The organism is Kribbella sp. NPDC051770 (assembly GCF_040681455.1).
Taxonomy (GTDB): domain Bacteria; phylum Actinomycetota; class Actinomycetes; order Propionibacteriales; family Kribbellaceae; genus Kribbella.
The window spans coordinates 451,940-563,398 of the sequence record NZ_JBFAYT010000002.1 but is presented as its reverse complement, the minus strand read 5'-3'; the positions used below and the strand labels follow the sequence as shown (position 1 = coordinate 563,398).

The 111,459-nt window shown below is 70.1% G+C and carries 110 protein-coding genes (2 of these 110 only partly in view); 57 read left to right on the top strand and 53 right to left on the bottom strand.

Annotation, left to right across the window (positions count from 1 at the left end; genetic code table 11):
• From AB0M01_RS09290 to AB0M01_RS09275, 4 genes are all read left to right on the top strand, one after another.
• Positions 1-110, top strand: the 3' portion of a protein-coding gene (locus tag AB0M01_RS09290) for a DUF4395 domain-containing protein (RefSeq protein ID WP_363667266.1). 337 nt of this gene lie to the left of the window's left edge; the window shows 110 of its 447 coding nt (coding positions 338-447); the start codon falls outside the window, past its left edge; the stop codon is at positions 108-110.
• A gap of 12 nt (positions 111-122) precedes the next feature.
• Positions 123-971, top strand: coding sequence for a sulfurtransferase (locus tag AB0M01_RS09285; protein WP_363667264.1), 849 nt, complete (start codon positions 123-125; stop codon positions 969-971).
• A gap of 1 nt (position 972) precedes the next feature.
• On the top strand, positions 973-1,269 hold the full coding sequence (locus AB0M01_RS09280; RefSeq protein ID WP_363667262.1) for a DUF1416 domain-containing protein: 297 nt from the start codon (positions 973-975) through the stop codon (positions 1,267-1,269).
• Positions 1,270-1,547: 278 nt separating this feature from the next.
• On the top strand, positions 1,548-2,771 hold the full coding sequence (locus AB0M01_RS09275; RefSeq protein ID WP_363667260.1) for a choice-of-anchor P family protein: 1,224 nt from the start codon (positions 1,548-1,550) through the stop codon (positions 2,769-2,771).
• A gap of 112 nt (positions 2,772-2,883) precedes the next feature.
• Here AB0M01_RS09275 and dtd read toward each other — a convergent pair whose 3' ends face one another.
• Positions 2,884-3,309 carry a D-aminoacyl-tRNA deacylase gene (gene dtd / locus AB0M01_RS09270; protein WP_363667258.1) on the bottom strand — a complete coding sequence of 142 codons (426 nt, stop codon included), beginning with the start codon at positions 3,307-3,309 and terminating at the stop codon, positions 2,884-2,886.
• A 94-nt stretch (positions 3,310-3,403) separates the two neighbouring features.
• Between dtd and AB0M01_RS09265 the strand changes: the two genes are divergently transcribed.
• Positions 3,404-4,234 (top strand): 3-keto-5-aminohexanoate cleavage protein, encoded by an 831-nt coding sequence (locus tag AB0M01_RS09265; RefSeq protein WP_363667256.1) that lies wholly within the window; start codon positions 3,404-3,406, stop codon positions 4,232-4,234.
• Positions 4,235-4,247: 13 nt separating this feature from the next.
• Here AB0M01_RS09265 and AB0M01_RS09260 read toward each other — a convergent pair whose 3' ends face one another.
• Together AB0M01_RS09260 and AB0M01_RS09255 are read right to left on the bottom strand one after the other, a co-directional pair.
• Positions 4,248-4,682 (bottom strand): hypothetical protein, encoded by a 435-nt coding sequence (locus AB0M01_RS09260; RefSeq protein ID WP_363667254.1) that lies wholly within the window; start codon positions 4,680-4,682, stop codon positions 4,248-4,250.
• The gene (locus AB0M01_RS09255; protein ID WP_363667253.1) at positions 4,679-5,914 is read right to left on the bottom strand and encodes a molybdopterin-dependent oxidoreductase; all 1,236 of its coding nucleotides are present in this window, start codon (positions 5,912-5,914) and stop codon (positions 4,679-4,681) included. The genes AB0M01_RS09260 and AB0M01_RS09255 overlap by 4 nt, the downstream gene beginning before the upstream one ends.
• A 319-nt stretch (positions 5,915-6,233) precedes the next feature.
• Between AB0M01_RS09255 and AB0M01_RS09250 the strand changes: the two genes are divergently transcribed.
• Positions 6,234-6,797, top strand: a complete 564-nt coding sequence (locus tag AB0M01_RS09250) for a hypothetical protein (protein ID WP_363667251.1) — start codon at positions 6,234-6,236, stop codon at positions 6,795-6,797.
• Entirely contained in the window at positions 6,797-8,716 is a 1,920-nt protein-coding gene (locus AB0M01_RS09245; protein WP_363667249.1) for a hypothetical protein, read from the top strand. The genes AB0M01_RS09250 and AB0M01_RS09245 overlap by 1 nt, the downstream gene beginning before the upstream one ends.
• Before the next feature lie 187 nt (positions 8,717-8,903).
• On the opposite strand, the gene AB0M01_RS09240 is transcribed toward AB0M01_RS09245, so the two are convergent.
• On the bottom strand, positions 8,904-9,266 hold the full coding sequence (locus tag AB0M01_RS09240) for a DsrE family protein (RefSeq protein ID WP_363667247.1): 363 nt from the start codon (positions 9,264-9,266) through the stop codon (positions 8,904-8,906).
• 170 nt (positions 9,267-9,436) lie between these two features.
• Here AB0M01_RS09240 and AB0M01_RS09235 point away from each other — a divergent pair, with 170 nt between their 5' ends.
• Positions 9,437-9,931 carry an FABP family protein gene (locus tag AB0M01_RS09235; RefSeq protein WP_363667245.1) on the top strand — a complete coding sequence of 165 codons (495 nt, stop codon included), beginning with the start codon at positions 9,437-9,439 and terminating at the stop codon, positions 9,929-9,931.
• Here AB0M01_RS09235 and AB0M01_RS09230 read toward each other — a convergent pair.
• Together AB0M01_RS09230 and AB0M01_RS09225 are read right to left on the bottom strand one after the other, a co-directional pair.
• Positions 9,928-10,608, bottom strand: coding sequence for a response regulator (locus AB0M01_RS09230; protein ID WP_363667243.1), 681 nt, complete (start codon positions 10,606-10,608; stop codon positions 9,928-9,930). The two genes, AB0M01_RS09235 and AB0M01_RS09230, sit on opposite strands and share 4 nt — an antisense overlap.
• Positions 10,601-11,857, bottom strand: coding sequence for an ATP-binding protein (locus tag AB0M01_RS09225; RefSeq protein ID WP_363667240.1), 1,257 nt, complete (start codon positions 11,855-11,857; stop codon positions 10,601-10,603). The genes AB0M01_RS09230 and AB0M01_RS09225 overlap by 8 nt, the downstream gene beginning before the upstream one ends.
• 185 nt (positions 11,858-12,042) lie before the next feature.
• Between AB0M01_RS09225 and AB0M01_RS09220 the strand changes: the two genes are divergently transcribed.
• Positions 12,043-13,425: a cation:dicarboxylase symporter family transporter gene (locus AB0M01_RS09220; RefSeq protein WP_363667238.1), complete on the top strand. Its 1,383-nt coding sequence runs from the start codon at positions 12,043-12,045 to the stop codon at positions 13,423-13,425.
• Positions 13,426-13,482: 57 nt separating this feature from the next.
• Here the strand turns inward: AB0M01_RS09220 and AB0M01_RS09215 are convergent, their stop codons facing one another.
• Positions 13,483-14,298: an LLM class flavin-dependent oxidoreductase gene (locus tag AB0M01_RS09215; RefSeq protein ID WP_363667236.1), complete on the bottom strand. Its 816-nt coding sequence runs from the start codon at positions 14,296-14,298 to the stop codon at positions 13,483-13,485.
• Between the two features lie 106 nt (positions 14,299-14,404).
• On the opposite strand from AB0M01_RS09215, the gene AB0M01_RS09210 reads away from it, so the two are divergent.
• The 5 genes from AB0M01_RS09210 (at position 14,405) to AB0M01_RS09190 (ending at position 18,296) form a co-directional block, all read left to right on the top strand.
• A complete protein-coding gene (locus AB0M01_RS09210) occupies positions 14,405-15,409 on the top strand; it encodes a glycine cleavage T C-terminal barrel domain-containing protein (protein WP_363667234.1) in 1,005 nt (334 codons plus the stop codon).
• A 58-nt stretch (positions 15,410-15,467) separates the two neighbouring features.
• Entirely contained in the window at positions 15,468-16,469 is a 1,002-nt protein-coding gene (locus AB0M01_RS09205; RefSeq protein WP_363667232.1) for an asparaginase, read from the top strand.
• A gap of 173 nt (positions 16,470-16,642) precedes the next feature.
• Complete coding sequence (locus tag AB0M01_RS09200; RefSeq protein ID WP_363667229.1) at positions 16,643-17,119, top strand: helix-turn-helix transcriptional regulator; 477 nt, start codon at positions 16,643-16,645, stop codon at positions 17,117-17,119.
• 30 nt (positions 17,120-17,149) lie between these two features.
• Positions 17,150-17,683: a hypothetical protein gene (locus AB0M01_RS09195; protein ID WP_363667227.1), complete on the top strand. Its 534-nt coding sequence runs from the start codon at positions 17,150-17,152 to the stop codon at positions 17,681-17,683.
• Positions 17,684-17,939: 256 nt separating this feature from the next.
• Positions 17,940-18,296, top strand: a complete 357-nt coding sequence (locus AB0M01_RS09190; protein WP_363667225.1) for a DUF2516 family protein — start codon at positions 17,940-17,942, stop codon at positions 18,294-18,296.
• A gap of 113 nt (positions 18,297-18,409) precedes the next feature.
• On the opposite strand, the gene AB0M01_RS09185 is transcribed toward AB0M01_RS09190, so the two are convergent.
• A complete protein-coding gene (locus AB0M01_RS09185; RefSeq protein WP_363667223.1) occupies positions 18,410-19,246 on the bottom strand; it encodes a L,D-transpeptidase family protein in 837 nt (278 codons plus the stop codon).
• 159 nt (positions 19,247-19,405) lie between these two features.
• Between AB0M01_RS09185 and AB0M01_RS09180 the strand changes: the two genes are divergently transcribed.
• Positions 19,406-19,909 carry a macro domain-containing protein gene (locus AB0M01_RS09180; protein WP_363667221.1) on the top strand — a complete coding sequence of 168 codons (504 nt, stop codon included), beginning with the start codon at positions 19,406-19,408 and terminating at the stop codon, positions 19,907-19,909.
• A gap of 30 nt (positions 19,910-19,939) precedes the next feature.
• On the opposite strand, the gene AB0M01_RS09175 is transcribed toward AB0M01_RS09180, so the two are convergent.
• Together AB0M01_RS09175 and typA are read right to left on the bottom strand one after the other, a co-directional pair.
• On the bottom strand, positions 19,940-20,527 hold the full coding sequence (locus AB0M01_RS09175) for a L,D-transpeptidase (protein WP_363667219.1): 588 nt from the start codon (positions 20,525-20,527) through the stop codon (positions 19,940-19,942).
• A gap of 135 nt (positions 20,528-20,662) precedes the next feature.
• The gene (typA, locus tag AB0M01_RS09170) at positions 20,663-22,525 is read right to left on the bottom strand and encodes a translational GTPase TypA (protein WP_363667217.1); all 1,863 of its coding nucleotides are present in this window, start codon (positions 22,523-22,525) and stop codon (positions 20,663-20,665) included.
• A 362-nt stretch (positions 22,526-22,887) separates the two neighbouring features.
• Between typA and AB0M01_RS09165 the strand changes: the two genes are divergently transcribed.
• A complete protein-coding gene (locus AB0M01_RS09165; RefSeq protein WP_363667214.1) occupies positions 22,888-23,526 on the top strand; it encodes a helix-turn-helix domain-containing protein in 639 nt (212 codons plus the stop codon).
• Between the two features lie 53 nt (positions 23,527-23,579).
• Here AB0M01_RS09165 and AB0M01_RS09160 read toward each other — a convergent pair whose 3' ends face one another.
• Positions 23,580-24,323: an SDR family oxidoreductase gene (locus AB0M01_RS09160; RefSeq protein ID WP_363667212.1), complete on the bottom strand. Its 744-nt coding sequence runs from the start codon at positions 24,321-24,323 to the stop codon at positions 23,580-23,582.
• Positions 24,324-24,407: 84 nt separating this feature from the next.
• Here AB0M01_RS09160 and mshA point away from each other — a divergent pair, with 84 nt between their 5' ends.
• From mshA to AB0M01_RS09140, 4 genes are all read left to right on the top strand, one after another.
• A complete protein-coding gene (gene mshA / locus AB0M01_RS09155; RefSeq protein ID WP_363667210.1) occupies positions 24,408-25,700 on the top strand; it encodes a D-inositol-3-phosphate glycosyltransferase in 1,293 nt (430 codons plus the stop codon).
• On the top strand, positions 25,697-26,185 hold the full coding sequence (locus tag AB0M01_RS09150; RefSeq protein ID WP_363667208.1) for a YbjN domain-containing protein: 489 nt from the start codon (positions 25,697-25,699) through the stop codon (positions 26,183-26,185). The genes mshA and AB0M01_RS09150 overlap by 4 nt, the downstream gene beginning before the upstream one ends.
• Before the next feature lie 9 nt (positions 26,186-26,194).
• A complete protein-coding gene (locus tag AB0M01_RS09145) occupies positions 26,195-26,941 on the top strand; it encodes a phosphoglyceromutase (protein ID WP_363667206.1) in 747 nt (248 codons plus the stop codon).
• Positions 26,942-27,025: 84 nt separating this feature from the next.
• On the top strand, positions 27,026-28,309 hold the full coding sequence (locus AB0M01_RS09140; RefSeq protein WP_363667204.1) for a hypothetical protein: 1,284 nt from the start codon (positions 27,026-27,028) through the stop codon (positions 28,307-28,309).
• A gap of 27 nt (positions 28,310-28,336) precedes the next feature.
• Here the strand turns inward: AB0M01_RS09140 and AB0M01_RS09135 are convergent, their stop codons facing one another.
• The 3 genes from AB0M01_RS09135 to AB0M01_RS09125 form a co-directional block, all read right to left on the bottom strand.
• Entirely contained in the window at positions 28,337-28,870 is a 534-nt protein-coding gene (locus AB0M01_RS09135) for an AAA family ATPase (protein ID WP_363667202.1), read from the bottom strand.
• Positions 28,871-28,887: 17 nt separating this feature from the next.
• Complete coding sequence (locus AB0M01_RS09130; RefSeq protein ID WP_363667200.1) at positions 28,888-29,973, bottom strand: serine hydrolase domain-containing protein; 1,086 nt, start codon at positions 29,971-29,973, stop codon at positions 28,888-28,890.
• Positions 29,974-30,036: 63 nt separating this feature from the next.
• The gene (locus tag AB0M01_RS09125) at positions 30,037-30,207 is read right to left on the bottom strand and encodes a hypothetical protein (RefSeq protein ID WP_363667198.1); all 171 of its coding nucleotides are present in this window, start codon (positions 30,205-30,207) and stop codon (positions 30,037-30,039) included.
• Between the two features lie 148 nt (positions 30,208-30,355).
• On the opposite strand from AB0M01_RS09125, the gene AB0M01_RS09120 reads away from it, so the two are divergent.
• Positions 30,356-30,871 (top strand): hypothetical protein, encoded by a 516-nt coding sequence (locus AB0M01_RS09120; protein ID WP_363667196.1) that lies wholly within the window; start codon positions 30,356-30,358, stop codon positions 30,869-30,871.
• 54 nt (positions 30,872-30,925) lie between these two features.
• On the opposite strand, the gene phoU is transcribed toward AB0M01_RS09120, so the two are convergent.
• Positions 30,926-31,636: a phosphate signaling complex protein PhoU gene (gene phoU, locus AB0M01_RS09115; RefSeq protein ID WP_363667194.1), complete on the bottom strand. Its 711-nt coding sequence runs from the start codon at positions 31,634-31,636 to the stop codon at positions 30,926-30,928.
• Between the two features lie 206 nt (positions 31,637-31,842).
• Between phoU and AB0M01_RS09110 the strand changes: the two genes are divergently transcribed.
• From AB0M01_RS09110 to AB0M01_RS09100, 3 genes are all read left to right on the top strand, one after another.
• On the top strand, positions 31,843-33,066 hold the full coding sequence (locus tag AB0M01_RS09110; RefSeq protein ID WP_363667192.1) for an ATP-binding protein: 1,224 nt from the start codon (positions 31,843-31,845) through the stop codon (positions 33,064-33,066).
• Positions 33,063-33,740 carry a response regulator transcription factor gene (locus AB0M01_RS09105; protein WP_077017430.1) on the top strand — a complete coding sequence of 226 codons (678 nt, stop codon included), beginning with the start codon at positions 33,063-33,065 and terminating at the stop codon, positions 33,738-33,740. Before AB0M01_RS09110 ends, AB0M01_RS09105 begins: the two co-directional genes overlap by 4 nt.
• A gap of 73 nt (positions 33,741-33,813) precedes the next feature.
• Positions 33,814-34,839, top strand: coding sequence for an iron-siderophore ABC transporter substrate-binding protein (locus tag AB0M01_RS09100; RefSeq protein ID WP_363667189.1), 1,026 nt, complete (start codon positions 33,814-33,816; stop codon positions 34,837-34,839).
• Positions 34,840-35,214: 375 nt separating this feature from the next.
• On the opposite strand, the gene AB0M01_RS09095 is transcribed toward AB0M01_RS09100, so the two are convergent.
• Complete coding sequence (locus tag AB0M01_RS09095; RefSeq protein ID WP_363667187.1) at positions 35,215-35,778, bottom strand: hypothetical protein; 564 nt, start codon at positions 35,776-35,778, stop codon at positions 35,215-35,217.
• A gap of 251 nt (positions 35,779-36,029) precedes the next feature.
• Here AB0M01_RS09095 and AB0M01_RS09090 point away from each other — a divergent pair, with 251 nt between their 5' ends.
• From AB0M01_RS09090 to ispF, 3 genes are read left to right on the top strand one after another with little or no spacing between them, the layout of a single operon-like run.
• Positions 36,030-36,515 (top strand): CarD family transcriptional regulator, encoded by a 486-nt coding sequence (locus AB0M01_RS09090; protein WP_012918679.1) that lies wholly within the window; start codon positions 36,030-36,032, stop codon positions 36,513-36,515.
• A 60-nt stretch (positions 36,516-36,575) separates the two neighbouring features.
• Positions 36,576-37,271, top strand: coding sequence for a 2-C-methyl-D-erythritol 4-phosphate cytidylyltransferase (gene ispD, locus AB0M01_RS09085; RefSeq protein ID WP_363667184.1), 696 nt, complete (start codon positions 36,576-36,578; stop codon positions 37,269-37,271).
• Positions 37,268-37,738: a 2-C-methyl-D-erythritol 2,4-cyclodiphosphate synthase gene (gene ispF / locus AB0M01_RS09080; RefSeq protein ID WP_363667182.1), complete on the top strand. Its 471-nt coding sequence runs from the start codon at positions 37,268-37,270 to the stop codon at positions 37,736-37,738. Before ispD ends, ispF begins: the two co-directional genes overlap by 4 nt.
• A gap of 9 nt (positions 37,739-37,747) precedes the next feature.
• Here ispF and AB0M01_RS09075 read toward each other — a convergent pair whose 3' ends face one another.
• Complete coding sequence (locus AB0M01_RS09075; protein ID WP_363667181.1) at positions 37,748-38,698, bottom strand: nitrilase family protein; 951 nt, start codon at positions 38,696-38,698, stop codon at positions 37,748-37,750.
• A 90-nt stretch (positions 38,699-38,788) separates the two neighbouring features.
• On the opposite strand from AB0M01_RS09075, the gene AB0M01_RS09070 reads away from it, so the two are divergent.
• Complete coding sequence (locus AB0M01_RS09070; protein WP_363667179.1) at positions 38,789-39,667, top strand: LysR substrate-binding domain-containing protein; 879 nt, start codon at positions 38,789-38,791, stop codon at positions 39,665-39,667.
• A gap of 1 nt (position 39,668) precedes the next feature.
• Here the strand turns inward: AB0M01_RS09070 and AB0M01_RS09065 are convergent, their stop codons facing one another.
• The 3 genes from AB0M01_RS09065 to AB0M01_RS09055 are packed head-to-tail and all read right to left on the bottom strand — an operon-like array spanning position 39,669 to position 46,157.
• Positions 39,669-41,030, bottom strand: a complete 1,362-nt coding sequence (locus AB0M01_RS09065) for a M1 family metallopeptidase (protein ID WP_363667177.1) — start codon at positions 41,028-41,030, stop codon at positions 39,669-39,671.
• Positions 41,030-44,938: a Pls/PosA family non-ribosomal peptide synthetase gene (locus tag AB0M01_RS09060; protein WP_363667175.1), complete on the bottom strand. Its 3,909-nt coding sequence runs from the start codon at positions 44,936-44,938 to the stop codon at positions 41,030-41,032. The genes AB0M01_RS09065 and AB0M01_RS09060 overlap by 1 nt, the downstream gene beginning before the upstream one ends.
• Before the next feature lie 58 nt (positions 44,939-44,996).
• Positions 44,997-46,157, bottom strand: a complete 1,161-nt coding sequence (locus AB0M01_RS09055) for a neutral zinc metallopeptidase (RefSeq protein WP_363667174.1) — start codon at positions 46,155-46,157, stop codon at positions 44,997-44,999.
• Between the two features lie 80 nt (positions 46,158-46,237).
• Between AB0M01_RS09055 and AB0M01_RS09050 the strand changes: the two genes are divergently transcribed.
• Complete coding sequence (locus AB0M01_RS09050; RefSeq protein WP_363667172.1) at positions 46,238-47,923, top strand: DUF2207 domain-containing protein; 1,686 nt, start codon at positions 46,238-46,240, stop codon at positions 47,921-47,923.
• Here AB0M01_RS09050 and AB0M01_RS09045 read toward each other — a convergent pair.
• The 3 genes from AB0M01_RS09045 to AB0M01_RS09035 form a co-directional block, all read right to left on the bottom strand.
• The gene (locus AB0M01_RS09045) at positions 47,920-49,659 is read right to left on the bottom strand and encodes a neutral zinc metallopeptidase (RefSeq protein ID WP_363667170.1); all 1,740 of its coding nucleotides are present in this window, start codon (positions 49,657-49,659) and stop codon (positions 47,920-47,922) included. The two genes, AB0M01_RS09050 and AB0M01_RS09045, sit on opposite strands and share 4 nt — an antisense overlap.
• Positions 49,660-49,668: 9 nt before the next feature.
• Positions 49,669-50,796 carry a neutral zinc metallopeptidase gene (locus AB0M01_RS09040; protein WP_363667168.1) on the bottom strand — a complete coding sequence of 376 codons (1,128 nt, stop codon included), beginning with the start codon at positions 50,794-50,796 and terminating at the stop codon, positions 49,669-49,671.
• A gap of 120 nt (positions 50,797-50,916) precedes the next feature.
• Positions 50,917-52,233, bottom strand: coding sequence for a neutral zinc metallopeptidase (locus AB0M01_RS09035; protein WP_363667166.1), 1,317 nt, complete (start codon positions 52,231-52,233; stop codon positions 50,917-50,919).
• Positions 52,234-52,465: 232 nt separating this feature from the next.
• Between AB0M01_RS09035 and AB0M01_RS09030 the strand changes: the two genes are divergently transcribed.
• Positions 52,466-54,145, top strand: coding sequence for a DUF2207 domain-containing protein (locus tag AB0M01_RS09030; RefSeq protein WP_363667164.1), 1,680 nt, complete (start codon positions 52,466-52,468; stop codon positions 54,143-54,145).
• A 3-nt stretch (positions 54,146-54,148) separates the two neighbouring features.
• Here AB0M01_RS09030 and AB0M01_RS09025 read toward each other — a convergent pair whose 3' ends face one another.
• Genes AB0M01_RS09025 through AB0M01_RS09015 form a run of 3 tightly spaced genes read right to left on the bottom strand, consistent with a single transcriptional unit; the run spans position 54,149 to position 57,163 of the window.
• A complete protein-coding gene (locus AB0M01_RS09025; RefSeq protein WP_363667162.1) occupies positions 54,149-55,429 on the bottom strand; it encodes a peptidase C39 family protein in 1,281 nt (426 codons plus the stop codon).
• Positions 55,430-55,486: 57 nt separating this feature from the next.
• A complete protein-coding gene (locus AB0M01_RS09020; protein ID WP_363667160.1) occupies positions 55,487-56,035 on the bottom strand; it encodes a GNAT family protein in 549 nt (182 codons plus the stop codon).
• Between the two features lie 33 nt (positions 56,036-56,068).
• On the bottom strand, positions 56,069-57,163 hold the full coding sequence (locus AB0M01_RS09015; RefSeq protein WP_363667158.1) for a neutral zinc metallopeptidase: 1,095 nt from the start codon (positions 57,161-57,163) through the stop codon (positions 56,069-56,071).
• 94 nt (positions 57,164-57,257) lie between these two features.
• Here AB0M01_RS09015 and cysS point away from each other — a divergent pair, with 94 nt between their 5' ends.
• From cysS to AB0M01_RS09000, 3 genes are all read left to right on the top strand, one after another.
• On the top strand, positions 57,258-58,691 hold the full coding sequence (cysS, locus tag AB0M01_RS09010; RefSeq protein WP_363667156.1) for a cysteine--tRNA ligase: 1,434 nt from the start codon (positions 57,258-57,260) through the stop codon (positions 58,689-58,691).
• Positions 58,692-58,693: 2 nt separating this feature from the next.
• The gene (gene rlmB, locus AB0M01_RS09005; protein ID WP_363667154.1) at positions 58,694-59,659 is read left to right on the top strand and encodes a 23S rRNA (guanosine(2251)-2'-O)-methyltransferase RlmB; all 966 of its coding nucleotides are present in this window, start codon (positions 58,694-58,696) and stop codon (positions 59,657-59,659) included.
• A 104-nt stretch (positions 59,660-59,763) separates the two neighbouring features.
• A complete protein-coding gene (locus AB0M01_RS09000) occupies positions 59,764-60,135 on the top strand; it encodes a hypothetical protein (protein ID WP_363667152.1) in 372 nt (123 codons plus the stop codon).
• 134 nt (positions 60,136-60,269) lie between these two features.
• On the opposite strand, the gene AB0M01_RS08995 is transcribed toward AB0M01_RS09000, so the two are convergent.
• The 4 genes from AB0M01_RS08995 to AB0M01_RS08980 all read right to left on the bottom strand — a co-directional run bounded on the left by AB0M01_RS08995 (position 60,270) and on the right by AB0M01_RS08980 (position 64,595).
• A complete protein-coding gene (locus tag AB0M01_RS08995; protein ID WP_363667150.1) occupies positions 60,270-61,148 on the bottom strand; it encodes a S1 family peptidase in 879 nt (292 codons plus the stop codon).
• 172 nt (positions 61,149-61,320) lie between these two features.
• Positions 61,321-62,193, bottom strand: coding sequence for a S1 family peptidase (locus AB0M01_RS08990; protein ID WP_363667148.1), 873 nt, complete (start codon positions 62,191-62,193; stop codon positions 61,321-61,323).
• Between the two features lie 156 nt (positions 62,194-62,349).
• Positions 62,350-63,981, bottom strand: a complete 1,632-nt coding sequence (locus tag AB0M01_RS08985; RefSeq protein WP_363667146.1) for an alkaline phosphatase D family protein — start codon at positions 63,979-63,981, stop codon at positions 62,350-62,352.
• A gap of 29 nt (positions 63,982-64,010) precedes the next feature.
• A complete protein-coding gene (locus tag AB0M01_RS08980; RefSeq protein WP_363667144.1) occupies positions 64,011-64,595 on the bottom strand; it encodes a TetR/AcrR family transcriptional regulator in 585 nt (194 codons plus the stop codon).
• An 85-nt stretch (positions 64,596-64,680) separates the two neighbouring features.
• Here AB0M01_RS08980 and AB0M01_RS08975 point away from each other — a divergent pair, with 85 nt between their 5' ends.
• From AB0M01_RS08975 to AB0M01_RS08955, 5 genes are all read left to right on the top strand, one after another.
• Entirely contained in the window at positions 64,681-65,832 is a 1,152-nt protein-coding gene (locus AB0M01_RS08975; protein WP_363667142.1) for an acyl-CoA dehydrogenase family protein, read from the top strand.
• Entirely contained in the window at positions 65,829-66,596 is a 768-nt protein-coding gene (locus AB0M01_RS08970; protein ID WP_363667140.1) for an SDR family NAD(P)-dependent oxidoreductase, read from the top strand. Before AB0M01_RS08975 ends, AB0M01_RS08970 begins: the two co-directional genes overlap by 4 nt.
• A 106-nt stretch (positions 66,597-66,702) precedes the next feature.
• Complete coding sequence (locus AB0M01_RS08965) at positions 66,703-66,975, top strand: type II toxin-antitoxin system prevent-host-death family antitoxin (protein WP_363667138.1); 273 nt, start codon at positions 66,703-66,705, stop codon at positions 66,973-66,975.
• A complete protein-coding gene (locus tag AB0M01_RS08960) occupies positions 66,975-67,373 on the top strand; it encodes a type II toxin-antitoxin system VapC family toxin (RefSeq protein ID WP_363667136.1) in 399 nt (132 codons plus the stop codon). Before AB0M01_RS08965 ends, AB0M01_RS08960 begins: the two co-directional genes overlap by 1 nt.
• Before the next feature lie 113 nt (positions 67,374-67,486).
• Positions 67,487-67,747, top strand: a complete 261-nt coding sequence (locus tag AB0M01_RS08955; protein WP_363667134.1) for a hypothetical protein — start codon at positions 67,487-67,489, stop codon at positions 67,745-67,747.
• Here the strand turns inward: AB0M01_RS08955 and AB0M01_RS08950 are convergent.
• From AB0M01_RS08950 to AB0M01_RS08915, 8 genes are all read right to left on the bottom strand, one after another.
• A complete protein-coding gene (locus AB0M01_RS08950; RefSeq protein ID WP_363667132.1) occupies positions 67,738-68,664 on the bottom strand; it encodes a hypothetical protein in 927 nt (308 codons plus the stop codon). The genes AB0M01_RS08955 and AB0M01_RS08950 overlap by 10 nt on opposite strands.
• A gap of 7 nt (positions 68,665-68,671) precedes the next feature.
• Complete coding sequence (locus AB0M01_RS08945; RefSeq protein WP_363667130.1) at positions 68,672-69,667, bottom strand: hypothetical protein; 996 nt, start codon at positions 69,665-69,667, stop codon at positions 68,672-68,674.
• Positions 69,664-70,452 carry a hypothetical protein gene (locus AB0M01_RS08940; protein WP_363667128.1) on the bottom strand — a complete coding sequence of 263 codons (789 nt, stop codon included), beginning with the start codon at positions 70,450-70,452 and terminating at the stop codon, positions 69,664-69,666. Before AB0M01_RS08940 ends, AB0M01_RS08945 begins: the two co-directional genes overlap by 4 nt.
• Positions 70,453-70,745: 293 nt before the next feature.
• Entirely contained in the window at positions 70,746-71,747 is a 1,002-nt protein-coding gene (locus tag AB0M01_RS08935) for a hypothetical protein (protein WP_363667126.1), read from the bottom strand.
• Between the two features lie 8 nt (positions 71,748-71,755).
• Positions 71,756-72,850 carry a hypothetical protein gene (locus AB0M01_RS08930; RefSeq protein ID WP_363667124.1) on the bottom strand — a complete coding sequence of 365 codons (1,095 nt, stop codon included), beginning with the start codon at positions 72,848-72,850 and terminating at the stop codon, positions 71,756-71,758.
• Complete coding sequence (locus AB0M01_RS08925; protein ID WP_363667122.1) at positions 72,847-73,956, bottom strand: hypothetical protein; 1,110 nt, start codon at positions 73,954-73,956, stop codon at positions 72,847-72,849. The genes AB0M01_RS08930 and AB0M01_RS08925 overlap by 4 nt, the downstream gene beginning before the upstream one ends.
• Positions 73,953-74,456 (bottom strand): SigE family RNA polymerase sigma factor, encoded by a 504-nt coding sequence (locus tag AB0M01_RS08920; protein ID WP_363667120.1) that lies wholly within the window; start codon positions 74,454-74,456, stop codon positions 73,953-73,955. Before AB0M01_RS08920 ends, AB0M01_RS08925 begins: the two co-directional genes overlap by 4 nt.
• Positions 74,457-74,494: 38 nt before the next feature.
• Positions 74,495-75,718 (bottom strand): DUF4032 domain-containing protein, encoded by a 1,224-nt coding sequence (locus tag AB0M01_RS08915; RefSeq protein WP_363667118.1) that lies wholly within the window; start codon positions 75,716-75,718, stop codon positions 74,495-74,497.
• 86 nt (positions 75,719-75,804) lie between these two features.
• Between AB0M01_RS08915 and AB0M01_RS08910 the strand changes: the two genes are divergently transcribed.
• The 5 genes from AB0M01_RS08910 (at position 75,805) to AB0M01_RS08890 (ending at position 81,707) form a co-directional block, all read left to right on the top strand.
• Positions 75,805-76,812 (top strand): LacI family DNA-binding transcriptional regulator, encoded by a 1,008-nt coding sequence (locus AB0M01_RS08910; RefSeq protein ID WP_363667116.1) that lies wholly within the window; start codon positions 75,805-75,807, stop codon positions 76,810-76,812.
• 163 nt (positions 76,813-76,975) lie between these two features.
• Positions 76,976-78,346 carry an extracellular solute-binding protein gene (locus AB0M01_RS08905; RefSeq protein ID WP_363667114.1) on the top strand — a complete coding sequence of 457 codons (1,371 nt, stop codon included), beginning with the start codon at positions 76,976-76,978 and terminating at the stop codon, positions 78,344-78,346.
• The gene (locus tag AB0M01_RS08900; RefSeq protein WP_363667113.1) at positions 78,346-79,269 is read left to right on the top strand and encodes a sugar ABC transporter permease; all 924 of its coding nucleotides are present in this window, start codon (positions 78,346-78,348) and stop codon (positions 79,267-79,269) included. The genes AB0M01_RS08905 and AB0M01_RS08900 overlap by 1 nt, the downstream gene beginning before the upstream one ends.
• Positions 79,266-80,135 carry a carbohydrate ABC transporter permease gene (locus tag AB0M01_RS08895; protein ID WP_363667111.1) on the top strand — a complete coding sequence of 290 codons (870 nt, stop codon included), beginning with the start codon at positions 79,266-79,268 and terminating at the stop codon, positions 80,133-80,135. The genes AB0M01_RS08900 and AB0M01_RS08895 overlap by 4 nt, the downstream gene beginning before the upstream one ends.
• Positions 80,136-80,162: 27 nt before the next feature.
• Positions 80,163-81,707 (top strand): glycoside hydrolase family 13 protein, encoded by a 1,545-nt coding sequence (locus tag AB0M01_RS08890; protein WP_363667109.1) that lies wholly within the window; start codon positions 80,163-80,165, stop codon positions 81,705-81,707.
• Positions 81,708-81,773: 66 nt separating this feature from the next.
• On the opposite strand, the gene AB0M01_RS08885 is transcribed toward AB0M01_RS08890, so the two are convergent.
• The 7 genes from AB0M01_RS08885 to AB0M01_RS08855 all read right to left on the bottom strand — a co-directional run bounded on the left by AB0M01_RS08885 (position 81,774) and on the right by AB0M01_RS08855 (position 87,801).
• On the bottom strand, positions 81,774-83,084 hold the full coding sequence (locus AB0M01_RS08885) for a type II toxin-antitoxin system HipA family toxin (protein ID WP_363667107.1): 1,311 nt from the start codon (positions 83,082-83,084) through the stop codon (positions 81,774-81,776).
• Positions 83,077-83,397, bottom strand: a complete 321-nt coding sequence (locus tag AB0M01_RS08880) for a helix-turn-helix domain-containing protein (protein WP_363667105.1) — start codon at positions 83,395-83,397, stop codon at positions 83,077-83,079. The genes AB0M01_RS08885 and AB0M01_RS08880 overlap by 8 nt, the downstream gene beginning before the upstream one ends.
• Before the next feature lie 119 nt (positions 83,398-83,516).
• The gene (locus tag AB0M01_RS08875) at positions 83,517-83,978 is read right to left on the bottom strand and encodes a DUF4396 domain-containing protein (protein ID WP_363667103.1); all 462 of its coding nucleotides are present in this window, start codon (positions 83,976-83,978) and stop codon (positions 83,517-83,519) included.
• 1 nt (position 83,979) lies between these two features.
• A complete protein-coding gene (locus tag AB0M01_RS08870; protein ID WP_363667101.1) occupies positions 83,980-86,208 on the bottom strand; it encodes a heavy metal translocating P-type ATPase in 2,229 nt (742 codons plus the stop codon).
• 14 nt (positions 86,209-86,222) lie between these two features.
• Complete coding sequence (locus tag AB0M01_RS08865; RefSeq protein ID WP_363667099.1) at positions 86,223-87,215, bottom strand: hypothetical protein; 993 nt, start codon at positions 87,213-87,215, stop codon at positions 86,223-86,225.
• Positions 87,212-87,439, bottom strand: coding sequence for a heavy-metal-associated domain-containing protein (locus AB0M01_RS08860; protein ID WP_363667097.1), 228 nt, complete (start codon positions 87,437-87,439; stop codon positions 87,212-87,214). Before AB0M01_RS08860 ends, AB0M01_RS08865 begins: the two co-directional genes overlap by 4 nt.
• 26 nt (positions 87,440-87,465) lie before the next feature.
• Positions 87,466-87,801: a metal-sensitive transcriptional regulator gene (locus AB0M01_RS08855; RefSeq protein WP_363667095.1), complete on the bottom strand. Its 336-nt coding sequence runs from the start codon at positions 87,799-87,801 to the stop codon at positions 87,466-87,468.
• A gap of 168 nt (positions 87,802-87,969) precedes the next feature.
• Between AB0M01_RS08855 and AB0M01_RS08850 the strand changes: the two genes are divergently transcribed.
• From AB0M01_RS08850 to AB0M01_RS08835, 4 genes are all read left to right on the top strand, one after another.
• Positions 87,970-88,563 (top strand): sigma-70 family RNA polymerase sigma factor, encoded by a 594-nt coding sequence (locus tag AB0M01_RS08850; RefSeq protein ID WP_363667093.1) that lies wholly within the window; start codon positions 87,970-87,972, stop codon positions 88,561-88,563.
• Positions 88,556-89,668 (top strand): CU044_5270 family protein, encoded by a 1,113-nt coding sequence (locus tag AB0M01_RS08845; RefSeq protein ID WP_363667092.1) that lies wholly within the window; start codon positions 88,556-88,558, stop codon positions 89,666-89,668. Before AB0M01_RS08850 ends, AB0M01_RS08845 begins: the two co-directional genes overlap by 8 nt.
• Positions 89,669-89,775: 107 nt before the next feature.
• Complete coding sequence (locus AB0M01_RS08840; protein WP_363667090.1) at positions 89,776-90,729, top strand: ATP-binding cassette domain-containing protein; 954 nt, start codon at positions 89,776-89,778, stop codon at positions 90,727-90,729.
• Entirely contained in the window at positions 90,726-91,715 is a 990-nt protein-coding gene (locus AB0M01_RS08835; protein ID WP_363667088.1) for an ABC transporter permease subunit, read from the top strand. Before AB0M01_RS08840 ends, AB0M01_RS08835 begins: the two co-directional genes overlap by 4 nt.
• 67 nt (positions 91,716-91,782) lie before the next feature.
• Here the strand turns inward: AB0M01_RS08835 and ugpC are convergent, their stop codons facing one another.
• Positions 91,783-92,862, bottom strand: a complete 1,080-nt coding sequence (gene ugpC / locus AB0M01_RS08830) for a sn-glycerol-3-phosphate ABC transporter ATP-binding protein UgpC (protein WP_363667086.1) — start codon at positions 92,860-92,862, stop codon at positions 91,783-91,785.
• A 225-nt stretch (positions 92,863-93,087) separates the two neighbouring features.
• On the opposite strand from ugpC, the gene AB0M01_RS08825 reads away from it, so the two are divergent.
• Positions 93,088-94,110 carry a LacI family DNA-binding transcriptional regulator gene (locus AB0M01_RS08825; RefSeq protein ID WP_363667083.1) on the top strand — a complete coding sequence of 341 codons (1,023 nt, stop codon included), beginning with the start codon at positions 93,088-93,090 and terminating at the stop codon, positions 94,108-94,110.
• 93 nt (positions 94,111-94,203) lie between these two features.
• A complete protein-coding gene (locus tag AB0M01_RS08820) occupies positions 94,204-94,374 on the top strand; it encodes a hypothetical protein (RefSeq protein WP_363667081.1) in 171 nt (56 codons plus the stop codon).
• A 175-nt stretch (positions 94,375-94,549) separates the two neighbouring features.
• Here AB0M01_RS08820 and snpA read toward each other — a convergent pair whose 3' ends face one another.
• Together snpA and soxR are read right to left on the bottom strand one after the other, a co-directional pair.
• Positions 94,550-95,191 (bottom strand): snapalysin, encoded by a 642-nt coding sequence (gene snpA, locus AB0M01_RS08815; RefSeq protein ID WP_363667079.1) that lies wholly within the window; start codon positions 95,189-95,191, stop codon positions 94,550-94,552.
• Positions 95,192-95,391: 200 nt separating this feature from the next.
• Entirely contained in the window at positions 95,392-95,865 is a 474-nt protein-coding gene (gene soxR / locus AB0M01_RS08810) for a redox-sensitive transcriptional activator SoxR (protein WP_363667077.1), read from the bottom strand.
• 355 nt (positions 95,866-96,220) lie between these two features.
• Between soxR and AB0M01_RS08805 the strand changes: the two genes are divergently transcribed.
• Positions 96,221-98,287 (top strand): DEAD/DEAH box helicase, encoded by a 2,067-nt coding sequence (locus AB0M01_RS08805; RefSeq protein ID WP_363667075.1) that lies wholly within the window; start codon positions 96,221-96,223, stop codon positions 98,285-98,287.
• 52 nt (positions 98,288-98,339) lie between these two features.
• Here the strand turns inward: AB0M01_RS08805 and AB0M01_RS08800 are convergent, their stop codons facing one another.
• Both AB0M01_RS08800 and AB0M01_RS08795 read right to left on the bottom strand, forming a co-directional pair.
• Positions 98,340-99,431 carry an aminotransferase class V-fold PLP-dependent enzyme gene (locus AB0M01_RS08800; RefSeq protein WP_363667073.1) on the bottom strand — a complete coding sequence of 364 codons (1,092 nt, stop codon included), beginning with the start codon at positions 99,429-99,431 and terminating at the stop codon, positions 98,340-98,342.
• Positions 99,432-99,539: 108 nt separating this feature from the next.
• Positions 99,540-100,130 carry a TetR/AcrR family transcriptional regulator gene (locus AB0M01_RS08795; RefSeq protein ID WP_363667071.1) on the bottom strand — a complete coding sequence of 197 codons (591 nt, stop codon included), beginning with the start codon at positions 100,128-100,130 and terminating at the stop codon, positions 99,540-99,542.
• Positions 100,131-100,274: 144 nt separating this feature from the next.
• Here AB0M01_RS08795 and AB0M01_RS08790 point away from each other — a divergent pair, with 144 nt between their 5' ends.
• The 6 genes from AB0M01_RS08790 to AB0M01_RS08765 are packed head-to-tail and all read left to right on the top strand — an operon-like array spanning position 100,275 to position 107,741.
• Positions 100,275-103,445 (top strand): penicillin acylase family protein, encoded by a 3,171-nt coding sequence (locus AB0M01_RS08790; protein ID WP_363667069.1) that lies wholly within the window; start codon positions 100,275-100,277, stop codon positions 103,443-103,445.
• A 27-nt stretch (positions 103,446-103,472) separates the two neighbouring features.
• Entirely contained in the window at positions 103,473-104,090 is a 618-nt protein-coding gene (locus tag AB0M01_RS08785; protein WP_363667067.1) for a heavy metal-binding domain-containing protein, read from the top strand.
• On the top strand, positions 104,071-105,420 hold the full coding sequence (locus AB0M01_RS08780; RefSeq protein WP_363667065.1) for a GH1 family beta-glucosidase: 1,350 nt from the start codon (positions 104,071-104,073) through the stop codon (positions 105,418-105,420). The genes AB0M01_RS08785 and AB0M01_RS08780 overlap by 20 nt, the downstream gene beginning before the upstream one ends.
• 53 nt (positions 105,421-105,473) lie before the next feature.
• Positions 105,474-106,640 (top strand): MFS transporter, encoded by a 1,167-nt coding sequence (locus tag AB0M01_RS08775; RefSeq protein ID WP_363667063.1) that lies wholly within the window; start codon positions 105,474-105,476, stop codon positions 106,638-106,640.
• A 10-nt stretch (positions 106,641-106,650) separates the two neighbouring features.
• On the top strand, positions 106,651-107,178 hold the full coding sequence (locus AB0M01_RS08770) for a gamma carbonic anhydrase family protein (protein WP_363667061.1): 528 nt from the start codon (positions 106,651-106,653) through the stop codon (positions 107,176-107,178).
• A gap of 41 nt (positions 107,179-107,219) precedes the next feature.
• Positions 107,220-107,741, top strand: coding sequence for a type 1 glutamine amidotransferase domain-containing protein (locus AB0M01_RS08765; RefSeq protein ID WP_363667058.1), 522 nt, complete (start codon positions 107,220-107,222; stop codon positions 107,739-107,741).
• Here the strand turns inward: AB0M01_RS08765 and AB0M01_RS08760 are convergent.
• Positions 107,734-108,591 carry a LysR family transcriptional regulator gene (locus AB0M01_RS08760; RefSeq protein WP_363667056.1) on the bottom strand — a complete coding sequence of 286 codons (858 nt, stop codon included), beginning with the start codon at positions 108,589-108,591 and terminating at the stop codon, positions 107,734-107,736. The genes AB0M01_RS08765 and AB0M01_RS08760 overlap by 8 nt on opposite strands.
• Positions 108,592-108,659: 68 nt before the next feature.
• On the opposite strand from AB0M01_RS08760, the gene AB0M01_RS08755 reads away from it, so the two are divergent.
• On the top strand, positions 108,660-109,601 hold the full coding sequence (locus tag AB0M01_RS08755) for an EamA family transporter (protein WP_363667054.1): 942 nt from the start codon (positions 108,660-108,662) through the stop codon (positions 109,599-109,601).
• Here AB0M01_RS08755 and AB0M01_RS08750 read toward each other — a convergent pair.
• Positions 109,573-110,136 carry a dihydrofolate reductase family protein gene (locus tag AB0M01_RS08750; protein ID WP_363667052.1) on the bottom strand — a complete coding sequence of 188 codons (564 nt, stop codon included), beginning with the start codon at positions 110,134-110,136 and terminating at the stop codon, positions 109,573-109,575. The genes AB0M01_RS08755 and AB0M01_RS08750 overlap by 29 nt on opposite strands.
• Positions 110,136-111,459 carry the 3' end of a carboxyl transferase domain-containing protein gene (locus AB0M01_RS08745; protein ID WP_363667050.1) on the bottom strand. It continues 4,163 nt past the right edge of the window, so the window shows 1,324 of its 5,487 coding nt (coding positions 4,164-5,487); its start codon lies off the right edge, out of view; it ends in the stop codon at positions 110,136-110,138. The genes AB0M01_RS08750 and AB0M01_RS08745 overlap by 1 nt, the downstream gene beginning before the upstream one ends.

Sequence of the window (111,459 nt, the reverse complement as noted above, 5' to 3'; positions counted from 1 at the left end):
TCGCCCTGGTCGCCGCGTTCGTGAACGCGGCGGTCGGGCTGTGCCTCGGTTGCGAGGCCTTCTTGCTGATCCAACGCATTCGTACGCCCAACCCCGCAACTACCAACTGAGAGGCAGCACACATGAGCAGGGAATCCGCTCTCGTCTCGGCCGACTGGGTCGAGGAGCACAAGTCCGACGACAACGTCGTGCTGATCGAGGTCGACGAGGACGTTTCGGCGTACGACGCCGGCCACATCGCCGGTGCGATCAAGCTGGACTGGAAGGACGACCTCCAGGACCAGGTCCGCCGCGACTTCGTCAACCAGGAGCAGTTCTCCGCGCTGCTGTCCGAGCGGGGCGTGAAGAACACCGATACCGTCGTCCTGTACGGCGGCAACAACAACTGGTTCGCGGCCTACGCCTACTGGTACTTCAAGCTCTACGGTCACGAGGACGCGCGTCTGCTCGACGGCGGCCGCAAGCGCTGGGAGCTGGACAGCCGCGAGCTGACCGACGAGGTCGTCAAGCGCGACGCCACCGAGTACGCCGCCAAGGCGCCGAACCTGGACATCCGCGCGTTCCGCGGCGAGGTCGAGGAGGCGATCGGCGTCAAGAACCTGGTCGACGTGCGCAGCCCCGACGAGTACGCCGGCCGCCTGCTGGCCCCGGCCCACCTCCCGCAGGAGCAGGCCCAGCGCGCCGGGCACATCCCGACCGCGGCCAGCATCCCGTGGAGCAAGGCGGCCAACGACGACGGCACCTTCCGCTCCGACGACGAGCTGAAGAAGCTCTACTCCGACGCCGGTGTGGACTTCGGCAAGGACACCATCGCGTACTGCCGGATCGGCGAGCGCTCGGCGCACACCTGGTTCGTGCTGCACGAGATCCTCGGCCAGGAGAACGTCAAGAACTACGACGGTTCGTGGACCGAGTGGGGTTCGCTGGTCGGCGTACCGGTGGCGCTCGGCGACGAGCCCGGGGAGGCCTGACATGTGCGGAGCCAAGCAGGGCGGCCTTGACCTCAAGGGCGTCGACATCGACAAGGAAGCTGTGATCCAGGGCCAGGTGCTGCGCGGCGAGGAGCCGGTCGGCGGCGCCTACGTGCGGCTGCTGGACTCCAGTGGCGAGTTCACCGCCGAGGTCCCGACCTCGGCGACCGGGCACTTCCGCTTCTTCGCGGCCCCCGGCAGCTGGACGCTGCGCACGCTCGCGCCGAAGGCCGAGCCGGTCGACCGGCAGGTCGTCGCGCAGTACGGCGAGGTGGCCGAGGTGGCCGTCGCGGTCTGACGCTCTGTAGATTGAACGACCCTGAGGGGCCCGGGCCTTGCGCGCCCGGGCCCCTCGTCGTTGCCGTCGTACTGGTTGCCGGGCGCCAGTACTGATGCACGGTAGGTGCCGAAACACCAATATTTGCTGGGTTTTCGGCGTGTCACCGGCGCGTCAGGGAGTTAGGTAACGGTTTGGTTACGGACTCCCTGCAGCTCGTTACCTACTGCGACCGACTGAGTTGTGTCTGTGTCCTGGCCTGCAGTTCGGGTCACGTCATCACTCAGGGAGGAGGGGTCATGAGACCCCGCATCAACAAGAAGTTCGCCGCCGTCGGCGTTGCCGCGGTCGTCGGCGTGGCTTCGACGATCGCGCTGACCTCGGGTTCGGCGAGCGCTTCGCCGGTCTACGGTTACAACGGTTACTCGATCGGCACGGACGTGCAGGGTGGCATCGCTGCCAGCGGCCCGCAGGTCAAGAGCGAGATCAGCTGCACCACCGACGCGAGCCGCAAGTCCCGCAACGACCTGGCGACCGCGAACGTGAACAACCAGGCCATCGCCAAGACGGTCACCACGGACACCTTCGCCTTCGCGGAGAAGCGCGGCAACGGCGTGACCAGCACCGCCACCGCCGCCGACATCCGGGTCGGCTCGCTGCTGCACCTGACCGGCGCCAAGACCACGACCACCGCGTGGATCAAGAACGGCGTCACCTACTACACCGGCAGCACCACCTTCGCCGGCGTGAAGATCGGCGCCGTGAACGTTCCGTCGCTGCTGAAGGCCAAGCCGAACACCAAGGTCGCCATCCCGGGCCTGGGCTACATCGTGCTGAACCGGGTCGGTGGCGTGAAGACCAGCACCGGCATCTACTCGTACGCGCAGGCGGTCGTGCTGCACGCGACGGTGAAGAACAAGTACATCCCCGAGGGTGTCGACGTCGCGGTCCTGAAGACCCGCGCCGAGGTCACCAAGCCGGCCACCGCGCTGGTCATCGGTGACGCGTACGCCACCAAGGCGAACGTCGACAAGCTGGTCAAGTCGGGTCCGACCTCCTACCAGGCCACCTGCCAGGGCACGGAAGGTCGTACGGACCGGGTCGCGGTCGGCGAGCTGAACATCCCGAAGGTCGCCTACGTCGGCGCCGCGTTCACCACCAAGCGGGGTGCGATCGGTACCGAGAAGTCCTACGTGGACTTCAGCTCGCACGTCGCGGGCATCAAGGTCGCGAACCTGTCGATCGGCGCCATCGAGTCCTCCGCGTCCGCGTGGAAGACCAAGGACGGCAAGGTCGGCCTGAACTCGCACTCGACCATCGCCTCGATCAAGGTCGGCAACAAGGTCTACCCGGTCAAGACCGGTGAGAACGCCGAGCTGGAGATCCCCGGCGTCGCCAAGCTGACCTTCAACCAGGTCCTGCGGCAGAGCCGCTACATCTCCGTCAACGCCCTGGTGATCGACGTCTACAGCCTGAACACCAAGGTTGTCGTGGGCCACTCGGCCGCCGGTGTGATCGGCTGATCCAGCCCCACACCATCCCTGACTGAGTCGAACCTCACCGATCCAGTACAGGCACCACACGGCCCCGGCCGGATCCTCGGATCCGCGCCGGGGCCGTTGTTTTGTGGGGTTGTCAGGCGTCGAGGATCAGGGTGACCGGGCCGTCGTTGGTGAGGTGGACCTGCATGTTCGCGCCGAAGCGGCCGCGTTCGACCTTGGCGCCGAGGGACTCCAGGGCCGCGCAGAAGGCGTCGTACAGGGGTTCGCTGACCGGGCCGGGGGCGGCGGCGCTCCAGGATGGGCGGCGGCCCTTGCGGGTGTCGGCGTACAGGGTGAACTGGCTGATCGCGAGGATCGGGGCCTGCTCGTCGGCGGCGGAGCGTTCGTCGCGAAGGATGCGCAGGGTCCAGATCTTCGCGGCGAGGGTCCTGGCGGTTTCCCCGGTGTCGTCGTGGGTGACGCCGAGCAGGACCAGCAGCCCGGGGCGGTCGATCGCGCCGACCACCTCACCGTCGACCTCGACCGACGCGTCCGTCACTCGTTGCACCACAGCTCTCATGGGTCACAGTCTGCCGTTCGGGAAAATGTCCGGTTCTTCGGGTCTTTGACGGGTGAATCTCCCGCCCTCGGGGGATATCTGGCACGATTCGTCCATGACGTCGACGTTGATCACCGTTGCCCCGACCGGTGCCGAGACCGCCAAGGCGGACTGTCCGGCGCTGCCCACCACCCTCGACGAGCTGGTCGAGACGGCCAAGCGCTGCGAGGCGGCCGGGGCCGCGATGATCCACATCCACATCCGCGACGCCGAGCACCGCCCGACGCTCGACCTCGGCCGGCTCACCGAGACCGTCGCCGCGGTCCGCGAGAACACCGCGCTGATCGTGCAGCTGTCCACCGGCGGCGCCGTCACCGACCCGTTCGAGCACCGGCTGCGCGTCCTCGAGGCCGCGCCGGACTCCTGCTCGCTGACGATGGGCACGGTGAACTTCGGCGACGACGTGTTCATGAACCCGTGGCCGTTCGTCACCGAGCTCTACCAGCTCACGCAGGAACGGCACGTCGTACCGGAGTTCGAGCTGTTCGACCTCGGTCACGTCGCCGCCCTGCACCGGCTGCTGGACAAGTTCGGTCTTCCGTACGGCGGCCGCGTGCACTGCGATCTGGTGATGGGCGTCCCCGGCGGCATGCCCGGTACGCCGGACGCGCTCGTCGCCGCGGTCAACGCACTGCCGCCGGCGGTGACCTCGTGGTCGGCGACCGGTGTCGGCCGGACGACGCTTCCGGTTGCGCTGGCCGCGCTGTCGAAGGGCGGGCATCTGCGGGTCGGGATGGAGGACACGCTGACGCTCGCCAAGGGGCAGCCGGTGACGCACAACGCGGAGCTGGTCGAGCGGGCGGCCGCGCTGGCGACGCTGGCTCAGCGGCCGCCGATGTCGCCGGATGCCGCGCGCGAGCTGCTGAACGTCGCGCGCCGGGACTGAGTCGCGCGCCGGATCAAGCCGCGCGCCGGGGCCGAGTCGTGCGCCGGGACTGAACGATGGCGACGATCACGCCGATGACGATGATCGTTGCCTCTAGCAATAACCAGTCGCGGAGGTAGTCGCGCGGGAGCACGGTCGGGTTGACGCCTTTGCCCTGGCGGAGCAGCAGGGGGAGGGCGATCAGGGTCGTCAGGCCGGCGTACAGGGCGGTGGTGCGGACGGTGCCGACCGTGCGGTGCCGGCCGGGGCCGATCGACCATCTCGTCAGGAGCCAGCCGGCTGTGACGGTGAGCGGGACCAGGAAGAAGTCGTCGGCGAGGACCGCGCCGCCCAGCCAGAGCGGGAGGCGGATCAGGGCGTCGAGGCTGAGCGTCTGCAGGAGCAGGCGCAGTCCCCAGAGGCCCAGGCCGACGCCGACAGCTGCCATGGCTGCGCGAAGGATCTTCATGCGATGACCTCCAGGCGGTGGACCCACTTGGTCTGCAGGACGCCGGGGCGGTTCGGGGCGATGATCCGGGCCGGGAAGCCGTGGTCGAGGTCGAGGTCGGTGCCGTTGAGCTTCAGCGCCAGCAGTGTGAGCGGGTCGGCCGCGAACTGGGGCGGCAGCTCGCTGGTCGCGTAGAAGCCGCCCTTCTCCATCGAGACGACGCGGACGGTCGAGTGGTCGGGGGCACTGGCGAGGCGGAGCAGGTCGCGGATGCGGACGCCCTCCCAGGTGGCGCCCTGGCTCCAGCCTTCGACGCAGGCGATCGGGAGGTCGGAGCGGTGCTGCTGCAGGGACCGGAGGTCGGTGAGGGACCAGGAAAGTTGCCGGGGGCCACTGATGGTGAAGCGCCAGTCGTCGCCGACCGCCGTGACGCCGGCGTCGTGGGCGGTGCGGTTGACGGGGAGATCCTGCGGGCCGACGTTCGGTTTCCGCGGCGCGAGGACGGCGATCGGGCCGAGCGCGGGGACCGACTGGCCGACCGAGACGATGCCGACGAGGGCGCCTGCGCCGGCGACGGTACGGAAGAGGCCGCGACGGCTGAGGCCGGTGATCTCGGCGGGGAGAGAAGTGCGCGGGGGTTCCGCGGCGAGCGTCTGCTCTCCGGCGGCGACGGGCGTTTCGCTGGCGACCGGCTCCGGCGTTTCGTCGGCGAGTGGTGCGTACGGCGTACGGTCGGCTGCGTTTCTGGACCAGTGCGTGCGGATCAGCGGGAGTTTGACCGCGAGGTGGACCAGCAGGGCGCCGACGATGATCCAGGCCAGGGCGTAGTGGGTTTCCTTGAACGGGAACGGCCACGGGTACCACTGCAGGGTGTTGAGGAAGCCGATGAACAGCTCCAGGGCCATCGCCGAGACCAGGACCAGGATCGAGAGGCGTTCGAGGATCGTGGCCAGCGCCTGGCGGCTCGGCGGCCACGGGGGCTTCTCGAAGAGCTTCGGGTAGACCGTCCAGAGCTTTGCCAGCAGCAACGGAATCGCGATCGTGCCGCTGAGGACGTGCAGGCCCTGCGTGACCCGGTACAGCGACGCCGGGCGGCTGGGGATGTGCAGCCACCCCGGAGTCGCCTGCTGGAAATGGCTGAACAGGCCGGTCAGGAAGCAGACCACGACCGCGACCGCCAGCCAGCGGCCGACGACGGTGGCGACCCTGGGATGGTGCAGCGCCGAGCGGAAGGCGGGCTGTGGAAGCTTCATCTCTTCATCAGAACGCCTCCGGCGCCGGTCGGCGACGTCCTTGCGGTTACCTCCTGCGAACGTCCGCCGGTGCGGCTTACGGGTCTGCGACGGATCGGCGTCCGGGCTGGCGCGGCGAGGCCGGATTGTTGTCGGATTGCAGGTTTTGGCGGGTCGCCCGCGCCTTGACAGCGTGCAAGGGTGGTTGGTCGCGCGGACCGGATCAGGACGGATCCGGTGGGCCTGTGGATACGTCGGAACGGGTGGCACCGGATCGGCATAACCTGGTGGCCTGCTCGAGGTCGGTGCTTTCTGGTCGGGGTCGGAGAGGAGAAGGTCAGTGAGGACGCAGCTGCGGTCGCCGGACGAGGACGCGCGCGCGATGTCCGACCTCGCGGAAGTGGGCGACTGGAGCCGGCTCTGGGGACCGCCGCAGACCGGTCCGGCCGGGATCCGCGCGCTGGTCGCGCGGGTCGTCGCCGCGACCGGCTGGCAGCCGTGGGCGCCCGGTGACATCGACCCGGCCGAGTACGCGTGGGGCCTGGTGACCGCGCGCGAGACGGTGATGCTGGCGCTGCCTGACGCCGTCCTGCCGGAGAGTCCGCGCGGCACCTGGTCGGCGTACAACATCACGGCCGACGAGGTCGGTGACGCCGAGGACCTGATCGACGACCACTGGCCCGACCAGCTCGCGCTCGCGCGGCAGCACTGGGGCGACCCGGTGTTCGTCGGGCCCGGCAACGACCCACGGATCCCCGGCGAGTGGCGGGAACGGCGGCGGCACCTCGCGGTGTGGCTGCGACCCGGCGCCGAGTTCCACCTGTACGCCACCCGGCTGCTGCCGGGTGAGGCGAATCCGGCCGCCGGCTTCGCGTACTCCGTCTATGCGAGCGAGGTGGCGTGATGGCGCAGTCGGTCGAGGAAGAACTGCTCGAGAGCCTGTACCGCGGGTTCAAGCAGGTCGCGCGCGGTGTGCGGGCGACGTTCCGCGGGCTGCGGCGACTGCTGCGCGGGCGGCGCCGGCAGCGGGTCGGTGCGCCGGCGGTGGGCGGGCCTGACAACACGGTCGCGCCGAACGACGGGCCGGAGCTCGACGACAATCAGCTGCAGGAGCGCGAGCGCGAGCTCGACGAGAAGGAACGCCGCGCGATGACCGAGGCGGTTGTGCAGTACATGCGCAACAACCCGGAGGCGCGGGCGCAGCTCGACAACCTGACCGAGCACCAGCGGCGGATGCTGACGCTCGGGCTGGTCGAGCGGGCGATCCGGGACGAGACGCTGGACGTCGACGGGCCGGGGGACGAGCGGGATCCGCTGGATCTCGACGGGAATCGGGTGCTGGACACGCGGGACCGGGAGCTGCGGGACGCGGATGTGGACCGGCTGACCGATCGCGACGGCGATCGGGTGCCGGACACGCTCGAGCGCGATCGCGAGGACGCCGAGCGCGAAGGGGACGAGCGGGAGACTGCTGAGCGGGATCGCGAGGAGGGTGAGCGGGAGACCGCGGAGCAGGATCGCGAGGCCGAGACCGCCGAGCAGGACGCCGAGGCGCAGACGGCGGAGCGGCAGGGGCGCGATGGTGAGCCGGATCGCGAGGGTGAGGCCGCGGAGGATCGCGATCGCGAGGGTGGGCCTGATGGGCTGCCTGCCGCGGCGGCCGGTGCTGCGGTGGCGGCTGAGGGGCTGGATCGGGATGGGCAGGATGAGATCGAGCAGGGTGAGGTCGCGCGGGATGACGTGGAGGTCGACCGGGAGTCGCCGGAGGTAGACCGGGACCCGCAGGAGGCCGAGCAGGCTGCTGACCGCGACCCGCAGGAGGTCCAGGAGGCCGCGGAGCGGGACGAGCAGGCGGAGCCTGAGAACGGTCCGGAGCAGGCTGAGCCCGACCAGGGTCCGCAGGCGGAGGCTGACCAGAACCAGCAGGTGGACGCCGAGCGCGACGAGCAGGAGACGGATCAGCAGCGCGACCCGCAGGAGATCGAGCAGGCTGAGCCTGACCGGGATCCGCAGGCGGTTGAGCAGGGTGAGCCTGACCGGGACCTGCAGGCGGTTGAGCAGGGTGAGCCGGGGCTTGATCCGCGGGCGGTGGAGCAGGCCGACCGGGCTGAGGGTGAGCCGGAGGTTGCTCAGGGAGAGGTTGCTCGGGACGACGTACAGGTTGATCGGGAGCCTGCTGAGGTTGAGCAGCCTGAGGTCGACGAGTCTGTGGTTGAGCAGCCTGAGCGGGACGAGCCTGAGCGGGATCAGGACGACGTACGGGCTGAGCAGGAAGGGCCGGCGCCGGACGAGCTTGATCAGGAGCAGGCTGGGCAGGAGCAGCCGTTGCGCGATCAGCAGGTCGAGCAGGAGCTGCCGGGGCGGGATCAGCAGGAGCAGGCCGGGCAGGATCAGCAGGTCGAGCAGACCGAGCGGGATGAGCCGGAGGCTGCTGGGCGGGACGACGTGGATCGGCAGCAGCAGGAGGGTGCCGAGGTGGAGACCTCGAACCTGCCTACTGGTGGGGATCTGCGGGCTGAGGCTCAGGCCCGGGAAGCTCAGGGGCCGTCAGGGCCGTTGGAGACTCGGCTGGAAGAGGATCGGCGGGCAGCCCAGCAGGACGGGCAGCGCGCGAACGGGCAGCAGAGCAACGCGCCGGCGATGACCGAAGCGGAGAAGGCGCAGCTCGGCGCGCTCACTCGCGAGGGTGTTGCGGGCCCGGCTGAGCGTGGGCCTCAGCGTCAGCTGGAGACCGCCGGCCAGGCAGGCCGTACGGCGGGAGCCCAGCACCAGCGCGACACCGACCGCGGCCAGGACTCCCAGGACCGCGACCGAAGCCGCTGAGCAGCGGCCGAGGCCGAGGCCGCACCGCCGAGCGGCGACGAGGTCGCGCCCGCAGGAACGCACCTGAGCCGCCCAGTGCCAACACGCCGAGGGGTGCGACCGAGGTCGCGGACGCACCGCCTAGCGGCGGGAGGTCGCGGCCGGCCCGGAGGTCTGCGTCGGATCCCGAGTGACACCCGGGTGGCTTTCAATAAACGATTGCTTGGGTGTTGTCCTGGAGGATTTCTTCGGTGAACGTCGGGGCTCCGGAGACCCTCGTGCCGGGGTGGAAGTCCGCCTCGGTGAGGTCTCGGCGTTTGGCGCACTGGGTGCAGACGGTGAGGATGCCGCCGGCCAGGACGCTTGCGAGGAGGTCTGACAGAGGCGCGGCGTGGGGGAGGTCGAAGGACTCGGCCCGGCCGGGGACAGCGAACCAGACCGACTCGCCGGTGAGCCACAGGGACACCGTGGCGCCGGCGGCTACGGCCGAGGCGGCGACGGTGAAGGCCTGGTTGGCGCGTTCGGGTTCTTCGGCGCCTGCGGTCAGCTTGATCACCAGCGTGCGGGACATCACGCCACCGTAGCGGAGGGCCGGGACGGGCATCGCCTAGACTGGCGAACGTGCTGCATGTCATCTTCACGACCCTCCTGGTCCTGGTCAGTGTGTTCATGGCCTGGTTCTCGGCGTTCGTCGTCTACCGCCTGTACCGCGGCCGTAGCGCGAACTGACAGACTGAGCCAATGGCGTTCGAGATCCCGCAGGACCTGCACCCCGACCTGATGCCGCTGGCCTGGCTGCTCGGCCGGTGGGAGGGGCGCGGGCACGGTGACTACCCGACGATCGAGAAGTTCGAGTTCGGGCAGCAGGTCGACTTCAGCCACAACGGAAAGCCGTACCTGCACTACGTCAGCCAGACCTACGTGGTCGGCGAGGACGGCACCAAGGAGCGTCCGCTCGCGGTCGAGACCGGGTTCTGGCGGCCGAAGCCGGACAACAAGCTCGAGGTCGTGCTGGCGCACCCGACCGGGTTCGCGGAGATCTGGTACGGCGAGATCGACGGCGCGAAGGTCGAGATGCAGACCGACGTGATCGCCCGCACGGCCACCGCCAAGGAGGTCACCGCGGGCCACCGCCTGTACGGGCTGGTCAAGGGCGAGCTGCTCTGGGCCTACGACATGGCCGGCGAAGGCCAGCCGCTCCAGCCCCACCTGTGGGCGACGCTCGTCCGCGTCTAACTCTCCGAGACCCAGCTGTACTCGACCTTCGGGCGGCCGCTGCGGCCGTCGTAGCGCTGGGTGCGGAGGGCTTGCTGCTGGTCGGCCAGGTGTTCGAGGTAGCGGCGGGCGGTGATGCGGGAGGTGCCGAGCTCGGTGGCCACCTCTTCGGCAGTCCAGCCCTCGCGGTTGCCGAGCAGTTGGACGACGCGGTCCAGCACCGATCCCGCCAGGCCTTTCGGCACTGAAGAAACTGTTGCCGGGTGCAACAAGCGGTCGACCTCGTCCTGGTCGGCGACGATCTGGCCGGACTCGGCGGCGCGGCGCTGGCGGGCGTACGCCGACAACCGGTCCCGCAGGGTTTCGAACGCGAAGGGCTTCAACACGTACTGGACGACCCCGATCCGGGCGGCGGCTTGTACGGCCGAGACCTCGCGGGCCGACGTGACGGCGACGACGTCGGTGGCGTTGCCGGCGGCACGCATCCGGCGGACGACGTCGAGGCCGTGGCCGTCGGGGAGGTTCATGTCGAGCAGGACCAGGTCGATCTGTCCTTGGGAGAGCACCGAGAGCGCGCGCGCCGCCGTACCGGCGATGCCTACGCAGGTGAAGCCCGGGAGACGGTCGACGTAAGTTCGGTGGGCTTCAGCAGCTACCGGGTCGTCTTCGACGACCAGAACACGAAGGAGATCAGGCACTCGCGCTCACCGCCCGCGGGAGCCTGACGCGGACGGTCAGCGCGGGGATCTCGTCCAGTTCGGAGTCGGGGTCGACCATCAACGTCCCTTGCCAACGCTCGACCGTGCTGCGGACCAGCACCAGTCCGAGTCCGTGCCCTGGCTCGTTCTTCGTCGTCCAGCCGCGTTCGAACATCCGGGCCAGCTCGACCGAGCCGAGCTCGGCGCCGGTGTTCGTGACGGCCAGGTCGATCGCGTCCGGCGTCGTACCGGCCTTGAGCTCGACGCGGCGTGGCGCGGGCCCACTTCGCGCGGCCTCGATCGCGTTGTCGAGCAGGTTCCCGACGACGGTGACGACGTCCTGCGCGGGCAGCCGCGTGTTCAGCGCCTCGGAGCCGAGCTCCAGCGTCAGCAGTACGCCGCGCTCCTGCGCCTGCGACAGCTTCGCCAGGAGCAGCGACGCCAGCACCGGGTCGCCGACCGTGCCGACGACGCGATCCGTCATCGCCTGCGCGAACTGCAGCTCCGACACCGCGAACTCGCGGGCTCGCTCCGGTCGGCCGATCTCGATCAGGCTGACCACCGTGTGCAGCCGGTTCGACGCCTCGTGGTTCTGCGCCTCCAGCGACTCCGCCAGGCTCCGGACCGCGTCCAGCTCACCGAGCAGCGCCTGCAGCTGGGTGTGGTCGCGCAGCGTCACGATCCGCCCGGAGCGGGCCGGTTGCTGGTTCACCACGACCACGCCGTACGCCCCGAGGTGCAGTTCGTCGTACGCCGTACGCCCGGCGCACAGCAACTCGGACAGAGCTGTCGGCAGGTGCAGCTCCTCGACCGTCGTCCCCGCCTCGACCTGGCGCAGCCCGAGCAGCTTCCGGGCCTCGTCGTTGACCAGCTGGACGCGCCCCTCGGCATCGATCAGCAGCAGGCCTTCGCGGGCGGCACGCAGTACCCCCTGATAGAAGTCGAGCATCCAGGCGAGGGCCTGGGTGCCCATCCCGCGGGTGGCGCGGCGGACCCGCCAGGCGACCAGCGCGTTGCCCGCGATCGCGACGCCGAGCATCAGGCTGGCGATGCCGAGCATCGTCCGGGTCTCGCCGCGCAGCAGCTCCGCCCAGCCCGGTGGCGTCAGCCCGGCCGCGGCGGCGTCCCGGTCGGCGCGGGCCCGGGTCCGGCTGGCCAGGATGATCCAGACCATCACGATCAGGACCGCGACCGTGCCGGTCTGCAGCCAGAGCACCTGGCGCCGCAGCTCCCACGGCCGACGTTTCATGCCGACATTCTCCACACCAGCGCCCCGACTGGTAGTGCGCGGCATCTGTTCGCCGCCGTACGACGGTTCGCCGCGCGCCGAACTGTGCGTACCGACCACGAACGATATGAACGAAATGCGCAGTTGTCCTGTGCGTCACGTCACAGTTACTCAGAACCCCGCACCGCCCGGCCAAGGAGCCACGTATGTCGACCACCGCACCGCGCCCGACCCCGGTCCGCAACGACCGGACCCATTTCCTGTACATCGCCGTGATCGTCGCCGTCCTGCTCGGGATCGGCGTCGGCTTCCTGTTCTCCGACTTCGCCGTCGAGCTGAAACCGCTCGGCACCGGCTTCGTGAACCTGATCAAGATGATGATCAGCCCGGTCATCTTCTGCACCCTGGTGCTGGGCATCGGCTCGGTCCGCCAGGCGGCCAGTGTCGGCAAGGTCGGCGGCCTGGCGCTGCTGTACTTCGTCGTGATGTCGACCGTGGCCCTGGGCATCGGTCTGGTCGTCGGCAACCTGGTCCAGCCGGGGTCCGGCCTGAACCTGACCGACAAGTTGCGCGAGACCGGCCAGAAGCAGGTCGGGACGGCGCACGAGACCACCGCCGACTTCATCCTCGGCATCATCCCGAAGACGATCGTCTCGGCGCTGACCGAGGGTGAGGTGCTGCAGACCGTCCTGGTGGCGCTGCTGGTCGGCTTCGCCCTGCAGGCGATGGGCGCCAAGGGCCAGCCGGTCCTGGACGGTATCGCGCACCTGCAGCGGCTGGTCTTCAAGGTGCTGGCGATGATCATGTGGGTGGCCCCGATCGGCGCCTTCGGTGCGATCGCCGCGGTCGTCGGCGCCACCGGCGTGGACGCCCTGGTCAGCCTGGGCAAGATCATGATCGCCTTCTACATCACCTGTCTGCTCTTCGTGGTCGTTGTCCTGGGCACCATTCTGCGGGTGGTCACCGGGCTGTCGATCTTCCAGCTGCTGCGCTACCTCGGCCGCGAGTTCCTGCTGATCGTGTCCACGTCGTCGTCGGAGACCGCCCTGCCCCGGCTGATCGGCAAGATGGAGCACCTCGGCGTCGGCAAGAGCGTGGTCGGCATCACCGTCCCGACCGGCTACTCGTTCAACCTGGACGGCACCGCGATCTACCTGACGATGGCGTCGCTGTTCATCGCCGAGGCGATGGACCAGCCGTTCTCGATCGGGCAGCAGGTCTCGCTGCTGGCCTTCATGATCATCGCCTCGAAGGGTGCCGCCGGGGTCACCGGCGCCGGCCTGGCCACGCTGGCCGGCGGTCTGCAGTCGCACCGCCCGGAGCTGGTCGACGGCGTCGGCCTGATCGTCGGCATCGACCGGTTCATGTCCGAGGCCCGCGCGCTGACGAACTTCGCCGGCAACGCGGTCGCCACGGTCCTGGTCGGCCACTGGGTCGGTCAGCTCGACCGCGAGCAGGTCAAGCAGGTGTTCGCCGGCGAGGACCCGTTCGACGAGGCCGCTTTCGCCGCCGGTGACACGCATGCGGGCGACGTACCGGCCGCGGTCGGCGCCGGTCCGGAGACTCCGCAGGACCGCGACCACCACTAGTCCACCTGTCCCACCCCTCAGCCAGCGCCCGTCAGCCACAGATGACGGGCGCTGGTGCTATTTCCCGGCCAGCAGCTCGACCACCGGCGCCAGCTCTTCCAGGTACGCCGAGTTGATGCTGATGTACGACGCCCCGAACGTGTCCCGCCGCCGGAGCAGCTCGTCGGCCATCTGCCGCGGGCCACCGGGCAGCAGCATCAGCGAATCCGTCGCCCGCAGGACGTCGGCGTCGACTCCGATCGCCTGCTTCGTCCACGGCGGCAGCTCCCCGTCGCCGGCCGCGAACACGTTCAGCGCCAGCTCGATGTCGTCGGCCCGTTCGCCGGCCATCGCCCGCAGGTCCCGAGTGAGTTGCCGCACCTCGGCCCGCGGGGTCATCGCCCCCTTCGCGATCGAGACCACGTCGGCCCGCTCGGCGGCGAGCGCGAGCGACTTGGGCCCGCCCGCGGCCATCAGCACCGGCGTGTGCCGGTCGCCGTCCAGCTCCGCGAGGTGGTCGAGCGTCTCCCGGATCTGCTGCAGCCGCTCCGCGCCGGTCCCGTACGGCAGCCCGAGGCGCTCCGCGAACTCGTCCGTCCCCGGCCGCCCGGTCCCGATCCCGAACTCGAACCGCCCGTCGGTCAGCACGGTCAGCGTGTGCGCGTCCCAGGCGGCGGCGTACGGCGTGCGCATCGGCGCCGCGGCGACGAACGTGCCGACGCGGATGTCGGCGACCGCGGCGGCCATCGCCAGGGACGGGAAGGGCGACAGCAGCTGGAGCCCGTCGGGCATCAGGATCGTGGAGTACCCGAGCTCGGCGGCCCGGCGTACGGTCTTGGTCCACTGGTCGTCCGGCGTGGCCACGATGCCGAACCGGAAGCGCTTGTCTGTCATCGTCCTGTCCTCTCCGAGTGGTACGTCCAGCCTCGCCGTCGCGGGTGTTGTCCACATCCCACGGAGGGAGGCATCGAGGGTACGCCGCGCGACGTACGCTGGTGACATGTCATCGATGCGCAGCCCCCTGCTGGACCTGCCCGCGGCGGTCGAGGCCGACGGCCTGGACGCCGGAGTCGCGGCGCACTACGGCTCGGACCTGCGCGAGCAACGGGCTCTGGCCGCGGGTGAGGGGTATGTCGACCTGTCGCACCGCGACGTGGTGACGATCAGCGGGCCCGACCGGCTCACCTGGCTGCACGCGCTGACCACGCAGTTCTTCGAGGGCCTGAAGCCCGGGACGTCGACGACCGCGCTGCTGCTGTCGCCGACCGGGCACGTCGAGCACGTGATGTACGGCGTGGACGACGGCGAGACGTTCTGGCTGCACACCGAGCCCGGCGCGGCCGCGGCGCTGGTTGAGTGGCTGCAGAAGATGGTGTTCATGTCGCGGGTGGAGATCACCGACGTCACCGATCGGTTCGCGATCGTGTGGCGGCCGGGCGGTGCGCCCGCTGGGGGCCCGCTGACGAGGTCGGGCGATGACTCGCTCGGCGGGTACGAGGCGTTCGTGCCCCGCGAGGAGCTGTCGGCGTACGCCGAGCTGGCGGGGCCGCCGGCGGGAGTGTGGGCGTACGAAGCGCTGCGGATCGAGGCCGGGCACCCGCGGTTCGGCCTCGACACCGACGAGCGCGCGATCCCGAACGAGCTGGGCTGGCTCGGCGTCGGCGTCCACCTGAACAAGGGCTGCTACCGCGGTCAGGAGACGATCGCCCGCGTGCACAACCTGGGTCGTCCGCCGCGGCGCCTGGTCCGGCTGCACCTGGACGGCTCGGTCGATCACCTGCCGCAGCACGGGTACGCCGTACGGGTGGGTGAGAAGCAGGTCGGGTTCCTCGGGTCCGCCGCGCGGCACCACGAGCTCGGGCCGATCGCGCTGGCGCTGGTCAAGCGCTCGGTGGACAGCGAGATCGAGCTGCAGGTGGTGGCCGAGGAGCAGCCGACGGTGACCGCGACCCAGGAGCTGATCGTCGACCCGGAGGTCGGGCTGCACGTGCGCTCGCGGCTGTGATTCGGATCATCCCCAACATGGGTTTTTGCTCCTGACTCCGGAGCCGTACAGTTCAGGCGTGACCGAACCTGTGATCGTGGCCGACGTCGTCCGCAGCGACTTCGTCGAAGGGCACCACCGCGGCTCCGTCGTGGTGACCAACCCCGACGGCGGCGTCGAGTGGTCCGCCGGCGTCGTCGACCAGCCGATGTTCCCGCGCTCGTCGAACAAGCCGATGCAGGCGCTCGGCATGCTGCGCCACGGGCTCGACCTCGACGGCCGGCTGCTCGCGCTCGCCGGGGCGTCGCACTCGGGCGAGCAGATCCACCTGGACGGCGTACGGGAGATCCTGGCGTCGGTCGGGCTGGACGAGTCCGCGCTGCGGACGCCCGCGCAGTACCCGGTCGAGGATTGGCGGCGCGACGAATGGGTCGCGGCCGGGCACGGGCCGGAGCGGATCACGATGAACTGCTCGGGCAAGCACGCCGCGATGCTCGCGACCTGCGTCGCGAACGGCTGGCCGCTGCACGACGCGGCCCGGGAGACCTCGCCGGACGGGGTGTGGGGCGCGGACGACTACCGGTCGCCGAAACACCCGCTGCAGCAGGTGATCCGGACCGCTGTCGAGGACTCGGCCGGGGAGAAGGTCTCGCATGTTGCGGTCGACGGTTGCGGGGCTCCGATCCTGGCGATCAGCCTGGCCGGGCTGGCGCGATCCTTCGGGCTGTTCGCGGCCGCCGAGCCGACGACGCTGGAGGGTCGCGTGGCGGATGCGTTCCGGGCCTTCCCGGAGTACGCCAGTGGAACCCGTCGCGACGAGTCCGAGTTGATCCACGCGATCCCCGGGCTGTTCGGCAAGGTCGGCGCGGAGAGCGTGTACGCCGTCGGGCTGCCGGACGGGCGAGGCATCGCCCTGAAGATCGACGACGGCGGCGCCCGGGCCCGCGCGGTCGTGATGGCCGCGACGCTGAAGATGCTCGGCTTCGAGCACGAGGTGCTGGACAAGCAGCTCCACTCCCCGCTGCTCGGCGGGGGAGTCCCCGTCGGCTCGGTCCGGCCGCACACGCCCGCCTTCACCTGAGCCCCCTCGGACCCCAGCCCTCCGCTCTCCACAGCGGACCTTCCCGCCTTCCTTCCCTTCCCGCCCCGCCCGCGCCGTAGGCGCGGGCGGGGCGGTCTCAGTTGTACGCACCGTGAGCGGGCTCACCTCTCGCCTGCTTGCAATTGCAAGCACCCTGCTAGCACACTGGACGCATGGCCAGGTTGAGTGATCGTGCGGCGGACGCGATGGGATCGGTGGGGGAGTACCTCGCCGAGCAGAGGCGGCATGCGCAGCTCTCGTTGCGGCAGTTGTCCGACCTGGCTGGCGTTTCCAACCCGTACCTGAGCCAGATCGAGCGTGGGCTGCGCAAGCCGTCGGCTGACGTGCTGCAGCAGCTTGCGAAAGCGCTGCGGATCTCCGCCGAGACGCTGTACGTGCGGGCCGGGATCCTCGACCCCGAGGACCGGGCCGAGGGTGGTAGCGCGACCGGTGTGGTCGACGCGATCCTGCTCGACCCGCTGCTGAACGAGCGGCAGAAGCGGGTGCTGCTCGACGTTTACGGATCCTTCGTCCGGGAGAACGCACCCGAGGACGACGTACCGGCCGCGCCCAAGCCGGCCAAGAAGACCGCAGCGGCGAAGAAGCCCGCGGCCCCCAAGACCCCTGCACCAAAGCGCACTGCCAAGTAAAAACGTTCTGCACCCGAGGAGAAGAGCCTGATGGCCACCCGTACCCCCGTCACGCCCCTGTACGTCATCGCCGGTGCCGGCGACCTGGCCGTGGAGAAGTTCCGCGCGGTCAGCGGCGACGTCACCGCCCGGTTCGCCAAGCTCGACCAGGACGCCCTGCAGACGTCGCTGCGGACCGAGCTGACCAAGCGCCAGGCGGAGCTGTCCAAGCGCCTCGAGGCGCTGGCCGCCGACGCCCGGACCGTCCCGGCCAAGCTGCGTGAGCTGCCGGCCGTCGCCCAGGCCGGTCTGACCACCGTGCTCGGCCAGGCCGAGGAGACCTACGAGGACCTGGCCGTCCGCGGCGAGGAGATCGTCGGCCGGATCCGCAGCCAGAAGGCGACCGAGGACCTGACCGCGCAGGCCAAGACCACGGTCAGCAAGGCCAAGGCGACCCGGACCACCGCGCGCAAGACCGCCGACAGCGCCACCAGCAACGTCAAGGCGACCGCGACCAGCGCCCGCAAGACCGCGAAGACCGCCGCCAAGGCCGCCGGTGACGCCGCCGCCAAGGTCGGCGACTGAAAGTAGTTCCGCACCGCAACACGCCGACGGGTGGTCCAGTTCTGCCGCTGAGCAGAGGTGGGCCACCCGTTGGCTTGCTAGGGCATCCCGGGCAATTCCTCGCCTACTGCGCGGCACCCGGCACGGCACCTCGCCGCACGGGAGCCAAGGCCACGATGCTGCGCATCGAGACCTCGTCTCCCGCACGCCGAGCTACCGCACCGGGCACCTGCTCGCTACGGCGACGAATTACCCGGCATGCCCTAGGCTCTAACGCATGCTCCCACTCGCCACGTTCCCGACCCTGTTCCCGGGGTTCGGCAATCCGTTCGACGTCATCTGGTGGGTGATCCTCGGCCTCAAGCTGGTCGCGCTGCTCGACGCGGCCTTCCGGCCCCGGCAGGTGTTCGTCGCCGCGGACAAGCTGACCAAGCCCGGCTGGGTGCTGATCCTGGCGACCTTCTCGCTGTCGCAGATCTTCCAGGGCGGCTGGCTGAGCTTCTTCGGGCTGATCGGGATCGTCGCCGCCGGCGTCTACCTGGTCGACGCCCGGCCCGCGCTGCGCGCCGCCAGCGGCCGTGGCCGCGGCGGAGGCTGGGGCATCCGGCGCCGCCGGGGCCCGCGCCCGCTCTGACCGACCCTGTACGACGAACCACCCCGTACGACGAACCGGGCCGCGCCGACTGATCGGCGCGGCCCGGCGTGCGTCGTACCGCCGAGCGCGACCCGGCGTACGTCGTCCTGACGCTACGACCGGTAGACGATCACCTTGTCGCCGACGTTGACCTGGTCGAACAGCCACTTGATCTTGCTCAGGTCGCGGACGTTCACGCAGCCGTGGGAGGCGCCGTTGTAGCCGCGGGCGGCGAAGTCCGACGAGTAGTGCACGGCCTGGCCGCCGCTGAAGAACATCGCGTACGGCATCGCCGAGTCGTACAGCTTGGAGACGTGGTTGCGGCTCTTCCAGCCGACCGAGAACGCACCCTCGCGGGTCGCCGTCTTCTTGGCGCCGAACCGGACGTCGAACTGCAGCTTCACGACCCCGTCGACGACGTAGCGCAGCTTGCGGCTGGTCTTGTCGATGCACAGCGCCGTCCCGGTCGCGCAGCGCTGGTCGAGCTTCTTGCCGTCGACCACCGGCGCGGGCGGGAACAACTCCTTCTGCGTCGGCTCGTGGGTCGCGGCCTTCAGCTGGTCCCAGGTGTTCTGGTCGACGTAGCCGAGCTCGGGAATCCCCTTGGAGGCCTGGAACTTCTTCACCGCGGTGCGGGTCATGGTGCCGAAGGAGTTGTCCAGCCAGCGCTTGTCGAGCAGCTTCAGCTGGATCAGCCGGGCCTCGACCTTGCGTACGTCGGCGCTGCTGGCGCCGTTGCTCCACAGGGCCTTCGGGTAGATCGGCAGCTCGCCGCTGACCTCGAACGGCACGGTCTTCAGGTCGGTGGACGCGGCCGGAGCAGCCGTCGCCTCACTTCCGGAACCGTTCAGTCCGTAAACCACCACCCCGGTGGCGGCCGCCGCGACCAGCATCCCGGCCAGCACGTGCCGGACCGCCGACACCTTCCCTACCCAGTTCCGCGCGCGCATCGCAAACCCCTCGTCCTTCGAACTTCCCCTGTAGGTACTGGGACGTCCGCCCCCGTCGATTGGTTGGCTTTCACCAACAACTGCCGTGTCAGGGTAAGTCGCCGACCACGCCTCGTACACCTCCCGTGAGCCACTCGTGACCTGACGCACACTGGACTCGTGGAAATCGTTCTCAGCACCGCCGACATCACCACCGTTCCCGCCGACGCGATCGTGAACGCCGCGCATCACGCGCTCCGAGGCGGAGGTGGCGTCGATGGCGCCATCCACCGGGCGGGCGGCCCGACGCTGCTGGCCGAGCTCGTCGAGCGCTATCCACAGGGGCTTCCGACCGGTGAGGCGGGCTGGACGACGGCGGGCGCGCTGCCGGCGTCGTACGTGATCCACGTCGTCGGGCCGAACTACACCGCGGGACAACGCGACCCGGAGCTGCTGGTCTCCTGCTACGTCAACGCGCTGCGGATCGCCGACGAGTTCGGCGTACGGCGGTTGAGCCTGCCGGCCGTGTCGGCGGGGATCTACGGGTGGCCGGCCCAGTCGGCGGCGGACATCGCCGTACGGACGTTGCGGCGGACGGCGTCGCAGGTGGAGATCGCGACGTTCTGCCTGGTCGAGCCCAGGCTCTTCACAGCGTTCGGAAAAGCAGCAGCGGCCGAGGAGTAACTCCTCGGCCGCTGGTGGAAAGGGTGCTGCTCAGGCGCTGTAGACCAGGATGCGGTCGCCGACCTTCACCCGGTTGAAGATCCAGGCGATCTTGTTCTTGTCGCGCATGTTGACGCAGCCGTGCGAGGCGCCGTTGTAGCCGCGGGCCTTGAAGTCCGACGAGTAGTGGATCGCCTGGCCGCCGCTGAAGAACATCGCGTACGGCATCGGCGACTTGTAGATCGACGAGACGTGGTTCTTGGACTTGCGCTGCAGCTTGAAGAAGCCGTTGCGGGTCGGCGTCCGGGGAGCGCCGAAGCGGGCGTCGCCGGTGGCCAGCAGCTTCCCGTTGTACAGGAACGCCACCTTGCGGGTCTTCTTGTTCACGCAGATGATGCGGCCGGTCATGCAGCGCTTGTCGAGGCGCAGCTTGCCGGGGACGAGCACGTTCTTCGCGGCCGGTTTGGCCGGTTTCTTCGCAGCCGGCGCCGCCGCCTGCACGGCGGCGGTCTTCGCCACCGGCGTCACGGCCGGCTTGACCGTGGCGGTGGCCCCCGCCGTACCGGTCGCGGCGAAGACGCCGACTCCCAGCATCGCGACGGCCGTCGTGGTGGCGCCGAGCTTACGCAGAATCCCCATGAATCCCTGTCCTTCCCCCAACTGAATTTCCCCTGAAAGTGTGAAGCCACTGAGTAGACGACGAAGCGGTCGCTCCGGTTGGTCACGATCCGGAAAATTTCCCCCGTGGATCGCGACCAGCCGGTGAATCCTAGATCACGCCTTGCTCTTGCGTCCCAGCTTGGCCCGCTCGATCTGGGTCAGCGCGACCTTGCGCATCCGGATCGCGTCCGGGGTGACCTCGACGCACTCGTCCTCGCGGCAGAACTCCAGCGACTGCTCCAGCGACAGCTTGCGGGCCGGGACCAGCTTCTCGAACTCGTCCGCGTTCGAGCGGACGTTGGTCATCTTCTTTTCCTTGGTGATGTTGACGTCCATGTCGTCGGCGCGCGAGTTCTCGCCGATGATCATGCCCTCGTACACCTCGGTGGCCGGCTCGACGAACATGGTGCCGCGCTCCTGCAGGTTGATCATCGCGTACGACGTCGCGGCGCCCGCGCGGTCGGAGACCAGCGAGCCCGACGGGCGGGTGCGCAGCTCGCCGAACCACGGCTCGTAGCCCTCGAAGACGTGGTGCGCGATCCCGGTGCCGCGGGTGTCGGTGAGGAACTCGGTGCGGAAGCCGATCAGGCCGCGCGCCGGGACCAGGAACTCCATCCGCACCCAGCCGGTGCCGTGGTTGGTCATCTGCTCCATCCGGCCCTTGCGGACCGCGAGCAGCTGGGTGACCGTGCCCAGGTACTCCTCGGGGCAGTCGATGGTCAGCCGCTCGACCGGCTCGTGCCGCTTGCCGTTGATCTCGCGGGTGACCACCTGCGGCTTGCCGACGGTCAGCTCGTAGCCCTCGCGGCGCATCTGCTCGACCAGGATGGCCAGCGCCAGCTCACCACGGCCCTGCACCTCCCAGGCGTCCGGGCGCTCGGTCGCCAGCACCTTCAGCGACACGTTGCCGATCAGCTCACGGTCCAGCCGGTCCTTGACCAGGCGGGCGGTGACCTTGGTGCCCTTGACCCGGCCGGCCAGCGGCGAGGTGTTGGTGCCGATCGTCATCGAGATGGCCGGCTCGTCGACGGTGATCAGCGGCAGCGGCTTCGGGTTGTCCGGGTCGGTCAGCGTGTCGCCGATCATGATCTCCGGGATGCCCGCGATCGCGACGATGTCGCCCGGGCCCGCGGAGTCGCCGGGGACCCGCTCGAGCGCCTCGGTGACCAGCAGCTCGGTGATCTTCACCTTCTGGATGGTGCCGTCGTGGCGGCACCAGGCGACCTGGGCGCCCTTCTTCAGGGTGCCCTCGTGCACCCGGACCAGCGCGAGCCGGCCGAGGAACGGCGAGGCGTCCAGGTTGGTCACGTGCGCCTGCAGCGGCGCGTCCTCGGTGTACGACGGGGCCGGGACGTTGTTCAGGATGGTCTCGAACAGCGGCTCGAGGTCCTCGGAGTCCGGCAGGCCGCCGTCGGCGGGCTGGGTCAGCGAGGCGCGGCCGGCCCGGGCCGAGGCGTAGACGACCGGGAAGTCCAGCGCGCTCTGGTCGGCGTCGTGGTCGAGCAGGTCCAGGAACAGCTCGTAGGTCTCGTCGACGACCTCGGAGATCCGGGCGTCCGGACGGTCGACCTTGTTCACCACCAGGATCACCGGCATGTTCCGGGCCAGCGCCTTGCGGAGCACGAACCGGGTCTGCGGCAGCGGGCCCTCGGAGGCGTCGACCAGCAGCACGATCGCGTCCACCATCGACAGGCCGCGCTCGACCTCACCACCGAAGTCGGCGTGGCCGGGGGTGTCGATGATGTTGATCGTCATCTGCTCGCCGTTGGCCATCTTGTGCCGGACGGCGGTGTTCTTGGCCAGGATCGTGATGCCCTTCTCACGTTCCAGGTCACCGGAGTCCATCGCGCGTTCGTCGACGTGCTGGTGGGCTCCGAAGGCGCCGGACTGCCACAGCATCGCGTCGACGAGGGTGGTCTTCCCGTGGTCGACGTGGGCCACGATGGCCACGTTGCGCAGGTCATTACGGAGGGGCATGCGGAAGCGCTCCAAGCAGTTGGGACTAGCAGCGGTGACTGTGAGTCAGGTGGTGGCTACGGCGTGTCCGTGGTGCTCGGGGTCGCTCGTGTTGCCACTCGACCTACTCGTTCGACGCACTGCGCAGCCATCTCATCCTACCCGTGCGGTCGCGTGCGGACGAAACCGGACGGCGTACCGGTGACGCTGCGTGCCCGAATTGCGGTTGAGCCTTTGACATTCGTTGACTGGACGTCCAGTCTATAGGGGGCGCCTGGGGAGGGGCCTCGCAGGAAACACGGGGGGTCACAGCCCGGGAGTGCCGAGCACAGAGGTGGGGGGTTGCTCGGACTCCGGGGCCCTGACCAGGGAAGAAGACACGGGTGCCGCGGTCGGTCGCCACCAACCAGGAGATGCGAGAACGCTCGCGCGAGCGGATCCTTTCGGCTGCCCTCGAGGTCTTCGCCGAGAAGGGCTACGAGGCCGCGTCGATCTCGGACGTGACCGCGCGGGCGGGGGTCTCGCGGGGGTTGGTCGGGTACTACTTCGCGTCGAAGCACGACCTGGCCGCCCAGTTGCTCGATCGCTGGCTGGACGGGATCGCCGGGATTCTGGAGATTCCCGGTACGCCGGACGAACGGCTGGCCGGGATGATCGACGGCGCGCTGATGGCCGCCGCGACCACGCTGCCGGTGCAGCGACTGGCGATCTCGCTGATGATGCAGCCCACCACGCACGGGGTGTTCGCCGCGGTGGAGACCGAGAAGTCGGCCCGGATGGCGCTCGTCGAGGACGCCATCCGCGCGGTCTTCGCGGCGCGCGGCGCCGCGGACCCGGCCGTCGAGGAGATGTTGCTCAGGGCAACGTTGGAGGGGGTGACGGTGAAGCTGGCGATCTACCCGGAGACGTTCCCCCTGGAGCCGATCCGCCGCCGCCTGTACGCCGGCTACGGGCTCCCGGAACCGCAGCGACCGCTCCCGGTGCTGTCACCACCGGTCGACCGGCTGCGGGCCAAGCCCTAGCCGGCCCCGCCTTCCTTCCCCATCCGCCCGCCGAAGGCGGGCGACGCCGTACGTCAGTTCTTGCGAAAGACCTTGTGCTGCGCGGCCTGCGCCCGCGGACGCACTGTCAGCCGGTCGATGTTCACGTGCGGCGGCCGTGACGCCACCCAGGTGACGATCTCGGCGATGTCGTCCGACGTCAGCGGCTCGGCGACGCCGGCGTACACGGCCTCGGCCTTCGCCTCGTCGCCCTCGAAGCGGGTCAGCGCGAAGCCCTCGCTCTTCACCATCCCGGGCGCGATCTCGCAGACCCGGACCGGCTGGTCGTACAGCTCCAGGCGGAGCGTGTCGACGACCGCCTTCACCGCGTGCTTCGCGGCGACGTACCCGCCACCGCCCTCGTACGCGACCTGACCGGCGGTCGAGCCCATTACCACGATCGTCCCGCGCGCGGCGATCAGGGCCGGGAGCAACGACTTGGTGACCGCGGCGACGCCGATCACGTTCACCTCGTACATCCGCCGCCAGGCGTCCAGGTCCGCGTCGGCGACCGGCTCGAAGCCGAACGCGCCGCCCGCGTTGTTCACCAGCAGGTCGACCTCGGCGCCGGCCGCGGCGGTCAGCGCCGCGACGTCGTCGGCCGACGTCACGTCGCACTGCACTGCGCGCCCGCCGATCTCCTTGGCCAGCGCCTCGATGCGGTCCAGCCGGCGGGCCGCGCAGACCACCTCGTACCCGGCCTCCGCGAGGTGCCGCGCGGTGGCGGCCCCGATCCCACTACTGGCTCCGGTGACCACGGCAACAGGGCGACTAGTCATAGCCGCAGTCTTTCAAAGTCCCCGGCGCAGGCGGCACCCCGTCTCACCGAACTGTCCCGGCGACCTCGGAGTTACGCTGGCGACGTGACCGAACCCTCCGCCGACCGTCCACTTCGGCGGGTCGCGATGATCAGCCTGCACACCTCGCCGCTGGACCAGCCGGGGACGGGGGACGCGGGTGGGATGAACGTCTACGTGGTCGAGCTGTCCAAGCGCCTGGCCGGGCTCGGCATCGCCGTCGACATCTTCACCCGGGCGACCTCGTCCGCGCTGCCCGCGAAGGTGGAGCTCGCCCCCGGCGTCACCGTCCGCAACGTCGCCGCCGGCCCGTACGAGGGGCTGGCCAAGAACGAGTTGCCCGCTCAGCTGTGCACGTTCGCCCGCGCCGTACTGCGCGCCGAGGCGATCCGCGAACCCGGCTACTACGACGTGATCCACTCGCACTACTGGCTGTCCGGCCAGGTCGGGCTGCTGGCCCGCGACCGCTGGGCGGTCCCGCTGGTGCACACGATGCACACGATGGCCAAGGTCAAGAACGCCAGCCTGGCCGAGGACGACGTCCCGGAACCGCCCGCGCGGCTGCTCGGCGAGGAGCAGGTGGTCGAGTCGGCCGACCGGCTGCTCGCGAACACCGACGACGAGGCCAAGGAGCTGATCGGCCTGTACGGCGCACCGCCGGCCAAGGTCGAGGTGGTCAACCCCGGCGTCGACCTGGAGATGTTCAGCCCCGGCGACCAGGCGGCGGCCCGGCGTACGGTCGGGGTGCCGGAGGACGCGATCGTGCTGGCGTTCGTCGGGCGGATCCAGCCGCTGAAGGCGCCCGACCTGCTGATCCGGGCCGCGGCGCGGATGCTCGAGCGCGACCCGTCGCTGCGCGAGCGGCTGGTGGTGGCGATCATCGGCGGCCCGTCCGGCAACGGGATGGAGCACCCGGAGTCGCACGCGGAGCTGGCGCGGCGGCTCGGCGTCGACGACGTGACCCGGTTCGTGAAGCCGATGGCGCGGGCGGGGCTGGCCGAGTGGTACCGGGCCGCCTCGGTGGTCTGCGTCCCGTCGTACTCGGAGTCGTTCGGGCTGGTCGCGCTGGAGGCCCAGGCCTGCGGTACGCCGGTCGTCGCGGCCGCTGTCGGTGGGCTGACGACCGCGGTGCGTGACGGTGCGACCGGGCTGCTGCTGCCCGGGCACGCGGTCGACGACTTCGCCGACGCGCTGGCGCGGATCGGGACGGATCCGGTGGTCCGCGAGAGCATGAGCCGGGCCGCGGTCGGGCATGCCCAGGCGTTCGGCTGGGAACTGACCGCGGAGAAGACGCTGGCCGCGTACCGGACGGCCGCGCGGACGATGGCCGCCGAACTGGCGGCGGAGGTGGCTGGATGAGGGTTTCGGCGGCGGACGTGATCCGTCAGGTGCTGACCGAGAACGAGCTCGAGTTCACCGAGACCACGCCCGGGGCGTTCGCGGCCGACCTGCCGGGCGAGCGGAAGCTGAAGACCGGCGTCTCGCTGACCGTCGGGGCGCAGGCCGTGCACGTGCACGCGTTCGTCGCGCGCCGGCCGGACGAGAACCACGAGGCGGTCTACCGCTGGCTGCTGGAGCGCAACCTCAAGATGTACGGCGTCGCGTTCGCGATCGACCACCTCGGCGACATCCACCTCGACGGCCGCGTCCCGCTGCACGCGATCACTCCGGGCGAGGTGGACCGGCTGCTCGGCGCCGTCCTGGAGTACGCCGACTCGTCGTTCAACACCATCCTCGAGCTGGGCTTCGCGACCTCGATCCGGCGCGAGTACGACTGGCGGGTCGCCCGCGGCGAGTCCACCCGGAACCTGGACGCGTTCAAGGGCTGGCTGGAGCCTCGATAGCATGCGGCTATGACCTATCGCCTGATCCTGCTCCGCCACGGCCACAGCGACTGGAACGCCAAGAACCTGTTCACCGGGTGGGTCGACGTCGACCTGAACGCCCAGGGGGTGGAGGAGGCGCACCGCGGCGGTGAGCTGCTCCGCGACCGCGGCCTGCTGCCCGACGTCCTGCACACCTCGGTCCTGCGCCGCGCGATCCGGACCGCGAACATCGCGCTCGAGGTCGCCGAGCGGCAGTGGATCGACGTCCGCCGCTCCTGGCGGCTGAACGAGCGCCACTACGGCGCCCTGCAGGGCAAGGACAAGAAGCAGACCCTGGAGGAGCTCGGCGAGGAGCAGTTCATGCTGTTCCGCCGCTCCTACGACACCCCGCCGCCGCCGATCGAGCGCGGCACCGAGTACGACCAGGCCGGCGACCCGCGGTACGCGGCGCTGCCCAGTGAGTTGCTCCCGGCAACGGAGTGCCTGAAGGACGTCGTCGAGCGGATGCTCCCGTACTGGTACGACGCGATCGTGCCGGACCTGCGGGCCGGCAAGACCGTCCTGGTCACCGCGCACGGCAACTCGCTGCGCGCCCTGGTCAAGCACCTCGACCAGCTCGACGAGCAGACCGTCGTCGGCCTGAACATCCCGACCGGCGTCCCGCTGTACTACGAGCTCGACGAGGACTTCAACCCGGTCACCAAGGGCGGCGAGTACCTCGACCCGGCCGCGGCCGCGGCGGCGATCGAGGCCGTGAAGAACCAGGGCCGCTAGGTCCGGACGACGGCCCACCGGCCGGGGCACGGCGGACACTCGCTCCGATGAGCGAGCGCACCGCTCGCGCCGTACGGTGGGCCGGTGAGTCTTGTACGGGCCTCGGTGCGCGTCGTCCACCGCCTGCTGACCGACGACAACTTCGACCTCTGGCTGCTGACCGCCGCGGCCGCTGTCTTCACGGTGCTCGGCATCGTCGACGTCGCGGACATGAGCGTGCTCAGCTCGGCGATCCTGGCGTTGCTCGCGGCGCTGGCCGTCGCGCAGATCAAGTCGCGCCGGTTGGTCGCCGAGATCGCCGGCCGTACCGAGCCGCACGACCTGCTGCGGCGGGACTTTCCGGAGGACCTGGTACGGCGTCGCGCCGAGGCGGACGACGTCCTGCTGATCGGTATCGCGATGGCGCGCACGATCCAGGGCAGTCGCGACGACTTCCACCGGGCGCTGGTCCGGGGCGCGCGGTTGCGCGTGCTGGTCGTCGACCCGACCAACCAGGCGCTGGTCGAGCAGGCGGCGCTGATGCGCCCGGCCGGGCGAGCAGCCCTGCTGGCGCAGCGGATCCGGTCGACGCTGGAGGAGCTGACCGAGCTCAAGGAGAGTACGCGGGGCAACCTGGAGATCCGGGTCGCGCAGTTCGTCCCGCCGATCGGCGTCAACCTGATCCGCGGGCGCGGATCGGCGACCGTGACGATCCAGCAGCCCGAGCTGCGGCCCGACTCCGAGCCGGGACCGATCCTGCACCTGGCCGAGACCGACGGCGGCTGGTTCACCTTCTACGCCCAGCAGGCCGAGCGCCTCTGGGAAGCCGGTACGCCGTGGCCGCCGTCGCCCGGACACCGGCTGACCGCGATGGCCCGGCCGCAGTTCGTCCAGTCGTTCGGTGCCGAGCTGGTGGACTCGATGCGGCCGGCGAACGACCTGTTCATCACCGGGGTCGGGCGCTACACCCTCCTGGTCGAGAACTACTCCGAGTTCGAGCAGTGGCTGCGGCGCGGCTGCCGGATCCGGATGCTGGTGATCGACCCGGCCTCACCCGCGGTCGGGATCGCGGCCGAGCGGTACTACCACGAGCGCGACCCCGAGTCCGCGCGGGCGCGAATCGAGGAGTCGCTGCGGCTGCTGGCAGGGCTGGCTGCGTCGACCGGGGGAGCTCTGGAGGTGCGGGTCACGAGCCACCCGGTCGCGATGAGCGTCATCGCGGTGGACGCGGTCGACGGTGAGCACACCGAGCACACCGCGCTGTTCGCGGAGTACTACGCCTACCAGGCCAAGGCCGAGCCGCGGTTCGTGCTGCAACCGTCCGACCCGTGGTTCAAGGAGTTCCTGACCGAGGCCGAGCTGCTCTGGGCCTCGGCGCGGGAGGTCTAGGCGGACAGATCGGCCGCGTAGGCGACGCTACAAGGGCAATTTCGCCAGCAGCAGCTCGTACGTCGCTTCGACCGCGTCCGCCGTGCTCGGGACGACCACCGCGTCCGGGCGCGCCTCGCTGAGCCGCAGCAGGTCGTCGTACAGGGCGTCGAGGCGGGCGCGGGACAGGTGGTGGTGGCGGATCCAGGGGTCGTCGGTCGCGCCGGCCCGGCGGGCGAACCGCTCGGCCGCCGCCTCGCGGCCGTCGAGCAGGATCACCTCGTGGAAACTCGCCTGGTGGCGGTGCGCGAGGCCTTCCAGCGTGGCGATCTCGTCCGGCCGGGCGTGGTACTGCGGGACGACGACGTCGTGGCCGCCACCGAGGTGGGTGGCGGCCATCGCGTGGACCACGGGCCAGACGAGGTCCCAGGTGCGGTTGTTCTCGTCCGCCCAGCCGCCGACCAGGCGGTGGACGACGTCGACGTCGAGGTTGAGGATCCCGGGCGCCCGGTCGGCGTACAGGGCGGCCAGGGTGGACTTGCCGATACCGGGTGGGCCGTTCAGGTGGATGAGTCGAGGCACCGGCCGACCCTACGGGCTCAGTAGACCTCGTTGAGAAGGGCTGCCAGGGCGGCGGGGAAGGTCTCGGCGGGGTTGGAGTCGGCGTCGCCCATGGTGATGCCGGCGGTCAGGGTGCGGGTGCCGTCGGGGGAGCTGTACATCAGGGCGCCGTAGCCGCCGGGGGCGCTGCCGTTGTGGTGGAGGACCTGGCCGCCGTGCTCGGGGCCGAGGTCCTGGACGAAGACGCCGAGGCCGTAGTCGATCGGGCCGACGCCGGTGCGCATCTCGGTGAGCAGGTCCTGGGGGATGAGCTTGCCGCTGTTGAGGGCCGTGAAGAACAGGTGCAGGTCGCGGGTGGTGGAGAGCAGGTCGCCGGCGCCGGCCAGCAGGGACAGGTTCTGGCGGGTGACGTCGGCGATCTTCCAGTCGTCGCCGTCCTGGTAGCGGTAGTAGCCGTGGGCGTGCGGGCCGGGCAGGTCGGTGAGGTCGCCTGGGACGACAGTGCCGGTCAGGCCCAGTGGCTGGGAGATCTGGTTGCTCAGGGCTTCGGCGTACGACGTACTGGTGAGCTGCTCGATCAGGAGGAGGGCGACGGTGTAGTTGGTGTTGGAGTAGCTCCAGTCGGTGCCCGGCTCGAAGCGGGCCGGCTTGGCGAGGGCGCGGTGGACCAGTTCGATCGGCTGGTAGCTGAGGAAGCGGTTGTCGACCCAGTCCTTGCCGCTGGCCGGGATGCCGGCGGCGAAGGTGCCGTCGGGGTAGAACTCGCCGGTGTAGTTGAAGATGCCGCTGGTGTGGTTGAGCAGCATGCGGACGGTGATCCGCTCGTCGAGGCCCAGCGCGGGCAGGTGGTTCGCGACGGCGTCGTCCAGGGAGAGCTTGCCCTGGGCCACCAGCTGCAGGATCAGGGTCGCGGTGAAGGTCTTGGTGACGCTGCCGACCCAGAACGAGCCGTCCGTGGCCGGTGCCTCGGCCGAGCCCAGCTCCCGTACGCCGGCGCTGCCGACCCACTCGCCGTGCTCGTCGTTGACCCGCAGCTGGATCCCGGCGAAGCCGGCGGCGACGAACGCCTCGGCGGCCTGCTGGAGCTGGGGGCGGTTGGTGGTGGTCAGCGATGAAGTGTTCATGCCGAGTACTCTCGCCAGCCTCGCTGACACCGGGCGGTCGCCGTACTGACACCGCCGCTGACATCAGCCGGACAGGGCTCCGGACAGCCAGGGGTTCTCCTCCTGCAGCTGCTCCAGCTGAGCCTCCACCCGCCGCCGCTCCGCCAGCAGGTCCAGCGCGCGGTCGAGCAGCTGCCGCTCCACCTGCCGAGCGCTGTCCGCCGTAGCCGACGGGAAGTCCTGGTAGAAGAACATCGACCCTCCCCTCACCCGGGCCGCAGGGCGACGACCCAGCTCCACCCTCGGTCGCCGCAGCCCGTCGTACGGACTTCCCGGACGAATCCGGACAGTCCCGAGGACCGGACAGCGAGCGACCGCCCCTCTGGGGTGGAAGGGTGACCGCGTGAGCTCACGCGCTGGAGAGACCTTCGACCCCACCCGAGCCGCCACGGAGGTGCTGGCCCTCGCGGACGCACCGGTCCCCGAGGCGGGCCCGACCACCGGCGAGGGCGACCCCGCCACCGGCGAGTGGACCGCCACCACCGGCGCCGGCTTCCGCATCGTTCCCCTCTGGGAGGGCGAGGGCCTGACCGGCCTGTACGACACCGCCTGGTCCGACGCGACCGACACCGGCGTCCAGCACCTCGCCGTACTCACCAAAACCCTGGAGACCCACTGGGGCCCGCACCACGTGATCCAGCTCCACGGCCCTCTCCTCCGCTGGCAGATGGACCAGCCGGTCGAGCCCCTCTTCGCCGCCCTCTTCAGCCAGGACCTGTACGGCGACCTGCACGTCTGGGGCCCCCTCCCCAGCGGCCGCTGGCTGGCCACCACTGTCGGTCACAGCGACGGCGACGCCCCACTGGTCATGGCCGCCCTCGTCACCACCCAACCCATCACCCAGCCGGAAGGCCCATGAGAAACAGGTGGCCGCAGGCGATGCCTGCGACCACCCGGTGGTAGCTCGGAGCGGTCAGTTGTTGCCGTTCGGGGACGGGGTGGAGGCGCCCGCGCCCGAGCCGGCGGCGGTGCCGCCGACGGCTACCGGGAGCTCGCCGGTGACCAGGTAGACGACGCGGCGGGCCATCGAGACCGCGTGGTCGGCGATGCGCTCGTAGTAGCGGCCGAGCAGGGCGATGTCGACGGCGACCTCGACGCCGTGCGGCCAGGAGTCGTCCATCATCAGGCGGAACTGGTTGCTGCGCAGCTTGTCCATCTCGTCGTCGGTGGACTCCAGCTTGCCGGCCGCGGTGACGTCGTGGGACTTGATCACGTCGCCGGCGGCGTCGACCATCTTGCCCGCGACGGTCGACATCTCCTGGATGGTGCCGTGCAGGTCGGCCGGGATCGCGGCGGCCGGGTAGCGCAGCCGGGCGATCTTGGAGACGTGCGCGGCCAGGTCGCCCATCCGCTCCAGGTCGGCGACCATCCGCAGCGCGGCGACCAGCATCCGCAGCTCGTTGGCGACCGGCGCCTGCCGGGCCATCAGCTCGAAGACCTTCTCCTCGACGCCCTCACCGGCGGCGTCCAGCTGGATGTCGGCGGCGATGACTTCCTCGGCCTGCCGGATGTCGGCGCTCAGCAGCGCGGTGGTGGACCGCCGGACAGCGGTCGACACCGTCCTGGTCATCCGCTCGAGCTCGGCGAGGATGTCGTCGAGCTGCTCGTGGTAGGTGTCGCGCATTCTGCATCCGATCTGTGCTGTCCGGCTCGGTCCGGGCCGGAAGGGGGCGCGGGCACGGTCCAGTACCCGCCCACCGTGGACCGTACGGCGTCGAGGTTGCCGATCGGCGACGAGTGGTGAACGCGTGATGAACAGTTAGGACGCGTTCCGGTCATCCGGTGCTCATTCGGTCTTTCCCGGTGGTTTCCCCGCGTAGCATCGATGACGTGGACCCCACGCTGGCTGCGGTGCTGGGCGGCGTCATCGGCGCGGCCCTGGCTCTGCTTTCGCTCGGTGCGATGGTCCTGAGCGAGCGGTCCCAGACCAAGATCCCGGTCTCCCCGGAGCCGGCGGTGCCCAGCGGCGTCGCCACCGTGCTCTCCGTACTGCGCTCGTCCGCGGTCGTGATGGGCCCCGAGGACCAGGTCCTGCAGGCCAGCGCCCCGGCGCACGTGCTCGGCATCGTCCGCGGCGAGCGGCTGGTCGTCGACGACCTGCTGACGATGGTCCGCGCCGTACGCCGCGACGGCGAGATCCGCCAGCAGGACCTCGAGATCGTCCGCGGCCGGCTCGGGGCCACCCAGTACGTGAGCGCCCGGGTCGCCCCGCTCGGCAGCCAGCTGGTCCTGGTCCTGGTCGAGGACCGGACCCGTGAGCGCCGGCTGGAGGCGATCCGGCGCGACTTCACGGTCAACGTCAGCCACGAGCTGAAGACCCCGATCGGTGCGCTGATCCTGCTCGCCGACGCCGTCTCGGAGGCCTCCGACGACCCCGAGGCCGTGCAGCGGTTCTCCGGCCGGATGCGGATCGAGGCCTCCCGGCTGAGCCGGCTGGTCAAGGAGATCATCGAGCTGTCCCGCCTGCAGGGCGACGACCCGCTGGAGAACCCGGGTCCGGTCGACATCAACGGCGTGATCGACGCCGCGGTGGACCGCTGCCGGGTGGACGCCGAGGACCGCGACATCAGCATCGTGGTGAAGACCGACCCCGACCTCGAGGTGATGGGCAGCGAGGACCAGCTGGCGATCGCGATCGGCAACCTGGTCGAGAACGCGGTCAACTACAGCCCCGACGGGACCCGGGTCGCGGTCGCCGCGCACCCGATCGGCGACCTGGTCGAGGTGACCGTGTCCGACCAGGGCGTCGGCATCCCGAGCAGCGACCTGGAACGGATCTTCGAACGCTTCTACCGGGTCGACCGGGCCCGCAGCCGGGAGACCGGCGGCACCGGGCTGGGCCTGTCGATCGTCAAGCACATCGCCTCGATCCACGGTGGCGACGTGCGGGTCTGGAGCGTCGAGGGCCAGGGTTCCACCTTCACCGTCCGGCTCCCGCTGCGGCTCGATCCCGCGACCGGGCAACCGACCGGTGCCTCCGGCCAGGAGGTCCCGGCCATCACCCTGACGCCCACCCCGTCAGGTCAGCAGAGTGCAAAGGAGACAGCTTCGTGACCCGAGTGCTGGTCGTCGAAGACGAGGAGAGCTACAGCGACGCGCTGTCGTACGTACTGCGCAAGGAGGGGTTCGAGGTCGCCGTCGCGGAGACGGGCCCGGACGCTCTGGACGAGTACGACAGGGCGGGCGCGGACATCGTCCTGCTCGACCTGATGCTGCCGGGCCTGTCCGGTACCGAGGTCTGCCGGGCGTTGCGGACCCGGGGCAACGTGCCGGTGATCATCGTCAGCGCCAAGGACACCGAGGTGGACAAGGTGGTCGGGCTCGAACTGGGCGCCGACGACTACGTCACCAAGCCGTACAGCCCGCGGGAGCTGCTGGCCCGGATCAAGGCCGTGCTGCGCCGCGGCGCGGACGTCGAGCTGCTGCCGGACACGCTCGAGGCGGGCCCGGTCCGGATGGACGTCGAGCGGCACGTGGTGACGGTCTCCGGGACCGAGATCCGGCTGCCGCTGAAGGAGTTCGAACTGCTCGAGATGCTGCTGCGCAACACCGGCCGGGTGCTCACCCGGGGGCAGCTGATCGACCGGATCTGGGGCGCCGACTACGTCGGGGACACCAAGACCCTGGACGTGCACGTCAAGCGGCTGCGGTCGAAGCTCGAGAAGGACCCGTCGAACCCGGCGCACCTGGTGACGGTGCGTGGGCTGGGCTACAAGTTCGAGGCGTGAGACCCCACCGGCCGCCCCGCCGGTGGGTTAGCTTAGGCTGTCCTTAGTTGCTGTCCGACTGAGGAGTTGTGCCATGGCGTGGTCCCGTCGTACCCGCTCGCCCCGGGGAGTCCTGCTCGCGGTCGCCGCGGTGCTGGCCACGACAACGCTGGCGGCGTGCGGAGGTGCCGCCGGTGACCAGGACGCGCCGGCCGCCGACGCCGGTTCCGGCTTCCCGGTGACGCTGAAGAACACCTTCGGCGAGACCACCATCAAGGCGAAACCGCAACGGATCGTGACGCTCGGCTGGAACGCCCAGGACGTCGTGTACGCGCTCGGCGAGACGCCGGTCGGGATGCCGAAGGTGACGTACGGGCCGACCAAGGACGGCGTCACCGCCTGGGACGCCGACGAGTTCGACGCGTCGAAGACGACGTTGCTCGACGCAACCGACAGCTACCCGTACGAGAAGATCGCCGCGCTGAAGCCGGACGTGATCCTGGCGCCGTACGAGGGCTTCGACGAGACGGTCTACAAGACGTTGTCGGGAATCGCGCCGACGGTCGCGTACCCGGGCGCTCCCTGGCAGACCACGTGGCAGGACCAGACCACGCTGATCGGCCAGGCGCTCGGGAAGGCCGCCGAGGCCGACCAGTTGATTGCCGGGATCAAGGACCGGGTCGCGAAGGTGGCCTCGGAACACCCTGAGTTCAAGGGGAAGACGATCACCGTCGGGTCGTTCGGGGCCGACAACTACGTGTACATGCCGGGGGATCCGCGGGTGCAGATCCTGAACGAGATGGGTTTCGTGAACGCGCCCGGCGTGCAGAAGCTGGAGCAGACTAACGCGAAGAAGGAGTTCGCGCTGACGATCAGCAAGGAGAAGGTCGCCGACATCGACGCCGACGTGCTGGTCGCGTACGTCGACGGGCTGACGGCGGCGAAGTTCGCGGCCGACCCGGTCTACGCGGCGCTTCCCTCGGTGCGCAAGGGTAGCGCGTACGTCCTGGAGGACCAGCAGGTGATCTCCGGGATGAGCTCGGTCAGCGTGCTGTCCGTCCCCTGGGTGATCGACCGGATCGTCCCCGGCCTGGCGAAGGCGGCCGCCGCCGCGAACTGAGCTCCGCGCGGGCCGCTCGCACCGGACCGAGCCCGCCGGAGGTCCCCCGCGGCAGCGACCGATCCGCCGCCCGGAGGGACCACACCCGTACGGCGCCCCTGGGCCACAGGACGCCGTACGCCGAACGGGCCGCCCCGCGCCGGGACGGCCCGTTCGCGCGCTTGTCGGCCGGTCACCTGGTCGAAAGTGTGACCGCCGCGCCTCACCCGACTTGTAGGCGGTGGGCCCGGCACATTCCTGTGCACCGTCGGCGAGCTGATCCAGAACCAGCTCCGCACCGGCCTGGCCTTCAAATGGTGCGCGACCGCGCCCTGCCACGAAAGCCGACGGGCCGCCTCCGGCGATGCGGAGGCGGCCCGTACGGCGTACTGCCGGTCAGCCGTGGCTCTCCTCCGGCGCGTCGTCGCGCGGGGTGGGGGTGAAGTGGTCGGTGGTGAGCACCGGGACGTGCGCGGTGATCGGGGCGGCCTTGGCGAACGTCAGCGTCAGCGTGATCATCGCGCCGGGCTTGCCGCCGGTGACGGTGAACGGCTTGCCGCTGGACGGCGGCAGGGTGAGCGACGCGCCCGGGGCCAGCGTCATCGGGCGGACGTTGCCGACCGTGACGGTGGCCGGCGGCTCGGCCGGCTCGGTTCCCTCCTCGGCCTGCGGCGGCGCGGCGGCCGGCTCGGAGGCGATCGAGACCAGGGTGTCGTCGGTCTTGCCCGTGTTCACGACCGCGGCGTGCAGCTCACCGGCGCCGTCCTCGGCGGCCAGCACCATCAGGTTGCGCACGGCGATCGAGCCGGACGAGGCGTTGGTGCCCTCGGCGGGCTGGTACGGCTTCATGGTCTGCGCGTTGAAGTTCGCGCCGCAGGCCGCCAGTGCGAGGCTGAGCGTGACGGTGGCGCCGGCCGCGGCTGCGCGGCGGATCGCCGACGGGGGCAACGTGATGGGCACTGGAATCCCTCTCCTGCAAGCTGTGGACGCCGTCAGGCTGCGGCCTCCGGCGCAGCAAAGCGTAGCGACCGGGCGCCCGCGGCCCGACGGCGGCTCCACCTTCGGGCGGTGTCCCGGGCAACCAAATCCCGCGCGCGAGGCATGCCGGACAGCGTTTGTCAAGGCGGGAACAGGGCTCTGACCAGCGCAAACGCCCCGGCCGGACCAGCGACTGCGTGGTAGTATCGGTATCGGAAAGGGGCACGTGACATATGACTTTCACAGTCGGCGAGACGGTTGTTTACCCCAATCACGGTGCGGCCGTCATCGAGGACATCGAGACCCGTCAGATCAAAGGTGAGGACAAGACCTACCTGGTCTTGAGGATCGTCGCTCAGAACGACCTGGTCGTCCGGGTCCCCGCGTGCAACCTCGATCTCGTCGGCGTGCGTGACGTCGTGGATCAGGCTGGTCTGGAGCGCGTCTTCGACGTGCTGCGGGCGCCGCACACGGAGGAGCCGACCAACTGGTCGCGACGTTACAAGGCGAACCTGGAGAAGCTGCACTCCGGTGACGTGATGAAGGTGGCAGAGGTCGTCCGCGACCTGTGGCGCCGTGAGCGTGACCGCGGTCTGTCCGCGGGTGAGAAGCGGATGCTGGCGAAGGCACGTCAGATCCTCGTCTCCGAGCTGGCCCTGGCCGAGCACACCAACGAGGACAAGGCGGAAGCCATCCTCGACGAGGTCCTCGCTTCCTGACCCACTCCAGGTCAGAACCGATCCGGATCCCGTGACCGTACCGCCCTGCGTGGGCTCGCGATGAGCACCGCGGCAATCATCCCGGCGGCCGGTCTCGGGTTGCGGCTCGGTGGTGAGGCACCGAAGGCGTTACGAGAGGTCGGTGGCGAATCGCTGCTGGTCCACGCGGTGCGTGGACTGTCCGCAGCGACCGCCGCCGGCCTCTCGTGCTTTGTCGTCGCGGTCCCGCCGGGGACCGAGGACGTGGTCGGCAAACTGCTCGACCCGTACGTCGGTGCCGCCGACCTGCGGATCGTCGCGGGCGGCGCCGAGCGCACCGACTCGGTGAAGGCCGCGCTCGAGCTGGTCCCGGTCGACGGGATCGACTGCGTGCTGGTGCACGACGCGGCGCGGTCGTTCGTGCCGGTCGCGGTGATCGAACGCGTCGTCGACGCCGTCCGGGGTGGTGCTCCGGCCGTCGTCCCTGTGATCCCAGTGACCGACACGATCAAGCGGGTCGGGCCGTGCGGTGAGGTGGTCGAGACACCGGACCGGTCGGCGCTGGTCGCCGTCCAGACCCCGCAGGGCTTCGACCCGGAGTTGTTGCGCAGGGCCCATTCCGGCGGCGGGGCCGGGGCGACCGACGACGCGATGCTGTGCGAGCGGCTCGGCGTCACCGTGCAGACCGTCGAGGGGTCCGAGGACGCGTTCAAGGTGACCAGGCCGCGCGACCTGCTGCTGGCCGAGTGGATTCTGGCGGAGAGGCAGCAACAGTGAGACCACCAAGGGTCGGCACCGGGATCGACGTGCACCCGCTCGAGGCCGGGCGTGAGATGTGGCTCGCCGGGCTGCACTGGCCGGAGGAGACGTCCGGTCCGTCCGGGCACTCCGACGGCGACGTCGCCGCGCACGCGGTCTGCGACGCGTTGCTGTCCGCGGCCCGGATCGGTGACCTCGGCTCCAACTTCGGTACGTCGGAGCCCGAGTGGGCCGGCGCCTCCGGGGCGACGCTGCTGGCCGAGGCCGCACGCCGGGTGCGTGCCGCCGGCTACGAGATCGGCAACGTCGCCGTCCAGGTGGTCTGCAACCGGCCGCGCTTCGCTGCCCGTCGGGAAGAGGCGGAGAAGGCGATGAGCGCGGCGATCGACGCCGAGGTGTCGGTGAGTGCGACGACGACGGACGGTCTGGGCCTGACGGGCCGTGGTGAGGGCATCGCCGCGATCGCCACCGCGCTGATCTTCTGAGCGGCGGCGTCAGCCTTCGGTGCGGCCGAACCTGACCTCTCTGATGCCCAGCTCGTCGCCGCGGGGTTCGGTCAGTACGCCGTACAGCTCCGGGCGCCGCCCGCGCAGCCAGCGGCGGCCGGTCGACGTCGGCACCAGCTCCAGGTCGAGGTCGGCGACCACCACTGCCTCGTCGGCGACCGGAGTCTCGGCGACGATCCGCCCGTACGGGTCGATGATCATCGCGTTCCCGGTCCGCACCTCGTCGTCGTCGCGGCCGACCCCGTTGCTGAACAGCACGAACATCCCGTTGTCGTGGGCCCGCGCCGGTAACCAGCGCATCAGCCAGCCGCGCCCGCTCGGGCCGTTGAAGGCCGCCTCGACCGCCGCCGGGTCCTCGGTGCGGTGCTCCCAGACCGCGAGCGGGACCGGCTTCATCCCGTACGGGCTGACCGAGTTCGTCCCGCCGGTCTGGTGCGGCGCGATCAGGACCGTTGCCCCGAGCAAGGCGGTCGCGCGGACGTTCTCGACCAGGTTGTTGTCCCAGCAGATCAGCACCCCGACCGTTGCCCACGGCGTCTCGAACACGGTGTAGCTGTCCCCGCTCGAGATCGCCTCGTGCTCGAACGCGTGCAGCTTGCGGTGCACGTGCACCGATCCGTCCGGCAGGCACACGGCGTACGCGTTGAACAGCCGGCCCGCGTCGGACTCCAGGAAGCCGACGCCGACCCCCGCGCCGAGCTCAGCCGCCAGCGCGCTGACGGCTGACACCAGCGGACCGGTCCGCGGCTCGGCCAGCTCGTGCAGCCGTACGGCGGTGTGCCGGCGCAAGTGCCAGTAGCCGAGCAGGCACAGCTCGGGGAACACCACCAGCTCGGCACCGTTGTCCACAGCCTCCCGGGCCAGGCGCCGGACTGTGGACAAGTTGGCGTCCGGAGCGTCCGGGACGGCCTCGAACTGGACGACGGCAACACGCGGCATCGGCTTCTCCTCAGGGCTGGAAGTCCAGGATTCCGCCGGACCGAGCATGCCGTCCAATGATATCCACAGGTTTATCCATATCCTGTGGTTATGGAACTGCGGCTGCTCCGGACCTTCGCCACGGTGGCGCGGACCGGCAACGTGAGCGCGGCCGCGAGTGAGCTGGCGACGAGCCAGCCGGCCGTCACCAAACAGCTGCAGCTGCTCGAGCGTCGCGTCGGCGCGACGCTGTTCGTCCGCGGTCGCCAAGGCGCCCGGCTGACGACGGCCGGCGAGGCGTTGTTGCCTGACGCCCTCGATCTGCTCGCTCGGGCGGACGCCTTCGAGCGGCGGGCGGTGTCGGTCGCGGCCGGGGCGGACGGGACGCTGGCGGTCGGGTTCGGCCTGTCCGGCATCCAGGTCGCGCCGCAGGCGGTCGCGTTGTTCCGCCGCCGGCACCCGGGCGTCGAGGTCTCGCTGGAGGACATGTCGTCGGCGGTGCAGTGCGAGCGGCTGCTCGCCGGCACGCTGCAGGTCGGCTTCGTCCGGCTGCCCGCGCCGGAGGGGATCAGCGTCCGCCGCCTCCGTCAGGACCGGCTGGCGCTCGCGGTCCCCGCCAAGTCGACAGCCAAGCCGCCGTCGACTGCGGCCGAGTTCGGCGCCTGGCTCGACGAGCGGCCGATCGTCAGCCTGCGGTCAGCCCGCGGCCCCGGCCTCGTCACCCAGATCAACCGTCTGTACGACGAACTCCGCTGCCGCCCGCAGGTGCTGCAGGAGGCCGACGACCTCCAGACCGTCCTGGCGCTCGTCGCCGCCGGGGTCGGCGCTGCCGTCGTACCGGTGAGTGCTGCGGCGATCAGCCCGCAGGCCGTCGACCTGATCCCCATCCCCGGCAAGGCCGCCAGCTGGTGGATCGGCGTCGCCTGGGTCGAGCGCTCGGTCCTGCTGGAACGCTTCGTGGCTGCAGCGGTCGCTGCAGCCAGGCCGTGAGTCAGCGCCGCCGGCGAGGGGCCCTGGGCAACGGTGGCAGCTCGGCCTCGTCCAGCCACACGGAAAACAGCTCCTGCACGGCATCGGGGTCAGGAGCAACCGACACGGCCAGCGAGATGAAGTCCTCGGTCGTGACCGACCCGTGCCGGTACGTCCGGGTCCACGTCCGCAGCAGGTCGAAGAACGTCTCGTCACCGAGCTGCAACCGCAGCACGTGCAGGGTGATCGCACCGCGCTTGTAGAGCCGGTCGTCGAACATCAGGTCCGGCCCGGGGTCGGACAGCACCAGCTCCTGGTCGAGCCCGGACAGCCTGCTGTGTGCCCGCGAGGCCTGCTGGTTGGCCGACAGCCCACCGGACTCCTCCGACCACAGCCACTCGGCGTAGCAGGCGAAGCCCTCGTTCAGCCAGATGTGCTGCCACGTCGCGGGAGTCAGGCTGTTGCCGAACCACTGGTGGGCCAGCTCGTGCGCCACCAGCCGCTCCGACCCGCGCCGGCCATCCACGTGGTTGCTGCCGAACACGGAGATGCCCTGCGCCTCCAGCGGGATCTCCAGCGGGTCGTCGGTCACCACCACCGTGTACGCCGTGAACGGGTACGGCCCGAAGAGCGCGCAGAACACCTTCATCATGTCCTGCTGCCGGCCGAAGTCGGTCCGGAAGTCCTTGATCAGCGCCTGTGGCAGCGCCGCCCGCTGGGTGACCGGTGACGCCGCCAGCTCCAGTACGTCGTACCGGCCGATCTGGATGGTCGCCAGGTACGTCGCCATCGGCGCTGCCTGGTCGTAGACCCAGCTGGTCCTGCTGGCCTTCGTACGCCGTGACACCAGCCGCCCGTTCGCCACCACGTGGTACGGCGAGTCGGTGGTGACCGTGATCCGGTAGTGCGCCTTGTCGCCGGGGTGGTCGTTGCAGGGGAACCAGGTGGCCGCGCCGCTGGGCTGGCTGGCCACGATGACGCCCTCGGTCAGCTCCTCCCAGCCGAGCTCGCCCCACGGGCTGTCGGCCGGCGCCGGGTTCCCGGAGTACTGGACGTCGACGACGAACTCCGCGCCGTCGGGGATCACCGCGGCGGGCGTGACGTGCAGCTTGCCGGAGCGGTGCGCGTAGCGGGCCGCGCGGCGGCCGTTGACGAGCACCTTGGCCACCCGCAGGCCGACCAGGTCCAGCGACAGCCGCGACAGCGCGTGCGTCGCGACCGCAGTGATCGTGGCCTTGCCGGTCAGGCGGTTGCTGCTGACCCGGTAGTCGAGGTCGAGCTCGTAGTGCTCGACGGAGTAGCCGCCGTTGCCGTGCGAGGGGACGTACGGGTCACCTGCCGTGTCCGCGCCCTGCTGACCCCGGCTCTGTGCGCCGGCGACCATCAACCCTGCCAGGGTGCGATCGGGTTGCCGGCCCAGCGGGTCCCGGCCGGGACACTCTCGCCGCGCATCACCAGCGAGACCGGGCCGACGGTGGCGCCCGCACCGACCGATGCGGCCGGCAGCACGATCCCGTGCGGTCCGAGCGTCGATCCCGGGGCGAAGGTGACGGTACTCATGGACATCACCCTGTCATGGAACAGATGCGTCTGGAGCACGCACCCGCGATTCACCGTGGCACCGTCGCCGAGCGTGATCAGATCGGCCTCCGGCAACCAGTACGTCTCGCACCAGACGCCCTTGCCGATCTTCGCGCCGAGCGTGCGCAGCCAGAGCGCCAGCACCGGCGTACCGGCGGCGGCGTTGGCGAACCAGGGCGCGGCGACGAGCTCGACGAAGCTGTCGACGACCTCGTTGCGCCAGACGAACGAGCTCCACAGCGGGTACTCGACCGCGCGGGTCCGGCCGACGATCACCCACTTGGCGACCGTCGCCATCCCGCCCGCGACCGCGCCCGCGGCCAGGATCACCGCGCCGGACAGCAGCAGCGTCCACCACGGCCCGATCCAGACGTCCAGCGCCTGCAGGGCGAACAGCACACCGAGCGCGATCAGCACCGTGCACATCATCGGGACGAACCGGCACAGCTCGACCAGCGCCCGCGCCACCTTCAACCGGTACGGCGGGTTGAAGGTCCGGCTCTGGTCGCCCGCGACGGCCTGCCGGCGCAGCTTCACCGGCGGGCTGCCGAGCCACGACGTACCGGCTTTCGACTTCTTCGGAGCAGCCGACAGGACGGCGACCAGCCCGTTCTTCGGCACCGAACGGCCCGGCGCGGTCATCCCCGAGTTGCCCAGGAAGGCGCGCTTGCCGACCTTCGCGCCGGCCACGTGCAGCCAGCCGCCGCCCAGCTCGTACGACGCGATCATCGTGTCGTCGGCGAGGAAGGCGCCGTCACCGACGGTGGTCATCTTCGGCAGCAGCAGCACGGTCGACGCCTCGACGTCGCGGCCGATCTTCGCGCCGAGCGCGCGCAGCCACCACGGCGTCAGCAGGCTCGCGTACAGCGGGAAGAGCAGCGTCCGGGCCGAGTCGAGCAGCCGCTCGGTCGCCCACACCTGCCAGCCGATCCGGCTGCGCACCGGGTAGTGCCCCGGCTTGATCCCGAGCCCGAGCACCCGGACGCCGATCAGCGTCAGCACCGCCAGCGTCACGAAACCGACCAGTGTCATCAGCGGCACCGCGGCCAGCGCCTTCAGCGCGGCGTCGCCCAGCGACTCGGTGCCCTGGATGTACTTCCCCAGTACGACGATCGCAGCGACGGCGGCGGCGACCGGAAGCAGCGACATCAGCGCCGAGGCAGCGCCGTACGCGAGCACCCACCAAGGCGCGCGGGCCGGGCGTTCCTCGGGCCATGGGCGGCGAGCGCGACCGATCCGGCTGGCGGGGGAGCCGGACCAGCGCTCGTTCGCCGGGACCTTGCCGGAGACCGCGGACCCGGCGGCGACCTCGGCGCCGCGGCCGATCTCCGCACCGGGCAGCAGCGTGCTGCGGGAGCCGATCACCGCCTCGGCACCGACCTGGACCGCGCCGACGTGCAGCTGATCGCCGTCGATCCAGTACCCGGACAGGTCGACCTCGGGCTCGATCGAGGCGCCGCGGCCCATCGTCAGCAGCCCGGTCACCGGTGGGAGCGTGTGCAGGTCGACGCCGCGGCCGATCTTCGCGCCGAGCGCGCGGGCGTAGTACGCGATCCAGGGTGCGCCGGCCAGGTTCGCGGCACCGGCCGCGTCGGCCAGGTTCTCCGCGGCCCAGAGGCGGACGTGCACGTTGCCGCCGCGCGGGTAGACGCCGGGCTTCAGGCCGCGAAGCAGGATGCGGGCGCCGAGGACAGCGATGCCCATCCGGCCGGCCGGGGTGATGAGCAGCAGCCAGCCGACGAAGATCCACCACCAGGACACCGTGCGCATCCACGGGTGGTCGCCGGCGGTCAGCGCGAGCACGTTGTTCAGCGTGAACAGGTAGACCAGCCAGCGCGCGCCGACGACGGTCTGCAGGATCAGGGTCAGCGCCGTCTGCAGCAGCTGCGTGCCCGGCGGCGTCGGCCGGATCTCGCGGACCTCCACCGGCTCGTACGTCGCGGTCGACGCGTCCAGCCGGTCGGCCAGCGCGCCGAGCCGCGGGTACTCGTAGATGTCGCCGACGGTGATCTCGGCGTACCGCTCACGCAGCGCCGAGACCAGTTGGGCCGCCGCGAGGCTGCCGCCGCCGTGCAGGAAGAAGTCGTTGTCCGGGCCGGTGACCTTGGCGCCGAGCACCGCCGTCCAGCGCTCGGCCAGCCAGCCCGCCGTACCGTCAAGCTCGGCGGCCGGGCCGTCGCTGTCCATCCCCGGCAGCGGCCAGGGGAGCGCGTTGCGGTCGACCTTGCCGGACGTCCGCGTCGGGAGGGTGTCGGTGATCGCGAGCAGCGGGACCAGCGCGGCCGGGAGGGCTTCGCGCAGGCGTTCCGAGGCGGCCTTCTGGTCGAACGGCTCGTCGGCGACCACGTAGCCGACCAGGAGTTGGTTGCCTCCGGCATTGGTCCGTACGGCGGCCGCGGCACCCGAGACCCCGGGCAGCGCCTGCAGCGCGGCGTCCACCTCGCCCAGCTCGATCCGGCGGCCGCCGAGCTTGATCTGCTCGTCGGCGCGGCCCTGGAAGATCAGGCCGGCCTCGTCCTTGCGGACCAGGTCGCCGCTGCGGTACGCGCGCTCCCAGCCCAGCGACGGCATCGGCGCGAACTTCTCGGCGTCCTTGGCCGGGTCCAGGTACCGGGCCAGGCCGACGCCGCCGATGATCAGCTCACCGATCTCGCCCTCGGCCACTTCATTGCCCTGGGCATCGACCACTGCGAGGTCCCAGCCGTCCAGCGGCAGGCCGATCCGGACCGGACCCTCGCCGGTCAGCGGCGCGCCGCAGGCGACCACGGTCGCCTCGGTCGGGCCGTAGGTGTTCCACACCTCGCGGCCGTCGATCGCGAGCCGCTCGGCCAGCTCGGGCGGGCAGGCCTCACCGCCGAAGATCAGCAGGCGGACGGCGTCCAGTGCGTCCGCGGGCCAGAGCGCGGCCAGCGTCGGGACGGTCGAGACCACGGTGATGCCCTGCGCGACCAGCCACGGGCCGAGGTCCATACCGCTGCGGACCAGCGAGCGCGGCGCGGGAACCAGACAAGCGCCGTACCGCCAGGCGAGCCACATCTCCTCGCAGGACGCGTCGAAGGCGACGGAGAGGCCGGCCAGCACGCGGTCGTCGGAGCCGATCGGCTCCTTCTGCAGGAACATCCGGGCCTCGGCGTCGACGAAGGCCGCTGCCGAGCGGTGGCTGACGGCGACACCCTTCGGGACGCCGGTCGAGCCCGAGGTGAAGATGATCCACGCGTCGTCGTCGGGCGTCGGCCCGTCGGTCGCCGGAACCGGCCCACCGGTCTCACCAGGCTGATCCATCCGCGCGGAGTACGGGAAGTCGTAGTACCCGTCCTCGTCCGGACCGCCTGCGCGCTTGCTGGTGATCTCCAAGCCATCGGTGACGATCGCCGCGACCGCCGCCTCGCCGAAGACCAGTTCGGCGCGCTCCTCGGGGTCGTCCGCATCCACCGGCACGTACGCCGCCCCGGCCTGCAGCGTGCCCAGGATCGCGACGTACAGGTCGTTGTGCCCGGACGAGATCCGGACGCCGACCCGGTCGCCCGGCCCGACCCCGAGCGCCGTCAGCCGGGCCGCGAACCGGCCCACCTGGGCCAGCAGTTCGCGGTAGCTCAGGCTGACGTGCGAGTCGTCCAGCGCGGGATCGTCGGGGTACCGCGCGGCCGTCTCGTGCAGGATGTCCACCAGGGTGCGCTCGGGTGGCGCACTGTCCCCCCGTCGCAACGTCACGGGCCGGATGATACTGCGATCTGTTGAACGACGAATTAACCTCGCGCCACGCGCGTGGCTACTTCACCAGGCTCGCCGGCGCCGCGAACGTGTTGCAGGCCTTGGTCTCGCCGATGTTGTAGCCGTTCATGATCCAGAAGCCCTGCGTGCTGGCCAGTCCGTGCGTGCGCTCGTCGGCGGGCGTGTCCTCGGACTCGCCGAAGCTGTGACTGGCCTGGAACTCGAACTCCTTCATGCGTTTGCTGAACGGGTAGCTCTTCTCCACGGCCCGGCTGAACACCCCGCCCAGGCAGGACGCCTGCACCTCGTTGCGGCGCGAGCTCTCCAGCTTCTGGCTCGGGTGGTCCTGCAGGTAGTAGGCCCGCGCGTAGAACAGTTCGGTGACGCCCTGGATGTGGTGGCCGTACTCGTGCGCGATGGTCATCAGGTACGCCAGGTCCTCCTTGGGCCCGAACGCCTTGTTCATCTGCAGCACGTCGGTGTACATCACCTGGTTGCCGTAGCAGTAGAAGGCGAGCACCCGGCCGGACAGCGGCTTGAACGCACCGCACGGCGTGTTCACCGGCTTGTCGAACACGACCAGGCCCGGGTCCGGCTTGTTCACGCCGATCTTGTTCAGCGCCGGGCGCCAGGCGTCGTTCAGGCACTTGAACAGCTTCTGGTAGTAGACCTTCTGCGCCGCCAGGCTGCCGTCGCCGAGCTTCTCGGCCGGGCAGTCCACCTCGCCGAGGCCGCCGGCGCTGTAGAGCGTGCTGTTGACCAGGTAGTCCTCGGCGGTGCCCTTGTCCGGCTTGGTGGTCGCGGTGGGGACGATCGACGGGCCGCTGTTCTCCGGGATCGCGGTGGTGTCGGAGCCGCCGGTCAGCACCGAGCCGACGACCGCGAGGGTGACGCCGATGAAGGCGAGCGCGAAGATCCCGAGCACGATGTACCGCGCGGCACTGGGCCGCCGCCGCTGCGGCTGGAAGCCGTTGAAGTGGTTCGGGCCGCCGTAGTACGGCTGCTGGTACTGCGGGTACTGACCGGGCTGCTGGTACTGGCCCTGCTGCGGGTACTGACCCTGCTGGGGGTACTGGCCCTGGGGGTACTGCCACTGCTGCGGGGGCTGCTGCTGCCACTGGCCCGGCTGCGGCGGAGGCAGCACACCAGGCGGCGGAGCCGGCGGGCGGTAGCCCTGCGGCCGGTCCTGCGGGCGGTTGTGGTCGTACGGGTTGCTCACTGGACGCAGGTCCCCTTCTGTGCCGGTGGCAGGTCGTAGCGGGTTCGCTGGGCGAACCGCCCCGAGACTACTCTCACCCCATGTCACTGAAGCGCCGCCTCCTACCGGCTGCCCTGCTCGTCACGCTCGCGGTCCCGTTCGTTGCCGTGGGCGCGCTGCCGGCCCAGGCGGCCGGCGACCAGATCACGGCGTACGCCGCCGAGGCGACGCTGACCGGGGAGGGCGTGCTCCAGGTCAAGGAGACCGTCGACGTCGCGGCCGGGGGCAGCACCTTCGTGCGCACGCTCGCCACGCGGGTCCGCTCCAACGCCGACGACGACCGGGTCTACGAGGTCAGCAACGTGTCGGCGACGGTCAACGGCCAGCCGGCCGGCGGCTTCAGCGACAAGGAGATCGACAACGGCCGCGAACTGACGGTGAACACGTCCGGCCAGTCCAAGATCGTCTACAGCTACGAGGTCGACAACGTCGTCGCCGACTCCACCGAGGGCCGCGAGGTCAGCTGGCCGATCCTCCAGGGCTTCGGTACGGCGGTCCCGAAGGCGACGCTGTCGGTCAACATCCCGTTCGCGACCTGGGTGACCTGCTTCGCCGGCCGGATCGGGTCGAGCATGCCGTGCACCTCGTTCCAGCTGGGCGAGTCGGCCGAGATCGTGATCGAGCAGCTGCAGGTCCCGGCCGGTGGCCGGGTCACCTTCCTGACCGGGCTGAGCGGCCAGGCGACGGTCACGCCGAACGCCGAGTTCAAGACCCGCTGGTCGCTGCACCACGCGTTCACCGCCGACTCCTCGACGGTCGGGCTGAGCGCGCTGCTGCTCGGGCTCGGCGTCCTGGGTGCCGCCGCGCTCTGGTTCTTCAAGGGCCGCGACGCGGGCAAGACCGGCACCGGTGCGACCGAGCGTCCGGTGCTCGACGGCACCGACGGGCCGCAGTTCGCGGCGCCGGACGGGATCCGCCCGGGGCAGGTCGGCACCGTGGTGGACGAGTCGGCCGACGTCGTCGACATCACCGCGACCCTGCTGGACCTTGCCGTGCGCAACTACCTGACGATCGTCGAGCTGCCCCGCGAGACGCAGTTCGGCCGGCACGACTGGCAGCTGGTCCGGCTCAACCAGGGCGGGCCCGAGCTGCTGCCGTACGAGAAGGCCCTGCTCGACGCGGTCTTCGCCGACGGCGACACCGTCCAGGTGTCCACGCTGGGCAACGCGCTGCGGCCCCGGCTCAACCTGGTTCGCGAGCAGCTGTACGCCGACGTCGTCACGCAGGGCTGGTTCGCCAGCCGGCCGGACGCCGTACGGAACCGCTGGATCACCGCCGGTCTCGTGCTGGTCGGCGCTGGTGTGGTGCTGACCATCGTGCTCGCCGTGGTCACCAAGTTCGGGCTGGTCGGCCTGGCGGTCATCCTGGCCGGTGTGGCGCTGGCGCTGGCCGGACAGGTCGCTCCGGCGCGGACGGCGCGCGGCGCCGCCGTACTGGGTCGTGTCGGCGGTCTGCAGCGGTACCTGGCCGAGGAGACCTCCGCCAGCCTGCCGCAGAGCCACCGGCTCGAGTTCGCGTCCCGCTGCCTGCCGTACGCCGCTGTGCTCGGGCTGACCGAGAAGTGGGCGCTGGAGATCGCCGCCACCGATGACGACGACGACCCCGACGCCGGCATCGGCTGGTACTCCGGTCCGGAGAACTGGCACCTGTCCGACATCGGGGAGTCGCTGAGCAGCTTCGTCACCACGTTCGGCGGGACGCTGACCGCGTCCCGCCGCCTGTTCTAGCTCGTGTACTGCGGGTTGGTGCTGAAGGTGTTGCAGTAGATCGGGTTCTTGAACGTGAAGCCGCGGGTCGACCAGCGGTTGTGGTTGACCTTCGACCCGTGGTCGCGGACCTTCGGCTTGCTGAACTCGTCACCGGCGTTGGCGACGGCGAACTTCCAGTTGTTCAGCAGGTCGCCGCGCATCGGGATGAACGGCGCGTTTGTCCCGAGGTAGGCCGAGCCGAAGCAGGCCGCCTGCAGCTCGCGGCGCCGGGACTCCAGCAGCCGCAGGTTCGGGTCGGCCATCGTCGCCTGCCGGGCGAAGCTGGCCCGGAAGATCCCGGTCAGCTGCTGGATGTGGTGCCCGTACTCGTGGGCGATCGTGTTCAGCATCCAGGCCCGGGTGTAGTTCGGGTTGATCTTGTAGTTGTTGTAGTCGACGTTGAACGGCATGTAGATCGCCTCGTTCGCGCCGCAGTAGTAGCCGCGGGTGCCACGCTCGACACCGCACGGGGTCTTCACGGTGTTCGCGTAGACGATCAGGTGCGGCGCCCGGAACGGCAGGCCGGCCTTCTTCAGCGCCAGGTACCAGGTGCGGTTCAGACAGGGCAGGATCCGCTGGTAGTACGCCTTGGTCGCGGCGAAGGTGGTCGGCCGGTACGGCGGCTCGACGCACTTGGTCGCCTGCAGGACGCCGACCGAGTAGATCTTGTTCTTGGCGACCGTCTCGTACGGCGTGGGCTGCCGCGGCTTCGGCGGGGGCTTCGGCGTCGGCTTCGGGGTGGGGGTCGGCGAGGGCGTCAGGCTGGGCGTCTCGCTCGGGGTCTCCGAAGGCGTCTCCGACGGGGAGTCGACGGCGACCGGGGTGGTCGGGGTGTCGTCACCGGTCAGCTTGAGCGCGACGGTCACCCCGGAGCCGACCACGAGGACGGCGAGCGCGACCAGCATGATCAGCAGCCCCTTGGACAGCGTGCGCGGCTTGCGGCGACGCCCCGGGCCCGGCGGCTTCGGAATCGGGATCGGCGGGTACTGCCAGCTCGGCTGACCACCCTGCGGCCCGTTCGGCGGCTGCTGCCAGCCACCCCCACCAGCTGCGCCGGTCGACCACGGGTTCTGCGGCTGCTGCGGCCCGGTGTTCGGACCCGGCCAGCCCCCGGACGGCGGAGGCTGGACGGGACCGGTAGAGCTGCTCGGCCAGGAGCCGGTGAACCCACCAGCAGACTGAGCAGGACCCTGTGGGTTGCCACCAGTCTGAGCAGGTCCCTGCGGAGCGCCACCACCCTGTGGAGGTCTCTGTGGGTTCTGTCCTTGAGGGTTGCCACCGCTCGCCTGCGGGCCTGCCGCGTGGGCTCCACCGGTCGGCGGGGTGTTGCCGGTGCCGGTGTGGGAGCGGTAGCCGCTGGTGTTGCTCGGGCGGGGAGCGGTGGGTGGCGGGGCCGAGTGCTGGCCGCGCGGCGGGGTGGCCGGCTGTGGCGGGAGGTTCCAGCCGGGGTTGCTCGGCTGACCGCCGGCCGGCGGCTGGTCGCCGAGGCCGGGGGTGTACCACTGCGGCGCGGCGGGCGGCTCGGTCGGGGGCGGTGCGACCTTGTCCTCCCGCTGGCTGCCGGGCTTCAGGTATTCATCGGGCTTGTCGGTGGAGTCGGTCCACCAGCGGGGCGACTGGCCATCCCGCGGGGGCGTGCCAGGGTTGCCTTCGGGCTGTTCGCCCTCCGGCTCCGACGGCTCCCGCCCAGGGGGTGGATTCCAGTTGTCCGACATCGATACTCCTCACGAGACCTTGCTGGCCGAAGCCGTGAACGTGTTGCAATTCGCGCTGTTGACAGTGTTGAAGCCCCGCGCGGTCCAGTACTGGTGACTGACCCGCGCCCCGTGGTCCCGTGGGCCGCCACGGTTGTTCTCATCCCCGGTCTGCGCCTCGACGTAACGCCGGTAGATGGTCAGATCGAGCCCGGTGATCCCGTACGACGCCTGGTTGGCCCCCAGGAAAGCAGCCCCCAGGCAGGACGCCTGCAGCTCGATCCGCCGGCTCACCTCGAGCCGGGCGTCCTGGTCGGGCGCGTCGTACTCGAGCTGCGCGGCGGCCGGCAGGATCCCGGCCAGCTGCTGCAGGTGGTGCCCGAACTCGTGCCCCGCCGTGTACGAGGCCCACATCCGTGAGAAGGACCGGTTGGCGGCGTCACCCGCCCGGTTCCACAGCTTGATGTCGTCCTCGTACTTCAGGTAGAGCGTCCGGTTCGCCGCGCAGTAGAACGACGTCGGCGACGAACTGGTGCACGGTGACTGGACGGTACCGGCCCAGAAGATCACCCGCGGTGCGGCGTACTCGTCCTGCCCGGCCCGGACCAGCGGCGTCCAGGCCCGGTTCAGGCAGCCGATCAGGTTGGCGTAGTAGCCCTGTACGGCGGCCGCGGTCGCCAGCGGGATCTGCGGCTCGCGGCAGTTCACCGTCTTCTGCACCCCGCTGCGGTAGAACCCGTCGGTCTGGACGATCGCTGCATTGCGCTGCGACGCTCCGGGCACTCCAGGGGTTCCGGAGGAGCTGTCGTCGGGCGCTGTCGGCGTCGCGGTCGCGCTGGTCGGCGCCACCCCCGGCCCGTACGACGGCGCGACAGTGGGCGCGCTGCTCTCGCGGAGCGCGACAGCGCTGATCAGCACGAGCGCACCGACCCCGCCGAGCAGCAGCAGCCCGGCCAGCAGGCCGGTACGGCGCTTGCGCGGCGGACCGCCGTGCCGGAACCGGTCACCGCCGAGCTCGGGCCCCCAGCCCACCTGCGGCAACGCGGGACCGCCACCCGGCGTACCGGGTAGCGGGTAACTGGCATAGAGCGGTATCGACCCGTCGGGCATCGGTCCCGGCGGTGCTCCTGGTGGTGCGCTCCAGTCCTGGTCAGACACGGTTGTTCCTCATCCCCCCGGGACACACAGGGCGTGATCCGGACGGCCAGGCTATCCATCCCCACCCGGCCACGTCAGCACATTGCTGGGGTGATCATCCGTGACGACCCCGCCCGCGCGCTAGCGGACGCGTGCCGACGGTGCCGTGAAGGTGTTGCAGGCGCCCGGGTTGCGGCTGTTGAACCCGCGCAGCGCCCAGTACTGGTGGTTGGGGGCGTCGCCGTGGTCGTTGCCGTAGTCGGTCACGTTGACGATCAGGAACCGCCACTGCGACAGCGACCGGCCGGTGACCGGGTAGGTCCGCCGGTTGGCGCCGATGAACACGTCGCTGAAGCAGGAGGCCTGCAGCTCCAGCCGCCGGGTCATCTCCAGCGCGCTGGTCCGGTCCGGGGCCTCGTAGCGCATGTTGTGGTTGGCCGCGAGGATGCCGGTCAGGTGCTGGATGTGGTGCCCGTACTCGTGCGCGAACTGGTGCAGCATCCACATCCGCGCCCAGACCTTGTCGTACCGGCCGTAGTTGCCGATGTCCTCGCGCAGGTTCATGTAGATGGTCTCGTTGGCGCTGCAGTAGAACGGCGGGCCGGTGTCGCTCATCGTGCCGCCGCACGGCGACTGGACCGTGCCGGTGAAGCTGACCACGGTCGGCTGGCGGAAGGTCGCGCCGGAGCGGCGGACCTGCGCCGTCCACGCGCGGGCCAGGCAGGCCTTCAGCTGGACGTAGTTCCGGTTGGCGCCGGCGGTGTTGGCCGGGCGGGCGCTGCTCTCCTTGCAGCCGGTGCCGGCCATCACACCGGTCGAGTAGATCCGGTTCCGGCTGACCATCTCGTAGTCGGTCGGGCCACGCTTGACCGGCGGGGTGGTGGTGCTGGTCCGCGGCGCGGTCGGCCGGGTCACGGTCGGCTGCGTGGTGCGCGGCGCGGTCGGCACGCTGGTCGGCTCACCGGTCGGGCTGACCGAGGGGTCGCTGGTCGGCGAGTACGTCGACACCGGGACGGTCGGGCTGGAGTAGTCGTCCGGGCCGTTGCTCTTCAGCACGATGCTGACGATCCGCAGGCCGACGAACGCGACCGCGACGACGATCAGCGGCGCGATGAACCAGATCGCCTTGCTCTTCTTCTTCGGCGGCCGTGGCCCGCCGGGAGGCGGTGCGCCCCAGCCCATGCCGTGCGGGAGCTGCTGCATCGGCGGGCGGGCGGTGTAGTTCGGCTGCGTCTGCCACGGCTGCGGCGCCAGCGGTCCGGGCGGCGGCACCTGCCCGCCGTACGGCGGCTGCTGGCCCGGTCCGCCCTGCTGCGGCGGACCGGCGTACTGCGGCTGCTGTCCGTACTGCGGCTGCCCGTACTGCTGCGGTGGCGGGTACTGGCCAGGTGGCTGGTACGGCCCCTGCGGTGGCTGCTGCGGGTACTGACCAGGAGGTCCCCACTGGTTGTCGGACACGCACACTCTCCAGCGCCCCGGCCGGCGGTCACGACGCGGCTCGGGGCGAAGCCGCACCCGCCAGACGCTATCCGAGTCCGGGGGCGACCCGCCCACTGGTCCGGCCTGGTCCACCTGACGGAATCGTTGCATCGGGCACGAGTACCGGTAAGGTGCCCCTGCAAGCGGCCGCTGCACGTCGTACCGCAGGGAGCCGACCTTCCTGACCCTCTCGATACGGTGTGATTGGGCGATGCGTCTACGTCTGCTCGGGGTGTCCCTGTGCGCTCTCGGAATCCTGGTCGTGACCGGTGCTCAGGCCGGCGCGTCCGGTCTCGGAGCTGCCGCCGACCCGGTGGTGACCAACTACGACAGTGAGATCCGGGTGGACCGCGACGGCGCCCTGAAGGTCTCCGAGACGTGGAAGCTGAGCAACGTGACCGGGACCTTCACCCGGTTCCTGCTCACCCGCGACCACCTGCCCGACGACGTCGACCACGTGCAGAAGATCGAGGACCTGCAGGTCAAGGCCGGCGGCGAGACGAAGAAGGCCGAGCAGAGCGTCGACGGTGACATCACCTCGATCGCGGTCGAGGACGTCAGCGGCGACGCGCAGCTGGACTTCACCTACACCGTGCGCGGCGCGGTCGCCAGCACGCTGAACGGCACCGAGGTCCGGTTCGCGCCGCTGACCGGCCTGTCGTACACCGTGCAGGACGCGAACATCGTCTACAGCACCCCCGAGGTCTCGCACGTGTTCTGCGTGGCCGGCGCGGTGGACAGCAACCACCCGTGCACGCTGGCCCAGCTCGGCGAGACCGCCGGGCCGACCTTCCGCCAGCAGGGTCTGCCGCCGGGCAACACGGTTCGGATGACGGTCGGCTTCCCGTCCGGCGAGATCGCCGCGAACTCGATCGTCGAGTACCGCAAGACCTTCACGCGGGCCTTCTCCACCGACGCCGCCCAGCTGGTCACGGCGCTGCTCGTGCTGCTGCTCGGCGCCGGCGCCCTGCTCGCGCTGTACCGGCTCCGCGGCCGCGACCAGGTCGACCCGAGCCGCGTCGTCCCGGCGTCGCTGTTCAGCCTCGGTCAGGACACCCGGATCGACTTCACGCCGCCGGCCGACCTGCGCCCCGGCGAGGTCGGCACGCTGATCGACGAGCGGATCGACCCGGTCGACGTGACCGCCACCATCATCGACCTGGCGGTCCGCGGCCACCTGACCATCACCGAGCTCGAGCACGCCAACGAGTACGCCCGGCCGGACTGGCAGCTGAAGCGGGTCGCCAACGCGCCCTCGGAGGAGCTGCAGCGCTACGAGAACGTCCTGGTCCGCGCGATCTTCGGCGACAACGACACGGTCCTGGTCTCCGAGCTCGGCCCGCAGGTCCGGGCGAACCTCGGCCAGGTCCAGGACGCCCTGTACGACGGTGTCGTGAAGCGCGGCTGGTTCACCGAGCGCCCGGACCGGACCCGCTCGCTGTGGACGACCGTCGGGCTCGGCCTGACCGTGCTGGGCGTCGTACTGATCGTCCTGCTCGCCCTGTTCAGCACCTGGGGCCTGCTGGGGATCGCCGTCACCGCTGTCGGCGTCGGCCTGCTGGTGATCGGCCGGCACATGCCCGCCAAGGCCCCGGCCGCCGGGCGGGTGCTCGGCCAGGTCGCGGCGATCCGCGGCGAGCTGCTGGAGATGGACGTCAGCGAGCTGCCCAGCGACCAGCACGTCGAGCTCTGCTCGCGCGCCCTCCCGTACGCCGTGGTCCTGGGCGGGTCGGAGCGCTGGATCGACGCCCTCGTCGCCACCGACGTGGACGACGACGAGGACGAGGGCTTCCCCTGGTACCGCGGGCCCCGCGGCTGGCACCTGCAGCACCTGCCCGACTCGCTGCGGAACCTCACCACCAACCTGACCGGGGCTCTGTTCACCCGCTGACGGTCACCAGTTGTCCTGGGCTCCGGCCCGGGGCAGCTGCTTCCAGCTCGGGTGGATGACGTAGACCAGGCCACCCGAGTGCGGCACCCAGGCGTTCTCGAACGCCTTCCGGTCGTACGTCGTCCGGACCTCGTCGTTGCTCTTGATCAGGTGCGAGGCCGGGTCGTTGACGACGACGTTGCCGTTGCGGTCGAAGCCGACGATCACCATCAGGTGCCCGTTGGTCCCGTAGCCGGCGCCGGGCAGCTCGTCCTTCTCGAACGACAGCGACGCGACCAGCGGGATCCCGGCCTTGATGAACTGCTCGGCCTCGGTCAACGAGCGCAGCCGGGTGACGAAGGCGTCCACCTTGCGGGTTCCGGCGTACGCCGTGTTGAAGGGCCAGTTCCCGGCGCCGTCGTAGTCGTAGTCGAAGACCATCCGGGCCGAGTGGTCGACCTGCGGGTCCGCGTCGGCCGGGTCGACCCAGCTGGTCTCGCGCTTGGTCGGTCCGGCTCGCCAGTAGTCCAGCACCATCGCGGTGGACGTCGCCGAGCACCAGGCCTCGCCGCCGTTGTCCCACTGCGGGTAGTGCCCGATGTGCGTCTCCTGCGAGTACGTCGGGACGTCCAGCACCTTGCCCCAGGCGCCACCGCCCCGGCTGACCGGCACAGTCTCGGCGTCAGGCAGCCGCGACGCCATGGCGCCGACCGAGCGGACCACCGGGGCCTGCCGGCTCCCGGCCTGACGGAACAGGGTCACCTTGAGCCGCCAGCGGTCCAGCGAGTGCCCGTCGTTGGCCACGAAGGTGTCGACCGCGACGTCGCCGACGGTGTCCTCCTGGTCAGGTACGGAGGTGCGGTGCATGCTGTCGTCGCCACTGGTCCAGCGGCCGAGCACGTACCACTTGGTGCTCGTCCCCAGGTCGGAGCGACCCGACATCGACACCTCGATCCAGGTGCCGGCCGGTGTGGTGGCGTTCCAGGAGGCGACGAGCTCGGTCAGGCCGAAGCCGGGCCGGACCTCCGGCGAGACCCAGCTGGCCTGCTCGTAGGTCTTGGGAGTGCCGTCGCCGAACGGGTCGACGTACGCCGTCGTACCGGTGGGCTTGCGGAAGACCAGGTTGCCGCCGGCCATCGACGTGCCCTGGTGCTGGCCGGCCAGGAAGTCCAGCGGTGACGTCCACTGGTGGTAGCCGATGTCGCGGCGCTCCTCCGGCGGGGCGGCGGCGGACGGCGAGATGACGAGGCTGCCGAGCACGGCGGAGGTCAGCAGCAGGGCGGTACTGCGGGTGACAGGGGTCATACTCTCCGACGATAGGGCACCTGTCGTGAATGTGTAACGGCTGACGTGTCGCCGTGGTTACTTCTTGTCTGGCCACTCGTCGGCGAGCAGCGCGTAGACCAGCTCGTCGGTCCACTCGCCCTTGAGGAACTCGTTGCGGACGAAGTGCGCCTCGCGGCGCATCCCGAGCCGCTCGAGCAGCTTCACCGAGCCGGTGTTGCGGGCGTCCAGCCGGGCGATCACCCGGTGCATCCCGTACTGCTCGAAGCCGAGCCGGAGCAGCTCCTTCGCGGCCTCGGCGGCGTACCCGCGCCCGCCGGACTCCGGGTGGAACACGTAGCCGATCTCGCCCGCGCGGTGCTCGGCCGAGTACACGAACAGCGTCACCTCGCCGAGGTGCTGACCGGTCTCGGTCAGGACGACGGCGAACGTCAGCGCCTGGCCGTCGGTGTCCATCGGGACGTCGGCCAGCCGCTTGGCCAGACCCTCGCGCACCTGCTCGGGCGAGCGCGCGTCGTACAGCAGGAACCTGGCCACCTCCGGGTTCGACTGCAGCTTCAGGAGGTCGTCGTAGTCGGACTCGCGGTAGCGGCGCAGGGTCAGCCGTTCGGTGCTGATCTCAGTCATCGAAACCACCGTAGAACAAGGGCGCAACCCGTTTTAGCGGACCTTGTCCGAGGTCGCGGTGAAGGTGTTGCACAGGGCAACGTTGCGGGAGTTGAAGCCGCGGTTCATCCAGTACGGCTGGATGTACTTGCTGCCGTGCGTGCGCTCGGTGTCGTACTCGTCGCCGGAGTTGTTCGACAGCCAGACCCACTGCCGCTTGTACTCGCCGGTGATCGGCAGCGTGTTCCGGTTCGCGCCGTCGAAGATCGCGGCGAAGCAGGTCGCCTGGATCTCCATCCGGCGGTTCACCTCCAGCCGCGCGGTCCGGTTCGGGGCGTCGTACCAGAGGTCGTCGAAGGCGCTGGAGATCCCGGTCAGGTTCTGCAGGTGGTGCCCGTACTCGTGCGCCATCGTGTCGGCCATCGACACCTTGAGGAAGACCCGGCTGTAGTTCGCCTTGTACTTCGCGTACGCGCGGACGTCGCTCAGCCCGTCGATGTAGATGGTCCGGTTGGAGTCGCAGTAGAAGGAGCGGCCGGAGCTGCCGCCGCACGGCGAGCTCACGCTGCCGTTCATGGTGACCAGGTTCGGCGGCCGGAAGACGTCCCGCCCGGTCCGGACCTGCCGCGGCCAGGCGCGGTCCAGGCAGGCCTTGATCGCGGCGTTGAAGGCCGCCGCTGCCCGGATGTTCGGCGCGCTGGTGCCCGGCATCCGGCAGCCGACCGAGGTCTGGACGCCACCGCGGTAGAAGCCGTCCCGGGTGACGATCTCGTACGGCGTGGGCTGCCGCGGCGGAGGCGGCGTGGTCTTGGTCGGCTGCGGCGCCGGGGGCTTCGGGGCCGTGGTCGTCGGCTCCGCGGTGGGCTGCGGCTCCGGGCTGTAGCTGTAGGTGGGCTGCGGCTGGGTGTAGTCGTTGTGCCGGTTGTGCTTGGCGACCACACCGATGGTCCACAGCCCGCCGATCACCACGACACCGAGCGCCAGCGGGATCACCACCGCGAGCCACGCCTTGGACTTCTTCTTCCGCGGCGGCTGCGGACCCCAGCCGAACTGTTGCTGCTGAGGCGGAGGAGGCTGGAACTGGTACGGCATCTGGGGCTGGTACTGCGGCGGGTACTGCGGTGCGCCGTACGGCTGCTGGTTCGACAAGGTTCCTCCTCGGGGAGCACCGTACCGGGCGCCCGGGTTCCCGCCTGTGGAGAATTTGTCAAGAGTGGTGCTCGGCGACCGTTACCCTTGATCGGTGACTCTTCGCTTGTACGACACCGCGACAGCAGCAGTGAGGGATTTCGTACCGGTCCACCCGGGCAAGGTCGGGATCTACCACTGTGGGCTGACGGTGCAGGGTGCCCCGCACGTCGGGCACATCTACAAGGAGGTCGTCTTCGACGTCCTGCGGCGCTGGCTCGAGCGCTCCGGGTACGAGGTCACCGTGATCGCCAACGTCACCGACATCGACGACAAGATCCTGGCCAAGTCGGCCGAGCGCGGTGTCGAGTGGTGGGCGCACGCCTACGAGTTCGAGCGTGAGCTGCACTGGGCCTACGACGTGCTCGGCTGCCGCCCGCCGACGTACGAGCCGCGCGCCACCGGGCACATCCCGGAGATGCTGGAGATGATCGCCGAGCTGATCGAGCGCGGGCACGCCTACGTCGCCCCCGACGGCTCCGGGGACGTGTACTTCGACGTCAAGTCCTGGCCGGCGTACGGCGCGCTGTCGCACCAGAAGATCGACGAGATGGAGGACGCGGCCGACGCGGACCCGCGCGGCAAGCGCGACCCGCGCGACTTCGCGCTCTGGAAGGGCTGGACCGAGGGCACCCCGGAGACCGCCTCCTGGCCCGCGCCGTGGGGCCGCGGCCGCCCGGGCTGGCACCTGGAGTGCTCCGCGATGGCCGGCAAGTACCTCGGCGCCGAGTTCGACATCCACGGCGGCGGGCTGGACCTGCGCTTCCCGCACCACGAGAACGAGCTGGCCCAGTCGACCGCGGTCGGGCAGAAGTTCGCGCGGACCTGGATGCACAGCGCGCTGGTCACGGCGGCCGGGGAGAAGATGTCGAAGTCGCTGGGCAACGGCGCGGTCGTCCGCAGCGTGGTCGAGCGGGTCCGGCCGATCGAGCTGCGGTACTACCTGGTCCAGTCGCACTACCGGTCGGTGGTGGAGTTCTCGTTCGAGGCGCTGGAGGAGGCCGCGACCGGGTTCCGGCGGATCGAGGGGTTCGTGACCCGCGCGACCGAGGTGACCGGTGGGGTCGCCGCGTCGGCCGAGCTGCCGGCCGAGTTCGGGGCGGCGCTCGACGACGACTTTGGTACGCCGGCCGCTGTCGCCGTACTGTGGAACACGGTTCGCGAGGGCAACAAGCTGGTGGCCGACGGCGACTCGCCCGCGCTGCGGGAGGTGCTGGGCTCGGTCCGGGCGATGCTCGACGTGTTCGGGCTGGACCCGCTGGCCGAGCCGTGGGCCTCCCGGTCGGGGTCGAACGACGAGCTGACCGAGGTCGTCGACGGGCTGGTCGGTGCGCTGCTGGACCAGCGCAAGGCGGCCCGGGAGCGCAAGGACTACGCGGCGTCGGACCAGATCCGCGACCGGTTGAAGGAGCTCGGCGTCGTCGTCGAGGACACCCCGCAGGGGTCGCGCTGGACGATCGCCCCGCGCCCAACGAGTGAAGGAAACTAGACGTGCCAGGCAGTAGTCAGCGCAAGGGCGCCATCCGGAAGAAGCCGCGCGGGAACCCGACCGCCGGTTCCGGTGGCCGGGTCCGCCGGGGGCTGGAGGGCAAGGGCCCGACGCCGAAGGCGGTGGACCGGACCAAGCACCCGGCCCACAAGCGGGCCAAGGCCAAGGAGCGCGCCGAGAAGCGCGCCGGCGGCGGCCGCCGCCCGGCCCGCAAGGACGAGGGCGCGACCGTCGAGTGGGTCTACGGCCGCAACCCGGTCGTCGAGGCGCTCCGGGCCGGCGTACCGGCCAGTGCGGTTTACGTTGCCGAGGGCACCGAACGTGACCCGCGGCTGCGCGAGGCGCTGCTGCTCGCCGTCGAGCGCGGGATTGCGCTGCTCGAGGTGCCGCGGATCGAGCTCGACCGGCACACCAGCAACGGCGCCCACCAGGGCCTGGCGATCCAGATCCCGCCGTACGAGTACGCCCACGCCGACGACCTGCTCCGGGCCGCGTACGACGCGAACCAGGCGCCGCTGATCGTCGCGCTGGACGGCGTCACCGACCCGCGCAACCTCGGCGCGATCACCCGCTCGGCCGCCGCCTTCGGCGCCCACGGCGTACTCATCCCCGAACGCCGCGCCGCCCAGGTGTCCGCGTCCGCGTGGAAGACCTCCGCCGGCGCCGCCGCCCGCATCCCGGTCGCGAAGGTCACCAACCTCAACCGCGCCCTCAAGTCCTACAAGGACGCCGGCCTCCTGGTCGTCGGCCTCGACATGGGCGGCGAGGTCGAACTCCCCGACCTGGCCTCGGCCACCGACCCGATCGTCCTGGTCGTCGGCTCCGAAGGCAAAGGCCTGGCCCGCCTGGTCCGCGAGAACTGCGACATCATCGTCTCCATCCCGATGACGTCAGCCACCGAGTCCCTCAACGCGGGCATCGCCACCGGCGTAGCCCTCTACGAGATCTCCCGCCGCCGGGCGCAGTAACCCAGCCCCGAACGCCGAGCAGGCCCCGGACCAGCCGGTCCAGGGCCTGCTGCGCTTTCAGGCCCGCATCTTTCAAGTACCGGCCACCGATCGAGGGCCGGTACTTGAAAGACTGTCAGGCGACGAGTTTCGGCTGCCAGCCCAAGCCGTCCGCCGCCGACATCACCACCGCCTTCGAACAGTGCGCCGAAGCCCTCCGCCTCCGCCTGGCCGCCGAGGGCCACCACGCTCCAGCCGTCTTCTACGTCTGGCACGACGAAATGGCCGGCCAACTCCGCTGCTCGACCACGTCCTACCCCGCCGACCAACTACCCTTCGGCTGCACCGTCGTCCCGACCACCCTGGAGTCGATCGCCGCCGACTTCCTCCGCGCCCCCGGCTACATCCCGTGGTCCGACCTCCACCCGGCCGACAACGAGGACGACGAGGACACCCGCGAATGGACCGTAGAGGTCTGGACAACCCCGGTCACCTGACAACGCGCAACAGGCCCCGGACCGTGTCGGTCCGGGGCCTGCTTCCGTTCTGGGGCGACATCTTCCAAGTACCGGCCACCGATCGAGGGCCGGTACTTGAAAGATTGTCAGGCGACGAGTTTCTGCAGCCTGGGTCAGTACACGTTCACGTTGTAGACCCCCAGCGCCTCCGGGACCGGCTGGAAGAACGTCGTGCCGCCCGACGAGCAGTTGCCGCTGCCACCCGAGGTGAGGCCGAGCGCGACCTCGCCGGCGAAGAGGGCGCCGCCGGAGTCGCCGCCTTCGGCGCAGACGTTGGTCTGGATCAGGCCGGTGACGGTGCCTTCGGCGTAGTTGACGGTGGCGTTGACGCCGGTGACGGTGCCGGTGTGGACCTGGGTGGTGCTGCCGCTGCGGGTGACGGCCTGGCCGACGCTGGCGTCGCCGGCGCTGGTGATCTCCTGGAAGGAGCCGTTGTACAGGTCGACGTTGCCGGGCGGTTCCGTCGTACCGGCCGGGTACTTCACCAGGGCGTAGTCGTTGCCGGGGAAGCTGGAGCCTTGGACGGTGCCGACCGAGGTGCCGTGGCCGGAGTCGGCGAACCACTCGGCGGCGATGTTGCCGCAGTGGCCGGCGGTCAGGAAGTAGTACGACGACCCGTCGGTGACGTTGAAGCCGAGCGAGCAGCGGTACTGCCCGCCGTAGATGGCGTCGCCGCCGGACAGCTTCTTGGTGAACTTGCCGGGGACCTTCGTCAGCGTGACCTTGCTGCCGAAGTTCTTCGTGACGGCAGTCAGTGCGGCGTACTTGGCGCCGGTGACGGTGTCGTCGTACGAGACGGTGACGGTGCCGTCGGAGCCGGTGACCCAGCTGGTGCCGGGGATCGACGCCTGGTCGGCGAGCGTCGCGGTGATGCTGTCGGCCGTCAGGGCGGCGGGTGCTGCCGAGGCCTGCGTGGCCAGCAGGCCGGTGGTGGTGGCGAGCGCGGCAGCAGCGACGGCTGCGGCGACGCGGCGGGCGGGAGTGAATGGCATGGTCAGCCTCCTCACGAGAAGGACGCATTCGGGGCGGACGCGTCCAGGTCGACCGCAGTAAGGCCTACCCAGCACCTCACCCACTACGCGGCCGGACCCGATCTCGAAGGGCTAACCTTCACCTGCGCACCGGCGGGTTATGGACGTCCATAACCCGCCGGTGATGACCAGGTCAGTACACGCTCACGCCGTACCGGTTGAGGACCTCGACGACCGGCTGGAAGTACGTCGTCCCGCCGGTGCGGCAGTTGCCGCTGCCACCGGAGGTCAGACCCAGCGCGGTGGTGCCGGAGAACAGCGAGCCCCCGGAGTCACCGCCCTCGGCGCAGACGTTGGTCCGGATCAGGCCGGTGACGGTGCCCTCGGCGTAGTTCACCGTGGCGTTCAGACCGGTGACCGAGCCGCTGCGCAGCCCGGTCGTGCTGCCGCTGCGCCGGACCGACTGACCGACCGTCGGGTTCGCGGCGCTGGTGATGTCCTGGTACGAGCCGTTGTACAGGTTCACGTTGCCGGGGTGGTTCGTGTACGACGCCGCGTAGCGGACGATGCCGTAGTCGTTGCCCGGGAAGCTCGTGCCGTACCGGGTGCCGAGCAGCGTCGTCTGCGACGAGTTGGCGTACCAGTTCGTGCCCAGGTTGGTGCAGTGGCCGGCGGTCAGGAAGTAGTAGGTGCTGCCGCTGCGCACGTTGAAGCCGAGCGAGCAGCGGTAGCCGCCGGTGTAGATGGCGTCGCCGCCGCTGATCCGCTTGGACAGGACGCCGGGCAGCTTCTCCAGGGTGATCTGGCTGCCGAAGCGCTTGGTGACGTTGGTGAGCGCGGCCAGCTTGCTGCCGCTCACGGTGTCGTCGTACGAGACGATGATCCGGCCCGACTTCTCGTCGGTCATCCAGGCGGTGCCGGGGATCGTCGCCTCCTTGCTCAGGGTGGCGGTGATCGTGCTCGCGGTGGCGACGGCCTCGGGGGCCGCGTTCGCGGAGGCGAGCTGGACGGTGGTGGCGACCAGGCCGGCGGCTGCCAGCAGGGCCACGGTACGGCGAATGCGCATGGTTGTGCCTCCTCACGATGAGGACGCCCGGGGCGGGAACGTCCTTGACTCAACCGTGATCTGTTCTACCGGAAACTGTCACAAAGTGCCCGAGTGAACGCGGAGCGTAAGGGTTTCCCTCCGTCCGGAAACCGGTCAGTGTCTGGACGGCCTCGGTCAGCCGGTGTAGGAGAGCGTTCTCCGCAGCAGCTGCCGGTCCCGGCCGAGCGCCGCGTGGTCGACGTCGACGCTCCAGCTGTCGCCGTCCAGCGTCACGCTCATCACCCCGTTGTCGAACCACGGCCCGTACGCCGTACGCCAGGTCGCCGCGACGTCCCGCACCCCGGCCGACCGGGCCAGCTTGTGCAGCAGCGCGGTCATCCACCCGGTGTCGAGCAGCTTGTTGGCGACCCGGACATGCTTCGGGATCGGGTTCCGGAACGGCGACATCGTCAGCTGCCGGATCGCCGTACCGGGGTGCTCGACCGCGGTCAGCCGCGCCTCGGTCACGTAGCTGCAGTGCACGTCGCCGGACAGCATCAGGATCGACGCCGGCGGCTGCTCCGACGCCACCAGTTCGCCGAGCAGGTCGGTCACGTCGTCGAACGACTTCCGGAACGACGCCCAGTGCTCCAGATCCATGCCCTGCCGGATCCGCTCACCCAGCCGCGCTCCGCGCGCACCCCAAGCGCCCGACGAGATCGCCTCGTCCCAGCCCTCCAGGTGGTGCAGCCCCGGTGTCAGCAGGAACGGCAGCGTCGACGCCAGCAGCAGGTGGTTGATCGGCGTCGTCGCCTCGACGGTGTGCCGCCGCACCCACTCCCACTCGTGCACGTCGACCATCGCGCGCTCACCCGGCTGCAGGTGCCGCGAGCAGCGCGAGTCGACCGCCACCAGCCGCACACCCTGGCCGAAGTCGCGGTAGAAGCTCCAGCGGGTCGACGCCGGGTCCTCGTCGGCCTCCCACGCGAACGCGTCCAGGTACGCCGTCCGCTCGACGTCGTCGTCCAGCGTCCGCATGGCCTGGTACGTCGAGTCCTCGGCCAGCTGCTCCGGCGACAGGTTCCCCAGGTGCTGGTAGACCCAGTACGACGCGTACGCGCCGACCACCCGGTCGTGCCACCACGGCTGCTGGGTCACCCAGCGCCGCCAGGTCAGCGACGTGTTCCAGTCGTCGCGCAGGTCGTGGTCGTCGAGCAGCATGCACAGCGGGACGGTGGAGAACAGCCAGCGCACCGCCGGGTGGATCCAGGCGTCGTCGTACAGCCAGGTGTACTCCTCGAAGTTGCCGATCTCGTCCTGCACCTCGGAGCCGGGCCGGCCGCCGTGGGCCGCGCGCAGCTTCTCCAGTACGGCGTCCGACGGGTCGTCGGCGTACACCTGGTCGCCGAGCAGCAGGATCGCGTCCGGCCGCTCGTGGTCGGTGCCGGCCATTCGCTCGGCCAGCGCGACCAGGGCGTCCGGCCCGAAGTCCGCGAACCCCTGCTCGTCGAACGGCGCCGAGCGCCGGCACGACCCGAAGGTCAGCCGGGTCCCGCCGTCGGCGGTCGGCGTCCGGATCACGCTCGGCCCGTACGGCGACTCGGCGAGCGGCCAGGCGCGCTCACCGCCGAGGTGCACCTCGTACGGCGTACTGGTGCCGGGCTGCAGGCCCTCGATCAGGACCAGCGCGTAGTGGTGGCCGTGCACGGACCAGGTGCTCGCGCGGTGGCCGAGGATCTCGACCTCACCCGGTGCGGTGGTCTCCACCCAGACGGTGGCGCGTGTCTGGTCGACGTACCGCAGCAGCGGCCCCAGCTTCAGTTGCATCCGGAAAAGCTACTCCGGCGGTGCAAGTCCTAGTCGACGCGCAGCGAGTGCAGCACGAACGACGCGAGCTCGCGGTAGGCCTCGGCGTCGTTCAGGCCGGTGCGCCGGGCGATGTCGCCGCGCTGGATGGCCTGCATGGTGTGCGCGACCATCTCGGCGGCGAAGCCGATGTCGACCTGGCGGAACGTCTTGCTGGCGATCCCGTCCTCGATCAGCTGCCGGACCCGGTCGGCGGCGATCCGGGTGTTGCGCTCGTAGACCGAGCGGGCCGGCGCGAAGGTCGCGACGTCGTCGAGGAAGGTCCGGCTGGCCGGCCGCAGCGCGTCGGCGACGGCGTTCAGGTATGCCGCGATCCGGCGGTCGTGCCGGGTCTGCCGGGCGACCGTCGCCTCGACCTGCGCGGTGGCGTTCTTGAAGTAGTGCTTGACCACCTCGACGGCCAGCTGCTCCTTGCTCGGCGCGAGCGCGTACAGGGTGGTTTTGCTGCAGCGCAGCTCGGCGGCCAGGTCGTCCAGGGTGAATCTGCTGAAGCCCTGCGTGAGAAACAGGGACAGGAGCCGGTCGAGCAGCTCGGACTGCCTGCGGGTGCGGCGTCCCGGGACGACTGTTGTCATATCGAGACAGCATAGAACGATACTGCAGTTGAGGCGACAGTATCGATCAGAGTATCGTTCAGGCAGCCGTTGAGAGGGGTGCCTGATGGCTGTCGACCGGTTGCTGCCGACCGAGGAATCCACCGACCTGCTCGCCCTGGTCCGGGACCTGTGCGAGCACGAGCTGGCGCCGCACGCGGCGCGCGCCGAGGAGACCGAGACGTTCCCGCGGGACGCCTTCCGGACCCTCGGCAAGGCGGGCCTGCTCGGCCTGCCCTACCCGGAGCAGTACGGCGGCGCCGAGCAGCCGTACGAGGTGTACCTGCAGATGCTCGAGGAGATCGCCGCCGCCTGGATGTCGGTCGGCGTCGGGCTCTCGGTGCACACGATGACCAGCTACGCGGTGGCCAGTTTCGGCACCGAGGAGCAGCGCGCGCGGCTGCTGCCGGACATGGTCGGGGGCGAGCTGCTCGGCGCGTACGCGCTGTCGGAGCCGCAGGCCGGGTCCGACATCAGCTCGATGACCACCAAGGCCGTCCGCGACGGCGACTGGTACGTGCTGAGCGGGACCAAGTCCTGGATCACGCACGGCTCGCACGCCGACTTCTACACCACGTTCGCCCGGACGTCGGCCGATCCCAAGCACGGGATCTCGGCCTTCCATGTCCCGGCCTCCTCCGGCGGGCTCAGCTTCGGGGCGCCCGAGCGGAAGATGGGGCTGACCGGGTCCACGACGACGCTGGTCAACTACGACCACGTCCGGGTCCCGGTCAGCCACCTGATCGGCGCCGAGGGTGACGGGATGCGGATCGCGCTCTCGGCGCTCGACTCCGGCCGGCTCGGGATCGCGGCCTGCGCGGTCGGGCTGGCCCAGGCGGCGCTGGACTGCGCGGCGGCGTACGCGCTGGAGCGCAAGCAGTTCGGCTCCGCGATCGCGGACTTCCAGGGGCTGCAGTTCCTGCTCGCGGACATGGCGGCGGCGGTCGAGTCGGCCCGGTCGACCTACCTGGCCGCGGCCCGGCGGCGTGATCTCGGCCGGCCGTTCACGCAGCAGGCGGCGATCGCCAAACTGGTCTGCACCGACGCCGCGATGAAGGTGACCACCGACGCCGTCCAGGTCCTCGGTGGCTACGGTTACACCCGCGACTTCCCGGCCGAGCGCTACATGCGCGAGGCCAAGGTGACGCAGATCTTCGAAGGAACCAACCAGATCCAGCGCCTGGTGATCAGCCGCGATTTGCTCAGGAGTGTTCGATGAAGCTTGGCCCTTCCGACGTTGCCCTCGTCACCGGTGGAGGCTCCGGTCTCGGTGAGGCGACCGTACGCCGGCTCGCCGCGGCCGGCGTCGGTGTGGTGATCTGCGACCTCCCGTCGTCCGCCGGCAAGACGATCGCCGAGGAGCTCGGCGACCGCGTCGTCTTCGCGCCGACCGACGTCACCGACGAGGCTGCGGTCGTCGCGGCCCTGGACGCGGCCGCCGCGCTCGGCGACCTCCGCGTCGTCGTCACCTGTGCGGGCGTGGCCACTCCCGGCCGCGTCGTCGGCCGCAAGGGCCCGTTGCCCCTGGCAACGTTCCGCCAGGTGATCGAGGTCAACCTGATCGGCACCTTCAACGTCCTCCGCCTCGCCGCCGAACGGATGGCCGCGCTGGAGCCCACTGCGGACGGCGACCGCGGCGTGGTCGTCATGACCGCCTCCATCGCGGCGTACGACGGCCAGGTCGGCCAGGCGGCGTACGCCGCCAGCAAGGGCGGCATCGTCTCCCTCACCCTCACCGCCGCCCGCGACCTCGCCGACAAGGCCATCCGCGTCGTCACCATCGCCCCCGGCACCATGGAGACCCCGATGCTGGCCGGTCTCCCCGAGGAAACCCGCACCGTCCTGGAGCAGCAGGTCCCGCACCCGTCCCGCCTCGGCCGCCCCGACGAGTACGCGTCCCTGGTCACCCACATCCTCGACAACCAACTCCTCAACGGCGAAACCATCCGCCTCGACGGCGCCCTGAGAATGCCCCCGCGCTGAAACTGGGCTGTGGACAACGCCGGCCGCGGCGCCGGAGCCTCGTATCTTCCCTGGCGAGAACAACCAGGGAAGGACGTGTCTGACAAATATGTACTACAATCTGTCCATGGCTGAGGTGTCGATCCGCGAGCTGAATCAGGCGACCGCCAAGGTGCTGGCCCGGGTGAAGCTGGGCGAGGAGGTCGACGTCACCGAGCGGGGTGTGGTGGTGGCCCGGCTGGTTCCGGCCGAACCGTCGCCCATCGGCCGCCTGCTGGCGACCGGCAATCTACGGCCGCCTCGGGCGAGTGGGCCTTTGGCTCACCCCAAGGGCAGTGTGCGGGCGGAGGGGGAGTCGGGGCAGCTGCTCGAGCAGCTGCGCGACGAGGAACGCTACTGATGATCTACCTCGACACCGCGGCCCTGGTGAAGCTGGTCCGCCGTGAGGTCGCGTCGGACGAATTGGTCGACTGGCTGAACAGCCGGACCGACCGGTTACTGGTGGCCTCGGCCCTGGTGGAGGTTGAGTTGCCGCGCGCGCTGCGTCGCACCGAACCGGACCTGCTGGCCGCCGTACCGGCACTGCTGGCGCATGTCGCGGTGTACGAGATCGACGAGCTCGTCAGGGCCACGGCCGCGGCGTACGCCGATGGCCTGATCCGTTCGCTCGACGCGATCCACCTGGCCACCGCGCAGGCGGTCTTCGGCGCGGACCTGACCGCTTTCGTCACCTATGACCAGCGCCTGCTCGCCGCGGCCGACGCGCTCGGACTACCCATCCATTCTCCGGGAGCCTGAACAATTCCCTGAGAATGATTCATTTCGATTGCGCTCGAACAGGTCGTAACCGCGCATTTGTCTGCGTAGTGTCGAAGCAATCGCAGTGAGTCATTCTTCAAAGGAGAAGACCGATGAACAGAATTGTCGCCGCCGGCGTCGCCACGCTGGCCCTGGGGGGCACGCTCCTGGCCACCGCCCCTCCCGCCTCGGCCCACCAGACCGTCGTCGCAGCCCCGGCGACCGTGCAGGACTACGAGTACTACACCTGGTACTGGGCCCGCGACACCTGCGAAAGCGAAGGCGCGAAACTGCAGGTCCGCGGCGTCATCTCGAACTACTACTGCCAGCAGAGCGCGTACACCACCTGGTACCTGTACGTCCTCTACCGCTGAATTCCTTTCACCATTTCGTACAATTGATGATTGTACGACGTCTGATGGTGAATTCCTCTCAACAATGGCCGGACGACGGCAGCACTCAATTGCCGCCGAGTGCCGCCGTCGTCCGTGCCGTTGAAATGACAGCCGGCGTAGCGGACCAGCACCTCCTGCTCGAGCCCGTCGGCGCGGACCTTGAGAACGATGAGCTCGGCCCCGAGGATGTCGATACAACTCAGGTCCTCGGGGCCGTAGCCCTCAGGCGCTTCGAGGATGGCCGCGACCAGCGCGGAGGCCTCGGGGCCGGCGAGCCGTGAGCTTGCGATCAGCGGAGCCCGGCGCTCACCCCGGCCGTTCCTGATCGCGTAGCGGCAGACGGTGATCGACTCCACGGCGCCCGGCGCGGGCAGGCCGCCGGTGTCCGCGGGGCGGGCGGTTGGTGGGTGGGCGCGGGCGTCGGCGGTCGAGGTGGCGATCGGGTAAAGCGTGGGTTCGGCCAGTGGGTGGTCCGGTGGGCAGCCGTACGCGTCGAGGCCGTCGATGGGTCGCGCGGAGTCGAGGATCCGGTGGCGGAGGGCGTCGTCGTCGCTGAACACCGTGAGGTAGACCCCGTCGACGACCCGGGTCTCCTCGGTCCAGCCGTGGTCGGGCGGCCGGACTCCGGGCTCGCGGGCGGGGCCAGATGGCGGCACGACCGGCAGGACTCGCCCGCGCTTGCGTGCGTCGGCGTCGAACCACAGGTACGACGTCCGGTACGGCAGCGGCGGGTACGGATCGCGGCAGCCCTTGGCCCGGATCGCACCCGGCCGGCCGACGTACGGCGGACCGAGTTTGTCGACGAGGCACGGCGGGCGGTTGGTCGTGCCCCAGCTCCAGTCGTCGGGGACCTGTACCTCGACGGTCTGGTAGGACTCCCAGCGCCGGCCGGTCATGCTCGGATCATCGCACCGGTGGGGGTGTGCCGATCAAGAGCTTGTCGAGGGCTGGGTACGACTGGTTGACCTGGTGTACGCCGACGAAGAGCTGCCGGGCGGTGTCCGCGGTGAGCTGACGGCGTACTGAGCTGTCGTCCGTGCCGTTGTCGTGGCAGCCGTCGTAGCGGTAGATGACGTCCTGCGCGTGCTCGCTGCCCTGGACGCGGAGAATCAGGAACTCGTGCCCGGGGTCGGGGCGCGGCTCAGGTGCGCACCGGTGCGGATCGGTGATCTCCGGTCCAGCACCCGGCGGGGCGGCGACCAGATCGCGGACCAGGTGGTCCGCGGCGACGCCGCTCAGCCGCGAACTCGCCTGGAGCCGGGCAAACCTGATGTCCTCGGGACTACCCGTCGGCGCGATCGGCAGACCCTCGATCGAGTACCGGCAGACGCTCACCCCAGTGACATCGCCGACGGACTTGAGTCCACCCTGAGCCGGCGGACGCGCGACCCTCCGGTCAGCCCGAGGCGCGCAGCCGTAGCTGTCGACGCTCGCGACGACACCAGCCGAGTCGAAGATCTGCCGACGCAGTACGTCGTCCCCAGCTGTCACCGTGACGAGCTGCTCCCCGATCTTCCGCGTCTCGCGGATCCAACCGCCGGCCAGCGGTACGACGCCCACCCGCTCCCCGCCGAAAACCACCGACGGCGCAACCTGCTGGGCAGGCTTCGCGGCGGGGCACAGCTTCAAAGCCGTCGACCTCATCCCACCAGGCCGAAATACTGTTGCCTCCGGCACCCAGTCGTCCTCCGAACAGTCCGCCGGCCCAGTCCACAAGGCCTGCGCCCAACTGCCCGGAACCCGCAGCTGCACATCACCGTACGACTCCCACCGCCACTCCGCCCCGGCCGACTCGGCCGCGGGTCGTCCTGATTCCTGTCCAGCAATCGCCTTCCCGCCGATCGTCAGCGCGACCGCACCGACCGCCAGCAGGATCACGCTCAAGCGTCGGCGCATCATCGTGCCCCCAGGTCGTCGAGAATCGGCAGCACCGGCTGTTTCGCGTACAGGACCTGGCTCAGCGGCACCATCGTGTCCTTGGTGAGCCGCCGCTGCGTGGTGCCGTCGTCGGTCCCGTTCGAGTGGCAGGTGGCGTAGCGGACGACGAGCTCCTGGACGCCGTTCTCGCCGTTCACCGTCACCAGCAGGTCGTCGCGGTCCTGTGGGTGCTCGCAGTTGGAGGACCTCGTGGCCGGCCCAACACCTGCCGGGGCCGCGCGCAGCGCGTCGCCGAGTTGGCGTGCCGCGTTGCCGGAGATCTGAAGACCGGCGCGAAAGAAACTGGGTGCGCCCGGCAACTGGTAGGTGTAGGCGCACACCCGGATCGACGTCACCGCACCGATCGCGGCCAGCCCCGGACCCGTCGGCCGTTGCCCGTCACCCAGTACGGCGGGACGCCCGACCGTGCACCCGTTGGGGTCCGTCCCGCCCGTCCACACCGCCGAGTCGAGGATGCGCCGCCGCAACCCGGCGTCGGCACTGAACACGCTCAAAGAAACGCCGCCGACGATCCGCACCTCGGTCGCCCACCCGTGGTCGAACCGCGTGATCCCGGCCTTGGCCTCCGGCTCGTCGAACCACAGGTGCGGAACCCGCTCAGCCAACGGCGGTACCGCGGGACAGCCGATCGTGATCGTCGGCCCACGCCACGGCCGCCCGACCAGCGGCGTCCTGTTCGGTGCGCTCTTCCGGTCCCCGCAGGCCCAGACGTGCGTGTACGTCGAGTCCTCCCAGCTGTCAGGCACCCGAACCTTGACCGCGCCGTACGACTCCCACCGCCACCCCGGGCGAGTAGTGCCCCCAACGACCGGTGCCGTCGGGTCAGCCGCAGGTTGCCCTGGGGCACTCGCGCCCTCGGTCGGCGCTGCCCGCGAGCCGGCATCACCCGAGCCGGCACCGCCCATCTCCGCAGAGCTCAACCCACCCGCACCGAGCTCCCCGCCGCCCGACTGTCCGGCCAGCGCTACTCCGCCGAGCGCCAGTGCAGCAACCCCGCCCGCAGCCAGCGCGGCAGTGGTCTTCCTCCCGAGCGGCCTCATCACAGCACCCGCACAGGCGTGCCGTACAGCAACTGGTGGAGGACGTCGCGGACCCCGTTGGGCTCGTGCACCCCGACGAAGATCGCCTTGGCGGTCGCCGGTGTCGCCTGGCGCAGCGTGGTGCCGTCGTCGGTGCCGTTGTGCTTGCACCCGGCGTGCCGGTAGACGACGTCCTGGTCGTGCGCGGAACCGTCGACCCGCAGGATGACGAGCTCCCCGCCCGGATCGCTGCCGCAGATACGCGGGTTGGTCACCGTCGGCCCGGTTCCGGTCGGGGCGGCGACGAGGTCGCGGACCAGACGTTCGGCGACCGGGCCGGTCAGCCGGGAGCTGGCTTCCATCCCGAGGTCGTACGGCGCTGTGTCGGAGAGCGGCTTCGGACCGCGGAAGGACGCGTAGCGGCAGACACTGACCGACTCGACGACACCAACCGTCTCCAGTCCACCCTGCGCCGGCGGTCGCAGGACCGCGTTCCGCGCGATCGGCGACTCCGGGTCGCAGCCGTTGCCATCGGCATCGACCACCACGGCCGCGGTCGAGAAGATCCTGTCCCGCAAGGCGTCGTCGGACGTGGTGACCGTGATCAGCTGCTCACCGACCTGCCGCGTCTCCTTGGTCCACCCGTCGGCGTACCGGACCACCCCGGGACGGTCACCGGCAAACGCAACCGACGGCGCCACATGCTGCTGTGGGGCAGTCGGATCGAGGCAGGGTTCCAGCATGGCAAGCACCGCGCCGCCCGGGCGCCGGACGATCGGCTTCGGCTCCACCTGATCGAGCTTGCAGGGCGTCTTCAGCCCCGCCCACAGCGACTGCTCCCAGCTGTCCGGGACCTGCACCTGAACGCTCCGGTACGCCTCCCAGCGCCACCCCGGCTGGAGCGGCGCGCTCTGCACCGGCGCGTCAAGAGCGGCGTCGTCCTGCTGAAGTACGACGTTGCCACCCACCGCCAGCCCGGCCACCGCGACAACCGCCGGCACGATCACTGCGAATCTGCGCATCAGCATCCTCATTTCAGGAGATTGGTCAGGAACAAGCCACGAACTTCAGGACGTCCGACGGTCTCGAGCAACGGCCCGACGGACTCCTTGGTGAGATTCCGGAACGTCGTCCCGTCGTCGGTGTCGAACGGCCCACAGCCGGCCAGCCGTACGACGACCTCCTGGGCGCCGCGGTCGCCGTGCACCCGCAGCACCAGCACCTCAGGGGTGGCACCTTGCGGGCACTGGCGAACACTCACCGGGTGATCGCCGGTGGTCGTCAGAGCTTTGCTCCCGAGCGCTGGCGCGGTCGTCAGCGCAGCGCCGACCTCCCGCGCCTGGTCGCCGGTCAGCTCGGCGCTGGCGAGCAGCGGCGGCACGGCGGTGCCTGGCCCGAGCCGATACGCGCACACAGCGATCGACCGCACAGCCCCGACGTCAGCAAGCCCTCCACCCTTCGGCCGCACCCGCTGGTCGGTCGCCGCCGAGTGGCTCGGCGCGCACCCCCGGCTGTCGACGCCGTCGATCGTCCGCGCCGACGCGAACACCCGCTCGCGGACCGCAGCGTCGGGGCCGAAGACCTCGATCTTCACGCCCCCGATCGCCCGGACCTCCCTGGTCCAGCCGGCGTCGTACTGCTTGACGCCGGGCGTCTCGTCGGAGCTGAACAGCACGTACGGCACCCGATAAGCCAACTCAGGCAGGACAACCGACGATCCGGCGACCGCCACCGGGCACCCGATCGCGGGGGACGCGAGCATGCTCGGCCGCCCCACCCAACCGTTCATCGCGGCCTTCGTCGACGGGCAGGTCGCCCGCGGCCCCGCGCCGATGTCCTTCCACCCGTCCGGCGCCTGCAGTTCGACGTTCGCGTACGACTCCCAGTGCCAGCCCGCCGCCGGCTGTGCCACCGGCCCGACATCCTGCGGCTGGACCACCGAGCGAAGCCCCACCCCGGCGACAACCACAGCAGCACAAGCCAGTACGCCGACGCCCGCCGACCGCACCCGCCGTCGGCGCCGCAGCCTGCGGTGCACGCTCCCGAGCAGCGTCTCATCCGGCGGCGCCTCCTCGGCGTGCCGTGTGAGGCTCTCGGTGACCAGGGTCTCGGCCGGGTCGTTCATCGGGGCAACCTCTCCGTGATCATCGGTTCCAGCGTCGGCCCGTAGAGCGTCCTGACCAGCGGGAGCAGCGCGTCCCGGGTCAGTTGCCGCAGCGTCGTGCCGTCGTCGGTGCCGTTGTGGTTGCACGAGTCGTAGCGGACCAGCACCTCCTGCTCTCCGGTGCTGCCGCGCACGGTGACCACCAGGTCGTCGCGGTGCTGCGGAATCTCGCAGTGGTACTCGTGGTTCGGTCCGGGACCTGCAGGCGCCGAGCGGAGGGCCGCGGCGACCTGTCGGGCCGCGGCGCCGGTGAGCGACGATCCGGCGAGCAGCACGGCGTCCCGCGGCAGGCCGGCGACGGCGTACCCGCAGATCCTGACCGACTCGACTTCCCTGATGCCGCCGAGCCCCGGCCCGGTCGGCCGCATCCCCTCCGCGAGCGTCGCGGGCGCCGTCGGCGAGCAGCCGTACGCGTCGGCGCCGTCGATCGGTCGCGCCGAGTCCAGGATGCGTTTCAGCAGTGCCGAGTCGTTGCCGAAGGCACTCAAATGCACCCCGCCGACGACTCGGACCTCCTCCAGCCAGCCGTGGTCGTACCGGTACACGCCCGGCGCCCGGTTCCTCTCACCGAACCACAGGTGCGGGACCCGTTCGGCCAACGGAGAGACCGGTCCGCAGGACATCATCGGGACCGCACCCCGGAACGGCCTTCCGACCAGCGGAGAACGGGGAGGCGCCGGCTTGATGCGCGGCAGGTTCTGGCAGGTCCACAGATGCGAGTAGGAGGTGTCGATCCAGCTGTCAGGGATCTGCACCTGCACGGTGTCGTAGGACTCCCAGTGCCAGCCCTCGGCGGTCTTCACCCGGGGAACGTCGCGGACCGCAACGTCGCCAGGAGGAACGGCGACAGGCGCCCCCGCGGTCGGAGCCGGCGCGTCGTGCAGTACGCCGACGCCGGTCGCCGCCGCGGCGACCGCCGTACAGGCGAGGACGCCGGCCCCGGCGGAGCGCACCCGCCGCCGATGACGTAGCCGCTGCCGCACGTCCGCGAGCAGCGTGTCGCCAGTTGGAGCATCATCCGCATGAGCCCGCAGCGCGAGCGTGATCACCTCAGCCGAAGCGTTCACAGCTGCTCGACCTCCTTCAACGACGCGCGCAGCGACGACAGCGCGCGATGGATCTGGGAGCGGACCGTGGCCGCCGTGCAGCCGAGGATCTCGGCGATGTCGGCGTCCGGCAGGCCTTCGTAGTACCGCAGTACGACGGCCGCCCGCTGCCGCGTCGGCAGCGAGGCGCACAGCCGCCACACCGCATCGGCGTCGGCGTGCGAGTCCGCGTGGTCACCCGCGAAGGACGCCGTCAGCAAGGACGGATCGTCGACCGGCGTCTCCCGTTTGAAGAACCGCCGCCACCGCGAGATGTCCGCGTTCACGATGCAGCGCCGCACGTAGGCGTCCGGGTCGGCGCCGATCCGCGACCAGCGCGGGTACGCCGCGATCAGCGCGTCCTGCACGGCTTCCTCGGCCCGGCCGCGGTCCCGGGTGATCAGGTACGCGAACCGCAGCAGCCCGGCGCCACGCAGTGACACCCAGCTGTCGAAGTCCGGCGCTTCCTCAGTCGTCCCCACGCCCTAACCACGCCAGGAAACGACCAGACGTTGCATACCTACTCCAGATCAGGCGGCGCAGTCGGCAGCGCGAGCTTCTCGTCGGGCTTGCCGGTGAGGACGTCGTCGACGTACGAGCGGGCGGCCTCCATCGTGTCGACCTCGTGGCCGGCCTGCTCGGACAGGAACCAGCGGTGCTCGAGGACCTCGTGGAAGACCTCGGCCGGTTCGAGCTTGCGGTTCAGGTCGCGGGGGACCGAGCGGACCACCGGCTCGAAGACGTCGGTCAGCCACTGGTGGGCGACGATCTCCTCGTCCTCGTTCTGCTGGTCGGTGGCGGCGGCGTAGGAGTCGAGGTCGTTGAGCAGCCGGCGGGCCTGGTTCTCCTCGACGTCCAGGCCGGTCAGCCGGAGCAGCCGGCGCGAGTGGTGGCCGGCGTCGACGACCTTCGGCTGGATCCGGACCTGGCTGCCGTCCCAGTCGGTGATGATGTCGATCTCGGCGACGTCGAAGCCGAGCTCGTTCAGCCGCCGGATCCGGGAGTCCAGCCGGTGCATCTCGTCGGTCGCGAACTCCTCCGGCGCGGTCAGCTCGGCCCAGAGCGCGTCGTACCGGTCGTTGATCGACTGGACGGTCTCCTGCGGGTCGATGTCGGGGTCGAGCAGGCCGCCCTCCTGCAGGTCGAGGAACTCGCCGAACAGGTTGATCTCGGCGGTGTAGAGGTCGTGCGCGCGCTGACCGTCGGAGATGTCCTGGTGCAGCTCACCGGTCTCGGCGTCCACCAGGTACGCCGCGAAGGCGCCGGCGTCGCGCCGGAAGAGCGTGTTGGACAGCGAGCAGTCGCCCCAGAAGAAGCCGAGCAGGTGCAGCCGGACGATCAGCGCGACCAGCGCGTCGATCAGGCGGTTGACGGTGTCGGGCCGCAGCGTCGAGGAGAACAGCGCCCGGTACGGCAGCGAGAACTGCAGGTGCCGGGTGACCAGGATCGAGTCGAGCGGTTCGCCGTTCTTGTCCAGGCGGTCGGTGATCACGCCGACGGGCTCGACCGAGGGGGAGTCCAGCCGCTCGAGGTCGCGCAGCAGCCGGTACTCGTGCATGGCGAGGTGCTCCATCACCTCCTTGATTGCGTAGACGCTGCCGTTGACGCGGACGAAGCGGACCACGTGCCGCGAGATACCGCGCGGCAGCGCGACCAGCTGGTCCTCGGGCCAGTCCTCGAGCGGGATGTCCCAGGGCAGCGAGAGCAGGCCGGTGTCCGGGCGGGTGGCGACGAAACGAGGCACCCGCCCAGTGTCTCAGTTCCTGATGACGAAAGTACGTAACGCAAGCGAGCGCAAATACTTGCGAGATGTGGCGTAGTGTTTGCGTCATGACTCGACGACTTGCTGAGGTGGCGAAGAAGGTCGGCGTCAGTGAGGCGACCGTGAGCCGGGTGCTGAACGGCAAGCCCGGTGTCTCCGAGGCGACCCGGGAAGCGGTGCTCACCGCGCTCGACGTGCTCGGGTACGAGCGGCCGACCCAGCTGCGTGGCGACCGCGCAAGACTTGTCGGCCTGGTGCTGCCGGAGTTGCAGAACCCGATCTTCCCGGCGTTCGCCGAGGTGGTCGGCGGTGCGCTGGCGCAGCAAGGTTTCACCTCCTTGCTCTGCACCCGGACGGTCGGTGGCGTCTCCGAGGCGGACTACGTCGACCTGCTGCTCCAGCAGCAGGTGTCGGGCGTCGTCTTCGCCGGCGGTTTCTACGCCCAGGCCGACGCTCCGCACGCCCACTACGAGCTGATCCAGGAGCGCAAGCTGCCGACGGTGCTGGTGAACGCCGCCGTCGACCACCTGGGCTTCCCGCAGGTCTCGTCCGACGACTTCGTCGCCGCGGAGATGGCGATCGGGCACCTGCGCGCGCTCGGGCACCAGAAGATCGGCCTGGTCCTCGGCCCGCGCGACCACATCCCGTCGCGGCGCAAGCTGGAGGCGTTCCTCGGCTCGCCCGAGGCGGACCCGGCGCTGGTCGAGCACACCATGTTCTCGCTCGAGGGCGGGCACGCGGCGGCGACCCGGCTGGTCAAGCACGGCGTCACCGGCATCGTCTGCGCCAGCGACATCCTGGCCCTCGGCGCGATCCGCGCGGTCCGCCGGGCCGGCCTGTCGGTGCCCGACGACGTCTCGGTGATCGGGTACGACGACTCCGCGATGATGAACTGCACCGACCCGCCGCTGACCACGGTCCGGCAGCCGATCGACGCGATGGGCCGGGCCGCGGTCGACATGCTGGTGGCGCTGATCGAGCGGGCCGCCGTACCGGCCGACGAGCTGCTGTTCGAGCCGGAGCTGGTGGTCCGGGCGTCGACCGCGCGGCTCAGATCGGCACCGCTTCCCGTCTGAACCACGCACGACCACAGAGGTGGAGTGGGCTTCGGCCCGCTCCACCTTCTTTTTTATGCCCGCTAGTTTCTTTCTTGCAACATTCGATCGAAGTATTGCGCACATCCGGTCAGCTTGCCTACGGTACCGACCACATCGGCAGTATCGAGGGAAGGGCAGATCGATGAGGACAACGAGGGCACTCGGCCTGTTGGTCGTGGCAGGACTGGGGCTGACGGCCGCGTCCTGTGGATCGGGCAGCGACGAACCCGCCGCGCAGGGCTCCGGCGGCGCCGACCAGAAGGTGACGATCACCGTCGGCTGCCAGCCGCCGAAGAGCAACCCCAAGGAGCGGGCGGGCTGGGACGAGGACGTCGCGGAGTTCCAGAAGGCGCACCCGAACATCACCATCGAGAGCAAGGACGCCTTCCCCTGCATCAACCCCGACACCTTCCAGGCGAAGCTGGCCGGCGGCACCCAGGAGGACGTCTTCTACGTCTACTACACCGACGTCCAGAAGATCATCAAGGCCAAGCAGGCCGCCGACATCAGCGAGTACGTCGGCAGCGTGAAGGCCCTCAACGACGTCCGCCCGGACGTCAAGGGCGTCTTCAACGACGGCGACAAGACGTACGGCGTACCGCGCAACAACTACAACATGGGCCTGGTCTACAACCGCAAGCTGTTCACCCAGGCCGGGCTGAACCCCGACGCCCCGCCGAAGACCTGGGCCGAGGTCCAGGAAGCGGCCAAGAAGATCGCCGGGCTCGGCGCCGGCTACACCGGCTTCGGTGAGTACTCCGCCGGCAACACCGGCGGCTGGCACTTCGCGGCGTCGCTGTACGCCCGCGGCGGCTCGATGGTCAGCGAGGACGGCAAGGCGGCGGCGTTCAACAGGGCCGAGGGCAAGGCCGTGCTGGAGAACCTGAAGCAGATGCGCTGGAACGACAACTCCATGGGCAGCAAGCAGCTGCTGCAGTGGGAGGACCTGATGCGCATGATGGGCTCGGGCAAGCTCGGCATGATGATCGGCGCACCGGACGTGGTGCAGTCGGTGAACAACGACTTCCAGGGCAAGTTCGAGGACTACGGCGTCACCGCCGTCCCGGAGTCCGAGGGCAAGGCGTCGCTGTCCGGCGGCGACGGCTACATGTTCAACCCGAAGGCGACGCCGGAGAAGATCAAGGCCGGTCTGCTCTGGCTGGAGTTCCACGAGCTCACGCCCGGCAAGGGCCAGTTCGACTACGAGCGCGCCAAGACCCAGGGCCGCCCGGTCGGCCTGCCGATCCCGGACCTGTACGGCGACACCGCGCCCGGCAAGGAGATCACCGCGCTGCGCAAGCAGTTCGCCACCGTGCCGGTCGACCACTTCACGCCGTACGTGACCGCGCAGGCGAGCATCACCAACAAGCTGGAGCCGCCGAAGGCCCAGGAGCTGTACGCCGTACTGGACGTCGCGATGTCGGCCGTCCTGACCCGCAAGGACGCCGACATCGACAAGCTGCTCAGCGACGCCGAAGGCAAGGCGAACAAGATCCTCGCCAAGAACACCTGATGGCCGTCCTGACCGCCAAGCCGTTGGTGCGCCGCTCCCAGTCCCAGGGAGCGGCGCGCCGCGCGGTCGGCCGGAACCTGACGGCGTACGGGTTCCTGTGCGGGGCGCTGATCTGTTTCGCCTTCTTCTCCTGGTACCCGATGATCCGGGAGATCGTGCTGAGCTTCCAGCAGACGAACTTCGTCGACCCGCCGCAGTGGGTCGGGCTGGAGAACTTCCGGACCGTGTTCGCCGACCCGGCGTTCCGGTCGGCCTGGATCAACACCGCCGCGTTCAGCGGTCTCGCGCTCGTCGTCGGGTACGTCATCCCGTTCGTGCTGGCCGTCGTGCTGAACGAGCTGCGGCACGCGAAGGCGTACCTGCGGTTCGTCGTCTACCTGCCGGTGATGCTGCCGCCGGCGGTCGGGGTGCTGCTGTTCAAGTGGTTCTACGACCCGGGCGCGGGTCTGTTCAACCAGGTCCTCGCCGTCTTCCACATCCCGCCGCTGGCCTGGCTCGACTCCACCAGTACGGCGCTGATCTCGCTGGTGATCGTGTCGACGTGGATGAACCTCGGCACCGGCACGCTGATCTACCTGGCCGCGCTGCAGTCGATCCCCGGCGACCTGTACGAGTCCGCCGAGCTGGACGGCGCCGGCCTGTTCCGCCGGCTCTGGCACGTCACCGTGCCGCAGACCAAGCTGATCCTGCTGGTGATGCTGCTGCTCCAGGTCGTCGCGACCATGCAGGTCTTCATCGAGCCGTACCTGCTGACCGGCGGCGGCCCCGAGAACGCGACCGTCACCGTCGCGTACCTGATGTACCAGTACGCCTTCAACTTCGGCGACTTCGGCGGCGGGGGAGCGCTCGGCCTGATGCTGATGGTCGTGCTGATGGTCTTCTCCGCGATCTACCTGCGGATCTCCCGGGAGGCCGAACGATGAGAACCCTCGTCTCGCCGCTGTCGCTGCGCAGCTGGCACGGCAAGCTAACCTACTGGACCGTCCTGGTCGTGGTGGTGGTCGGCTTCACGATCGCCTTCGTCTTCCCGCTGTACTGGATGGTCACCGGCGCGCTCAAGTCACCCGACGAGCTCGCCCAGATCCCGCCGAGCTTCTTCCCGAAGGACTACGACTTCGGCGTCTACAAGGAAGCCTGGAACCAGCTGCAGCTCGGCGTCTTCCTCAAGAACACCGTCCTGTACGCCGGGGGCGCGTGGCTGTTCACGCTGCTGGTCGACGTCACCGCGGCGTACGCGCTGTCCAAGCTGCGCCCGTTCTTCGGCAAGGTGATCCTCGGCCTGATGCTGGCCACGCTGATGATCCCGCCGATGGTGCTGCTGCTGCCGACGTACCTGGTCGCCAAGGACGTGCCGATCTTCCACTTCGACCTGCTCAACACGCCCTGGGCGATCTGGTTGCCCGCGGCAGCGAACGGGTTCTTCATCTTCCTGCTGAAGCGGTTCTTCGACTCGATCCCGCGCGAGCTGCTGGAGGCGGCCGAGATCGACGGCGCGTCACCGGCCCGGATCCTGTGGTCGATCGTGCTGCCGGTGTCGCGGCCGATCCTCGGTGTCGTGTCGATCCTGTCGGTGGTGACGGTCTGGAAGGACTTCGTCTGGCCGCTGCTGGTGCTGCCGGAGACCGACAAGATGTCGATCAGCGTCGGGATCGCGTCGCTGTCCGCGCAGATGCCGCAGAACGTCCTGATCGCGTCCCTGGTGATCGCGTCGCTGCCGACGATCCTGGTCTTCTTCGTGTTCCAGCGCAGCATCATGGCCGGCCTCACCGCCGGCAGCCTCAAGGGCTGATCCCCAACCCACACCCTAAGGAGAAGCATGTCGGAAACATGGTGGCGCGGAGCCGCGATCTACCAGGTGTACCTGCGGAGCTTTGCCGACGGCAACGGTGACGGGATCGGCGACCTGGCCGGTCTGCGGGCGAAGCTGCCGTACCTGGCCGATCTCGGCGTCGACGCGATCTGGCTGAACCCGTGGTACCCGTCGCCGATGGCCGACGGCGGGTACGACGTCGCCGACTACCGCGCGATCGAGCCGAGCTTCGGCACCCTGGCCGAGGCCGAGGCCTACATCGACGAGGCGCACGCGCTCGGCATCCGGACGATCATCGACATCGTCCCCAACCACGGCTCGGACCAGCAGGACTGGTTCGTCGCCGCCCTGGCGGCCGGTCCCGGGTCGCCGGAACGGGAGCGGTTCGTCTTCCGCACCGGTCGTGAGGGCGGACTGCCGCCGAACGACTGGCAGTCGATCTTCGCCGGCCCGGCGTGGACGCAGGTGCCGGACGGGGAGTGGTACCTGCACCTGTTCGCGCCCGAGCAGCCGGACTTCAACTGGCGCAACCCGGAGGTGGTCGAGGAGTTCCACGACATCCTCCGGTTCTGGCTCGACCGCGGCGTCGACGGGATCCGGATCGACAGCGCGGCCGTCCTGTTCAAGGACCTGGACAGCGTCGAGGAGTCCTACACCGACCACGACGAGGTGCACGAGGTGTACCGCGGCTGGCGCGCGATCACGGACGCGTACGAGGGGCGTTTCCTGGTCGGCGAGATGTGGATGCCGGACCAGGAACGGTTCGCGCTCTACCTGCGGCCGGACGAGATGCAGACCGCGTTCAACTTCGACTTCCTGTCCCGGCCCTGGGAGGCCGACGAGCTGCGCGCGTCGATCGACCTGACGCTGACCACGCACGTCCCGATCGGCGCTCCGCCGACCTGGGTGCTGTCGAACCACGACGTGACCCGCCCGGTCACGAAGTACGGGCGTCCGGACACGTCGTTCTCGCACCAGGACCGCAAGCACGGGATGCCGACCGACCTGGTCCTCGGCGAGCGCCGGGCCCGCGCGGCCGCGCTGCTCGCGATGGCGCTGCCCGGTGGCCTGTACGTCTACCAGGGCGAGGAGCTCGGCCTCCCCGAGGTCGAGGACCTGCCCGACGAGTTGCTCCAGGACCCGATCTTCGCCCGCTCCAACGGCACCGACCGCGGCCGCGACGGCTGCCGCGTCCCGATCCCGTGGTCCGGCAAGGAGCCCCCGTTCGGCTTCGGCGCCGGTACGCCGTGGCTGCCGCAGCCGGCCGACTGGAAGAACCTCACCGTCGAGTCCCAGCAGGCCGACCAGAACTCGATGCTCGCGCTCTACCGCGACGGCCTGAGAATCCGCCGCACCGAACTCGGCGACGGCACGCTCACCTGGCTCGACTCGGCCCCCGGCGTACTGGCATTCACCCGCGACTCGGGCCTGACCTGCCTCGTCAACCTCACCCCCGACCCCATCGACCTCCCCACCGGCGAGGTGCTGCTGACGAGCTCCCCGCTGGAGGAGGGCCGTCTTCCGGCGGACACCACAGCCTGGATCCGCTGAGAAACAAGGCACCGCACGTGGATGACCACCTGCGTCCGCGTGCGGTGCCTGTACGCCGTCCGCCGGTCAGCCGGCCGGCGGCGGAACGCTGATCTGCCCCCACTGGTCGCGTCGGTTCTCGACGTGTGCGGCCACCAGGTCGGCGATCCAGATCGCGTGGCGGCGCAGTCCGTCGGGAACGGCTGCCTCGTGGGCCGCTCGCTGGAAGGCCTCGGGAACCCGCTGGCGGACGGCGCGCATCCGGCCGATCGCCTCGTCGCTGTCCAGCCCCAGCTGTCGCCCGACCGCGGTCCAGTCCTGCTCGGTGACCTTGGCCATCGCCCAGGTCCGGCCGATCTTCAGGGCGGACTTGAGCCCGGGATCGCGGTGGTAGGGCAGCATCGACCCGACGTCGTAGAGCGGGGCAAGGCGGACGTCCCGGGAACCCAGCAGGACCGAGAAGTTCTTGGCATGTGCGTCGGTGGCGGCGATCGCCACGTTGTAGACCAGATAGTCGAACATCCGGTCCAGGTTGTCGGCTCGTGACGACCGCGTGCTGCTGCCGGCCAGCAGATTGCCGATCTCCCGCACTCCCGGGCCGCCGTCGTCCTGGTACTTCTTGCTCGGCGGCACCGACAGGGCCTGACAGATGTCCTCCTGGTGGAGCCGTCGCCACTGGCCGCCGGCATCGTGAAGGCGGTCGTAGCGGTGTGAGATCAGTACGTCGTAGCGATCGCTGGCCAGGAGTTCGGTCGTCGCCGCCGGAAGCCCGCACAGTTGCGCGGCGCGAAGGCAGAGGTGTTCGTTGAGGTGATGGCGCTCGAAGGTCGGCATCGACGGTTTGAGGATGTGGGTCGTCGGCGTGGAGTCGCAGGGCACGCCCCACCGTCCTTCAGGGGAGCGGAACAGAGCGATCTTGCTCTGTGCTCCGGCCAGGCTCCAGCGACCCGCGTTCCGCCCGGGATCCCAGGTGTCCGGGCTCTGCGCCAGCTCGGCCAGGGTCTGGTCCATCGACTCGTCACTGAGCCAGTCGATCTCGCCTTGCCGGTTGGCCGCGTCACTCGAGGCGATCTCGGGCGGAAGGATCTGGACGGCGCCGGCCGCGTCCCGGCCGATGTGCCGCAGCAGTGCGAACGGGTTGTTGGGCGAAGCGCCGTACTTGCGGCCCAGCCGCTGGAGAGCAGCCTCGCTGTCGGGCAGCAAGCCGGAGATGAAGGCATGGGTCGGCTTGTGTGAGTGAGCTGTCGTTCCCTTCGGCATCGACAGCGAGAGTGGAACGGCCGCTGCTGTGTTCCGGTAGTCCGCGTCGTAGCTGAACGACAGCCGGCCCTGCGAGCTCTGGTGCAAGGTCCCAGCGAGCACTCCGTCCAGGTAGAGGAGCAGTCGGTCTTCAGCCATTGTCGGAGGTCTCGTCGCGTTGGGGCCGGGCCGTCGATGGTTTGTCCGCCAGGGTGGTGAAGACCTCGTCCCAGGCCGCTTCGGTCTCGTCCTGCTGGAACTGTTCGCTGTCGGCCGTGGTCAAGGTGAGCCCGACGGCCTCCAGAGTGTCGAGGACCAACTGAACTTCCAGGCGGGCGTGGCCTTGCTCGAGGCGAACCAGCCACTCGCGGGACACCCCGGCTCGGCGGGCTAGGTCCACTTGCGTCAGACCGTGCCTCGCCCGGGCTTCGCGAACCGCGGAGCCGAGCTCCCTGACCGTGTGAATCCGCACTCTCCCACCCGCTCATTGTTGTCGTACGACAACAATATCTAATGTTGTCGTACTTCCACAATAAGAAATGTCGGCGTACGACAACATTCGAGGATGTTGTCGTACGCCGACACCGGCACTCAGTGGTAGGCGTGCATGACCGCGTGCCCACGACCGCGGCCGATCAGCCAGCGGTTGACCGGAACCGTCAGCACGAAGGCGATCGCCAGCGCGACGGCCAGGCTGCCCCAGAACAGTGCCGACGCCAGACCGGCGTCCATCGCGCCCGGTACGGCCAGGATGATCGCGTTGTCGACGACCTCCATGGTGACGATGCTCAGCGTGTCCGCGGCCAGCGCGACCTTCAGGGCCTGCCGGAAGCTCAGGCCGGCCTTCAGCACCGGGCGGATGGTCAGCGAGTAGCCGAAGACGAAGGCCAGGGCGATCGACAGGACGACGGTCGCCAGGTTGTGCCAGCCGAGCGCCGTACCGATGATCATGCCGAGGACCTCGCCGATCGCACAGCCGGTCAGGCAGTGCAGGGTGGCCGAGATCGCTTGCTGGGTGAGGGACTTCGCGGGTGCGTGCTCGTGGTGGTCCATGTCAGTTCTCCGTCGTGAAGCGGCGCAGCCGCAGGCTGTTGCTGACCACGAAGACCGAGCTGAACGCCATCGCCGCACCGGCGAGCATCGGGTTCAGCAGGCCGGCCGCGGCCAGCGGCAGGGCCGCGATGTTGTAGGCGAAGGCCCAGAACAGGTTGCCCTTGATCGTGCCGAGGGTGCGCCGGGCCAGCCGGATCGCGTCCGCGGCCGAGCGCAGGTCGCCGCGGACCAGCGTCAGGTCGCTCGCCTCGATCGCGACGTCGGTCCCGGTGCCCATGCTGAGCCCGAGGTCGGCCTGGGCCAGCGCCGCCGCGTCGTTGACGCCGTCGCCGACCATCGCGACCACGCGGCCCTCGCTCTGCAGCCGCTTCACCGCGTCGACCTTGTCGGCCGGTAGCACCTCGGCGATCACGTCGTCGATCCCGACCTCGGCGGCGACCTTGCGGGCGACAGCCTCGTTGTCACCGGTCAGCAGCACCGGCTTCAGCCCGAGCGCCCGCAGCTGCTTGATCGCCTCTGCCGAGCTGGGCTTGACGGTGTCCGCGACCACCAGGACAGCACGTGCCTTGCCGTCCCAGCCGACCGCGACCGCCGTACTGCCCTCGGCCTCGGCGTGCTCCTTGGCGTGCGCGAGGTCGGCCGGCAGGTACTGGCTCCACTCCTCCAGCAACCGCGTCCGGCCCACCAGTACGGCGTGCCCGTCGACGATTCCCTGCACACCCAGGCCTTCCACGTTCCCGAAGTCCTCGACCGGCGGCAGTTTGCCCAGCTCGTCGAAGGCGCCCCGGGCGATCGCCTGCGCGATCGGGTGCTCGCTGGAGTGCTCCAGCGCGCCCGCCAGCCGCAGTACGTCGGCCCGCTGCTCACCCTCGGCCAGCAGCACGTCGACCAGCTCCATCCGGCCGGTGGTGACGGTCCCGGTCTTGTCCAGGACGACGGTGTCGATGCGCTGCGTCGACTCCAGCACCTCCGGGCCCTTGATCAGGATCCCGAGCTGCGCGCCGCGGCCGGTGCCGACCATCAGCGCGGTCGGCGTGGCCAGCCCCAGCGCACACGGGCAAGCAATGATCAGTACGGCGACCGCAGCCGTGAACGCCACCTCGACCGCCGACCCGTTGCCGAGCCAGAACCCGAGCGTCAGCAGCGCCAGCCCGATCACGATCGGGACGAAGATCCCCGAGATCCGGTCGGCCAGCCGCTGCACGGCCGCCTTCCCGTTCTGCGCGTCCTCGACCAGCCGCGCCATCTGCGCGAGCTGCGTGTCCGCACCGACCCGGGTCGCCCGGACGACGAGCCGCCCACCGGCGTTCACCGTCGCGCCGACGACCGCGTCGCCCTCGCCGACCTCGACCGGGACCGACTCGCCGGTCAGCATCGACGCGTCGACGGCGCTGCTGCCGGTGACGATCACGCCGTCGGTGGCGATCTTCTCGCCGGGCCGGACGACGAACTCGTCACCCACGACCAGTTGGTCGGCCGGGATCCGCTGCTCGCTGCCGTCGCGCAGTACGGCGACGTCCTTCGCGCCCAGCTCCAGCAGCGCCTTCAGCGCGGCGCCGGAGCGGCGCTTGGCCCGCGCCTCGAAGTACCGGCCGGCCAGGATGAACGTCGTCACGCCGGCCGCGACCTCGAGGTAGATCTCCTCGGCGCCGCCACCCCGGGACGGGATCAGCGTGAACGGCATCTTCATCCCTGGCTCGCCGGCACCACCGAGGAACAGGGCGTACAGCGACCACAGGTACGAGGCCAGCACGCCCAGCGAGATCAGCGTGTCCATCGTCGCGGCGCCGTGCTTCAGGTTGGTCCAGGCGGCCTTGTGGAACGGCCAGGCCGCCCAGGTGACGACCGGTGTGACCAGCGTCAGCGACGCCCATTGCCAGAAGTCGAACTGCAGGGCCGGGATCATGCCCAGGGCAATCACCGGTACGGCGAGCGCGATGCTCGCGTACAGCCGTTCGCGCAGGGGCTTCAGCTCGTCGGTCTCCTCGGGCGCCTCGGCCGGGGCCGCGGGCAGCGCCGCGGTGTAGCCGGTGGCCTCGACGGTGGCGACCAGGTCGTCGGTGCTGACGCCGTCGGCGTACGTCACCTTGGCCTTCTCGGTGGAGTAGTTCACCGTGGCGGTGACGCCGTCCATCCGGTTCAGCTTCTTCTCGACCCGGGCCGCGCAGGAGGCGCACGTCATGCCACCGATGATGAGCTCGACGGACTGCCCGGTTTCTGGGGTTGTCATGGAAGTGCCTCCTCTCAGTGGCCGTGCGGGGTGGTGTCGTGGCCGGGGGTGCTCGGCAGCGCGGTCGGCGGGACGATGGTGGTCCCGTCGGCGTCCACGGTGACCGTGAACTCGGCCGTGTGGACCGCGCCGGCGTGCTGGAAGTCCAGGAACAGCGAGTACGTGCCGGCGGTCGGGAACGTCGTACCGAAGGTGATCTTCGGGCCGCCCTTGCCGCCGGCCTCGGCGTGCTCGGCGGGGTGGTTGTGCAGGTAGGCGAGGTCGCCGCTGCGCAGCGAGACCAGGTGCCCGAAGGCGCCCAGGTAGGGCTGCAGGTCGGTGACCGGCTTGCCGCCCTTGCTGACGGTGAAGGTCAGCTCGGACTCCTTGCCGGCTTGGGGGCTCCCGGCCAGGGTCACGTCGTACCCGTGGATGCTGAAGACGCTCGCGGGCTCGTTCAGCGGGACCGGGATGTAGAGGCCGGACACGTTCACGTCCGTGCCGAGCGTGATCGGCTGGTTGTGGCCGGCCGGCTGGAAGTCGGCGTACAGGCGCCAGGTGCCGCCGGCGGTGAACCGGAACGGGATCGACCAGTTGCCCTGGGCATCCATCGTCGGGTGCACGTGGTGGAAGCCGGACAGGTCACGCCGGACGACGATCAGGTGCAGGTCCTTCTCGTGCGTCTTCGTGTACCGCGTGACCGGCTTCCCGTCCGGACCGGTGACCGTGAAGCGCAGGGGAGTCTGCTGGTTCGGCTGGAAGAACGTGGTCGCCGGGACCAGCGTGTACCCGGCCTGGGAGACGGCGAGCCCGGGCGGCTGGGCGCTCGCGTCGCCGTGCCCCTCGCCGTGCCCCGCGGCCGGCTCCATGTCGCCCATCCCGCCCTGGTCGTCGTGGGCCTGGGCGGGCTCCTGCGTGTCGGCTGCCGCGATCGGGTCGACCGCGGAACCGATCGCGAAGGCACCGGCGAAGGCCAGCACCAGCACACCGGCGAACGCGCCGAGCCGGAGCGCGACAGCCCGGCTCATGCGGTCACGTCCGTCAGTTCGTAGCCCGCCTCGTCGACGGCCTCACGGACGGCGGACTCGTCCAGCGCCGACTCACTGGTCACCTGTACGGCGGACGTGCCGCCGGCGTTCAGGTCGATGCTGACGTTCTGGACGCCCGGCAGCTTGCTGAGCTCCTCGGTCACCGCGGCGGTGCAGTGCCCGCAGGTCATCCCGGAAACGGCGTACGTGGTGGTGGTGGTCACAGTTGCTTCTCCTTGAGAGGTTGTTTTCAGCTACGGACAAGCCGGGCGATCGCGTCGGAGGCCTCGCGGACCTTCTCCTCCGCCTCCGCGCCGCCGCGCTGGGCGGCCTCGACCACGCAGTGCGACAGGTGCTCGTCGAGCAGCTCCAGCGAGAACGACTGCAGCGCCTTCGTGGCCGCCGAGACCTGGGTCAGGATGTCGATGCAGTACTTGTCCTCCTCGACCATCCGCTGCAGCCCGCGGACCTGGCCCTCGATCCGGCGCAGCCGCTTGAGGTGGCTGGACTTCTCGCTGGTGTAGCCGTGGACGTGCTCCGGGGTGCTCTCCGGGGTGCCGGCTGGAGCGCTGGTCTCGTCGGTCATCGTGGTTCCTTCCCTCACCGCTACCCCTGGGGGGTATCTCGACGCCTCGTAAATTACCCCCTTGGGGTATCAGACGCAACCCCTGGAAGATACCCCATGGGGGTAATTTCCGGACCGGTGCCGCCGTACCGTCGTGAACGTCGTCCGGGGCTCCGGGCAATCAGTTGCATGACCGTGATCGATCACCACAGCCCGGAGGCTGACATCAGCGACAGGCCGGAGCTCGGCGGACCCGACCCAGGAGCGGAGTTCGGGCGGCTGTTCGACGAGTACGCCGTACCGCTGCACCGCTACCTGGCCCGCCGGGTCGGCGCCGACACCGCGCACGACCTGGTCAGCGAGACCTTCCTGGCGGCGTTCAAGCAGCGCGCGACCTACGACCCGGCCACGGCCGCGGTCCGGGCGTGGCTCTACGGCATCGCCACCAACCTGGCCCGCCGGCACGTCCGGCAGGAGGTGCGCGGCCTGCGCGCCACCGCCCGGGCCGGACTGCGGGAGGACGAGCACCAGCTCGGCCACGACGGGAGGGTGGCCGAGCGGGTCGACGCCTCGACGATGGCGGCCCGGATCGCGCCGGCCATCGCCGACCTGTCCGACGGGGACCGGGACGTGCTGTTCCTGACCTCCTGGGGCCAGCTCACCACCGTGGAGGTCGCCGACGCGCTCGGCATCCCCGTCGGCACCGTGCGCTCCCGCCTGCACCGCATCCGCCGCCAGCTCCGTACCCAGACGACTTCAGACGAGGCGAACACCAATGACTGACAACAAGCTGACCGACCTGTGGTCCGAGGACGACCTGGACCGCGCGATGACCGCCCTGCACTCGGACGAGGCCGAGCCCGACCACGCCCGCCTGGCCCAGGCCCGAGCCCAGCTGATGGCCGCCGCCGGCGGCCCGCGGACGGCGTTGGGGCACCCGGTCGACCTGGCCGGCACCGCGCACCGCGTCTCCGCCGGCGATCCGCGCCCGGCCCGCTTCTCCGCCGGTGCGAAGCGCACGGCGCGGCGACGCTGGACCTACGGCCTGGCCGCCGCCGCGAGTGTCGCCGCGCTGGTCGGCACCGGCTTCATCGTCACCTCCGGCACCCAGGGCGGGTCCGCGGAGGCGAAGACGGAGCTCGACGCGGCCGCCGCCAACGTGACCGCGAAGGACCCGGTGGTGAAGCCGGGCCAGTACCTGCACAACACCGCCCGGACCTGGACCCGCAACCTGTACGGCGGGAACGGGTTCGAGCTGCAGGTTCTGGAGGAGCAGGCCACCGAGACGTGGATCCCGGCCGACCGCAAGGCGGAGTGGGTGATGCGCACGACCCAGACCGGCCGGCACCAGTGGGTGGTCGGGTCGGACGCCGAGGCCCGCAAGCACGGCATCACGTTCGCGAAGACGACCGACGTCCAGCGGGCCGACTGCGGAGGCTTCTACGGCGCCGGCTGCGACACGGCCGGTAGCTGGGCCAACCCGACGCCGGAGTGGATCGCCGGGCTGCCGACCGACCCGAAGGCGCTGTACGAGCGGCTGAAGAAGGATGCCCCCGGCAACTCGCGCGGCGAGACCGAGCTGCTGGTCTACGCCCAGGACGCGCTGCGGACCGGGCTGCTGCCGGCCGACGTACGGGCCCGGCTCTACCGGGCGCTCGGGTACCTGAAGAACCTCGAGATCTCCGACCGGGCGGCCAACCTGGACGGCAAGACCGGCATCGCCTACGGCAGCGACGACGGCAAGAGCCGCGAGGAGATCATCGTCGACCCGAAGACCGGTGCCTACATCGGATCCCGGGAGGTCGACACCGACGGCAAGGGCAAGGGTGACGTCATCACCTTCACCTCGCTGAGCGCGAACGTCGCCGACACCGCCCCCCGGCGCTGATAGAACGTTCCAACCGTGCGCCCACCCAACCAAACTGGTTGGGTGGGCGTCTCACAGCGCAACGGAACCGGCCCACTGCGGGCCGTGAGCAACTTCAGAGAGGTGACATGACGGACCTGGCGATCAGTACGCGAGGGCTGCGGAAGACGTACCGCACCCGGCGCGGGAAGCGGGTGGTCGCGGTCCAGGGGCTCGACCTGGACGTGCCCGTCGGTGGCGTGCACGGCTTCCTCGGGCCGAACGGATCCGGTAAGACGACCTCGATCCGGATGCTGCTCGGGCTGATTCGGGCCGACGCCGGCGCGATGGCGCTGTTCGGCCGGCCGGTGCCGGAGCACCTGCCCGAGGTGGTCTCCCGGGTCGGCGCGATCGTGGAGTCGCCGAAGTTCTTCCCGGCCTTCACCGGCCGCAAGAACCTGGAGCTGCTGGCCGACGCGATCGGCGCGCCGCGCAGCCGGGTCGGCGAGGTGCTCGAGGAGACCTCGCTCGGTGAGCGCGGCAAGGACCGGTTCAAGACGTACTCGCTGGGCATGAAGCAGCGGCTGGCGATCGCCGCGACGCTGCTCAAGGAGCCCGACCTGCTGATCTTCGACGAGCCGACCAACGGGCTCGACCCGGCCGGCATCCGGGAGATCCGCGAGACGATGCGCTCGCTCGGCGACCAGGGCCGTACGGTCCTGGTCAGCAGCCACATCCTGGCCGAGGTCGAGCAGGTCGCCGACACGGTCTCGATCATCGGCCACGGCCGGCTGCTCGCCTCGGGCTCGGTGGCCGAGGTGATCGGCAGCACCGGCAAGTCGACGGTGAAGGTTGCGATCGGCAACCAGGAGGCGGCGACCGCGGTCCTGACCGCGGCCGGGCTGACGGTCCGGGCCGAAGGCAACTACCTGTTCGTCGACGGTGCCGACGACCCGGCCGACATCACCCGGCGGCTGGCCCAGCGCGAGCTGTACGTCGCCGAGCTGGTGCCGGTCCGCGCCGACCTGGAGTCGGTGTTCCTCGAGCTGACGGCCGACGAAGGTCTGGCCGCCGGCGACCCGACCACGGGAGGCAAGCAGTGATCCGGCTGACGGGAGTCGAGCTGCGCCGCCTGGTCGCACGCCGGCTGGTGATGCTCGGGGTGGTTGCCGTCCTCGGCGTCACGGTGCTGATGCTGGTCGCGACCTGGTGGAACTCACGCCCGCTGTCGGCCGCGGAGCAGCAGCAGAACAAGGTCCAGTTCGAGATGGCGCACGCCGACTGGGTCAAGAACCACGAGAAGTACGACCAGGAGTGCCGCGACAGCTACGCCTCGACGCCCGACCCGAAGCCGTCGGTCGAGGAGATGTGCACCTACCTCGAGCCGACCATCGACCAGTGGGGCAAGCCGCAGACCGTCTTCACCGAGACGATGCCGGGGCTGCTGCAGGGGTCGTCGTACCTGCTGGCCTTCGCCGCGTTCCTGATCGGGGCGAGCTTCGTCGGCGCCGAGTTCAGCAGCGGCTCGATCGGGAACTGGCTGACCTTCGAGCCACGCCGGTTGCGGGTCTACGCGAGCAAGCTCACCGGCGTCGCGATCGGGATGATCCCGGTCGGGGTGGTGACACTGGCGCTGCTGCTCGCCGGGACGTACCTGATCGTCGCGCAGATGGGGTCGACCGCGGGGACCACCGGCAAGGTCTGGGGGAACCTGATCGAGACGTCCGGCCGGGCGGTGGTGGTCGCGGCCGTCGCGGGCGCGCTCGGCGGCGTACTGGCGTTGCTGCTGCGGCACACGGCCGCCGCGATCGGCGTCATCATGGGGTACGCCGTGCTGGTCGAGGGTGTCTTCGGCAGCGTGCTGCAGTCGGTGCAGCCGTGGCTGGTCCGGCTGAACTTCGACGCCTGGGTCCTGCACGGTACGACGTATTACGTGCAGAAGTGCACCACCGCGAAGGACGGCTCGTACAACTGCGAGATGGTCGAGAAGTCGCTCAGCTTCGAGCACGGCGCCTGGTACCTGGGGATCGGCGCGGTCGTGCTGGTCGCGTTCGGTGCGCTGGTCTTCAACCGGCGCGACATCACCTGACCTTTGCCGTACGAAAACGCCGGCCCCGGGAACCCGGGGCCGGCGTTTCGGCGTACTGGCGTGATGGTCAGGCCGTCAGGCGCTCCTCCGTCGAGGCGGAGAACAGGTGCAGCTTGTCCGGCTGCGCCGCCAGGTGCACGATCGAACCCTTCTCGACCTGCATCCGGGCGTCGATCCGGGCCACGATCTGCTGGTGGTTGCCGTCGTGCTCGGCGGTCCCGTACAGGAACGCGTCGGCGCCCAGCTCCTCGATCACGGCGACCTTGACCGGCAGACCGGTGTCGGCGACCTTGAAGGCCTCCGGCCGGACACCCAGCGTCAGGGTCTTGTCGTTGCCGGCCTTGGCCAGGATGCTGCGCTCGACCGGGACGGTGTAGTCACCGAGCTTGGCGCCACCCTCGGCCAGGTCGGCCTCGAGCAGGTTCATCGCGGGCGAGCCGATGAAGCCGGCGACGAACTTGTTCTTCGGGTTGTCGTACAGGTTCAGCGGGGTGTCGACCTGCTGGAGCAGACCGTCCTTGAGGACCGCGACCCGGTCGCCCATCGTCATGGCCTCGACCTGGTCGTGGGTGACGTAGACGGTGGTGACACCGAGACGCTGCTGCAGCTCGGCGATCTGCGTACGGGTCTGCACCCGCAGCTTGGCGTCGAGGTTCGACAGCGGCTCGTCCATCAGGAAGACCTGCGGGTTACGCACGATGGCGCGACCCATCGCGACACGCTGGCGCTGACCACCGGACAGGGCCTTCGGCTTGCGGTCCAGGTACTCCTCGAGACCGAGCAGCTTGGCGGCCTCCTGGACGCGCTTGGCACGGTCCTCCTTGGAGACACCCTGCATCTTCAGCGCGAAGCCCATGTTGTCGGCGACCGACATGTGCGGGTAGAGCGCGTAGTTCTGGAAGACCATCGCGATGTCGCGCTCTTTCGGCGGCCGGTGCGTGACGTCGCGGTCGCCGATGTAGATGGAGCCCTCGTTGACCTCTTCGAGGCCGGCGAGCATCCGCAGCGAGGTGGACTTACCGCAACCCGACGGGCCGACGAGCACCATGAACTCGCCGTCCTCGATCTCGAGGTTGAGCTTGTCGACGGCGGGCTTGTCGGAGCCGGGGTAGACCCGGGTCGCCGCCTTGAAAGACACAGTGGCCATGACTGTTCAATCCCTTCACCGGCAGGAACGTGCCGGACGATCCGTAGTAAAGGCCCCCGGGCGGGGGTCCGCCCATCCTCACCTGTGCGGCTGCTCCTGACAAGGTTTACGGCAGAAGAGGTGTGCACACTGTTCACCTTCTGGACAGGTCTGCGCAGTCGCAGTCTGCAAGATCTTGCAGGTTCTTGCTGCAAGGTGCAGGCCGGGTCGGTAGGGTGACCGGTCGTGAGCAGCAGAGCGAGGCTGGCGGACATCGCGGCCAAGGCGGGGGTCAGCGAAGCGACGGTGTCCCGGGTCCTGAACGGCAAGCCCGGGGTGGCCGAGGAGACCAGGCAGTCGGTCCTGACGGCGCTCGACGTACTGGGCTTCGAACGCCCGACCCGGCTGCGTCGCCGCTCGGCCGGCCTGATCGGCCTGGTGATGCCGGAGCTGATCAACCCGATCTTCCCGGCCTTCGCCCAGGTGATCGAGTCGGCGTTGTCGCAGCGCGGTTTCACGCCGGTCCTGTGCACCCAGTCGCCGTCCGGCGCGAGCGAGGACGAGTACGTCGAGATGCTGCTCGAACGCGGCGTCTCCGGCATCATCTTCGTCTCCGGCCTGCACGCCGACACCGGCGCCGACCACGCCCGCTACCAGGCCCTGGTCGACCGCAACCTCCCCGTCGTCTTCGTCAACGGCTGGCTCCCCGGCGTCGGCGCCCCCTTCATCAGCTCCGACGAGTACGCCGCCACCGAGCTCGCGGTCGCCCACCTGGTCGCCCTCGGCCACCGCCGGATCGGCTTCACCTCGGGCCCCGAACGCTTCATCGTCGTCCAGCGCAAACTCGCCGGCTTCCGCACCGCCCTGAAGGCCCAGCTCTCCCTGACCGACGACGAGATCGACAACCTCGTCGAGCTCAGCGTCTTCGGCGTCGAAGGCGGCCAGGCCGCCGCCCAACGCCTCCTCGACACCGGCTGCACCGCCGTCATCTGCGGCTCCGACATGATGGCCCTCGGCGTCATCCGAGCCGCCCGCCAACGCGGCCTGGCCGTCCCCACCGACCTCTCGGTCGTCGGCTACGACGACGCCCCGATGATGGAGTTCACCGACCCACCGATGACCACAGTCCGCCAACCCGTCCAGGCGATGGCGCTGGCCGCCGTCCAGTCCTTGCTGGACGAGGTCCGCGGCCACTCGACTCCCCGCACGGAGTTCCTGTTCCGCCCGGAGCTGGTTGTCCGCAACAGCACGGGCCCAGCTCGCGGATGACACAGAAAGTGCAAGAGAACAGAGAAACAAAGACGAGAGACAGTCGCGAGGCTGGCTGTGGCTGAGCTTGTGCCGCGTGCTGAGGTCGTTCGATTGAAGGATCTCCTGGAGTACCGCGAGGCCCGCCGTCAACGCCAGTACGACGTTATCGCCGCGCTCGGCGACGACCTGGACGACGACGAGGATCCCGCCGTGGTGAGCGAGCGGCTCCAGCGGATCCGCAAGGAGCGGGCGGACAGGAAGCGCCGAGCAGGCGAACTCTGAAGTATCGGAGCGAGTTCGCCGCGAACACCGTCGCGATGACCGACGAGGTTCTGTAGTTGCAGGCAAGGGAAGAGGTACGGACGCACCGTGGGGCGGGCGGGGCGTCCGTACCTCTGGGGTGTGCTCCGGCTCGGAACCGTCCCCTGCCGGGCGGTTCCGAGACGGAGGTCGGGGGTTACTGCTGGGCGAAGCCGTTGGCCCAGAGCTGGTTGACTCGGGAGCGCTCGTTGGCGTCGGGGTTGGGGTTGGTGCAGGACGGGCCGGGGCCGCCGCCGGACATCAGTTCGCTGCACGGGCCCGAGTAGTGGTCGGGGAGGCCGAGGACGTGGCCGGTTTCGTGGGCGGTGATGCGGAGCGGGTCGTACTGCTGGGCCTGGGCGTAGTCGAGGAAGACGTAGCCGCTGCCGTGGCCGTCGGTGGAGGCGTAGGAGCCGCGCGGGTCGTTGCCCTCGGTGTAGTAGAAGTCGTAGTTGCTGCCCTCGACGAGGGTGACGTTGCTGACCGAGGAGTTCCAGATCTGGGTGCTGGACGAGATCTGGGACGCGAACGTCGGCGCGTCCACGGCGTACGTGACGGTGACGGCGGCGAGCTTGTTGCCGGCCTTGGCCTGCTTGGCGCGGGCGGACTTCATCACGGCCTCGTAGAACGCCTTGGTGGCGGCGGCGTCCTGCGGCGAACCGGTGTACGCGGCGATCGAGGACGGCGTGCTGGTGGTCGGGGCGGGCGCCGACTGCGCGGGGGCGGCGGCGAAGGCGGGGACAGCCAGGGCCGCGGCGGCCAGACCGGCCAGCGAACTCAGGATACGGCGATGCGACATGGGAGGGCCTCACTCCGGATCTGTGGCGGAAAGCGACCAGCGGATCACTGATCGCTACAGACCGGGATGTTGCCAAGCCGGAAGAGAATCCACACCAGATCGGGAAAAAGTCGGGGGTTAACCCTCGTTCACCGTCACCGGTTCTATGACTGTCATAACCGCACGCCTATGCCAGGCACGGATTCCGTACGGATTGGTTGCTACTCGCCCGGAATGCCGACGTTCAGGATCCGCGCGCCCGGGCCGCGTTCGGCGAGGCGGTCGGACTTGTTGTACAGGTTGCAGCGCTGCAGGCTCAGGCAGCCGCAGCCGATGCAGCCATCGAGGTCGTCGCGCAGGCGCTCCAGTTCGGCGATCCGCTGATCGAGACGGCCGCGCCACGACTTGGACAGCCGGCTCCAGTCGGCGCGGGTGGGCGTGCGGTCGTCGGGCAGCGAGTCCAGCGCCTCCTTGATCTCGGCCAGCGCCAGGCCGACCCGCTGGGCGGCCTGGACGAACGCGACCCGGCGCAGCGTGCTGCGCTGGTACTGGCGCTGGTTGCCCGACGTCCGGCGGGAGCTGATCAGGCCCTGGTCCTCGTAGAACCGCAGCGCGGACGCGGCGACGCCGGAGCGCCCGGCGATCTCGCCGATCGAGAGCCAGTGGTCCTTGCTGGGAACGTTCTCCTGCGCCATACCCTCACCCTAGGAGACCCACTCAAGACTTGAAGTTCCCTTGAGTGTTCCCGGCCGGTACGGCGGCCGCCCGCGCGGGTGGTCGCTGTGGGTGGTCAAGCGGGCCGGCCGGACAGGGTATACTTCTTGACGTCGGTGCGCGCGTCGCGTCACCAGAGCATTTCCCAGGCGCTCCGACCCGTCGGTTTCAGCAACCCGCTGAAGATGATCCGGCGACATGGGTGCAACGCGATAGCACCCGCAGGTCGATGCCTAGTCTCCTGCCAGCACCACGATCCGGCCACGGAAAAATGTGGCCGGCGTTTGCGTGTGGGCGTGATCCGGCATCGGGCCGTGACGTTGAGAGAGAGATTGCGTGTCCCAGCACCACCAGGACCAGTTTGTCCCGAACGACGGCGCCGACGCCGGTGATCGGGTGAAGAAGCCGCGCCACAAGAAGTTCCAGACCCAGTCGTACGGCGAGCGGATGGCCGCGGGCGAGGTCGCCCGGAACACCGCCTCCGCCGCGAACCGCGGCGAGGTCCGCGACGACACCCGCCTCGAGCGCCGGGGTGGACCGAGCCAGTACTCCGACCGTGGTTCCCGCGACGGCGGCAACGACCGCAAGTACGGCGAGCGCGGCACCCGGGGCAGCGGCAGCAAGAGCAACTTCCGCCGTGACGACCGTCCGGTGAAGGGCTACCGCTCGGAACGCACCGAGCGTCCGCAGTACAACCGCGACGACCGTCCGCAGTACAACCGCGACGACCGTCCGCAGTACAACCGCAGCGAGCGCACCGACCGGCCGCAGTTCAACCGCGACGACAAGCCGCGCTACAACCGCGACGACCGTCCGCAGTACAACCGCGGCGACCGCACCGACCGGCCGCAGTTCAACCGCGACGACAAGCCGCGCTACAACCGCGAGGACCGGCCGCAGTACAACCGCGACGACAAGCCGCGCTACAACCGCGACGACCGGCCGCAGTACAACCGCAGCGACCGCACGGACCGCCCGCAGTACAACCGGACCGAGCGTCCGTCGTACGAGCGGACCGAGCGCACCGAGCGGGTCGAGCGCCCGGTCGTCGAGCAGCAGCCGGTCGACCTCGGGACGGTTGCGGAGGGCAATGAGTTCGCCGCCCTCGGTCTCGCCCCCCGGCTCGTCCAGCGGCTCGCCCGCGAGGGCATCGACAAGCCGTTCCCGATCCAGGCCGCGACCATCCCGGACGCGCTGGCCGGCAAGGACGTGCTCGGTCGCGGTCAGACCGGTTCCGGCAAGACCCTCGGCTTCGGGCTCCCGACGCTGATGCGGCTGGCCGGTGGCCACACCGAGTCGCGCCGCCCGCGCGGGATGATCCTGGTCCCGACCCGCGAGCTCGCGATGCAGGTGCACGACGCGCTCGAGCCGCTGGCCCACGTGATGAACGTGTCGGTCAAGCTGATCGCCGGTGGCCTGCCCTACCCGAAGCAGATCGACGCGCTCCGGCGCGGGGTCGACCTGCTGATCGCCACCCCCGGCCGGCTGATCGATCTGTGCGAGCAGGGCGCCGCCGACCTGGGCGCGGTCGAGATCGCGGTCCTCGACGAGGCCGACCACATGTGCGACATGGGCTTCATGCCGGCCGTCACCACGCTGCTGGACATGACGCCGCCGGAAGGTCAGCGGCTGCTGTTCTCGGCGACGCTGGACAACGACGTCGACACCATCGTGAAGACCTACCTGAAGGACCCGGTCACGCACTCGACCGAGTCCGGCCAGGCCACCGTCACCACGATGGAGCACCACCTGCTGGTCATCGAGCCGGGTCACAAGCAGTCGCTGACGGCCGAGCTGGCCAGCCGCGACGGCCGTACGATCGTGTTCGTCCGCACCAAGCTGGGCGCCGACCGGGTCGCCACCCAGTTGCGCGACCGTGGCGTGATGGCGGCGGCGCTGCACGGCGGCCTCACCCAGGGCGCCCGGAACCGGACGCTCGACCAGTTCAAGGACGGTTCCGTCCCGGTGCTGGTGGCCACCGACGTCGCGGCCCGCGGCATCCACGTCGACGACGTCGGCCTGGTCGTCCAGGCGGACCCGCCGGCCGAGCACAAGGACTACCTGCACCGCGCGGGCCGTACGGCGCGCGCCGGCGGCAAGGGTGCCGTCGTCACCCTGGTGCTTCCGCACCAGCGGCGCGGCATGATCCGGCTGGCCGAGTCGGCCGGTGTCGCCACCGAGCCGGTGAAGGCGCGTCCGGGTGACGAGCTGGTGACCGAGCTGACCGGCGGCAGCAAGCCGTCCGGGTACCCGGTGAAGCTGCCCGAGCCGAAGCCGAAGCGCTTCGGCAACAAGGGCGGCGGCAAGCGGTACGGCAGCAGCCGTCCGGGCGGCCGCAGCTTCGAGGGTCGCGGCGGCGAGCGCGGCGGCCGTCGTCCGGAGCGCAAGTCCTTCCAGCGCTGAGCTAGCAGTACAGGGCCCGTTTCTCCCGCAGCAGCAGGGGAAACGGGCCCTTTCACTTGTCCAGCAGGCTCCACAGCCGGGCGATCACGGTCGCGATCTCTTCCTCGTCGAGCGAGACCAGCTCGAGCATCAGCTCACCCGCGTCCTGCCGGTCGGCCATCACGTAGATCGGCGGCGTACCGGCCTCCAGCTCGCGGACCAGCCCCGGCGCGTCGTCGACCTTGAGCAGCGCCCGCGACAGCGGCAGCGCCGTCGGGTCGGGCACGATCTCCGCGACCACCCCCGGGATCTCACTGGCTGCAGCGACGAAACCGGTCACCTTCGTGGCCTGATCCGCGGCCCACTTGGCCCGGTCCATCGCCTGCCACTCCTCCAGAGCAGCCAGTACGCCGACCACCGCTTCCTTGGAGGGCTTCATGCCGCGACCGATTCCGTTGCCCTGGGCCCGTACCGCCTGGACGAGACGCCGCGACCCGGCAACCAGTCCCGCGGTCGGCGACCCGAGGTACTTCTGGCCGCTGATCAGCACCAGGTCCGCACCGGTCGCGAGCAGGTCCGCCGTCCGCGGGAACTGCCCGGCGCCGTCGATGATCGCCGGTACGCCGCGACGGTGCGCGGCGCGGACCGCCGCGGTCAGGTCGAGCGGCTCGCCGCCGGTCAGTCGCGACGAGACGAGCATCAGGCAAGTGACGTCCGGACCGTCGAGATCCTCGTCCAGATCCTCAAGCCCACAACGGTTTTCGTCGCCCGCGAGCGTCACGTGCGCACCGGCGAGCCGGATCGCCTGCAGGTTGGACTGGCCGTAGTCGATGACGTGGTTCGCCGGTAGGACGACGCGGTTGTGCATGTCGCGGGCGTCCGGCAGCGCGGCGATCCGGCGCGGGTCGGCACCGGCCATGCAGGCGGCGACGGCGAGGGTGATCGCGGCCGACGTACAGTGCACGACGGCTCCGGCCTGGGCCCCGGTCGCGTGCGCGATCGCGTCGCTGGCCCGGTCGCCGAGCTCGTCCATCACGAAGAACTCGGGCAGCGCCTCCGCGACCGCGCCGGCCACCGCGGCAGAGCTCCTGGAGACTCCCAGCGGCGTGTACGTCCCACGCGCGTTGACCACCACACTCAACCGGTGCCGCTCATGGATACTCATGATTTGATCACATTAGTGGTCACGCACCGTCAATGGCGAGACCCAATCGAGTGCTGGCGTTGCCGGTGGCGTGAACTGCCTGAGACGAAAGTGAAAAGCCGGCTCTTCTCACGAGGCCAGGGCGAGCAGGTGGTCGACGAACGCTTCGAGCACCCGGACGGCGGCCTCGGTGTCGCGGTCGACCAGCCAGCCGAGCGTGACGCCGTCGGTGATCGCGAGCGTCATCCGGGCGAGCTGACCGGCCGGGACCGGCCAGGTGACGGCGCACGCGACGGAGATCTCGGCGAGGATCTGCTCGATGCCGGCCAGCTGGGATTCCCGCTGCTCGCGGGCGAGCGGTTCGGTGTCGGCGTTGCGGAGCGCCCAGCTGGTCAGCTCGTAGGTGAGGAGCTGGGCGTCGGGGGTCTCCTCGACGAGTTTCCAGAAGCCGACGAAGGCGTTGCGCACGCTGGAGGCGAGGTCGGCGCCGGGAACGATCGCGGTCCGCGCGGCCTGGACCTGGGCGTCGGCGATCACCCGGATCACCTCGTGCAGCAGCTCTTCCTTGGAGCGGAAGCAGTAGTGCACGACTCCGACCGAGATCCCCAGCTCTTGGGCGATCCGGCGGGTGGTCGTCGCGGCCAGACCCTCGCGGGTGGCGACCTGGATCGCCGCCTGGACCAGCTCGGCACGGCGGACGTCGGCGGGCACGCGCGGCATCGGACTCCTCTCGACCAGCTCTCACAGTAAGCGCATCAGGTCAAGCGTCCAAGACTCTTGACCTGATGCTACTAGTGAGTCATCGTCAGTTTTCAGACGTCCCCTGCCGTCATCGCTCGCCCCCGAGTCTTTGAGGGAGGACCCGTGCCCCGTCCAGCACGTCGTACCGCCGCCGTCCTGCTCACCGTGTCTGCTCTCGTGGTCGCCGGACTGCCTACTCATGCGCAGGCTCAACCCCAGGCCGCTCCTCCAACGGACTACTGCGTCGGGCAGTGTGCTGACATCGTTCCGCCCGGGCAGAACGGGAACGCGACCTTCACCGATCTCCTGCTGTTCAAGGGATTCGGCGTCCGACCCGCGCACTTCAGCGACACCGTGAAGCCCTACGAGAAGCTCGTCTGGAACTCGCAGGGGATGACCGACGACAAGCTCGCGCCGTACTTCGACGACGCGTCGTTCGGAGTGAAACCTGGCGACGTCGCCAGCACCTTCAAGCCACGCTCCGACGTGACGATCGTCCGCGACAAGTCCCGCGGGATCCCGCACATCACCGGCACCACCCGCGCGGGCACCATGTTCGGCGCCGGGTACGCCGGTGCGCAGGACCGGCTGTTCGTGATGGACGTCTTCCGGCACCTCGGCCGCGGCCAGCTCACTCCGTTCGCGGGCGGCGCCGCCGGGAACCGGCAGTTCGAGCAGGAGTTCTGGCGGACCGCGCCGTACACCGAGGCCGACCTGCAGAAGCAGTACGACGACGCCGACGAGCGCTACGGCGCCGACGGTGTGAAGATGCAGCAGGACATCCAGGCCTGGGTCGACGGCGTCAACAACTACATCGACACGGTCGGCATCGCCTACCCGGGTGAGTACGTCGCGCTCGGCCTGACCTGGCCGACCCCGCGCTGGAAGGTCACCGACGTGGTCGCGACCGCCGCGGTCGTGGCCGGCATCTTCGGTACCGGAGGCGGCGGCGAGATGGCCTCCGCGCTCGCGCTGCTGGAGGCGCAGGCGAAGTACGGCGTTGCCCAGGGCACCAAGGTCTGGGAGTCGTTCCGCTCCCAGAACGACCCGGAGGCGAACACCACCGTCCACAACGGCGCCACGTTCCCGTACGGCACCACCGGCCCGAACCCCGCAGGTCGCGCGATGCCCGACCGCGGCTCGGTCACCGAGGAGCCGCTGGTCGTCGACCAGACCGGCTCGGCCGGAGTCACCAAGCGGCTGCAACCCAAGAGCAGCGTGAAACCTCCGAACAAGGCCCTGGGCAAGGAGTCACTGAAGGGCATCTTCGACGGCGGTGTCTTCCCGGAGGGCTTCGGCCCGAAGGGCATGTCGAACGCACTGATGGTCTCCGGCGCGCACACCGAGAGCGGCAACCCGATCGCGGTCTACGGCCCGCAGACGTCGTACTTCGCCCCGCAGCTCCTGATGCGCCAGGAGCTCCAGGGCCCGGGCGTCAGCTCGCGCGGTGTCGCGTTCGCCGGGCTCAACTTCTACACCCTGATCGGCCGCGGCGCGGACTACTCGTGGAGCGCGACCAGCGCCGGCCAGGACATCACCGACACGTACGCCGTACCGCTCTGCGAGCCCGACGGCAGCACCCCGACCAAGGCCTCCACCCACTACCTCTTCCGCTCCACCTGTACGCCGATCGAGAAGCTCGAGCGCCACAACGCCTGGTACTCCAGCCTCGGCTCCTCGGAGCCGGCCGGTTCGTACACGCTGGTCGCCCAGCGCACGAAGTACGGGATCGTCAGCCATCGCGGCACGGTCGCGGGCAAGCCGGTGCTGTTCACGAAGAACCGGTCGACGTACGGCAACGAGGCCGGCTCCGCGCTCGGGTTCATGCTGTTCAACGACCCGGACCGCGTCCACAACGCCCAGGAGTTCCAGGCCGCCGCGACGAACATCGGCTACACGTTCAACTGGTTCTACGCCGACAAGACCGACATCGCGTACTTCAACTCCGGCGACAACCCGGTCCGCGCAGCCGGTGCCGACCCGAACCTGCCGACCTGGAGCAGCTACGAGTGGCAGGGCTGGAACCCGGACACGAACCGGGCGTCGTACACCCCAGCCAGTCAGCACCCGCAGGTCGTCAACCAGGACTACCTGACCAGCTGGAACAACAAGCAGGCGCCGGGATTCTCGGCCGCCGACGGCAACTTCGGTTACAACTCGGTTTACCGCAGCCAGCCGCTCGACGACCGGATCGAGGCGGTCATCGACGGCGGCCAGAAGTTCACCCGCGGCAAGCTCGTCGAGGCGATGGAGGACGCCGCGACCGTCGACCTGCGCGCCGACCAGGTGCTGCCGTACCTGCTCCGGGTGCTGAAGAGCGCGCCGGTCACCGACCCGGTCGTCGCCGACGCGATCGCCAAGCTGACCGCCTGGCAGGCCGCGGGCAGTCACCGCAAGACGCCGAACGAAGCGTCCAAGACCTACGACCACGCGGACGCGATCCGCATCCTCGATGCCTGGTGGCCGCTGCTCGTCCCGGCCCAGTTCCGGACCGGGCTCGGACCCGACCTGTACGACGCGCTGGTGCACACGCAGAAGATCGACGAGCGGCCGAGCGCGCAGGGATCGGCGTTCCAGAACGGCTGGTGGGGATTCGTCCAGCGCGACCTGCGCAAGGTGCTCGGCGACCCGGTCGCGACGCCGCAGCCGGTCACGTACTGCGGTGGCGGTTCGCTCAGCACGTGCCGGACCGTGCTCGCCGACGCGCTGAAGGCGGCCGTTCAGGTGCCCGCGGCAACGACGTACCCGGCGACGACGGACTGCGCGGCCGGCGACCAGTTCTGCGCCGACCAGATCGTGCACCAGCCGATGGGCGGCATCACGCAGGACCGGATGGCGTGGGTCAACCGGCCGACGTACCAGCAGGTGGTCGAGTTCCCGGCCCGGCGCGGGGACGACGTCAGCAACCAGGCGCTCGGCAAGACGGCGACCGCGAGCAGCCACGAGACCAGGCTGTTCAACTCGCCGCCGGCCAAGGCCGTCGACGGCGATCTCGGGACGCGGTGGGCGAGCAACTGGTCCGACCCGCAGTGGCTGAAGATCGATCTCGGCAGCGAGCAGCCGGTACGCCGGGTGGTGCTGCGCTGGGAGTCGGCGTACGCCAAGTCCTATCGGGTGGAGGTGTCGCGCGACAACGTGAACTGGACCCAGGTCTTTGCCACCAGCAACGGCGACGGCGGCGCCGACGTGGTCCGGTTCGCGGCGGCGACGGCGCGGTACGTGCGGGTGACCGGGACGCAGCGGGCGACGTCGTACGGGTACTCGCTGTACGAGGCGCAGGTCTACCGGCAATGAGTCGACCGTGCCTGCGAGGATGAGGGTATGAACCAGAACTTCCCCCCTCAGCACCCGAACCAGCCGCCGTACCCGCCGCAGCAGGGGTACCAGCAGGGACCCCCGCCGGGGTACCAGCCCCCGCCGCCCGGGTACCAGCAGGGGCCGCCTCCGGGGTACCAGCAGGGCCCGCCGCCTGGTTACGGCCAGGCGCCGGGTCAGTACCAGCCGACGCAGCAGTCGAACGTGCCGCACGTGGCGCCGGCCGGTTCGCCGTACCCGGTGCTGGTGTCGACGATGAACGACCTGCCCGGCTACAGCGCGGAGAAGGTGTTCGGCGAGGTGTTCGGGCTGACTGTGCGCAGCCGCGACTTCGGCTCGAACTTCACCGCCAGCTTCCGGTCGCTGGGTGGCGGCGAGGTGCCGGAGTACACCCAGATGCTGGCCGAGTCGCGGCACGTCGCGGTGATGCGGATGTGCCAGATGGCCCAGCAGATGGGCGCCAACGCGATCCTCGCGATGCGCTTCGACTGCAACGAGATCGCCCAGACGATGAGCGAGGTGGCCGCCTACGGCACCGCGGTGATCGTCCGGCCCATCGAGGCGCCGCGTCCGCAGGACACGGCGCCGGACGAGGATGATGCTGATGACGGTGGAACTGCCTGACTTCGGTCCGGACTTCCGGTGGGGAGTCTCGACCTCGGCGTACCAGATCGAGGGGGCCGCGACCGAGGGTGGTCGCGGCCCGTCGGTCTGGGACACGTTCTGCGCCGAGCCGGGACGCGTGCTCGGCGGCGAGACCGGGGCCGTGGCCTGCGACCACTACCACCGGTACGCCGAGGACGTCGCGCTGCTGCGGTCGCTGGGGGTGGACACGTACCGGTTCTCGTTCTCCTGGTCGCGGATCCAGCCCGACGGCCGCGGCGCGGTGAATGCCGAGGGCATCGGGTTCTACGACCGGCTGGTCGACGAACTGCTGGCCGCGGGCATCCGGCCGGCGCCGACGCTGTTCCACTGGGACACTCCGCAGCCGCTGGAGGACGCGGGCGGGTGGGTGCAGCGGGACATCACCGCGCGGTTCGCCGACTACGCGGCGCTGCTGGCCTCGCGGTTCGCCGACCGGGTGCCGCAGTGGATGACGATCAACGAGCCGGTCGTGCTGACGATGATGGGGTACGCCGTGGGCGCGCACGCGCCGGGGCGCGCGCTCGGGTTCGAGGCGCTGCCGGTGGCGCACCATCAGCTGCTGGCGCACGGGCTCGCCGTACAGGCGTTGCGGGCCGGGGGAGCTGCTGAGATCGGGATCGCGAGCAACCACGCGCCGGTCTGGGCCGCGAGCGATGCTGTCGAGGACGTCGAGGCGGCATCGCTGTACGACACGTTGATCAACTGGCTGTTCGCGGATCCGGTGGTTCTAGGGCGTTATCCGGAAGGCTTCGCCGAGGCGATGCCCGGCCCGGTCGCGGAGGACCTCGCGGTGATCTCGACGCCGCTCGACTTCTTCGGCCTGAACCACTACGCGCCGACCCTCGTCGGCGCGCCTTCCGGTTCCGCGGACGCCGGCGCGACCGACGGCATCCCGCTCCCACCCGGCCTGCCCTTCGAGCCGCGCAAGCTGGTCGGCTATCCCGAGACCGACTTCGGCTGGCCGGTGGCCCCGGAGGCGTTCACCGAGATCCTGCAGATCCTGCAGGACCGGTACGGCGACCGCCTGCCGCCTGTCTACATCACCGAGAACGGCTGCTCGGACGCCGCGCTCGACGACCAGGCGCGGATCAGGTATCTCGACGGCTACCTGCGGGCCCTGAAAACCGCCGTCGACAAGGGGATCGACGTCCGCGGGTACTTCCAGTGGTCGCTGCTCGACAACTTCGAGTGGGCCGCGGGGTACTCGCAGCGCTTCGGGCTGGTGCACGTCGACTTCGAGACGCTGCAGCGCACCCCGAAGGCGTCCTTCGCGTGGTACCGCGACCTGATCGCCAAGAGCCGGGGATGAGTACAGCTTTAGCTGAACCTGTAGTACCTGTCCGTGGCCGGTGGACGGCTGCGGTGGTGCTGGCCAACGTCGGAGTCTTCGCGGCTTGGCTCGGCCCGATCCAGGTTCTGCTGGCCCAGCAGTCGGAAGCTGTTGCTCCGGGCAACAAAGAATTCGTGCTGGGTCTGGTGACCGGGGTCGGAGCGGCGGTCTCCGTCGTCGCGAACCCGGTGTTCGGAGCGGTGTCCGACCGGACCACCTCGCGCTTCGGCCGCCGTACGCCGTGGGTGCTGGCCGGCGGGATCGGGGGAGCGGTCGGGCTGCTGGTGCTCAGCGGGTCGAACGCCGTGCTCTGGATGCTGGTCGGCTGGTGCCTGGTGCAACTGTTCGGGAACGCGCTGCTCGCGGCGATCACCGCCGCGGTCCCGGACCTCGTCCCGAGGACGCAGCGCGGTGTCGTCGGTGGCTGGGTGGCACTCGCCCAGACGCTCGGCGCGCTTGTCGGGGTCGGACTCGCCACCGTCGTCGGAGGGGTCGGCGGTGGCTACCTCGCGTGCGCGGCGTTCCTGCTCATCTCGGTCGTCCCGTACCTGCTGCGCAGCGGCGACCGCGCGATGACCGAGCGGACGCCGCTGGTCTGGCCCGAGTTCTGGAAGGGTTTCTGGATCAGCCCCCGCCGGTACCCCGACTTCGGCTGGGCCTGGCTGACCCGCTTCCTGCTCAACCTCGGCAACGGGCTCGGCACGCTCTACCTGTTCTTCTACCTGCAGGACGCCGTCGGGTACGACGACCCGGACGTCGGTGTCCTGGTCCTGACGGCGATCTACAGCCTCTGCGTGATCCTCACCGCGGTCAGCTCCGGCGCCTGGTCGGACCGGGTCGGGCGGCGCAAGGTCTTCGTCACGGGGTCGGGCATCGTGATGGCGGTGGCGGCCGTCGTACTGGCTGTTTGGCCGACGTGGCCGGGCGCGATCGTGGGTGCGATCGTCCTCGGGACCGGCTTCGGCGTGTACCTGTCGGTCGACTTCGCGCTGCTCACCGAGGTCCTGCCGAGCGCCCGCGACCGCGCCAAGGACCTCGGCGTGATCAACATCGCCAACTCGCTGCCGCAGGTCCTCGCGCCCGCGCTGGCCGCCCCGATCGTCAAGTACGCCGGCGGCTACCCGGTGCTGTACCTGCTCGCCGCCGCGGTGACGCTGCTGGGCGCCGTACTGGTCCGGTACGTCCGCGGCGTCGCCTAGTCTGGCCGTCATGCCGCTCTTCTCGTTCGAAGGCAAGTCCCCGCAGGTCCACCCCGACGCCTGGATCGCCCCGACCGCGACCCTGGTCGGCGACGTGCTCGTCGAGGCGGGCGTCTCGGTCTGGTACGGCGTGGTGATCCGCGCCGACCTGGGCCGGATCATCGTCCGCGAGGGCGCCAACATCCAGGACAACTCGGTCCTGCACGTCGGCGGCGGCAACACCTGCGAGATCGGCCGCAACGTGACGATCGGCCACCAGTGCCTGGTCCACGACTGCACGATCGGCGAGTCGGCCCTGATCGGCAACGGCGCCATCGTCCTCGACGGCGCCGTCGTCGGCCCCCGAACCCTGGTCGCCGCCGGAGCAACCGTCACCCCCGGCAGCCAGATCCCCGGCGAATCAGTAGCCCTGGGCAGCCCAGCCAAGAAGATCATCCCGCTGGAGGGCACCGCGAAGCTCTTCGTGGACCACAACGCAGCGGTCTACCACGACCTCGCCCGCCGGCACGCGGAATCGGTTGAATTGATCGAGGAGTAGCGGGTACCGGTGCGGCTCGTCGTCGTACTGAGGAGTGAGTGATGAAGAAGGTTGCGTTCCTGGTTGCTGCCGAGGGGATCGAGCGGGTCGAGCTGACCGAGCCCTGGGATGCGGTGCAGGCTGCCGGGCATCAGCCGGTCCTGCTCAGTCCGGAGACAGGTGAGGTGCAGACCTTCGATCACCTCACGGCCGCCGAGAAGCGGTCGGTCGACCAAGCCGTTGGCGACGTAGCAGTCGACGACTTCGATGCGCTCGTCCTGCCCGGCGGCGTCGCCAATCCCGACGCCCTGAGGACCGACGCGACCGCGGTCGCCTTCGTGAAGGACTTCTTCGCCTCCGGCAAGCCCGTCGCCGCGATCTGCCACGCGCCCTGGACCCTCGTCGAGGCCGACGTCGTCCGTGGCAAGCGGCTGACCTCCTGGCCGAGCGTGCAGACCGATCTGCGGAACGCCGGCGCCGACTGGGTCGACGAGGAGGTCGTCGCCGACGGCAACCTGATCACCAGCCGCAACCCCGACGACATCCCGGCCTTCACGAAGACGTTGCTCGAGGCCCTCAAATAGCCTGCTGGTACGCCGCACTGATCAGCGCGACCGCGTTCTGCGTCGACGGGTGCGGGTCCTGCCGCGGCCAGATCACCCGCACCGGCACCGGCGGCGCGTCCTTCAGCGGCAGGAAAACCACTCCTGCCCGCCCGTACTGAGTGGCAGTGCTCTCCGGCGTCACCCCGACGTAGTCCCCGGCCGAGATCAGCGCCAGCCAGTCGTCGACGTCCGCGGTGTACTCGATCCGCGGTGGCGTCCCGCTCGGCCAGAGCTCCAGGCTCGTTGTACCGGTCCGCCGGTCGACGAGCACCGTCCGGCTCCGCACCTCGTCCAGTCGCACCGACCGCCGCCTCGCCCACGGATCGTCCGCCGCCAGCACGAGCTGCCGCCGCTCGACCCCGACCACCGTGCTCGCGTACGCCTTCTCGTCCACCGCGGTCCGTACGACGGCCAGATCGCAAGCCCCCTCAGCGAGTCCGCCCGTCGGCGTGTTCGTCCGCACGAGCACCAGCTCGACCTCCGGGTAGAGCGCGGCCCATCGCCGCTGAAACCCCGTCGTGTGTCGCCCCAGCGCGGACCACGGATGCCCGAGCCGGAGCCGCGCGTGCCCTGAAGTCGCCTCCCGCACGAGATCGTCCAGCTCGTCCAGCAGATGCCGAGCCCGCACGACCAGCTGCGCGCCGGTCGCGGTCAGCGCCACGCTCCGGCTGCTCCGATACAACACCCGTACGCCGAGCGCCCGCTCCAACCCGGCCACCGCGCGAGAGACAGCGGCCTGCGAGGTCCCGAGCGCGATTGCCGCGTCGGTGAACGTCCCTGCGTCCACCACCGCGAGCAGGTACCGCAGATGCCGCAGCTCCACCTCCATACGCCCAGCGTATAGATCGAACCTGAGATGCATTTTGCGCATCCGCAGACCCGGCGCATCCTGCGACCATGAGCAGCCTCCCCGCCAGGGCAGCAACTGAGCCTTCTGTTGTTTCTTCTCCGGCCGCAGCGGCCTCGCCACAGGCCACCGGGTCCGGCCGCATGCCCGCCGGGCAGTTGCGCGGGATCCTCCTCATGCTCACCAGCGGCGTCTCCAACCAGGTCGGCGCCGCCACAGCAGCTCTGGGCTTCCCCGCACTCGGCCCAGCCGGCGTTGTAGCCATCAGACAAGCCGTAGCCGCCGTGGTCATGCTCGCCGTCGTCCGCCCGCCGCTGAAGACTTTCACCCGCCGCCAATGGCTCCCCATCCTCGCCCTCGCAGCCGTCTACGCGACCATGAACCTCACCCTCTACACAGCCATCGACCGCATCGGCCTGGGCCTCGCGGTCACCCTCGAATTCCTCGGCCCGCTGGCAGTAGCCCTCGCCACCTCACGCCGCCGAGTGGACCTCATCTGCGCCCTCATCGCCGGCGCCGCCGTCATCGTCCTGATGCGACCACAACCCACCACCGACTACCCCGGCATCGCCTTCGGCCTCATCGCCGCCTGCTGCTGGGCGGCGTACATCCTCCTCAACCGCACCCTCGCCACCCGCCTGCCCTCAGCCCAAGGCGCCGCAGCCGCGGCAGCGGTCTCAGCCGCCGCCTACCTCCCGGTCGCCGGCTGGATCCTCATCCAGCACACGCCGGCCCCCAAGTACCTCGCGTACGCCGCCGCGGCCGGCCTCCTGGCGTCGGCCGTCCCCTACCTCCTGGACCTGCTCACCCTCCGCCTGGTCCCCACGACGTTCTTCGGCCTCTTCATGAGCGTCAACCCGCTCCTTGCGGCCGTAGCCGGCTGGCTCCTCCTCGAGCAGCGCCTGGGCCTGCTCGAGTGGGCAGCGATCACCGCGGTCATCACGGCGAACGCCACCAGCGCGCTCACTCCACGGCGTAGCTCGAGATCGTGACGCCCGACGGCGTCGTCCGCGAGACCTCCAGCCGCAACGACAGCGGCTCCGGCAGCTCCCCGAACATCTTCTTCCCGGTACCGATCACCAGCGGGAACGTCAGCAGGTGCAGCTCGTCCACCAACCCGTGAGCGAACAGCGTCCCCAGCAGATCCGCGCTCCCGAACACCACCAGCTCCTCCGGAATCTCCCGCACAGCAGCGACGAGATCCGGTCCGAGCAGCACCGAGTTGTTCCACTCCGAAGACGTCAACGTCCGCGACGCGACGTACTTCGGAATCCGGTTCAGCGCCGCCACGGCGGGGTCGTTCTGATCAGCAGGACCCCACACCGCGGCGAACGTCTCGTACGTCTTCCGCCCCAGCAGCAACCCGCCGGCAGCCAGCGTCGCCCCTTGCATGAACTCGGCGACGGCGGAGTCCATCCCCGCCGTCACCCACCCGCCGTGCCGGAACCCGCCCTCGGTGTCCTCGTCCGGGGCGAGCACCGACTGCACGACCCCGTCGACGGACTGGAAGTTCACGACGCTGATCATCAGCCGGAGAACTTCTCCAGCGCAGCGATCAGCTGCGGCCGCAGCTCCTCGGGCGTCACCACCTGGTCCACGGACCCGACCCGCACCGCGCGCCGGATGTCGTGGATCCGGTCGAACTCCGACGCGACCTCGCCGAGCTTCTCGGCGCGCACCGCGGTGCGCACCTCGGCGAGCTCGTTGGTGAGCGCGGCGCGTTCGGCGCCCTCGGCCTCGGCGACCCGTCCGGACAGCTCCTTGACCCGCGGGTCGGCCGACGTCCGGGCGTTCACCTCACCGGAGAACACCACCGCGGCAGCCGGCGCCCCACCGAGCACCGACGCGAACGAGCCCTCGACCGCGAGCACCGTCATCGACGGGTTCAGCGCCTTGGAGAACACCACGAACGCGCCGCCGTGGTACCGCGAGACCACGCAGAACACGATCGGCCCGCGGAAGTTCACGATCGCGCGGCCGATCTCCGCGCCGTACTCGAGCTGCAGGTTGCGCATCGAGTCCGGGGACCCGTCGAAGCCCGACAGGTTGGCCAGGACGACGAGCGGACGGTTGCCGCTGGCCCCGTTGATGGCCCGCGCGACCTTCTTCGACGACCGCGGGAACAGCGTGCCCGCGGTGTAGGTGTCCGGTCCGTCGGTGGGCGGGAAACCGCGCCGCGCGACCGGCTTGGACTCGATCCCGACCAGGCAGACCGGCAGCCCGCCGAGGCGGGTGTCGGCGACCACCGCCGTCTCCGCGTCGGCCATCCCGGCCCAGCGCTCGAGCATCGGGTGGTCCTGGTCGGTCACCGCGCGCATCAGCGTGCGGATGTCGAACGCCTTCTTGCGGTCCGGGTTGGTCGCCGCGGAGAAGATCTCCCCGACCGTGCTGAAGCCGCCGTCGGCCGGGTCGTGCGGGTACGCCGAGATGTCGCGGTCGACCGGGTCCGACGTGGTGGCCCGCCGCGGCCCGGACTCACCCGGTACGACGTACGTGTGGTCGTAGTGCGCCATCAGGATGTCGCGCGCACCGCCGAGGTCCGGCGCCCAGTACTGCGCCTCGCCGTTCGGGCCCATCACCCGGTCGTAGCCGCCGATGCCGAAGTTGTCCTCGGCCGAGACGCCACCGGCGAAGTCGAGCGTCTGCTTACCGGTCAGCACCATCGCGGAGTCCGGTGTCATCACCAGGATGCCCTTGGTGTGCATCAGCATCGTGGCTTCGGCGTTCCAGTACGGCTGCGCGCCGACGTTGATGCCCGCGACCACGATGTTGATCTCGCCGCCGGCCTGGGTGAACTCGACGATCCGCTTCAGCGCCTTCGCGACCCAGTCCATGTTCTCGGTCCCGGAG

Excerpts from the sequence above, each read along its gene's own strand:
- AB0M01_RS09285 (WP_363667264.1), top strand. The coding sequence starts at position 123 with ATGAGCAGGGAATCCGCTCTCGTCTCGGCCGACTGGGTCGAGGAGCAC.
- AB0M01_RS09280 (WP_363667262.1), top strand. The coding sequence starts at position 973 with ATGTGCGGAGCCAAGCAGGGCGGCCTTGACCTCAAGGGCGTCGACATC.
- AB0M01_RS09275 (WP_363667260.1), top strand. The coding sequence starts at position 1,548 with ATGAGACCCCGCATCAACAAGAAGTTCGCCGCCGTCGGCGTTGCCGCG.
- dtd (WP_363667258.1), bottom strand. The coding sequence starts at position 3,309 with ATGAGAGCTGTGGTGCAACGAGTGACGGACGCGTCGGTCGAGGTCGAC.
- AB0M01_RS09265 (WP_363667256.1), top strand. The coding sequence starts at position 3,404 with ATGACGTCGACGTTGATCACCGTTGCCCCGACCGGTGCCGAGACCGCC.
- AB0M01_RS09260 (WP_363667254.1), bottom strand. The coding sequence starts at position 4,682 with ATGAAGATCCTTCGCGCAGCCATGGCAGCTGTCGGCGTCGGCCTGGGC.
- AB0M01_RS09255 (WP_363667253.1), bottom strand. The coding sequence starts at position 5,914 with ATGAAGCTTCCACAGCCCGCCTTCCGCTCGGCGCTGCACCATCCCAGG.
- AB0M01_RS09245 (WP_363667249.1), top strand. The coding sequence starts at position 6,797 with ATGGCGCAGTCGGTCGAGGAAGAACTGCTCGAGAGCCTGTACCGCGGG.
- AB0M01_RS09240 (WP_363667247.1), bottom strand. The coding sequence starts at position 9,266 with ATGTCCCGCACGCTGGTGATCAAGCTGACCGCAGGCGCCGAAGAACCC.
- AB0M01_RS09235 (WP_363667245.1), top strand. The coding sequence starts at position 9,437 with ATGGCGTTCGAGATCCCGCAGGACCTGCACCCCGACCTGATGCCGCTG.
- AB0M01_RS09225 (WP_363667240.1), bottom strand. The coding sequence starts at position 11,857 with ATGAAACGTCGGCCGTGGGAGCTGCGGCGCCAGGTGCTCTGGCTGCAG.
- AB0M01_RS09220 (WP_363667238.1), top strand. The coding sequence starts at position 12,043 with ATGTCGACCACCGCACCGCGCCCGACCCCGGTCCGCAACGACCGGACC.
- AB0M01_RS09215 (WP_363667236.1), bottom strand. The coding sequence starts at position 14,298 with ATGACAGACAAGCGCTTCCGGTTCGGCATCGTGGCCACGCCGGACGAC.
- AB0M01_RS09210 (WP_363667234.1), top strand. The coding sequence starts at position 14,405 with ATGTCATCGATGCGCAGCCCCCTGCTGGACCTGCCCGCGGCGGTCGAG.
- AB0M01_RS09200 (WP_363667229.1), top strand. The coding sequence starts at position 16,643 with ATGGCCAGGTTGAGTGATCGTGCGGCGGACGCGATGGGATCGGTGGGG.
- AB0M01_RS09195 (WP_363667227.1), top strand. The coding sequence starts at position 17,150 with ATGGCCACCCGTACCCCCGTCACGCCCCTGTACGTCATCGCCGGTGCC.
- AB0M01_RS09190 (WP_363667225.1), top strand. The coding sequence starts at position 17,940 with ATGCTCCCACTCGCCACGTTCCCGACCCTGTTCCCGGGGTTCGGCAAT.
- AB0M01_RS09185 (WP_363667223.1), bottom strand. The coding sequence starts at position 19,246 with ATGCGCGCGCGGAACTGGGTAGGGAAGGTGTCGGCGGTCCGGCACGTG.
- AB0M01_RS09175 (WP_363667219.1), bottom strand. The coding sequence starts at position 20,527 with ATGGGGATTCTGCGTAAGCTCGGCGCCACCACGACGGCCGTCGCGATG.
- typA (WP_363667217.1), bottom strand. The coding sequence starts at position 22,525 with ATGCCCCTCCGTAATGACCTGCGCAACGTGGCCATCGTGGCCCACGTC.
- AB0M01_RS09160 (WP_363667212.1), bottom strand. The coding sequence starts at position 24,323 with ATGACTAGTCGCCCTGTTGCCGTGGTCACCGGAGCCAGTAGTGGGATC.
- AB0M01_RS09150 (WP_363667208.1), top strand. The coding sequence starts at position 25,697 with ATGAGGGTTTCGGCGGCGGACGTGATCCGTCAGGTGCTGACCGAGAAC.
- AB0M01_RS09145 (WP_363667206.1), top strand. The coding sequence starts at position 26,195 with ATGACCTATCGCCTGATCCTGCTCCGCCACGGCCACAGCGACTGGAAC.
- AB0M01_RS09130 (WP_363667200.1), bottom strand. The coding sequence starts at position 29,973 with ATGAACACTTCATCGCTGACCACCACCAACCGCCCCCAGCTCCAGCAG.
- AB0M01_RS09125 (WP_363667198.1), bottom strand. The coding sequence starts at position 30,207 with ATGTTCTTCTACCAGGACTTCCCGTCGGCTACGGCGGACAGCGCTCGG.
- phoU (WP_363667194.1), bottom strand. The coding sequence starts at position 31,636 with ATGCGCGACACCTACCACGAGCAGCTCGACGACATCCTCGCCGAGCTC.
- AB0M01_RS09100 (WP_363667189.1), top strand. The coding sequence starts at position 33,814 with ATGGCGTGGTCCCGTCGTACCCGCTCGCCCCGGGGAGTCCTGCTCGCG.
- AB0M01_RS09090 (WP_012918679.1), top strand. The coding sequence starts at position 36,030 with ATGACTTTCACAGTCGGCGAGACGGTTGTTTACCCCAATCACGGTGCG.
- ispD (WP_363667184.1), top strand. The coding sequence starts at position 36,576 with ATGAGCACCGCGGCAATCATCCCGGCGGCCGGTCTCGGGTTGCGGCTC.
- AB0M01_RS09075 (WP_363667181.1), bottom strand. The coding sequence starts at position 38,698 with ATGCCGCGTGTTGCCGTCGTCCAGTTCGAGGCCGTCCCGGACGCTCCG.
- AB0M01_RS09070 (WP_363667179.1), top strand. The coding sequence starts at position 38,789 with ATGGAACTGCGGCTGCTCCGGACCTTCGCCACGGTGGCGCGGACCGGC.
- AB0M01_RS09065 (WP_363667177.1), bottom strand. The coding sequence starts at position 41,030 with ATGGTCGCCGGCGCACAGAGCCGGGGTCAGCAGGGCGCGGACACGGCA.
- AB0M01_RS09050 (WP_363667172.1), top strand. The coding sequence starts at position 46,238 with ATGTCACTGAAGCGCCGCCTCCTACCGGCTGCCCTGCTCGTCACGCTC.
- AB0M01_RS09045 (WP_363667170.1), bottom strand. The coding sequence starts at position 49,659 with ATGTCGGACAACTGGAATCCACCCCCTGGGCGGGAGCCGTCGGAGCCG.
- AB0M01_RS09030 (WP_363667164.1), top strand. The coding sequence starts at position 52,466 with ATGCGTCTACGTCTGCTCGGGGTGTCCCTGTGCGCTCTCGGAATCCTG.
- AB0M01_RS09025 (WP_363667162.1), bottom strand. The coding sequence starts at position 55,429 with ATGACCCCTGTCACCCGCAGTACCGCCCTGCTGCTGACCTCCGCCGTG.
- AB0M01_RS09020 (WP_363667160.1), bottom strand. The coding sequence starts at position 56,035 with ATGACTGAGATCAGCACCGAACGGCTGACCCTGCGCCGCTACCGCGAG.
- AB0M01_RS08995 (WP_363667150.1), bottom strand. The coding sequence starts at position 61,148 with ATGCCATTCACTCCCGCCCGCCGCGTCGCCGCAGCCGTCGCTGCTGCC.
- AB0M01_RS08990 (WP_363667148.1), bottom strand. The coding sequence starts at position 62,193 with ATGCGCATTCGCCGTACCGTGGCCCTGCTGGCAGCCGCCGGCCTGGTC.
- AB0M01_RS08985 (WP_363667146.1), bottom strand. The coding sequence starts at position 63,981 with ATGCAACTGAAGCTGGGGCCGCTGCTGCGGTACGTCGACCAGACACGC.
- AB0M01_RS08980 (WP_363667144.1), bottom strand. The coding sequence starts at position 64,595 with ATGACAACAGTCGTCCCGGGACGCCGCACCCGCAGGCAGTCCGAGCTG.
- AB0M01_RS08975 (WP_363667142.1), top strand. The coding sequence starts at position 64,681 with ATGGCTGTCGACCGGTTGCTGCCGACCGAGGAATCCACCGACCTGCTC.
- AB0M01_RS08970 (WP_363667140.1), top strand. The coding sequence starts at position 65,829 with ATGAAGCTTGGCCCTTCCGACGTTGCCCTCGTCACCGGTGGAGGCTCC.
- AB0M01_RS08965 (WP_363667138.1), top strand. The coding sequence starts at position 66,703 with ATGGCTGAGGTGTCGATCCGCGAGCTGAATCAGGCGACCGCCAAGGTG.
- AB0M01_RS08960 (WP_363667136.1), top strand. The coding sequence starts at position 66,975 with ATGATCTACCTCGACACCGCGGCCCTGGTGAAGCTGGTCCGCCGTGAG.
- AB0M01_RS08955 (WP_363667134.1), top strand. The coding sequence starts at position 67,487 with ATGAACAGAATTGTCGCCGCCGGCGTCGCCACGCTGGCCCTGGGGGGC.
- AB0M01_RS08950 (WP_363667132.1), bottom strand. The coding sequence starts at position 68,664 with ATGACCGGCCGGCGCTGGGAGTCCTACCAGACCGTCGAGGTACAGGTC.
- AB0M01_RS08945 (WP_363667130.1), bottom strand. The coding sequence starts at position 69,667 with ATGATGCGCCGACGCTTGAGCGTGATCCTGCTGGCGGTCGGTGCGGTC.
- AB0M01_RS08935 (WP_363667126.1), bottom strand. The coding sequence starts at position 71,747 with ATGCGCAGATTCGCAGTGATCGTGCCGGCGGTTGTCGCGGTGGCCGGG.
- AB0M01_RS08930 (WP_363667124.1), bottom strand. The coding sequence starts at position 72,850 with ATGAACGACCCGGCCGAGACCCTGGTCACCGAGAGCCTCACACGGCAC.
- AB0M01_RS08910 (WP_363667116.1), top strand. The coding sequence starts at position 75,805 with ATGACTCGACGACTTGCTGAGGTGGCGAAGAAGGTCGGCGTCAGTGAG.
- AB0M01_RS08905 (WP_363667114.1), top strand. The coding sequence starts at position 76,976 with ATGAGGACAACGAGGGCACTCGGCCTGTTGGTCGTGGCAGGACTGGGG.
- AB0M01_RS08900 (WP_363667113.1), top strand. The coding sequence starts at position 78,346 with ATGGCCGTCCTGACCGCCAAGCCGTTGGTGCGCCGCTCCCAGTCCCAG.
- AB0M01_RS08895 (WP_363667111.1), top strand. The coding sequence starts at position 79,266 with ATGAGAACCCTCGTCTCGCCGCTGTCGCTGCGCAGCTGGCACGGCAAG.
- AB0M01_RS08890 (WP_363667109.1), top strand. The coding sequence starts at position 80,163 with ATGTCGGAAACATGGTGGCGCGGAGCCGCGATCTACCAGGTGTACCTG.
- AB0M01_RS08885 (WP_363667107.1), bottom strand. The coding sequence starts at position 83,084 with ATGGCTGAAGACCGACTGCTCCTCTACCTGGACGGAGTGCTCGCTGGG.
- AB0M01_RS08875 (WP_363667103.1), bottom strand. The coding sequence starts at position 83,978 with ATGGACCACCACGAGCACGCACCCGCGAAGTCCCTCACCCAGCAAGCG.
- AB0M01_RS08870 (WP_363667101.1), bottom strand. The coding sequence starts at position 86,208 with ATGACAACCCCAGAAACCGGGCAGTCCGTCGAGCTCATCATCGGTGGC.
- AB0M01_RS08865 (WP_363667099.1), bottom strand. The coding sequence starts at position 87,215 with ATGAGCCGGGCTGTCGCGCTCCGGCTCGGCGCGTTCGCCGGTGTGCTG.
- AB0M01_RS08855 (WP_363667095.1), bottom strand. The coding sequence starts at position 87,801 with ATGACCGACGAGACCAGCGCTCCAGCCGGCACCCCGGAGAGCACCCCG.
- AB0M01_RS08850 (WP_363667093.1), top strand. The coding sequence starts at position 87,970 with ATGACCGTGATCGATCACCACAGCCCGGAGGCTGACATCAGCGACAGG.
- AB0M01_RS08845 (WP_363667092.1), top strand. The coding sequence starts at position 88,556 with ATGACTGACAACAAGCTGACCGACCTGTGGTCCGAGGACGACCTGGAC.
- AB0M01_RS08840 (WP_363667090.1), top strand. The coding sequence starts at position 89,776 with ATGACGGACCTGGCGATCAGTACGCGAGGGCTGCGGAAGACGTACCGC.
- ugpC (WP_363667086.1), bottom strand. The coding sequence starts at position 92,862 with ATGGCCACTGTGTCTTTCAAGGCGGCGACCCGGGTCTACCCCGGCTCC.
- snpA (WP_363667079.1), bottom strand. The coding sequence starts at position 95,191 with ATGTCGCATCGCCGTATCCTGAGTTCGCTGGCCGGTCTGGCCGCCGCG.
- soxR (WP_363667077.1), bottom strand. The coding sequence starts at position 95,865 with ATGGCGCAGGAGAACGTTCCCAGCAAGGACCACTGGCTCTCGATCGGC.
- AB0M01_RS08800 (WP_363667073.1), bottom strand. The coding sequence starts at position 99,431 with ATGAGTATCCATGAGCGGCACCGGTTGAGTGTGGTGGTCAACGCGCGT.
- AB0M01_RS08795 (WP_363667071.1), bottom strand. The coding sequence starts at position 100,130 with ATGCCGCGCGTGCCCGCCGACGTCCGCCGTGCCGAGCTGGTCCAGGCG.
- AB0M01_RS08785 (WP_363667067.1), top strand. The coding sequence starts at position 103,473 with ATGAACCAGAACTTCCCCCCTCAGCACCCGAACCAGCCGCCGTACCCG.
- AB0M01_RS08780 (WP_363667065.1), top strand. The coding sequence starts at position 104,071 with ATGACGGTGGAACTGCCTGACTTCGGTCCGGACTTCCGGTGGGGAGTC.
- AB0M01_RS08770 (WP_363667061.1), top strand. The coding sequence starts at position 106,651 with ATGCCGCTCTTCTCGTTCGAAGGCAAGTCCCCGCAGGTCCACCCCGAC.
- AB0M01_RS08765 (WP_363667058.1), top strand. The coding sequence starts at position 107,220 with ATGAAGAAGGTTGCGTTCCTGGTTGCTGCCGAGGGGATCGAGCGGGTC.
- AB0M01_RS08760 (WP_363667056.1), bottom strand. The coding sequence starts at position 108,591 with ATGGAGGTGGAGCTGCGGCATCTGCGGTACCTGCTCGCGGTGGTGGAC.
- AB0M01_RS08755 (WP_363667054.1), top strand. The coding sequence starts at position 108,660 with ATGAGCAGCCTCCCCGCCAGGGCAGCAACTGAGCCTTCTGTTGTTTCT.
- AB0M01_RS08750 (WP_363667052.1), bottom strand. The coding sequence starts at position 110,136 with ATGATCAGCGTCGTGAACTTCCAGTCCGTCGACGGGGTCGTGCAGTCG.